The 114,799-nt window shown below is 69.6% G+C and carries 102 protein-coding genes and 3 pseudogenes (2 of these 105 only partly in view); 65 read left to right on the plus strand and 40 right to left on the minus strand.

Annotation, left to right across the window (positions count from 1 at the left end; all coding sequences use genetic code 11):
• Positions 1-227, plus strand: partial view of a 3' terminal RNA ribose 2'-O-methyltransferase Hen1 gene (locus BM287_RS02585; RefSeq protein WP_090035711.1) — the 3' portion only. The gene continues 1,189 nt to the left of window position 1, outside the view; the window shows 227 of its 1,416 coding nt (coding positions 1,190-1,416); its start codon lies beyond the left edge, outside the window; it ends in the stop codon at positions 225-227.
• The gene (locus tag BM287_RS02590) at positions 224-2,764 is read left to right on the plus strand and encodes a polynucleotide kinase-phosphatase (protein WP_090035713.1); all 2,541 of its coding nucleotides are present in this window, start codon (positions 224-226) and stop codon (positions 2,762-2,764) included. Before BM287_RS02585 ends, BM287_RS02590 begins: the two co-directional genes overlap by 4 nt.
• A 33-nt stretch (positions 2,765-2,797) precedes the next feature.
• Here BM287_RS02590 and BM287_RS02595 read toward each other — a convergent pair whose 3' ends face one another.
• From BM287_RS02595 to BM287_RS02610, 4 genes are all read right to left on the minus strand, one after another.
• Entirely contained in the window at positions 2,798-3,913 is a 1,116-nt protein-coding gene (locus BM287_RS02595) for a glycerate kinase (protein WP_090035715.1), read from the minus strand.
• 61 nt (positions 3,914-3,974) lie between these two features.
• Positions 3,975-5,255 (minus strand): MGH1-like glycoside hydrolase domain-containing protein, encoded by a 1,281-nt coding sequence (locus tag BM287_RS02600; protein WP_090035717.1) that lies wholly within the window; start codon positions 5,253-5,255, stop codon positions 3,975-3,977.
• Positions 5,252-6,049, minus strand: a complete 798-nt coding sequence (locus tag BM287_RS02605) for a sugar phosphate isomerase/epimerase family protein (protein ID WP_090035718.1) — start codon at positions 6,047-6,049, stop codon at positions 5,252-5,254. Before BM287_RS02605 ends, BM287_RS02600 begins: the two co-directional genes overlap by 4 nt.
• Complete coding sequence (locus BM287_RS02610) at positions 6,049-7,101, minus strand: zinc-dependent alcohol dehydrogenase (protein WP_090035720.1); 1,053 nt, start codon at positions 7,099-7,101, stop codon at positions 6,049-6,051. The genes BM287_RS02605 and BM287_RS02610 overlap by 1 nt, the downstream gene beginning before the upstream one ends.
• A 133-nt stretch (positions 7,102-7,234) precedes the next feature.
• On the opposite strand from BM287_RS02610, the gene BM287_RS02615 reads away from it, so the two are divergent.
• The 4 genes from BM287_RS02615 (at position 7,235) to BM287_RS02630 (ending at position 11,678) form a co-directional block, all read left to right on the plus strand.
• Positions 7,235-8,635: an ABC transporter substrate-binding protein gene (locus BM287_RS02615; protein WP_090035722.1), complete on the plus strand. Its 1,401-nt coding sequence runs from the start codon at positions 7,235-7,237 to the stop codon at positions 8,633-8,635.
• A 4-nt stretch (positions 8,636-8,639) separates the two neighbouring features.
• The gene (locus BM287_RS02620) at positions 8,640-9,599 is read left to right on the plus strand and encodes a carbohydrate ABC transporter permease (RefSeq protein ID WP_090035724.1); all 960 of its coding nucleotides are present in this window, start codon (positions 8,640-8,642) and stop codon (positions 9,597-9,599) included.
• Positions 9,596-10,462 (plus strand): carbohydrate ABC transporter permease, encoded by an 867-nt coding sequence (locus tag BM287_RS02625; protein WP_090035726.1) that lies wholly within the window; start codon positions 9,596-9,598, stop codon positions 10,460-10,462. Before BM287_RS02620 ends, BM287_RS02625 begins: the two co-directional genes overlap by 4 nt.
• A 67-nt stretch (positions 10,463-10,529) precedes the next feature.
• Entirely contained in the window at positions 10,530-11,678 is a 1,149-nt protein-coding gene (locus BM287_RS02630; protein ID WP_090035728.1) for an ROK family transcriptional regulator, read from the plus strand.
• 225 nt (positions 11,679-11,903) lie between these two features.
• On the opposite strand, the gene BM287_RS02635 is transcribed toward BM287_RS02630, so the two are convergent.
• Together BM287_RS02635 and BM287_RS02640 are read right to left on the minus strand one after the other, a co-directional pair.
• Positions 11,904-12,776, minus strand: a complete 873-nt coding sequence (locus tag BM287_RS02635; protein ID WP_170857403.1) for a formylglycine-generating enzyme family protein — start codon at positions 12,774-12,776, stop codon at positions 11,904-11,906.
• A gap of 1 nt (position 12,777) precedes the next feature.
• Positions 12,778-13,371, minus strand: a complete 594-nt coding sequence (locus BM287_RS02640; RefSeq protein WP_090035730.1) for a PadR family transcriptional regulator — start codon at positions 13,369-13,371, stop codon at positions 12,778-12,780.
• Between the two features lie 174 nt (positions 13,372-13,545).
• Here BM287_RS02640 and BM287_RS02645 point away from each other — a divergent pair, with 174 nt between their 5' ends.
• The 7 genes from BM287_RS02645 to BM287_RS02675 are packed head-to-tail and all read left to right on the plus strand — an operon-like array spanning position 13,546 to position 23,772.
• Entirely contained in the window at positions 13,546-15,096 is a 1,551-nt protein-coding gene (locus BM287_RS02645) for an ABC transporter substrate-binding protein (protein ID WP_244527838.1), read from the plus strand.
• A gap of 53 nt (positions 15,097-15,149) precedes the next feature.
• The gene (locus BM287_RS02650; RefSeq protein WP_090035734.1) at positions 15,150-16,091 is read left to right on the plus strand and encodes an ABC transporter permease; all 942 of its coding nucleotides are present in this window, start codon (positions 15,150-15,152) and stop codon (positions 16,089-16,091) included.
• Positions 16,088-17,917 (plus strand): dipeptide/oligopeptide/nickel ABC transporter permease/ATP-binding protein, encoded by a 1,830-nt coding sequence (locus BM287_RS02655; RefSeq protein ID WP_090035736.1) that lies wholly within the window; start codon positions 16,088-16,090, stop codon positions 17,915-17,917. Before BM287_RS02650 ends, BM287_RS02655 begins: the two co-directional genes overlap by 4 nt.
• Positions 17,914-18,783 (plus strand): ATP-binding cassette domain-containing protein, encoded by an 870-nt coding sequence (locus BM287_RS02660; protein ID WP_090035737.1) that lies wholly within the window; start codon positions 17,914-17,916, stop codon positions 18,781-18,783. The genes BM287_RS02655 and BM287_RS02660 overlap by 4 nt, the downstream gene beginning before the upstream one ends.
• A gap of 23 nt (positions 18,784-18,806) precedes the next feature.
• Positions 18,807-20,567: a sulfatase gene (locus BM287_RS02665; RefSeq protein ID WP_090035739.1), complete on the plus strand. Its 1,761-nt coding sequence runs from the start codon at positions 18,807-18,809 to the stop codon at positions 20,565-20,567.
• A complete protein-coding gene (locus BM287_RS02670) occupies positions 20,564-22,234 on the plus strand; it encodes a sulfatase family protein (RefSeq protein ID WP_090035740.1) in 1,671 nt (556 codons plus the stop codon). Before BM287_RS02665 ends, BM287_RS02670 begins: the two co-directional genes overlap by 4 nt.
• A 32-nt stretch (positions 22,235-22,266) precedes the next feature.
• On the plus strand, positions 22,267-23,772 hold the full coding sequence (locus BM287_RS02675) for a sulfatase family protein (RefSeq protein ID WP_090035741.1): 1,506 nt from the start codon (positions 22,267-22,269) through the stop codon (positions 23,770-23,772).
• A 6-nt stretch (positions 23,773-23,778) separates the two neighbouring features.
• On the opposite strand, the gene BM287_RS02680 is transcribed toward BM287_RS02675, so the two are convergent.
• The gene (locus BM287_RS02680; protein WP_090035744.1) at positions 23,779-24,366 is read right to left on the minus strand and encodes a P-loop nucleotide/nucleoside kinase family protein; all 588 of its coding nucleotides are present in this window, start codon (positions 24,364-24,366) and stop codon (positions 23,779-23,781) included.
• Positions 24,363-25,016 carry a bifunctional 4-hydroxy-2-oxoglutarate aldolase/2-dehydro-3-deoxy-phosphogluconate aldolase gene (eda, locus tag BM287_RS02685; protein ID WP_090035746.1) on the minus strand — a complete coding sequence of 218 codons (654 nt, stop codon included), beginning with the start codon at positions 25,014-25,016 and terminating at the stop codon, positions 24,363-24,365. The genes BM287_RS02680 and eda overlap by 4 nt, the downstream gene beginning before the upstream one ends.
• A gap of 251 nt (positions 25,017-25,267) precedes the next feature.
• On the opposite strand from eda, the gene BM287_RS02690 reads away from it, so the two are divergent.
• The 12 genes from BM287_RS02690 to BM287_RS02745 all read left to right on the plus strand — a co-directional run bounded on the left by BM287_RS02690 (position 25,268) and on the right by BM287_RS02745 (position 35,746).
• Positions 25,268-26,422, plus strand: a complete 1,155-nt coding sequence (locus tag BM287_RS02690) for an ABC transporter substrate-binding protein (protein ID WP_244527839.1) — start codon at positions 25,268-25,270, stop codon at positions 26,420-26,422.
• Positions 26,423-26,486: 64 nt separating this feature from the next.
• Entirely contained in the window at positions 26,487-27,419 is a 933-nt protein-coding gene (locus BM287_RS02695) for a carbohydrate ABC transporter permease (RefSeq protein ID WP_090035749.1), read from the plus strand.
• Complete coding sequence (locus BM287_RS02700; protein ID WP_090035750.1) at positions 27,416-28,279, plus strand: carbohydrate ABC transporter permease; 864 nt, start codon at positions 27,416-27,418, stop codon at positions 28,277-28,279. The genes BM287_RS02695 and BM287_RS02700 overlap by 4 nt, the downstream gene beginning before the upstream one ends.
• On the plus strand, positions 28,276-29,235 hold the full coding sequence (locus BM287_RS02705; protein WP_090035752.1) for a Gfo/Idh/MocA family protein: 960 nt from the start codon (positions 28,276-28,278) through the stop codon (positions 29,233-29,235). The genes BM287_RS02700 and BM287_RS02705 overlap by 4 nt, the downstream gene beginning before the upstream one ends.
• Positions 29,232-30,227, plus strand: coding sequence for a Gfo/Idh/MocA family protein (locus BM287_RS02710; RefSeq protein WP_090035753.1), 996 nt, complete (start codon positions 29,232-29,234; stop codon positions 30,225-30,227). The genes BM287_RS02705 and BM287_RS02710 overlap by 4 nt, the downstream gene beginning before the upstream one ends.
• The gene (locus BM287_RS02715) at positions 30,208-31,200 is read left to right on the plus strand and encodes a LacI family DNA-binding transcriptional regulator (protein ID WP_090035755.1); all 993 of its coding nucleotides are present in this window, start codon (positions 30,208-30,210) and stop codon (positions 31,198-31,200) included. The genes BM287_RS02710 and BM287_RS02715 overlap by 20 nt, the downstream gene beginning before the upstream one ends.
• A complete protein-coding gene (locus BM287_RS02720) occupies positions 31,197-31,748 on the plus strand; it encodes a VOC family protein (RefSeq protein WP_090035756.1) in 552 nt (183 codons plus the stop codon). Before BM287_RS02715 ends, BM287_RS02720 begins: the two co-directional genes overlap by 4 nt.
• 32 nt (positions 31,749-31,780) lie before the next feature.
• A complete protein-coding gene (locus tag BM287_RS02725) occupies positions 31,781-32,635 on the plus strand; it encodes a sugar phosphate isomerase/epimerase family protein (RefSeq protein WP_244527840.1) in 855 nt (284 codons plus the stop codon).
• On the plus strand, positions 32,632-33,618 hold the full coding sequence (locus BM287_RS02730; protein WP_090035760.1) for a Gfo/Idh/MocA family protein: 987 nt from the start codon (positions 32,632-32,634) through the stop codon (positions 33,616-33,618). The genes BM287_RS02725 and BM287_RS02730 overlap by 4 nt, the downstream gene beginning before the upstream one ends.
• 23 nt (positions 33,619-33,641) lie before the next feature.
• A complete protein-coding gene (locus tag BM287_RS02735; RefSeq protein ID WP_244527860.1) occupies positions 33,642-34,394 on the plus strand; it encodes an SDR family NAD(P)-dependent oxidoreductase in 753 nt (250 codons plus the stop codon).
• A 229-nt stretch (positions 34,395-34,623) separates the two neighbouring features.
• Positions 34,624-35,049 (plus strand): hypothetical protein, encoded by a 426-nt coding sequence (locus BM287_RS02740; RefSeq protein ID WP_090035763.1) that lies wholly within the window; start codon positions 34,624-34,626, stop codon positions 35,047-35,049.
• A 184-nt stretch (positions 35,050-35,233) separates the two neighbouring features.
• Entirely contained in the window at positions 35,234-35,746 is a 513-nt protein-coding gene (locus BM287_RS02745) for a hypothetical protein (RefSeq protein ID WP_090035766.1), read from the plus strand.
• Positions 35,747-35,867: 121 nt separating this feature from the next.
• Here the strand turns inward: BM287_RS02745 and BM287_RS02750 are convergent, their stop codons facing one another.
• The 5 genes from BM287_RS02750 to BM287_RS02770 are packed head-to-tail and all read right to left on the minus strand — an operon-like array spanning position 35,868 to position 41,176.
• Positions 35,868-36,527: a response regulator transcription factor gene (locus tag BM287_RS02750; protein WP_090035768.1), complete on the minus strand. Its 660-nt coding sequence runs from the start codon at positions 36,525-36,527 to the stop codon at positions 35,868-35,870.
• Entirely contained in the window at positions 36,524-38,056 is a 1,533-nt protein-coding gene (locus tag BM287_RS02755) for a sensor histidine kinase (protein ID WP_090035770.1), read from the minus strand. Before BM287_RS02755 ends, BM287_RS02750 begins: the two co-directional genes overlap by 4 nt.
• Before the next feature lie 48 nt (positions 38,057-38,104).
• A complete protein-coding gene (locus BM287_RS02760; protein WP_090035772.1) occupies positions 38,105-38,758 on the minus strand; it encodes a GntR family transcriptional regulator in 654 nt (217 codons plus the stop codon).
• A gap of 7 nt (positions 38,759-38,765) precedes the next feature.
• Positions 38,766-39,674 carry a methylisocitrate lyase gene (prpB, locus tag BM287_RS02765; RefSeq protein WP_090035774.1) on the minus strand — a complete coding sequence of 303 codons (909 nt, stop codon included), beginning with the start codon at positions 39,672-39,674 and terminating at the stop codon, positions 38,766-38,768.
• The gene (locus BM287_RS02770) at positions 39,674-41,176 is read right to left on the minus strand and encodes an MmgE/PrpD family protein (RefSeq protein ID WP_090035776.1); all 1,503 of its coding nucleotides are present in this window, start codon (positions 41,174-41,176) and stop codon (positions 39,674-39,676) included. The genes prpB and BM287_RS02770 overlap by 1 nt, the downstream gene beginning before the upstream one ends.
• A 126-nt stretch (positions 41,177-41,302) precedes the next feature.
• Here BM287_RS02770 and BM287_RS02775 point away from each other — a divergent pair, with 126 nt between their 5' ends.
• Complete coding sequence (locus tag BM287_RS02775; RefSeq protein ID WP_090035777.1) at positions 41,303-43,120, plus strand: DEAD/DEAH box helicase; 1,818 nt, start codon at positions 41,303-41,305, stop codon at positions 43,118-43,120.
• Between the two features lie 165 nt (positions 43,121-43,285).
• Here the strand turns inward: BM287_RS02775 and BM287_RS02780 are convergent, their stop codons facing one another.
• Complete coding sequence (locus BM287_RS02780) at positions 43,286-46,297, minus strand: FAD-binding and (Fe-S)-binding domain-containing protein (RefSeq protein WP_090035779.1); 3,012 nt, start codon at positions 46,295-46,297, stop codon at positions 43,286-43,288.
• Positions 46,298-46,824: 527 nt separating this feature from the next.
• On the opposite strand from BM287_RS02780, the gene BM287_RS02785 reads away from it, so the two are divergent.
• Genes BM287_RS02785 through BM287_RS02800 form a run of 4 tightly spaced genes read left to right on the plus strand, consistent with a single transcriptional unit; the run spans position 46,825 to position 49,028 of the window.
• A complete protein-coding gene (locus BM287_RS02785; protein ID WP_170857405.1) occupies positions 46,825-47,892 on the plus strand; it encodes an NAD(P)H-dependent flavin oxidoreductase in 1,068 nt (355 codons plus the stop codon).
• The gene (locus BM287_RS02790) at positions 47,879-48,133 is read left to right on the plus strand and encodes a hypothetical protein (RefSeq protein ID WP_090035781.1); all 255 of its coding nucleotides are present in this window, start codon (positions 47,879-47,881) and stop codon (positions 48,131-48,133) included. Before BM287_RS02785 ends, BM287_RS02790 begins: the two co-directional genes overlap by 14 nt.
• A gap of 50 nt (positions 48,134-48,183) precedes the next feature.
• The gene (locus tag BM287_RS02795) at positions 48,184-48,600 is read left to right on the plus strand and encodes a VOC family protein (protein ID WP_090035783.1); all 417 of its coding nucleotides are present in this window, start codon (positions 48,184-48,186) and stop codon (positions 48,598-48,600) included.
• On the plus strand, positions 48,597-49,028 hold the full coding sequence (locus tag BM287_RS02800) for a MarR family winged helix-turn-helix transcriptional regulator (RefSeq protein WP_170857406.1): 432 nt from the start codon (positions 48,597-48,599) through the stop codon (positions 49,026-49,028). The genes BM287_RS02795 and BM287_RS02800 overlap by 4 nt, the downstream gene beginning before the upstream one ends.
• A gap of 75 nt (positions 49,029-49,103) precedes the next feature.
• On the opposite strand, the gene BM287_RS02805 is transcribed toward BM287_RS02800, so the two are convergent.
• Both BM287_RS02805 and BM287_RS02810 read right to left on the minus strand, forming a co-directional pair.
• A complete protein-coding gene (locus BM287_RS02805) occupies positions 49,104-50,027 on the minus strand; it encodes a cytochrome c oxidase assembly protein (RefSeq protein WP_244527841.1) in 924 nt (307 codons plus the stop codon).
• Positions 50,028-50,064: 37 nt separating this feature from the next.
• Complete coding sequence (locus BM287_RS02810) at positions 50,065-51,363, minus strand: alpha/beta hydrolase (protein WP_090035787.1); 1,299 nt, start codon at positions 51,361-51,363, stop codon at positions 50,065-50,067.
• Between the two features lie 231 nt (positions 51,364-51,594).
• Between BM287_RS02810 and BM287_RS02815 the strand changes: the two genes are divergently transcribed.
• Positions 51,595-51,936: a ferritin family protein gene (locus tag BM287_RS02815; protein ID WP_090035789.1), complete on the plus strand. Its 342-nt coding sequence runs from the start codon at positions 51,595-51,597 to the stop codon at positions 51,934-51,936.
• Between the two features lie 195 nt (positions 51,937-52,131).
• On the opposite strand, the gene BM287_RS02820 is transcribed toward BM287_RS02815, so the two are convergent.
• The gene (locus BM287_RS02820; protein ID WP_090035791.1) at positions 52,132-53,007 is read right to left on the minus strand and encodes a LysR family transcriptional regulator; all 876 of its coding nucleotides are present in this window, start codon (positions 53,005-53,007) and stop codon (positions 52,132-52,134) included.
• Between the two features lie 163 nt (positions 53,008-53,170).
• Between BM287_RS02820 and BM287_RS02825 the strand changes: the two genes are divergently transcribed.
• Positions 53,171-58,003, plus strand: a complete 4,833-nt coding sequence (locus BM287_RS02825; protein ID WP_090035793.1) for an ExeM/NucH family extracellular endonuclease — start codon at positions 53,171-53,173, stop codon at positions 58,001-58,003.
• Positions 58,004-58,277: 274 nt separating this feature from the next.
• On the opposite strand, the gene BM287_RS02830 is transcribed toward BM287_RS02825, so the two are convergent.
• From BM287_RS02830 to BM287_RS02855, 6 genes are read right to left on the minus strand one after another with little or no spacing between them, the layout of a single operon-like run.
• Positions 58,278-58,601 (minus strand): CHY zinc finger protein, encoded by a 324-nt coding sequence (locus BM287_RS02830; protein ID WP_090035795.1) that lies wholly within the window; start codon positions 58,599-58,601, stop codon positions 58,278-58,280.
• Positions 58,598-59,206, minus strand: a complete 609-nt coding sequence (locus BM287_RS02835; RefSeq protein WP_090035797.1) for a CbiQ family ECF transporter T component — start codon at positions 59,204-59,206, stop codon at positions 58,598-58,600. The genes BM287_RS02830 and BM287_RS02835 overlap by 4 nt, the downstream gene beginning before the upstream one ends.
• Positions 59,200-59,895, minus strand: a complete 696-nt coding sequence (locus BM287_RS02840) for an energy-coupling factor ABC transporter ATP-binding protein (protein WP_170857407.1) — start codon at positions 59,893-59,895, stop codon at positions 59,200-59,202. Before BM287_RS02840 ends, BM287_RS02835 begins: the two co-directional genes overlap by 7 nt.
• Positions 59,892-61,031, minus strand: a complete 1,140-nt coding sequence (locus BM287_RS02845) for a thiolase family protein (RefSeq protein WP_244527842.1) — start codon at positions 61,029-61,031, stop codon at positions 59,892-59,894. Before BM287_RS02845 ends, BM287_RS02840 begins: the two co-directional genes overlap by 4 nt.
• The gene (locus BM287_RS02850; protein WP_090035799.1) at positions 61,021-62,166 is read right to left on the minus strand and encodes a class I adenylate-forming enzyme family protein; all 1,146 of its coding nucleotides are present in this window, start codon (positions 62,164-62,166) and stop codon (positions 61,021-61,023) included. Before BM287_RS02850 ends, BM287_RS02845 begins: the two co-directional genes overlap by 11 nt.
• Entirely contained in the window at positions 62,163-62,807 is a 645-nt protein-coding gene (locus BM287_RS02855; RefSeq protein ID WP_090035801.1) for a biotin transporter BioY, read from the minus strand. Before BM287_RS02855 ends, BM287_RS02850 begins: the two co-directional genes overlap by 4 nt.
• Before the next feature lie 57 nt (positions 62,808-62,864).
• Here BM287_RS02855 and BM287_RS02860 point away from each other — a divergent pair, with 57 nt between their 5' ends.
• Positions 62,865-63,518 (plus strand): TetR/AcrR family transcriptional regulator C-terminal domain-containing protein, encoded by a 654-nt coding sequence (locus BM287_RS02860; protein ID WP_170857408.1) that lies wholly within the window; start codon positions 62,865-62,867, stop codon positions 63,516-63,518.
• On the opposite strand, the gene BM287_RS02865 is transcribed toward BM287_RS02860, so the two are convergent.
• On the minus strand, positions 63,499-63,891 hold the full coding sequence (locus BM287_RS02865) for a DUF3566 domain-containing protein (protein WP_090035803.1): 393 nt from the start codon (positions 63,889-63,891) through the stop codon (positions 63,499-63,501). The genes BM287_RS02860 and BM287_RS02865 overlap by 20 nt on opposite strands.
• Positions 63,892-64,089: 198 nt before the next feature.
• Entirely contained in the window at positions 64,090-64,719 is a 630-nt protein-coding gene (locus BM287_RS02870; RefSeq protein ID WP_090035805.1) for a ScbR family autoregulator-binding transcription factor, read from the minus strand.
• A 97-nt stretch (positions 64,720-64,816) separates the two neighbouring features.
• Here BM287_RS02870 and BM287_RS02875 point away from each other — a divergent pair.
• Positions 64,817-65,131 (plus strand): annotated as a pseudogene (locus BM287_RS02875) (thiamine pyrophosphate-binding protein); the annotation flags it as partial.
• Positions 65,132-65,308: 177 nt separating this feature from the next.
• On the opposite strand, the gene BM287_RS02880 reads toward BM287_RS02875, so the two are convergent.
• A complete protein-coding gene (locus tag BM287_RS02880; protein ID WP_090035807.1) occupies positions 65,309-67,015 on the minus strand; it encodes an LCP family protein in 1,707 nt (568 codons plus the stop codon).
• 141 nt (positions 67,016-67,156) lie between these two features.
• Complete coding sequence (locus BM287_RS02885; RefSeq protein WP_090035810.1) at positions 67,157-67,711, minus strand: MarR family winged helix-turn-helix transcriptional regulator; 555 nt, start codon at positions 67,709-67,711, stop codon at positions 67,157-67,159.
• 164 nt (positions 67,712-67,875) lie between these two features.
• Here BM287_RS02885 and BM287_RS02890 point away from each other — a divergent pair, with 164 nt between their 5' ends.
• Complete coding sequence (locus BM287_RS02890) at positions 67,876-68,463, plus strand: NADPH-dependent FMN reductase (RefSeq protein WP_090035812.1); 588 nt, start codon at positions 67,876-67,878, stop codon at positions 68,461-68,463.
• Positions 68,464-68,517: 54 nt separating this feature from the next.
• Here the strand turns inward: BM287_RS02890 and BM287_RS02895 are convergent, their stop codons facing one another.
• Both BM287_RS02895 and BM287_RS02900 read right to left on the minus strand, forming a co-directional pair.
• Positions 68,518-69,294, minus strand: a complete 777-nt coding sequence (locus BM287_RS02895) for a DNA-formamidopyrimidine glycosylase family protein (protein ID WP_090035814.1) — start codon at positions 69,292-69,294, stop codon at positions 68,518-68,520.
• A 63-nt stretch (positions 69,295-69,357) separates the two neighbouring features.
• Positions 69,358-74,037, minus strand: coding sequence for an ATP-dependent helicase (locus tag BM287_RS02900; protein WP_090035816.1), 4,680 nt, complete (start codon positions 74,035-74,037; stop codon positions 69,358-69,360).
• A 229-nt stretch (positions 74,038-74,266) separates the two neighbouring features.
• On the opposite strand from BM287_RS02900, the gene BM287_RS17440 reads away from it, so the two are divergent.
• From BM287_RS17440 to BM287_RS02915, 4 genes are all read left to right on the plus strand, one after another.
• A complete protein-coding gene (locus tag BM287_RS17440; protein ID WP_139230604.1) occupies positions 74,267-74,554 on the plus strand; it encodes a hypothetical protein in 288 nt (95 codons plus the stop codon).
• Positions 74,555-74,624: 70 nt separating this feature from the next.
• On the plus strand, positions 74,625-76,553 hold the full coding sequence (locus BM287_RS02905) for an alpha/beta hydrolase (protein ID WP_139230605.1): 1,929 nt from the start codon (positions 74,625-74,627) through the stop codon (positions 76,551-76,553).
• Positions 76,554-76,618: 65 nt separating this feature from the next.
• Positions 76,619-77,173: a hypothetical protein gene (locus BM287_RS02910; RefSeq protein WP_090107269.1), complete on the plus strand. Its 555-nt coding sequence runs from the start codon at positions 76,619-76,621 to the stop codon at positions 77,171-77,173.
• A 59-nt stretch (positions 77,174-77,232) separates the two neighbouring features.
• A complete protein-coding gene (locus BM287_RS02915) occupies positions 77,233-77,799 on the plus strand; it encodes a hypothetical protein (protein ID WP_139230606.1) in 567 nt (188 codons plus the stop codon).
• A gap of 203 nt (positions 77,800-78,002) precedes the next feature.
• On the opposite strand, the gene BM287_RS02920 is transcribed toward BM287_RS02915, so the two are convergent.
• Positions 78,003-78,653 carry an alpha/beta hydrolase gene (locus BM287_RS02920; protein WP_090035825.1) on the minus strand — a complete coding sequence of 217 codons (651 nt, stop codon included), beginning with the start codon at positions 78,651-78,653 and terminating at the stop codon, positions 78,003-78,005.
• A 115-nt stretch (positions 78,654-78,768) separates the two neighbouring features.
• On the opposite strand from BM287_RS02920, the gene BM287_RS02925 reads away from it, so the two are divergent.
• The 3 genes from BM287_RS02925 (at position 78,769) to BM287_RS02935 (ending at position 80,916) form a co-directional block, all read left to right on the plus strand.
• Positions 78,769-79,350, plus strand: coding sequence for an NUDIX hydrolase family protein (locus BM287_RS02925; RefSeq protein WP_090035827.1), 582 nt, complete (start codon positions 78,769-78,771; stop codon positions 79,348-79,350).
• Between the two features lie 65 nt (positions 79,351-79,415).
• Entirely contained in the window at positions 79,416-80,279 is an 864-nt protein-coding gene (locus tag BM287_RS02930; protein WP_090035830.1) for an alpha/beta fold hydrolase, read from the plus strand.
• Positions 80,272-80,916, plus strand: a complete 645-nt coding sequence (locus BM287_RS02935; RefSeq protein WP_170857409.1) for a TetR/AcrR family transcriptional regulator — start codon at positions 80,272-80,274, stop codon at positions 80,914-80,916. The genes BM287_RS02930 and BM287_RS02935 overlap by 8 nt, the downstream gene beginning before the upstream one ends.
• Positions 80,917-80,995: 79 nt before the next feature.
• Here BM287_RS02935 and BM287_RS02940 read toward each other — a convergent pair whose 3' ends face one another.
• Entirely contained in the window at positions 80,996-82,591 is a 1,596-nt protein-coding gene (locus BM287_RS02940; protein WP_090035831.1) for a DEAD/DEAH box helicase, read from the minus strand.
• A 252-nt stretch (positions 82,592-82,843) separates the two neighbouring features.
• Here BM287_RS02940 and BM287_RS02945 point away from each other — a divergent pair, with 252 nt between their 5' ends.
• Positions 82,844-85,129 carry a HelD family protein gene (locus tag BM287_RS02945; RefSeq protein ID WP_090035834.1) on the plus strand — a complete coding sequence of 762 codons (2,286 nt, stop codon included), beginning with the start codon at positions 82,844-82,846 and terminating at the stop codon, positions 85,127-85,129.
• A gap of 618 nt (positions 85,130-85,747) precedes the next feature.
• Here BM287_RS02945 and BM287_RS17445 read toward each other — a convergent pair.
• Positions 85,748-85,999, minus strand: coding sequence for a GNAT family protein (locus tag BM287_RS17445; RefSeq protein WP_139230607.1), 252 nt, complete (start codon positions 85,997-85,999; stop codon positions 85,748-85,750).
• A gap of 227 nt (positions 86,000-86,226) precedes the next feature.
• Here BM287_RS17445 and BM287_RS02955 point away from each other — a divergent pair, with 227 nt between their 5' ends.
• Positions 86,227-86,616 carry an MmcQ/YjbR family DNA-binding protein gene (locus tag BM287_RS02955; RefSeq protein ID WP_090035840.1) on the plus strand — a complete coding sequence of 130 codons (390 nt, stop codon included), beginning with the start codon at positions 86,227-86,229 and terminating at the stop codon, positions 86,614-86,616.
• A 49-nt stretch (positions 86,617-86,665) separates the two neighbouring features.
• On the opposite strand, the gene BM287_RS02960 is transcribed toward BM287_RS02955, so the two are convergent.
• Positions 86,666-86,998: a hypothetical protein gene (locus BM287_RS02960; protein WP_090035842.1), complete on the minus strand. Its 333-nt coding sequence runs from the start codon at positions 86,996-86,998 to the stop codon at positions 86,666-86,668.
• A 166-nt stretch (positions 86,999-87,164) separates the two neighbouring features.
• Here BM287_RS02960 and BM287_RS18020 point away from each other — a divergent pair.
• Positions 87,165-87,248, plus strand: a pseudogene (locus tag BM287_RS18020) (DUF2510 domain-containing protein); the annotation flags it as partial.
• Between the two features lie 81 nt (positions 87,249-87,329).
• Positions 87,330-87,782, plus strand: a complete 453-nt coding sequence (locus BM287_RS02965; protein WP_244527864.1) for a hypothetical protein — start codon at positions 87,330-87,332, stop codon at positions 87,780-87,782.
• 20 nt (positions 87,783-87,802) lie between these two features.
• Here BM287_RS02965 and BM287_RS02970 read toward each other — a convergent pair.
• The 5 genes and pseudogenes from BM287_RS02970 to BM287_RS02990 form a co-directional block, all read right to left on the minus strand.
• Positions 87,803-88,600 (minus strand): annotated as a pseudogene (locus BM287_RS02970) (PhzF family phenazine biosynthesis isomerase); the annotation flags it as partial.
• 177 nt (positions 88,601-88,777) lie between these two features.
• The gene (locus tag BM287_RS02975; RefSeq protein ID WP_090035846.1) at positions 88,778-89,458 is read right to left on the minus strand and encodes a DUF1684 domain-containing protein; all 681 of its coding nucleotides are present in this window, start codon (positions 89,456-89,458) and stop codon (positions 88,778-88,780) included.
• Positions 89,455-90,033: a hypothetical protein gene (locus BM287_RS02980; protein WP_090035848.1), complete on the minus strand. Its 579-nt coding sequence runs from the start codon at positions 90,031-90,033 to the stop codon at positions 89,455-89,457. The genes BM287_RS02975 and BM287_RS02980 overlap by 4 nt, the downstream gene beginning before the upstream one ends.
• 49 nt (positions 90,034-90,082) lie before the next feature.
• On the minus strand, positions 90,083-91,372 hold the full coding sequence (locus BM287_RS02985) for an RNA polymerase sigma factor (protein WP_090035850.1): 1,290 nt from the start codon (positions 91,370-91,372) through the stop codon (positions 90,083-90,085).
• Positions 91,369-91,722: a YciI family protein gene (locus BM287_RS02990; RefSeq protein ID WP_090035852.1), complete on the minus strand. Its 354-nt coding sequence runs from the start codon at positions 91,720-91,722 to the stop codon at positions 91,369-91,371. The genes BM287_RS02985 and BM287_RS02990 overlap by 4 nt, the downstream gene beginning before the upstream one ends.
• A 100-nt stretch (positions 91,723-91,822) precedes the next feature.
• Here BM287_RS02990 and BM287_RS02995 point away from each other — a divergent pair, with 100 nt between their 5' ends.
• The 4 genes from BM287_RS02995 to BM287_RS03010 all read left to right on the plus strand — a co-directional run bounded on the left by BM287_RS02995 (position 91,823) and on the right by BM287_RS03010 (position 94,044).
• Positions 91,823-92,320, plus strand: coding sequence for an EVE domain-containing protein (locus tag BM287_RS02995; RefSeq protein WP_244527844.1), 498 nt, complete (start codon positions 91,823-91,825; stop codon positions 92,318-92,320).
• Between the two features lie 168 nt (positions 92,321-92,488).
• Positions 92,489-92,791 (plus strand): DUF427 domain-containing protein, encoded by a 303-nt coding sequence (locus BM287_RS03000; protein ID WP_090035854.1) that lies wholly within the window; start codon positions 92,489-92,491, stop codon positions 92,789-92,791.
• Positions 92,792-92,997: 206 nt separating this feature from the next.
• The gene (locus BM287_RS03005) at positions 92,998-93,498 is read left to right on the plus strand and encodes a tetratricopeptide repeat protein (RefSeq protein WP_280140921.1); all 501 of its coding nucleotides are present in this window, start codon (positions 92,998-93,000) and stop codon (positions 93,496-93,498) included.
• 48 nt (positions 93,499-93,546) lie between these two features.
• Entirely contained in the window at positions 93,547-94,044 is a 498-nt protein-coding gene (locus BM287_RS03010) for a SprT-like domain-containing protein (protein ID WP_090035856.1), read from the plus strand.
• A 13-nt stretch (positions 94,045-94,057) separates the two neighbouring features.
• Here BM287_RS03010 and BM287_RS03015 read toward each other — a convergent pair whose 3' ends face one another.
• Positions 94,058-94,666: a GNAT family N-acetyltransferase gene (locus tag BM287_RS03015; RefSeq protein ID WP_090035858.1), complete on the minus strand. Its 609-nt coding sequence runs from the start codon at positions 94,664-94,666 to the stop codon at positions 94,058-94,060.
• A 63-nt stretch (positions 94,667-94,729) separates the two neighbouring features.
• On the opposite strand from BM287_RS03015, the gene BM287_RS03020 reads away from it, so the two are divergent.
• From BM287_RS03020 to BM287_RS03045, 6 genes are all read left to right on the plus strand, one after another.
• Complete coding sequence (locus BM287_RS03020; RefSeq protein WP_244527846.1) at positions 94,730-95,344, plus strand: CGNR zinc finger domain-containing protein; 615 nt, start codon at positions 94,730-94,732, stop codon at positions 95,342-95,344.
• Between the two features lie 81 nt (positions 95,345-95,425).
• Positions 95,426-96,187, plus strand: coding sequence for a LamB/YcsF family protein (locus tag BM287_RS03025; protein WP_090035862.1), 762 nt, complete (start codon positions 95,426-95,428; stop codon positions 96,185-96,187).
• Positions 96,184-96,798, plus strand: coding sequence for a 5-oxoprolinase subunit B family protein (locus BM287_RS03030; RefSeq protein WP_090035865.1), 615 nt, complete (start codon positions 96,184-96,186; stop codon positions 96,796-96,798). Before BM287_RS03025 ends, BM287_RS03030 begins: the two co-directional genes overlap by 4 nt.
• Positions 96,795-97,709 carry a 5-oxoprolinase subunit C family protein gene (locus BM287_RS03035; protein ID WP_090035866.1) on the plus strand — a complete coding sequence of 305 codons (915 nt, stop codon included), beginning with the start codon at positions 96,795-96,797 and terminating at the stop codon, positions 97,707-97,709. Before BM287_RS03030 ends, BM287_RS03035 begins: the two co-directional genes overlap by 4 nt.
• A 71-nt stretch (positions 97,710-97,780) precedes the next feature.
• Positions 97,781-98,161, plus strand: coding sequence for a hypothetical protein (locus BM287_RS03040; RefSeq protein ID WP_090035868.1), 381 nt, complete (start codon positions 97,781-97,783; stop codon positions 98,159-98,161).
• Complete coding sequence (locus tag BM287_RS03045; RefSeq protein WP_090035869.1) at positions 98,158-98,931, plus strand: RES domain-containing protein; 774 nt, start codon at positions 98,158-98,160, stop codon at positions 98,929-98,931. Before BM287_RS03040 ends, BM287_RS03045 begins: the two co-directional genes overlap by 4 nt.
• Before the next feature lie 19 nt (positions 98,932-98,950).
• Here the strand turns inward: BM287_RS03045 and BM287_RS03050 are convergent, their stop codons facing one another.
• Positions 98,951-99,832 (minus strand): spermidine synthase, encoded by an 882-nt coding sequence (locus tag BM287_RS03050; protein WP_090035871.1) that lies wholly within the window; start codon positions 99,830-99,832, stop codon positions 98,951-98,953.
• Between the two features lie 130 nt (positions 99,833-99,962).
• On the opposite strand from BM287_RS03050, the gene BM287_RS03055 reads away from it, so the two are divergent.
• The 9 genes from BM287_RS03055 to BM287_RS03095 form a co-directional block, all read left to right on the plus strand.
• On the plus strand, positions 99,963-100,499 hold the full coding sequence (locus tag BM287_RS03055; RefSeq protein WP_090035873.1) for a hypothetical protein: 537 nt from the start codon (positions 99,963-99,965) through the stop codon (positions 100,497-100,499).
• Between the two features lie 7 nt (positions 100,500-100,506).
• Positions 100,507-101,682 (plus strand): sensor histidine kinase, encoded by a 1,176-nt coding sequence (locus BM287_RS03060; RefSeq protein ID WP_090035875.1) that lies wholly within the window; start codon positions 100,507-100,509, stop codon positions 101,680-101,682.
• The gene (locus tag BM287_RS03065) at positions 101,679-102,338 is read left to right on the plus strand and encodes a response regulator transcription factor (protein WP_090035876.1); all 660 of its coding nucleotides are present in this window, start codon (positions 101,679-101,681) and stop codon (positions 102,336-102,338) included. The genes BM287_RS03060 and BM287_RS03065 overlap by 4 nt, the downstream gene beginning before the upstream one ends.
• A 24-nt stretch (positions 102,339-102,362) precedes the next feature.
• On the plus strand, positions 102,363-103,451 hold the full coding sequence (locus tag BM287_RS03070; protein WP_244527847.1) for an SDR family oxidoreductase: 1,089 nt from the start codon (positions 102,363-102,365) through the stop codon (positions 103,449-103,451).
• 277 nt (positions 103,452-103,728) lie between these two features.
• Entirely contained in the window at positions 103,729-107,226 is a 3,498-nt protein-coding gene (gene rpoB / locus BM287_RS03075; RefSeq protein ID WP_090035878.1) for a DNA-directed RNA polymerase subunit beta, read from the plus strand.
• 49 nt (positions 107,227-107,275) lie between these two features.
• Positions 107,276-111,151 carry a DNA-directed RNA polymerase subunit beta' gene (gene rpoC / locus BM287_RS03080; protein WP_090036064.1) on the plus strand — a complete coding sequence of 1,292 codons (3,876 nt, stop codon included), beginning with the start codon at positions 107,276-107,278 and terminating at the stop codon, positions 111,149-111,151.
• 106 nt (positions 111,152-111,257) lie between these two features.
• The gene (locus BM287_RS03085) at positions 111,258-111,482 is read left to right on the plus strand and encodes a hypothetical protein (RefSeq protein WP_090035879.1); all 225 of its coding nucleotides are present in this window, start codon (positions 111,258-111,260) and stop codon (positions 111,480-111,482) included.
• Positions 111,483-111,667: 185 nt separating this feature from the next.
• A complete protein-coding gene (locus BM287_RS03090) occupies positions 111,668-113,329 on the plus strand; it encodes a GspE/PulE family protein (protein ID WP_090035880.1) in 1,662 nt (553 codons plus the stop codon).
• 338 nt (positions 113,330-113,667) lie between these two features.
• Positions 113,668-114,799, plus strand: partial view of a type IV pilus twitching motility protein PilT gene (locus BM287_RS03095; RefSeq protein ID WP_170857411.1) — the 5' portion only. Its footprint extends 74 nt past the window's final position; only the first 1,132 of its 1,206 coding nucleotides appear in the window; the start codon lies at positions 113,668-113,670; its stop codon lies off the right edge, out of view.

The raw sequence follows: 114,799 nt of genomic DNA on the forward strand, positions 1-114,799 counted from the left end.
CCACTCCGAATTCCGAGTACAACGCCCTGTACCCGACCCTCGCTGCCGGGAAGTTCCGGCATCCCGATCACCGCTTCGAGTGGAGCCGGGCCGAGCTGGCCGGGTGGGCCGGCGCGGTCGCTGATCGTTACGGCTACCGTGTCGAGTTCCGGCCGGTCGGAGCGCCGGATCCCGTCCTCGGACCGCCGACGCAACTCGCCCTGTTCCGGAAGGAGGCTGCCGCATGACCGAGCTGCGCATCCCCGCCACCTCCCTCGTCGTGCTCGTCGGGGTCAGCGGGTCGGGCAAGTCGACCTTCGCTCGCGAGAAGTTCGGCGCCTGGGAGACCCTGTCCAGCGATGCCTTCCGAGGGCTGGTCTCCAACGACGAGAACAGCCAGAGCGCGACAGGCGACGCCTTCGACGCGCTGCGGTTCGTGGCGGGTAAGAGGTTGCGCGCCGGCCTGCTCACCGTGATCGACGCGACGAACGTCCAGGCCACCGCGCGCAAAAGCATGGTCGCGCTAGCCAAGGATCACGACGTGCTGCCTGTCGCCATCGTGCTCGACGTTCCGGAGCGCGTCGCCGCCGAGCGGACAGAGGCTCGCGACGACCGCGGCTTCGGCGCTGAGGTCATCCGCCGCCAGTCGAAGCAACTGCGCAGCGGGCTGTCGAATCTGCGGCGCGAGGGGTTCCGGGCCGTTCATGTCCTCCGTGATCAGGCGGAGATCGACGCGGTGACGATCGTCCGTACCCGCCTGCTCAACGACCGTGCTGATGATCACGGGCCGTTCGATGTGATCGGTGACGTCCACGGCTGCCGCTCCGAGCTCGAGTCGCTGCTCGGCCGGCTCGGCTATGAACTCGCGCGCGACGACCAGGGCCGGCCGGTCGATGCCGTGCACCCGGAGGGCCGCCGCGCGCTTTTCCTGGGCGATCTGGTCGACCGCGGACCAGACACACCCGGCGTGCTCCGCCTGGCAATGGGGATGGTCGGAGCCGGACACGCGATCGCCGTCCCCGGCAACCACGAGGACAAGCTCGCGCGGGCGCTGCACGGCGACAAGGTGACCGTGGCGCACGGCCTGGAGACCTCACTCGCACAGCTGGCGGAAGAGCCGCCGGAGTTCCGCGATGAGGTGCAGGCGTTCTGCCGCGAGCTCGTCTCGCACCTGGTGCTCGACGACGGCCGGCTGGTCGTCGCGCACGCCGGCCTCACCGAGCAGTTCCACGGGAGGGCGTCGGGCCGCGTCCGGGCGTTCGCCCTCTACGGCGACGTCACGGGGGAGAAGGACGAGTACGGCCTCCCGGTACGGCTCGACTGGGCGCGTGACTACCGCGGGGCGGCCACCGTCCGCTACGGTCACACGCCGGTGCCGCGCGCTGAATGGGTCAACAATACGATGTGCCTCGACACCGGTTGCGTCTTCGGCGGTGCCCTGACCGCGCTGCGCTATCCGGAACGTGAGCTCGTGGCAGTGCCCGCTGAGCAGATCTGGAGCGAGCCCGCCCGGCCGTTCGTTCTCGCGGCCGGTACCTCCGCCGAGCGGGAGGACGATGTCCTTCGGATCGAGGACGTGCTGGAGACGCCGATCGTCGAGACGCGCACCTCCGGGAAGATTCGGCTGCGCCCGGAGTTCGCGCTCGGGGCACTCGAGACGATGAGCCGGTGGGCGGTGGACCCACGGTGGCTGCTGTACCTGCCGCCGACGATGTCGCCGCCGGGGCCGTCATCCCGCGACGGCATGCTGGAGCACCCCGACGAGGCCTTCGGAACGTATCGGAAGAGCGGTGTGACGCGCCTCATCGCTGAGGAGAAGCACATGGGTTCGCGTGCGGTCACGCTCGTGACGCGCGACGCGACCCGGTTCGGAGCGCCCGACGGGTGGCAGGGTATCGTTCACACTCGCACCGGGCGCCGGTTCTTCCCGTCGGCCGCCGACGAGCATGCGTTCTTGTCCCGCGTGCACGAAGCCGTCTCGCGGGCGGGACTCTGCGATGAGTTGGAGTCCGACTGGCTGCTGCTCGACGGGGAGATCCTGCCGTGGTCGCTGAAGGCCGGCGCGCTGATCCGCGAACAGTACGCAGCTGTCGGGGCGGCGGCAGGCTCCGCGCTGCCCGCTGCGGTGACGACGCTTGAACGCGCAGCGGATCGAGGACTCGACGTCGCGGCCATCCTGGACCGGACGCGCCGACGCGAGGGCGACGCGGCGCGCTACGTCGACGCCTACCGCCGCTATGTGCAGCGAACCGACGGTATCGACGGCGTCCAGCTGGCGCCTTTCCAAGTACTGGCTACCGAGAGCGGAGTCCACGCCGACCGGGCGCACGCCTGGCACCTCGCGCTGGCCGACCGTCTGGTGGCGGCCGACCCGCAGCTGTTCCGCGAGACCCGGCGACTCGAAGTCGACCTCGAAGACCCCCTGTCGGTGGAGCGCGCTGTCGACTGGTGGACCGAGCTCACGGGTGCCGGCGGCGAGGGGATGGTCGTGAAGCCCGCGGCCGGCCTCGTGCGGAACGAGCGAGGTCTGGCCCAGCCCGGCATCAAAGTTCGCGGTCGCGAATACCTCCGCATCATCTACGGACCGGACTACACCGAGCCATCGAGCCTGGACCGGCTGCGCGAACGCAACGTCGGCCATAAGCGCTCCATGGCCCTGCGCGAATATGCGCTTGGCCTCGAATCACTGCACCGGTTCGTGGAACGCGAGCCGCTGTGGCGGGTACATGAAGCAGTGTTCGCTGTCCTCGCTATGGAGTCGGAACCCGTCGACCCGCGGTTGTGAGTGGTGCGCTCCACATCGGCGAGGTTAGCGCTGTTAGACCGTCACTCGCGCTGCCAATAGCCCACCGGCCGTGCGTGCCCACTGGGGGGTCGCGGCGATGGACTCGGACGGCGAGCCGGCGAGCGTCGCCAGTTCGATCACGTCGACGAACCCTTCGGGGCGACCGTCGATCGAACCTGCGATGAGCGCGACGGCCGTCCCCGTCGATCGCGCTATCCGCGCAACCTCGGCGACGACCTTGCCTTCGGCGGTCTGGTCGTCGAATCGTCCTTCGCCCGTGATGACGAGGTCCGCGTGACGCACGTGATCCGCGAGTCCGATGGCCGCGGCGGTCATCGCGGCGCCGGAGGCGTATTCGGCTTCCCACAACATGAGGCCGAAGCCCGTGCCCCCGGCAGCTCCGGCTCCCTGCGCCAAGGCGAGTCGGATCGCGTCCGGGTTCCCCCGCGCCGCGACGTCGCGGAGATGGCTGAGATTGCCCTCCAGGACGGCGAGCTCGTCGGTGGTTGCCCCCTTCTGGGCACCGAACATGCGCGCGGCGCCCCGATCTCCGAGCAGCGGGCTGCGGACGTCGGCGAGGAGCACCACTCCTCCAGGAGGAGCGGCTCGGAGTGTCGACAGGTCGATGTCAGCGAGGTCGGCCAGCCCGCGATTTCCGTCGGCGATCGCGTTCCCACGGCTGTCGAGCAGCCGCGCACCCAATGCGGTGAGCGCGCCGGCCCCGCCGTCCGTGGATGCACTGCCGCCCAGCGCGATCAGCAGGCGTGATGCTCCTGCGTCGAGGGCCGCGACGATCAGCTCCCCGAGGCCGACGGTGTGGGCGTCGAACGGTCGCGGGGAGGTGAGAAGTCCCAGGCCGCTCGTCTCCGCGAGCTCGACCACCGCCGTCCCCTCCGGCACGACGATCCAGCGGGCGTCGACTTCGGCGCCGTCCGGCCCGCGGACGGTCGTCATGAACTGCTCGGCGCCCGGTGTTCTCGCGAAGGCGTCGATGGTGCCTTCTCCGCCGTCGGCCATGGGCGCGAGAACGACCTCGTCGCCCGGGCGCACCGAGAGCCAGCCCGCCGCGATCTCGCCGGCGACCGTGTCCGCCGTCGCTGCCCCTTTGAAGGAGTCGGGAGCGACGACCACCCGGAGCGCGTGCGCCATCAGCCCGGAGGCCGTTCCAGGAACGCGCCTCTTCGCGGGTGCGACACCGCCCGGATGGTGGTCATCGGTGCGTCTCCAGCTTGGCGGCGAGGTCGAGTGCCAGCGCGGCGGTCCAGCTGAACCGCGTGGTCCCGCGGGGCGAGCAGGTGTACAGGTCGAGGTACTCCGGGAAGTCGTTCTCGAGCGCACCCTTGTCCATCGAGCGGGAGAGCAGCTCGGCGTCCGCCGTGAACCCGCGTTCGAACAGCGCCTCGGCGATCAGCCACGCCGTGTTGAACCAGGACGGCCCTCGCCAGTACCGTCCCGGATCGAACGTCGGCGCGGTCAGATCGTGGCTGGGCACCATGGCGACGTCGCCCAGAGCGAAGTGCGGACCGCGGAGCAGGTCGAGGAGCTCCTGCGTGTGCGGCGAATCGGGGAGCAGCAGCGGCACCAGGCCGGAGACCGTCCGGTACTGCTGGAGTTCGCCGGTCAGCTCGTCGCGCGCGACGTAGCTGCCCATCTCCTCCGACCAGAGGGCTTCGAGCGCCTCCGTGATCCGTGCGGACTCCGCCCGATGTGGCGCCGGGTCGGCCCCGATCAGCTCCGCGATGGCGGAGAGCGCGAGTTCCGAGCGCGCCCAGAGGGCGTTGAACGCGGGGTCGACCACCTGGAAGGGGAAACCAGGGTCGGCGTCGTCGCACTCGTGGTCCCGATAGCGAGCGGCAAGGTACAGGTACTTGCCGTACTCGCCGTTCGACGGCCGGTGTGCTGCGTCCGCGTGCTTCAGGTCGGGACGGGGGATCTCGCCGGCGAAGGTCTGGGTCATTCGGCCGAGGGCCGCATCCCAGTACGGCGAATTGTCCATTCCGCTCTCCCAGGGGTGCACGATCCTGGCCAGCCCGGACGCGCCACCGCGCCGGTCGCGCAGGTACTCGTGCCAGCGCACCAGCCGGGGATAGGCGCGCTGCAGGAACCGGCGCCGATCCGACTCCGCAGGATCCGCCTGGTGGACCAGCAGCGCGGCGAGCGCGTGGTTCGGCGGCTGGATGAGTCCGGCGGTTCTCACCGGAGGTGTCCCGGGGATGTCCTCGCTGCGCCAGAACGTGGCGCCCGGCGAGTAGCCGTCATCCTTCCCGCTGTGGAACACGATCTGCGGGAGCCGCCCGTCGCTCCACTGGGTGCTCAGGATCGTGTCGAGCTCCTGCTGGGCTCGCCGTGGCGACAGATGCCGCAGCCCGATGGCGATGAACGCCGAGTCCCAGCTCCACTGGTGCGGATAGAGCCCGCCCGCCGGCACCGTGTAGCTGGTGCGCCAGTTGGAGAGGAGGACGCGCGCGGCCTCGGCTCGGAGGGTGCTCACAGGTACCGCCGGAGCATCGGCGCGACCAGGGGGAGCACGTCGGCGGCGTCCCCGGAGAGCCGGCTCTCGATGGCGATCGAGCGGTCGTAACCGATGGCGTTCACGGTGGCGCCGAACAGGGCCCAGTCGATGTGGCCCGCTCCCGGTTCGAGGCGGTTCGAGTCGCTCGCCTGGAGGTGACCGATGTACGGTGCGACCGCCAGCAGCGCGGCGGCCGGGTCGGCCTCCTCGATGTTCATATGGTAGGTGTCGGCCACGATGCGCACCGCGGGGGAGCCGACTTCCCGGATGAGGTCGGCGGCCTGGGCGAGCGTGTTCACGAGATAGTCCTCGTACCGGTTGAGCGGCTCCAGGAACAGCTCGACACCCTCCTTCTCGGCGTGCTCGCCCAGGCGTCCGAGGGCGTCCAGCAGGATGCTCCTGTCCTCCTCGGGCGATCGAGGCGGCTCGAAGGGGGGCAGCCGACGGGAGAACATGCCGTAGGAGCCGGGAGTCATGACGCCGACTCCGCCGATCTCGGCCATCACAGTCAGCTGCGAGCTGAGCTGGACGATCGCGTCCTCGCGCAGATCGGAGTCGAAGGCTCCGATAAAGTGCGACATCTCGACGCACGTCGTCGGCATGACGACCCCGGACGCCGCGGCCCGGCGAAGCTCGGGGAGGCGGGAAGCGAAGTGGAGGTCGCCTCGGCTGCGCAGTTCGATGCCGTCGAACCCCCAGGCCTGGGCGATCTCGAACTTCTGCTCGAGGCTATCTCCGGGAAGGTGCTGTTCCTGCACGGTGATCGCGTTCATCAGAACTCCAGCACCACCTGGAGGGTGGCCGACGGGTCGGTGTCGAGCAGCTGGTACGCGGCGGCCGCATCGTCGATGGCGAAGCGGTGGGTCACGAGCTCGGCGGCGTTCACGCGGCCGTCGGCGAGTGCATCGACGATGGTGCGCTGAAGCCGTGGAACATCCCAGCGCGCGCGGAGCCGGTTGGGCACCGACCCGATCTGCGACGCCAGCAATTGCACGCGGTTGTGGTGGAACTCCTCGCCGAGACGGAGCGCCGCGCCGTCGCCCTGGTAGAAGCCCGATGCGACGACGGTGCCGTCGGCGCCGACGGCCCGGATCGCGGACTGAAGCGCATGGTAGTTCCCGCTGAGCTCGATGGCTGCGTCGGCGCCGGCACCGTTCGTCAGCTCGCGGATCGCGAACGGGAGGTCCTCGTCGGGTGCGAGCGCGTGGGCGGCTCCCCATCGAGTCGCCGCCTCGCGCCGCGCCGGGATGCCGTCCACGGCGATCACCGTCGCTCCGTTCAGCGTGGCGAGCCGGGTTGCGAGCAGTCCGATCACGCCCTGCCCGAAGACGGCGACGGTCGACCCGACGCCGAGGTCGGCGGCGAGCACGCCGTTGAGTCCGATGGCTCCGACGCGCACGAATGCGGCGGCCAGCGGGTCGAGGTGCGCGGGGAGGACGTGACCACGCAGCGCTTCGAGGGCCAGGATCCCCTCGGCGCGGTGCCCCCAGATCCCCCAGACGCGGTCGCCGACGTGAGGGGCATCGTCGGGCAGGTCGCCTGCGGCCGGCGCGATCTCGACGACTTCGCCGACCTCCGAATAGCCCCAGCCGTCCAGGGGATAGGCGAGGCCGCGGTCGGCCGATGCGCCCCGGAAGAGTCGCAGCTCCGGGTCCCACTCGCTGGTGAGGTAGGGGTTCGTTCCGCGGTAGGCGGTCAACTCGGTCCCGGCCGAGATGCCGGAGTAGATCGTCCGGACGCGGGCCTGGCCCGGCTGGAGCTCGGGATGCGGAGCGTCCACGATCTCGACGGTCCGGGGCCCGGAGAAACGGAGAAGGCTGTTCATTCGTCGTCCTTGAGGATGCGGTTCGGTGGTGCTCGACACATTAGCACTATGACTGGGCGGAATGTGTATAGACATTGAGCATAAGTTGGGCTAATCTCGCAGACACCCCCCACCCCCGACGAAAGGAGTCGCGATGAAGACGTCGCGAATGAGGAAGATCGTTGCAGGAGCGACGTTGCTCGTCGCCGGCGCGACGATGCTGGCGGGCTGCTCGACGAGCGGCAGCACGAGTGACGCGGGCAAGACCATCACCGTGTGGTCGGAGGAGAACCAGCCCGACCGCGTGAACACCACCAAGAAGATCATCGAGGGCTTCACCCAGAAGACCGGAATCCAGGTCAAGCTCGTCCCGGTCGATGAGAACCAGGTTCCTCAGCTCGTCGCCTCCGCCGCCATCTCCGGCAAACTCCCCGACGTGATGGGCGCGATCCCGCTCTCGATCGTCCGTCAGCTCGACACGCAGAAGCTGCTCAATACGGCCTCGGCGGCGAACGTCGTCAAAGACCTCGGTACCGGCACTTTCGTCGGCTCCGGCCTGAAGCTCGACCAGGACCACGGGCGACAGCTCGCCGTGCCGGACTCGGCGTACGCGCAGATCCTCGTCTACCGCAAGGACCTCTTCGCGAAGGCCGGCCTGAAGCCGCCGACCACGTACGCCGACCTCGAGAAGGCGGCCAAGACCCTCACCTCCGGCAGCGATTACGGCATCACCCTGGCAACGGACCCGGCCGATGTCTTCACTTCACAGACTTTCGAGTCGCTCGCCCTCGGCAACGACTGCCAGTTGGCCGACTCGAACGGCAACATCACGCTCACGTCCTCCGCCTGCACGACGACCTGGGGCCTCTACGGCTCGCTCGCCCAGCACTACTCGCCGCAGGGGACGCAGACCGTCGACACGACCCGTGCGACCTACTTCGCGGGCCAGGCGGCCATGGTCGACTGGTCGACCTACATCCTCGACGAGCTGGGCGGACTCCGCAACGATGCCCTCCCGACCTGCCCGCAGTGCACGTCGGACCCCACGTGGCTGGCGAAGAACAGCGGTATCGTCACGGCGATCCAGGGTCCTGACGGCACGAAGGGCGCCACCTACGGTGAAGCGACCTCGTGGCTGGTGACCAAGAAGGCCAACGCGTCCGCGTCCGAGAAGTTCGTCGAGTACATGCTCTCCGACGGCTACCTCGACTGGCTCGGGATGGCGCCGGAAGGCAAGTTCCCGCTCCGGACCGGGACGTCCGCCAGCCCGAACGAGTTCAGCGACGGCTGGAAGAACCTCGAGGCCGGCGTCGACACGAAGAAGAAGCTCTCCGAGATCTATGACGCCGCCACGATCGCCGCGCTGCTGAAGGTGCCGTCGCAGATCGACCGCTGGGCCATCCCGCAGGGCCAGGGCGCACTGCTGGGGCCAGTGAACACGCAGCTGCCGATCTCCAAGGCCGTCGCAAGCATGGGATCGGGAGCCTCGGCCACCGACGCCGCCCGGTCTGCGCAGTCGGCCGTGGAGCAACTGCAGGCGAAGCTGAAGAAGTGACCCCATGACCCAGCTCGCATCACGTCCACCGTCGACGCAGGCGACCCCCACCGGGGGCCGCCTGCGGCGGCGGTCCCCGATCGCCGGACGAGACAACCGTGCCGGAATCGCGATGGTGCTCCCGACGACCATCATCATCATCGCGATCGTCATCATCCCGGTCATCTGGAACTTCGTGCTCGCGTTCCAGCAGACCGACTTCACCAGCATCGCCGAGAACGGGCTGGCGAACCCGTTCACGCTCGACAACTTCGTCGGCGTCCTCACGGACCCGGGCTTCTGGAGCTCGCTCTGGACGACGATCGTCTACTCCGTCTTCTCGACGGGGGGATCGATCGCGGTCGGCCTCGTCGCCGCACTCGCCTTCCGGCAGCCGTTCCGCGGCCGCGGGCTCGCGCGCTCACTGATGCTGCTGCCCTATGTCGCGCCGGTCGTCGCGGTCACGTTCGTGTGGCAGATCATGCTCAATGCGCAATTCGGCATCGTCAACACGCTGGGTGCAGCGTGGTTCGGGTGGGAGCACCCGATCGACTTCCTCGGCAAGGCTCCGTACGCGCTGATCACGGTCGTCGTCTTCGAGATCTGGCGGTATTTCCCGTTCGCCTTCCTCTTCATCACGGCGCGCCTGGTGGCGCTGCCGCGGGATGTCGAGGAGGCGGCACTGGTCGACGGCGTCACGCCCTGGCAGAACTTCCGGCAGATCGTGTTCCCGCAGGTGCTGCCGGTGATCTCCCTGCTCTCGGTGCTCCGGCTCATCATGACGTTCAACAAGTTCGACGACGTCTACCTGCTCACCGGTGGAGGCGCCGGAACAGAGGTCGCCGCCGTGCGCGTCTACGACACGTTGGTCGGCAGCTTCGACATCGGGGGCGCCGCCGCGAACGCGTTCGTGCTGTCCGCGATCCTGAGCGTCTTCCTCTTCGTCTACGTCAAATTCTTCGCGAACAAGGGAGACGACGAATGAGCCGCATCGTCGTGCAGAAGCGCACCTTCGGAGCGCTGCGGTGGATTCTGATCGCCGTGCTGGTGATCGCCACCGTCTTCCCGTTCTATTACATGGTCGAGCTGAGTCTGGTCCCGATCGAGCAGGTGCTGCTCCACCCGGAGCGGCTCTGGATCCCGCTACAGAACTTCACTCTGAAGACGTACGCCGAGGTGCTGAAGCCGCAGGAGGACGGCGGGCAGGGCTTCGCGGGGTTCATGCTGAACTCCGGGATCGTCGCCATCGCGACCGCAGCCATCACGCTGCTGATCGCCATCCCCGGCTCGTACGCCGTCTCACGCCTGAAGTTCTTCGGTCGCAGGCAGGTGAGCGCGCTCTTCCTCGCGGTCTACCTGTTCCCGGTCATCATCATCGCCATCCCGCTCTTCGTCGGGTTCTCGGCGCTCGGGATCAGGGAATCGCTCTTCGGCCTGACGATCGTCTACATCGCCCAGACCATCCCGGTGTCCATCCACATGCTGCGCTCCTACCTCACGTCGATCCCGGAGAGCGTCGAGGAGGCGACGATGGTCGACGGAGCAGGCCGTCTCCGCATCCTCTGGAAGATCACAGTGCCGCTCGCGATGCCCTCGATCATCTCGACGGGACTGTACGTCTTCATGATCGCGTGGAACGAGTTCCTGTTCGCGCTGCTCTTCCTCGCCGCCGACCGGAACCTGTGGACGGTGTCGCTCGGGCTCTCGCAACTCTCCAACGGGATCGAAGTCTCCAAGACGGTGCTGATGGCCGGCTCGGTTCTCCTCACCATCCCGATCATCGTGCTCTACGGCCTCACCGAGCGGTCCCTCACCGAAGGACTCACCAGCGGAGCAGAAAAGGGATGACCTCCGACGGGCCCGGGACTCATAACATGGAGCCACGACGCTGGGTGCCCCCGAGGAAAGGCGGCCGATGACTTCTGGTCCCGGAGATGTGCTCCAGCTCATCCGGCGCGCGGAAGCGAACACGCGCCGCGACATCCAGCAGCTCACCGGTCTGTCGCGCATGACAGTGGCCCAACGGGTGGACGCCCTGATGGACGCCGGCCTCGTGATCGAGGACGCCGGGGCGGGTGGCGCGACCGGCGGGAGGCGGCCGGACCGCCTCTCGTTCCATGTCGATCGGTCCGTGCTCGCCGTCGCGACGGTCGACACCGCGCATTCCCGCACGGCGCTGACCGACCTGAGCGGGCGGATCATCGCATCGGACGCTGTCGACGTCGCCATCAGCGAAGGCCCCGAGCGGGTGCTGGACGCGCTCGCGGCGTCGATGCGGCGCCTGGTCGACGAGGCTTCGAGCGGTCGCCCGTTGGTGGGCACGGGCATCTCGGTCCCCGGCCCGATCGATCCGAGCACCCGGCGACCCTCGCAGCCGCCGATCATGCCCGGCTGGGACGCCTATCCGATCGCTGAGCATCTCGCCGAGGTCATCCCGGTTCCGACGTTCGTCGAGAACGACGCCGATGCCATGGCGTTCGGCGAGCAGTCGACGCACTTCCCCGGCAGCAACGCGGTCTGCCTGATCAAGGTCTCGACGGGTATCGGCGCCGGTCTCGTGATCAACGGATCGGTCTACCACGGCATCGACGGTGGCGCCGGCGACATCGGCCACATCCGCCTCGCCGGCGAGACGGCGATCTGTCAGTGCGGATCGCGGGGATGCCTCGCCGCTGTCGCCAGCGGCCGTGCCGTCGCGGTGAAGCTCGACGAGCTCGGCATCCCCGCCGGTTCCGGCCGGGACGTGGGGCGGCTGCTGCAGGCGGGCAATGTGGATGCTCTGTCGCTCACTCACGAGGCGGGCCGCCGGATCGGCGAGGTGATGGCTACCGTCGTCTCGATGATCAACCCGGGTGTGCTGGTCGTGTCGGGCGATCTCGCCTCCAACGAACTGCTCGGCGGTCTCCGCGAGACCCTCTACCCGCGATCGCTCCCGCGTGCCACACGCAACCTGGACATTCGCCTCGGCGAACTGGGGGAGCAGGCCGGCCCGATCGGCATGGCCCGCATCGTCACCGACGCGCTGTACTCGGCGGACGCCATCAATCATCGCCTCGCGGCGTGAGGATCGACACGACCGATCGGTCTCGGCAGCCCTCCATCCGGCGTTGCCGCGTCACCCGTCCGCGGTGCGGTCGGGGGCGGGCTGGAGGAATGCGGCGCGGCCAGGAGCGCAGCAGTCGCGGGGCTCCTCGATGGCCGGTTCGTCGTCCGGTTCGTCGCGGGTGTCGGGCATGATCGATTTCCTTCCGGTGAGAGTGGAGGCGTTACGCGGGAAGCGGGGTGGCCCTCACGGTGCGATCGCCACCGTCCTGAACCCGGCGTTCGACATCGCGGAGTCGGGGGTGTTCTGCGATCGGGCGGAGTTGCGGTAGCGGTTGCAGTACGAGTCGTGGCAGAGGAAGGAGCCTCCGCGAAGCACGCGCTGCGTCCCCGTCGCCGGGCCGGCGGGCGACTCCTCGGGGGAGCGACTGTAGTAGGCCGCGTCGTACCAGTCCTGGCACCACTCCCAGACGTTTCCGACGGTCTGGTAGAGCCCGTAGCCATTCGGCTCGTAGTGCCGGGCAGGGGCAGTGGTGAGGAAGCCGTCCTCCAGCGTGTTGAGGGTGGGGAAGTCGCCCTGCCAGATGTTGCAGTTCCAGGCGCCGCCGACGAAGAGCTCATCGCCCCACGGGAATCGCGCGCCGTCCAGACCCCCGCGGGAGGCGCGCTCCCATTCGGCTTCGGTGGGCAGCCGGCGACCGGCCCAGGCGCAGTAGGCCTGCGCATCGTTCCAGCTGACCTGCACGACCGGATGATCCTGCAGATCGTCCAGTGATGACAGCCGTCCGTTCGGATGACGCCAATCCGCCCCTGCGACGCCCAGCCACCAGGGTGTCTGCGGCGGCCGGCCGAGGATCTCCGAGTCATCGCCGGCGAAGGCGAGCTGGAACACGGCCGAGTATCCGAAGACTTCGGACTCCGTGCGATATCCCGTAGCGTCCACGAACCGGGCGAAGTCGCTGTTCGTCACGGTGTGGACGTCGATCTCGAATGCCATCAGCCGCACCTCGTGCAGGGGCCGCTCGCCATCCGCGGCTCGTCCGTCTCCGGTCCGGTCGCCCATGACGAACGCGCCGCCGGGTATGCGGGCCTGGGGGATGCGGTGCGCGCCGGCGGCCATGTCAGCTGCCGACCGCGTGGCTGACGGGCTGGAGCTCGCGCTGCCGCTCGCGGATCATGTCGCGCATTTGCATGAGGCGGTCCACCATGGTGTCCATCGCGGCCGCCCCGGTCTCGTGCTCGAAGTCCTCGATCGTCGTCGCGAGGTCGACGTCGAAGCCCGAGTCGGGGGCCGCCTCGATCGTGCGGTCCCGGAAGCGGTACTTGGCGATCTGCCGCTTGCGGGAGTCGATCTCGATCGTCAGGAGCTCGATGACGGCCTCCTCGTCGAGGAACCCCGAGAAGAAGAGGCGTGCGCGGAACTCGTAGTTGACGGACTCCACGGTGGGCTCGAACGGCGTGGTCAGCCATTTCATGAACACCTCGCGCCCGAGTGGCGTCGTCTCGTAGATCTTCGCATCGTGCGCGCCGGGACGGGTGCTCACCGTGAACGTCACCCAGCCGCGCTCCGCCATCTGCGAAAGCGACCGGTAGACCTGGCTCATCTGCGTGCGGGGACGCATGAACACGCCCTCCATGTCCATGTAGCGGGCCAGCTCGTAACCGGTCCTCGGGCGCACCAAGAGGATGCCGAGGAGGAGATGTTCCAACTTCATCGTGGTTCCTTTGTGTCGTACAGGGCCGACGGCGTAAAGGTACACCTCGCCCCCTACCCAAGTATTCCACAAATTGACTTTTTCTACTCAACTTGTTGAATACTGATCCGAAAGCTGCTAGCTTCGCCGGAAGGTCGGTCCACGGAGGACCGCATGGCACCGGAAGAGACAAAGATGTTCAACTTCAGGAAGCGACTGATCGCAGCAGCAGCCGCGACCGCGGTCGCTGCGATCGCACTATCCGGCTGCACGCCCGCAGCCTCCCGCGCGGGCTCGCCGTCAGCGGCCGCCGACGGGACGCTCACGATCGGCACGATCGTGGCCTCCACGACCTTCGCCGTCGACAACTCGGCCTGGGCCAACGAGTCGCCCTACCTCCAGGCGGTTTACGACACCCTCCTCCACGCGGATCCCGACGGAACGGTGAAGCCGTGGCTGGCGACGAAATGGTCCTACAACGCCGACAACACGGTGCTCACCATGAAGCTCCGCAGCGACGTGACCTTCACAGACGGCACCAAGTTCGACGCTTCAGCAGCGGCGAAGAACCTCCTTCGGTTCCGGGACGGCACCTCGCCGCAGAAGGCGTACCTGGCGACGCTGGCGGATGCGACAGCGGTCGACCCGACCACGCTGCGGCTGACGCTCAGCGCCCCGAACCCGTCGCTGCTGTCGTTCCTCACCCAGAACCCGGGGCTGGAGGAGAGCCCGGCTGCGTTCGGCACTCCGGGCGAGAAGACGACACCCGTCGGATCGGGTCCGTACGTGCTCGACAAGAAGGCGACCGTCGTGGGATCGACCTACGTGTTCACGAAGAACCCGAAGTACTGGGCGCCTCAGCAGCAGCACTACGCGAAGCTCGTGATGAACGTGTACTCGACTCCCACAGCGATCCTGAACGCCATCAAGGGTCACCAGATCAATGGCGCCCCCCTCACCGACAACTCCACCATCCCGCAGATCAAGGGCGCCGGCTTCACCGCCAATGGCCAGCAGCTGAACTTCTTCGGGCTGCTGCTCTTCGACCGGAGCGGGGCGATCGCACCGGCGCTGGGGAACGTCAAGGTCCGGCAGGCCATCAACTACGCGTTCGACCGCAAAGCCATGCTGAAGGCGGTCGGGCAAGGGTACGGAGCGGTCACCTCGTCGATCTTCTCGCCCGACTCATCGGGTTACGACAAAGCGATGGACAGCTACTACCCGTACGACCCGAAGAAGGCCAAGGCGCTGCTGAAGGAGGCCGGCTACTCGGGCGGCCAGATCACCCTCACCATGCCCACGTCGTCCGGCTTCACGCCGGCGACCTACGCGCTCACGAAGCAGTACCTCGGTGATATCGGGATCCAGGTCAACGAGGTCAACGTGGCGCCCACCAGTTTCCTCGGCGACCTGCTCGCGGCGAAGTACGGAAGCACCGTGATGCAGCTGAAGGCGGCGCCGACGACCTGGGAGACCTTGACTCTGGACGTGCTTCCGACCGCCGGCTGGAACCCGTTCCACACGAAGGACGTCACGGTCGACGCGTTGGCCAAGACGATTCAGTCCGGCACGAAGGCCGAGGCGGCGGACGCATCCAAGAAGCTGAACGCGTACATCGTCCAGCAGGCCTGGTTCGCTCCCTGGTACCGGCCCCAGCAGACCTATGCGACGGACCCGACGACGTCCGTGCAGACGCAGACGGGTAACGCCTATCCCTACCTCTGGAACTTCGTTCCGAAGAAGTGACGGTCTCGGGGTGGGGGCGACTCCCCACCCCGATCGTTCGAAGGACTCCCACCATGCTCAGTTTCATCGCCCGGCGAATCGTCTCCGGCGTCATCCTCGTGGTCGCGATCTCGGTGATCGCCTTCCTCCTGCTCTACGCGGGCGGCGGGAACATCGCACGGCGGCTCCTCGGGGAGGACGCCTCGGCGCAGACCGTCGCCCAGAAGTCGCACGAACTCGGCCTCGACCAGCCTCTCCTCACCCAGTTCGGATCCTGGGTCTCCGGCGTCTTCCACGGCGACTTCGGCGCATCCTGGTTCACCAGTCAGCCGGTCGGCGACGCCATCGTGAGCCGGCTGGCCGTGACCCTGTCGCTGGTGCTCGGGGCGACCATCCTCATCGCGATCGTCTCGGTCGTTCTCGGAGTCCTCGCCGCAACACGAGGCGGCTGGGTCGACACCGTCGTCCAAGTGGTCTCCCTCGTGGGAACCGCTGTTCCCGGCTTCCTCATCGCCCTCGGTCTCGTGGTCGTGTTCGCCATCGACCTGGGCTGGGTCGCCCCGACCGGATACGTGCAGTTCACCACGTCGCCGCAGGGCTGGATCAGCTCGATCATCCTCCCGGTCATCGCCCTCTCGCTGGGGGGTATCGCGGGAGTGACGCAACAGATCCGCGGGTCCATGCTGGATTCGCTCCGTCAGGACTACGTGCGCACCTTGAAGAGCCGCGGACTGTCCAGCCGTTCGGTCGTGCTCAAGCACGTCCTCCGGAATGCCGCGGGCCCGGGTCTCGCGGTCCTCGGCGTCCACTTCGTCGGATTGCTCGGTGGAGTCGTCATCATCGAGCAGATCTTCGCCATTCCCGGTATCGGCCAGGTGGCGGTGACCGCGACATCCCAGGGAGACATTCCGCTGGTGATGGGCCTGGTGGTCGCGACGGCGATCCTGGTCGTCCTCCTCAATCTCGTCGTCGACCTCGCCCAAGGTTGGCTCAACCCGAAGGTGCGTCTCTCATGATCGACCCTCTAGCCGGCGATCTCACCGACGAGATCCAGGCCGCGGTGACTCGGTCGTCGCGATCGCTGCTCCGCCGCCTGCTGAAGAAGCCGATCGCCGTGGCGTCGTTGTCGTTCCTCCTCTTCATCGTGCTCATCGCCGTCTTCGGACCCTACCTCGCCCCGCACGACCCGAACACGGCCTCGGCGGCGGACGTGCTCGGGCCTCTCAGCGCCACCCATCCACTGGGCACCGACAGCGCCGGGCGGGACGTGCTCTCGCGGCTGCTGTTCGCGACGCGTTTCAGCATCGCAGGAGCGGCTCTGGCGCTGATCGTGGCTGCCCTCATCGGGGTCACCGGCGGCCTCATCGCCGGCTACTACGGCCGGTGGTTCGAGGGACTGTCCTCGTGGGTCGTCGGGATCCTGCAGGCGCTCCCCGGAATCGTCGTCCTCCTTGCAGCACGCGCCGTGCTCGGCCCGTCGCTGTGGACGTCCATGGCGATCTTCGGAGTGCTCCTGTCGCCCGCGTTCTACCGGCTCGTCTACTCGACCGTGACGGCGGTCAGAGACGAACTGTACGTGGATGCCGCACGCGTCTCCGGACTGACGGATGGCCGCATCATCTCCCGCCACATCCTGACGGTCGTCCGCGGGCCCGCGCTGGTGCAGGCATCCTTCGTCGCCGGCGTCGCCATCGCGATCCAGGCCGGACTCGACTTCCTCGGTCTCGGGGATCTGTCCATCCCGACGTGGGGGTCCATGCTCAACGAAGGCTTCTCGAACATCTACACGGATCCCGTGCTGATGCTCTGGCCGAGCCTCGCGATCGGTCTCACGTGCGTGTCCCTCGTCCTGCTCGCCAACGCGCTCCGCGACACCCTCGAACAGAGTGGGCGAAAGCGCCGTCGCACACGCCGGGACGAGCCGGCATCCATTCCAGCGATCGAACGCGAGCCCATCGTCTCCCACGCCGGCGACCACCGATTCGACGGCGCGGAGGTGCTTCTCGCGGTCGACCGGCTCGCCGTCGGATACGGACAAGACGACGGCTCGATCACGACCGTGGTCGAGGATGTCTCGCTGACCGTCCGCCGCGGCGAGGTGCACGGTCTGATCGGCGAATCCGGATCCGGCAAGACGCAGACCGCCTGGTCGGTGCTTCGGCTGCTCCCGGACGGCGGCCGCATCGTGGGTGGCTCGATCACCTTCGAGGGACAGGATCTCGCTGGGAAGACCGAAGCGCAGATGCGGGCCCTGCGCGGGCTCAAGATCGCGTATATCCCTCAGGAGCCGATGTCGAACCTCGACGCGTCCTTCACGGTGGGGAGCCAACTGGTCGAGCCGATGAGAGTGAAGCTCAAGCTCAGCAGGCCCGCCGCCAAGGCGCGTGCGCTCGAACTCCTCCGACGAGTCGGCATCCCCAACCCGGAGCGCACCTTCAACGCTTACCCGCATGAGATCTCCGGCGGTATGGCACAGCGCGTCCTGATCGCCGGTGCGGTCTCCTGCGACCCCGACCTGCTGATCGCGGACGAACCGACCACCGCGCTCGATGTGACGGTCCAAGCGGATGTGCTCGACCTTCTCCGCAGGCTGCAGAGCGAGCTGAACATGGGGATGATCCTCGTGACGCACAACTTCGGGGTCGTCGCCGACCTCTGCGACACCGTGTCCGTGATGCGATCGGGGCGGATCGTCGAGACCGGCCCGGTGCTCGAGCTCTTCGCACGCCCCCAGCACCCGTACACGCGGTCCTTGTTCGATGCGGTCCTCGACGAGAGCGAGGGAGCCGGTTCGGTTGCTGCCGACATCGAAACTGCTGACACGAATGGAGCGCTGCGATGAGCGAGACCCTTGTCGACATTCGGGATGTCGTCGTGGAGTACCCCGCGAAAGGCTTCGGGAAGAAGCCGTTCCGGGCCCTGAAGGGCGTATCCCTGGACATCGCGGCCGGCGAGACCGTCGGCCTCGTGGGCGAGTCGGGCTCCGGGAAGACGACGCTGGGCCGCGCCGTCCTCGGCCTGGCGCCGGTCACCGGGGGTTCCATCACCTACGGCGGCCGCGACCTGGCCACGCTGTCGAAGAAGGCCAGGCGGGGGCTGGCCCACGAGATCCAGGTCGTCTTCCAGGACCCGTACACGTCGCTCAACCCGTCCATGACCATCGAGCAGATCCTCATGGAGCCGCTGACCGTCAGAAACCTGTCCGTGAAAGACGCGCGTGCCCGGGTGCGCGGGCTCCTGGACGAGGTCAGGCTGCCGAGCAACGCCGGCGAACGGCTGCCGCGCGAGTTCAGCGGCGGCCAGCGGCAACGCGTCGCGATCGCACGGGCGCTGGCGCTCCAGCCGAAGCTGATCGTCTGCGATGAGCCCGTCTCCGCACTGGACCTCTCCACCCAGGCCCGAGTGCTGGAGCTGTTCAAGGAGATCCAGCAACGGACCGGTGTCGCGTACCTGTTCGTCTCGCACGACCTCGCCGTCGTCCGGCATCTCAGTCACCGCGTCGCGGTGATGTACCACGGCGAGATCGTCGAGTGGGGAGACGCCGAACAAGTGACGACGCGCCCCGAACACCCGTACACGCAGCGGCTCTTCCTCGCGGCGCCTGTTCCCGACCCCGTCCTCCAGGCGAAGCGGCGAACGGAACGCCACGAACTTCTCGCCGACCAGAACCGCGAATCGACCAGCACGGTCGCCGTCGCCGCCGTCTGACCTTTTCGACAAGGAACTCCATCATGCGCGCCATCATCCTGATGTTCGACAGCCTGAACCGGCACATGCTGCCGCCGTACGCCGACACCTTCGTCGACGCGCCGAACTTCGCGCGACTGGCGCGCAAGGCGACCACGTTCGACAACTTCTATGCGGGTTCGATGCCCTGCATGCCCGCCCGCCGCGAACTGCACACCGGCCGGCACAACTTCCTGCACCGCAGCTGGGGCCCGCTCGAGCCCTTCGACGACTCGATGCCCGAGATGCTGAAGAACGCGGGCGTTCATACCCACCTGGTCTCCGATCACCAGCACTACTGGGAGGACGGCGGCGGCACCTACCACACCCGCTACAACACGTGGGAGTTCTTCCGCGGCCAGGAGGGCGACAACTGGAAGGGCGATGCGGACGCCCTCCGCGGGGTGCGATTCCCGGCCACGCTGAAGACGCAGGACGCCGTGAACCGCCGCTACATGACGACGGAGGCCGAGCACACCCAGACCCGCACCGTGGACGCCGGAATCGAGTTCCTGGAGACCAACGTCGGAGCAGATCGCTGGCTGCTGCAGATCGAGCTCTTCGACCCGCACGAGCCGTTCTTCGTCCACCAGAAGTATCGCGAGCTGTACCCCGACGCGTACGAGGGCCCGGAGTTCGACTGGCCCGACTACGCGAAGGTCGTCGAACCCGAGGACCAGGTCGAGCACGCACGCACGCAATACGCGGCGCTGGTCTCGATGTGCGACTTCTCGCTCGGCCGCGTGCTCGACTACATGGACGAACACGACATGTGGTCGGACACGATGCTCATCGTCAACACGGACCACGGCTTCCTGCTGGGGGAGCACGGGTGGTGGGCCAAGTCGATCCAGCCCTGGTTCAACGAGCTCGTGCATCTGCCGATGTTCCTGTGGGACCCCCGGTTCCAGGACGCGGACACGCGACGCGGCGAACTGGCCCAGACCATCGACATCCCGCCGACCGTCCTGAAATTCTTCGGGCTCGACCCGGCGCCCGACATGCTGGGGCAGGATCTCGCGCTGGCCGAGGGGAAGAGCGGTGCGCTCTTCGGCATCCACGGCGGTCATGTGAACGTCACCGACGGCCGTTACGTCTATATGCGCGCGAGCGCGGATGCCGCGAACGGCCCGATCGAGGACTACACCCTCATGCCCACGCACATGCGCAGCAGGTTCGGCGTCGATGAACTGCTCGACTGGGAGCCGGCGGAGCCGTTCGATTTCACCAAGGGCCTGCGGACGATGCGGATCGACGCCGTGGGGACGTTCCGCATCAACTCCTGGCAGCACGGCACACTGCTCTGGGATCTGGAGACCGACCCCGGTCAGACGACGCCCATCGTCGACGACGCCGTCGAACTGCGGATGATCGCCCTGTTGCTCGAGCTCCTCCGGAAGAACGACGCCCCGGCGAGCGTGTTCGAGCGCCTCGGCCTGCCCGTCGAGGGCCCGGCCGACGCTCGCCACCTGTCGGCACGACGCGATGCCGACCGGGCCAGGGCTGTCGCGGCCCCGCTCCCGGAAATGGCTTCGCTTCCTGCTCTTCCGCTGCTCCAGACACCCGTCCACTCCCTCCTCGCCGACGACGCGACCCGGTCGGTGCTGGACCGCCACCTCCCGTGGCTGGGAACGACCGAGCTCGTCGCCTCCACGCCGTGGGCCACCGTCCTGGGCATGGCGAAAGCCGGCACCGTCGATGCGGCCAGTCTGGTCGCCATCGCGGAGGAGCTGGCGCAGGCCACCGCCGCGAGCGCCGTCTCGTGACCGGGGACCACGTCGGCCGGCCGAACATCGTCTGGATCAGCACCCACGACATCAACCCGGACCTGGGCTGCTACGCAGGCGTGTGGCCGGGGGCGGAGTACGCCGTGACGCCGAATCTGGATGCACTGGCGGCACGGGGCGTCCGGTTCGACAACGCCTTCGCCGCGGCGCCGATCTGCGCTCCGTCGCGTTCGGCGATCATCACCGGCTGCTATCCCACCGCGATCGGCACGATGCACATGCGATCACAAGCCGTGCCCCCGGAGACCGTGAGACTTCTGCCGGAGGTGTTACGGCAGGCGGGCTACTACTGCACGAACAACTGGTTCACCGATTTCCAGCTGGAGCTGCCCGACATCGCGTTCGATGAGTGCAGCCCGACCGCCCACTGGAGGAACAGACCGGACGAGTCGGCACCGTTCTTCGCCGCGTTCCACGGGATGGCCACGCACGAGTCGCAGCTCTACCTGGACGACGAGGCCTTCGCAGCGGCGACCCGTCGTGTTCCGGAGAGCGCACGCCATGATCCGGCAGCGGCGCCGCTCCCGCCCTACTACCCGGACGAACAGGTCTTCCGCACGGCATGGGCGCGGTACTCGGATCTGATCACCGCGATGGATCTGTGGGTCGGGGACATCCTCGCCGAGCTCGAGGAGGACGGTCTGCTGGAGGACACGATCGTCGTCTTCTGGAGCGACCACGGCAAAGGCATGCCCCGGGCCAAACGCTGGCCGAACGAGTCGGGACTGCGTGAGCCCCTGATCGTCAGCTGGCCCGGACGCGTTCCCGCGGGCGCTGCCGCAACCGGTCTCGTCCACACGATGGACCTCGCGCCCACGATGCTGCGCCTGGCCGGCATCGAGATCCCCGGAGGGATGCACGGCGTACCGCTGCTCACCCCGGACGGCGCAGTCGTCGCGGAGCCGAACGCGTACACCTACGGAGGCCGCGATCGACAGGGTGAAGCGGAGGACCGTTCGCGCACGGTCCGGGATGCCCGATTCCGGTACATCCGCAACGACTTCCCCGACAAGCCCGCCATGATCCACACGGACTACCCGGACCGGTTCCCGACCTGGGAGGCGTACCGTCTCCTCGCTGCGGCGGAAGCACAGCAGCGTGCACGCGGCGAGCGCCCGTCTGCGCTGGATCGGCTCCAACGCTCGGTCGTCGCGCAGTCGAAGCCTGCTGAGGAGCTCTACGACATCCTCGCCGACCCCCATGAGACCGCGAATCTCGCGACCGACCCGGCCTACGCGGACGATCTCGCCCGGCTGCGCGCGGCGCTCGCCGGCTGGATCGACCGGTTCGGCGACCTCGGACAGATGCCGGAGGAGCAGCTCGAGGAGCAGTGGCGCCCGGACGGCCGCCGCCGACGCACGCCAGAACCGGCCACCGCCATCGAGAACGGCCTCCTGACGATCCGATCGAGTACACCGGGAGTCATCCTCGGCTGGACGACGGAGGCTCCCACCGAGCAGCGATCGCTGGAGGGGACCCCGGGCGGCGCCCTCGGATCCTCGTCGTCCGACGCGCGCCGGTGGCGCCCGTACTCCGGACCGGTACCCGTCGATGCGGCGGTCCGCGTCAAGGCGTGGCGGCTCGGATACGAGCCGAGCACGGAACTCCTGGTCGAGGCCGCCTCGGCCCGCCCTGTCGCCCTGTGACATCCCATCCCACGAACCCAAGAGGAATCTCGATGACTCGACCCAACATCATCTTCATCATGTCCGACGACCATGCGGCGCACGCCATCTCGGCGTACGGCAGCAGGGTCAACCGAACGCCGAACCTGGACCGGATCGCCGACGAGGGGATGCGGATGGACGCGGTGTACTGCACCAACTCGATCTGCAGCCCGTCTCGGGCGACGATCCTCACCGGAACGTACAGCCACATCAACGGTGTCTCGTCGATCTGGACCGAGCTCGACTATCGCGTCCCCACGTTCATCGACGTCCTGCACCGCAACGGCTACAAGACGGCGATGTTCGGCAAGTGGCACCTCGGCGAGCACGGCGACTCCGTGCCGCGGAGCTTCGACGCCTGGAAGATCTTCCCCGGCCAGGGCGACTACGTCGACCCCGAGATGATCGACCGGGAGGGCGCGCACACGGTGCCGGGATACGCGACGGACATCGTCACCGATCTGTCGATCGACTGGATCGACAGCCTCGAGCGGGACGAGCCGTTCTGCATGATGGTGCACCACAAGGCCCCGCATCGCCCGTGGATCCCCGACGAGAAGCACAAGCACCTCTACGCCGACGGGAGCATCCCCGAGCCGGCGACGTTCTTCGACGACTACGCGACGCGAAGCAAGGCGGTCCGCGGCGTCCGGATGACGATCGCGGACGACATGGGCGCCGACGACCTGAAGATGGAGGTCCCTGAGCACCTCCGCGGACCCGAGAACCGCGCTGCCCGGATGAGCTGGAAGTACCAGCTCTACATGCGCGACTACCTCCAGTGCATCCAGTCCATCGACGACAACGTCGGCCGGCTGCTGGATCACCTCGAAGAGACTGGGCAGGCGGAGAACACGCTCATCGTCTACACCTCCGACCAGGGGTTCTTCCTGGGCGATCACGGCTGGTTCGACAAGCGGCTCATGTTCGACCAGTCGCTGCAGATGCCCATGCTCGTGCGCTGGCCCCAGAGGATCGAACCGGGAAGCCGGTGCGAGGCCATCATCACCAACGTGGACTTCGCCGCCACGTTCCTGGACGCCTGCGGCATCGACCCGTCGGAGCTCTCCACCTCTCAGGGACGCAGCTTCCTCCCCCTCCTCCGGGGCGAGCAGCTTGCGGACTGGCCGGACGCCATGTACTACCGCTACTGGGAGCACGACGACCCGATCCACGCCGCTCCGGCGCACTACGGCATCCGCACCGACCGGTTCAAACTCATCTACTACTACGGCGCGGGCATGGGGGTTCCTGGCGCATCCGATCGCATCATGCAGCCGGAATGGGAGCTGTACGACCTCGAAAGCGACCCGACGGAGGTCCGCAACGTCGCCGACGACCCCGGCTACGCTGACGTCCGCCGGCAGCTCGAAGCGAAGATGGCCGAGTACCAGCGGCACTACGACGATGAGCCTTACGTCGGCCCGGACACCCCGCAACCCGTCTGGGGACCGTACGACGAAGCCCTCTTCGAGCGCGTGCAGCAGTACGTAGAGCTCGTGAGGTCGTCCAGCTGAGCCGGGTCAGGCCTGAAGGGACTCGAGAAGGGCGTCGACCTCCGAGAAGTCGTCGTCCTCGTCGTTGGCGACCTGAAAGCGCTCGACGCCTTCCCACGAGCATTTCAACGATCCGAACGCTTGCCAATAGGCGTCCCAGTCGTCGAGCTTGATGCGATCGCGAGCGTTGGCCCGCTCGATGAGACGTCGTTTGACGGTCGCCGGCGAGGCGACGACCTGGATGACACGGACGGCCACCTCCGGCCAGCGAGCCCCCGCCATGGCGGTGCGGAGGTAGCCGGGGTCCGAGAGGTAGGCGACGAACGGGGCATCCAGGACCACCGGGTGGCCGAGGCTCAGATTCTGGCCGGCGACCGCGAACAGCGCCTCGTATTCGAGCGGCATGACCCGGCGGAGGTAGACGTCGTTCGATTCCCGGTCGGAGGCGTTCTCGCCCAGCGCCTCGAGGGCGACCCCGACCAGCGGGCCGGCCAGGACATCCTTGTCCAGGTAGAGAGCGCCCGTGTGCTCGCTGATATGGCGGGACACCGTCGATTTGCCGGACCCGGCCCCTCCGAGAGTGATGTATGCGGCGGGCCGCGCAACGGGGCTCATCGTGGACGGCGGGCCCGCTCGATCGCGGCGACGAAGTCCTCTGCGGCCTTCGTGACGCGCTTCACGTCACCGTCGGTCCGAGCGGCCTTCGTGATCGCGCTGCCGACGCCGACAGCGACGACGCCGGCGTCGAACCATTCACCGACGTTCGCCGTGGTCACGCCCCCGGCCGGGACGAGCGGGATGTGAGCGAGCGGAGCGAGGACCGCCTTGGCGTAGGGGATTCCGCCCGCCTCGGTCGGGAAGAGCTTGACCAGATCCGCTCCGGCTTCGGCGGTGTTCAGGATCTCGGTCGGTGTGTACGCACCGCTGATCGTGGCCACCTGGTAGCGATTGGCGACGCGGATCATCTCGGGGTTCAGGTTGGGGCTCACGAGGAATTGCGCGCCGGACTGGATGCTCGACCACGCGGCGTAGCCGTCGAGGACCGTACCTGCGCCGATCGTGACGCCTCGGCCGGCGAAACGTTCGGTCAGCCGCTCGATCACCTGCAGCGCGCCCGGGATCGACAGTGTGATCTCCAGTGCGCGGATCCCGCCGTCGACGGCGGCCGAGGCCACGTCGAACGCTTCCTCCGCATCGTCCAGGCGGACGATGAGCACGGCGCCGGAATCGCGGATGGTCGTCAGGGTGTCGAGTTTGTGGAACACGCGACCAGTAAACACTCGTGGAAGGCAAAATGCAACCGATCTCAGCAACCGATCTCATTTTGCCATCCGCAGAGGGTTGACATTCGAACTTCATGACCCTAACGTGGCTGCAACCGATCTCAGCAACCGATCTCATTGGAGAGATTATGTATCGAAAGCGATGGGGCTTTGCCGTCGCGGCTGCCGCGACTGCAGCAATGGTGCTCGCTGGATGCTCCCCCACATCCTCGCCTGCCGAATCGAAAGGACCGGTGACGCTCTCGTACTGGGACTTCATCGATCCCACTCAGGACAACCCGCGCTCTGCCGCGTTGAAGGAGAACATCGCCGACTTCGAGAAGGCGAATCCCGACATCAAGATCAACCTGTCGGTGGTGTCGCTGGGTGACATGCTTTCTCGGCTGCCGCAGGCTGCGGCGGCGGGCACTGCGCCCGACGTTTTCAAGATGTTCTCGCCCGTGGTTCCTCAGATGGCCGCTGCGGGTGCGTACTCGCCACTGCCCGCCGACGCCTCGAAGATCACCGACTGGCTGCATCCCACCGGCAATCTGGCGGGGCCGGACGGGAAGCAGGTGGCGGAGCCGTATGAGTACCGCACCTGCACGCTGTACTACAACCAGAAGATCCTGAGTCAGATCGGGGCCACGGTTCCGACGACATACGACCAGGTCGTCGATGTCGCCAAGAAGGCCGCCGCCGCCGGGTTCACCGGGTTCGGAACCGGATTCTCCGACACCGACAACTCGGCCGTCATCGGCACCTTCTTCGATTGCTTCATGAACCAGATCGGTCAGCAGCTTCAAAAGGACGGGAAATACGACTTCGCCACGTCCAAGGGCGATGCGTTCGGCAATTTCCTCGCCGACCTCCGGGATGCGAAGGCTCTCGGTAAGAACGTCGTCTCCGACACGTACAGTTCGGTCGCCGATGGGCTCGCCAATGGGACCGTCGCGATGGCGGTGCTCGGTACGGAGCGGATCGTGACGTTCGGCAAGACCGCACCCGACGTGAAGTGGACCTCGCTTCCCACAGCCTCCAGCGGTGGCACGACGGGGACCACCTTCGGCTGGACCCTCGGCATCGGTGCCGGCAGCAAACATGCCGACGCCGCCTGGAAGTTCATCCAGTACATGACGGGCCCGAAGGCCGGCGCGGTCATGGCCACCGGCGGTGAAGTGCCTCCGCGTGCGTCGACCTACAAGCAGTCGTTCTTCTCCACCCCGGCGGCGAAGACCATCAACGACATCTCTGCGTACGTCAAGAGCAACAGCAAGCCGCGCAACTATCCCGATAACTGGAACACGTTGTCCACCGGTCTGGCCAATGCAGGGCAGGCTCTGATCCTGAAGGGCATGTCCGGCAGCCAGTTCATCACGTCCGCGCAAAACGCCGGAAACAGCAAGTAGCTCTTCCGGCCCGACCAACTCGGGGAGCCGGCGGCCGCCGGCTCCCCGAGGAAAGCAGGACACCATGTCAACGACGAGCCTCTCGTCGCGCAGCTCCGTTCAGCAGCCTCCCCGGCCACGAGAGCCGGCCGGCCGACGACGGAGGAGAGACCGCACGCTGTGGCTGTACGTCACTCCCGTTTGCGTCGTCTTCCTCTTCGTCTTCGTCGGGCCTCTCTTCTACACGGCGTGGACCGCCCTCCACGAGACGACCTATTACCAGATCGGAAAGTTCAGCGGGCTCGACTCCTTCGCCTCGCTCTTCTCCGACCCCAACCTGGCGAACAGCATCGGGATCACCGTCGTCTTCTCGCTCGGCGCGATCGTGATCGCGCTGCCCGCCGGGCTGTTGTCGGCGATCGTCCTGAACAATCTGCACCGGTTCAAGCGCACTGTCCGCAGCCTGTTCCTCCTGCCGTGGCTCTTGTCCCAGGCGACAGCCGGAACGATGTGGGTCTGGTTCCTCAACCCGAACTACGGACCGGGAAGCGCCATCACCGAAGCTCTCGGGTTCGGCCCGTCCGACGTCTTCTCGACGACGGGAGGCGCTCTGGTCGCCGTGACGCTGATCACGGCATGGTGGTCGTATCCGCAGGCCATGCTGCTCTTCCTCGGTGCCCTTCAAACCGTGCCCAAGGAGCTCTACGAGAGCCTCCGGGTCGACGGCGGCGGCATCTGGCGCAGCTTCCTCAACGTCACCCTGCCCTATCTGCGGAACACGATCGTCTCGGTGGTGGTCGTGCTCCTCATGCTCTACGTGCAGATGGTCACGATCATCCTCGTGACCACGCGCGGGGGCCCGCTCCGGGCCACCGAGACGCTCTCGATGCGCGTCTTCAACCAGGTCTTCCAGCAGTACAACCTGTCCGGCGCATCCGCGACAGCAATACTCCTCTTCGCCATCAACGTCGTCCTCACGCTGATCGCCTTGCGCTTCCGACGGAGGGAAAGCTTGTGACCACGTCAACCACCGCTCGCCGCGGCACCCGGTGGGGCGCCGTCCTCCGGGGCGTCCCGAGATGGCTCTTCATCGTCCTCTCGGCCCTCGTCGTGCTCCCGCCTGTGGCCTGGATCCTCTCGACTTCTCTGAAGCTTCCTGCCGACACCATCCAGTTCCCGCCGAAGTGGATCCCGGACCCGTTCTCTCTCGCGAACTACTCCGGCATCTTCACACCGACGAACATGCGGTTCTTCATCAATTCGCTGGTCTACTCCTGCGGTTCGATCATTCTCGCGCTCGCGATCTGCATCCCCGCGGCCTACGTCGCGACCCGGTACCGCAGTCGTCGCATGGAGACCGTGATGACCGGCATCCTCGTCCTCTCCATGGTCCCGGCGATCGTCGTCTTCATCGCCCTGTATTCCATGTTCGTGAAGACGGCGCTGATCAATACGTATCCGTTCCTCATCGTGGTGTACGCGGCGATCATCTGCGGGCAGACCATCCTCTTCATCCGCAACTTCATCGAGAACATTCCTCTGGAGATCGAAGAAGCCGCGGCCATCGACGGGTGCTCGCGGCCGCAGATCCTGTGGCGCATCGTCCTCCCCCTCATCCGCCCCGGCATCGCCGCCATCGCCATCTTCATCTTCGTGTTCGTCTGGAACGACTACCTCGTCGGAACCGTCCTCGCCACGACTCAAGACATGAAGACGGTCCAGAACGGCATCGTGCAATACCTGCAAACGGGATACGGCGCCTTCTGGGGCCTCTTCGCAGCCTTCGTCACGGTCGCCTTCATTCCCGTCCTCGCGCTGTTCTCGCTGTTCCAGCGCTGGTTCATCGCGGGGCTGACATCCGGTGGGGTGAAGGGATGACCGAGGCGGCACGGGTGGCCGTCATCGGGGCAGCAGGCTGGGCCGGGAGCCGTCATGCACACGCCTTCCACGACATCGGCGCCCGCGTGGTGGCGCTGGTGGACCCGAGCCCGCGCACGGCCGAGCTCGCACGTGAAGTCGGTGCCAGGGTGCTGGAATCCGCGGATCGGCTCGACCCGTCGGAGGTGGACCTCGTCGTGGTGTCCCTGCCGAGCAGTATGCAGCCGGCCGTGACGGCGGAGCTGTTGCGCCGAGGGCTGCGCGTCCTGGTCGAGAAGCCGGTCGGCTCCTCGCTCGCGAACGCCGAGCCGTTGTCCGGCGTGGAGGACGTCGACCAGAACCTCATGGTCGGGTACACGCTCCATCACCATCCCATCGCCCGGAGGCTGGCGGAATGGATCTCGTCCGTGGACGTGATCAGTGTCAGCGTTCGGTCGGCGGCTCGCAAGCTGACCGTCGACTCGTGGCGTGCCGCGCCCGACGAGGGCGGTGTCGCCGTCGTCAACGGCATCCACGCCATCGAGTATGCGGCGTCCCTCTTTCCCGGTGAGGCGACCGTGCGCTCCACCTACGTCAGCGAGGAGTTGCACCGCGCCGGCGTCGCCGACTACACCGCCACGACGCTCACCTTCGACGACGGCCCGCTCCTCAGGCTGGAGACGTACTGGAACCCGTGGGAGCACACGACCGGCCTCAATCGCAACGATTGGTCCCTCGAGATCGACGTCATCGCGCACGAGGGCCGGCGACTCTGGTCCAACTGGTCATACCACGAGTGGGATCGGCACGGGTCGGAGACGGTGCGGCACTTCCCCGAGATCGACCTCTTCCGCGCACAGGCGGAGGCGGCGCTCCTGTTCGCCGGAGGCGGGCCTCCGACGGTCGGGTACCGGCAAGCGCTGCGAGCGACGGAGATCGCGGACGCGATACTGACAGGGGTGCGAGAGCGGATATGAGCAGAGCAAGAACAGTGATCATCGGGGCCTCCCACTGGCACCTCCCGCTCTGCGCCCAGGCGATCGCGGATCGGCACCAGGTGCTCGGCGCCTCGGACCCTGATCCCTCCCGGGTCGACGGCCTGAGCCGGCTGTGGGGTGGCACGCTGCACTCCTCCTGGGAGGAGCTGCTCGCCGCCTACGACGACATCGAGCTGGCGTACGTCTTCGCACCCCACGACACGATGCGCTCGGTCTGCCTGGCACTGATCGAGCGCGGGATCCCCCTCGTCGTCGAGAAGCCCGCCGGCATCGCCCTCCGTCAGGTGGAGGAGATCCGGCAGGCCGCCGAAGCGGCCGGGGTGCCGATCGCCGTCCCTCTCGTGCAGCGCGGCGGCCCCGTGGAGCACTGGCTCGGCAAGGCGGGAAGCTCCGTCTACGAGAGCACTCAGTTCATCGCCGGACCCCCCGGCCGGTACCTGGTCAACGGCAATCCGTGGATGGTGGAGCTCGAGCGCGCCGGAGGCGGGTGCATGATCAATCTGGCGCCCCACTTCGTCGACCTGTTCCTGCAGTCCTCCGGAGCTCGAGAGGTCGCCGTGACGGCGGCGATCTCCGCCACGCTCCATGGCGGGGAGGTCGAAGACTACGCCTCGCTCACCCTCGCCACCCCCGACGGGCGAGTCGCGACCGTCCAGGTGGGTTACGCCTTCCCGGCCTCGCCGCTGAAACGCCACTGCGCGTATCTGCGGATCGGCGCCGAGGGAACGGCGACAATATGGTCGGATGGGCGCGCGTCGTTCACATCCACCGGCGGTGTCACCGAGACAGCGCAGTTCGACGTGGACAGCGACCCCCTGTACGAACGGTTCGTCGACAGGGTGGCGGACCAGCTGACCTTCGGGTTCGCGGGCCTGCCGGGGATTCGCGATCTGGAAGCGACCATGGCCATCATCTGGGATGCGTATTCGAAAGCGGGACGAGGGAGTATCGGTGTCCAATCACAGCATTGACGAAGTGGCGGCCGCGGCCGGCGTGCACCGTTCCACGGTCTCACGCGCGTTCTCGCGTCCCGAAGCTGTGAAGCAGGAGACCCGGGATCACATCCTCGAGGTCGCCGCATCGATGGGCTACACGATGAGCCCGCTCGCGCAGGCGCTCCGGACCAAGAGCAGCACCCTGGTGCCGCTGATCGTCCCGGACATCACCAACCCCTTCTTCGCAGAGCTCGCGAAGACGATGACCGCCGTCGCCCGGGAGCGCGGGTACCAGCTGGTGCTGTGCGTCACCGAGAACGATCCCGGGGCGACCGCCGGATACCTTCACGCGATGCAGTCGATGTACGCCCCGTTCGGGGTGATCGCACCCTCGACCCGGGTGGACCCCGCCGAATTCGAGCCGTTCGGCTTCGGTAACCGCCTGGTCGTCATCGACCGCATCGAGTCGGACGTCCAGGTGCCCACCGTGACCGTGGACAGCGCGAAGGGGATCGAGCTCGCGTTCGACCACCTGCTGGAGCTCGGCCACACCTCGATCGCCTACGTCTCGGGCATTCCCGGAACGCACACGGCCGCCGACCGGCGCGCCGCCTACCAGGACCTCACTGCGCGGCATGGGATGACCCCGATCGAGCTGGACAGCGATATCGGCGCCGAAGCCGGAGTGCGCGCCGCACAGGAGCTGGCGACGATGGACGACCGGCCCTCAGCGGTGATCGCGGCGAACGACATGGTCGCGTTCGGCGTCATCAGCGCACTCGGCGCCTACGGCCTCTCCGTGCCCGATGACGTCTCGGTCGTCGGCTACGACGGGCTTCCCCTCGGTGCGCACATCAACCCGCCGCTGACCTCCGTGCGACAGCCGATCGCCGAAATGGGCCGGATCGCCATCAGCCTGGCCGAGCGCGCCTCCCTGAACGGCGAGGTCGAGCACGTGATCCTGCAGCCGGAACTGCTCATCCGCTCCTCGACGAGGTCTGTGCGATGAGCTCGACACGGATGCCAGGACTCCAGTACGTGGACCATGCCGCCTACACGGTTCCGGATCTCGACGAGGCGGTGTCGTTCTTCGTCGACGTTCTCGGGGCGGAGGAGCTGTACCGCTCCACACGCGGCCCGGACGCGGCGTTCATACCGGCCAACTTCGACGTGCCCTCCGATGCCGCCCTCGAACTGTCGATGCTGAGGATGCCGCCCAATCTGAACGTCGAGCTGTTCCAGTGGCAGACCGCGGACCGGCGAACCGAGCATCCCCGGCACAGCGACCGTGGCGGCCATCACCTCTGCTTCGCCGTGGAGGATGTGGACCGGGCCGTCAGCCACCTGGAGCAGATCCCCGGCGTGCGCATCCTCGGCGAACGCAAAGAGGTCGGCGGGGACAGTCCCGCCGTCGCGGGCAACCGCTGGATCTACTTCCTCACCCCGTGGGGTCTCCTGATGGAGCTGGTCGACCGCTCCCGCGTGCAGAGCCCCCCGGACTTTGTCGGACCGGCGGACTGGAACCGCCCGATCGAAAGAAGAACCACCTCCTCATGATCATCGCCGGACACACGCTCGGAACGCCGGGCATGACACTCCAGGAAGCGATCCGCCTGTTCAAGACGGCAGGACTGGACGCGGCGGAAGTCATCTATCAAGACGGGTACCCCGCCGCGATCTCCCCCTCGGACACGAAGTCGGCGCAGCACGCAGCTGCTGTCGCCCGCGATGAAGGCCTCCCCATCGTCGCGCTGACCCCCTACACGACAAGCATCAACAGCCTCGACGCGAAGAGCCGGCAGGCCGGCATCGACGAGTTCCGGGGATGCATCGACGCGGCTCACGAAGTGGGCGCCACGCGCGTCCGGGTCTATGCCGGTGCCTGGCAGCCGGGTTCCCCCGAGTACAGCGCGCACTGGGAGCGGCTCAGCTCGGCGCTGAGCGTCCTGGCGGTCGACGCGCAGCAGGCCGGCGTGGTGCTGTGCGTCGAGAACCACTTCGGAACCATGACGCAGACCGCGTCGGACACCGCCCGCCTGGTTCGCGAAGTGGACTCACCGGCCGTGCGCGTGCTCTACGACCAGGCCAACCTGACGTTCACCCACGACGAGGACTGGACTCAGGCCTTCGCCGTTCAGGGCGACCTGATCGGCCACGTCCACGTGAAGGACCTCGTCTTCAAGGACCGCAACGCTCCGTTCCGGGCTTCGGACACCGCGCGGGTCAAGGCAGATGAACGCGCGATCCGCTCCCGTGTCGTCGGCACCGGCATCGTGCCCTGGGCGGACATCATCCACGAGCTCGCGCGCCGCGGATACGACGACGTGCTGACCCTCGAGTACGAATACCGCTGGCACCCGCAGGATCTCCCTGAACCCGCGACGGGATTCGCCGAATCCGCCCGGGCGGTGCGCGCGATCCTCTCCGCGGTGGTGTCCCCGTGACCGCTGCGCCGCTCCGTGTCGGTGTTGCCGGCGTCGGCAACATCGCGACCATCGCGCAGCTGCCGACCCTCGTGGCCCGCGACGATGTCGAGCTGACGGCCGTGGTCAGCCGCAAAGCGGACCCCCAGCCGCTGATGCGCCGGTGGGGCTTCGGGCGGGCCTATCCGACCGTCGACGCGATGCTGGAGGCGGAGACCCTCGATGCGGTGTTCATCCTGACGCCGCGTTCGGAGCATGTGGAGGCCGCACGTTCCGCCTTGGCGGCCGGAGTCGACGTCTTCTGCGAAAAGCCGCTGGCCACCCGTGCCGAAGACGCACTGTCCCTCGCGCAGCTGGCGGATGACGGCGGCCGCATCCTGATGGTGGGATTCAACAGGCGCTTCGCCCCCGTCTACGAGGCCGGCCGCGAAGCATTCGGCGCGCGCGGCGCATCCTTCTGCGTCGCGCAGAAGAACCGGGCGGGCTCCGAATACCGCGCGACGTTCGAGAACGCCATCCACATGGTCGACCTCCTGCGCTGGTACTGCGGAGGCGAACCGGTGGAGGTGGACGCCCACGCCGCCGGGGACGACCCGTGGCAGGAGGACGGAGTCAGTGCGCTCATCCGCTTCGACAGCGGCAACACCGGCGTGCTGATGGCCGCGCGGAACGCAGGCGCCTGGAGCGAGAAGCTCGATGCCTATGGCGACGGCGTGACGGCGACCATCTCAGCCCCCGACAGCGTCGCGATCACGCGCGACGGCCGGACGACCGTCCGGGAGATGTCAGCGGAGGCGTTCGGGTGGGCCACCGCGACGCAGACCTTCGGCTTCGCCGGAGCGGTGAACCATTTCCTGGATCGGGTGCGGGATCGGCAGCAGCCGCTCACCTCGGGTGCGGAGGCGGCCAAGACTCAACTGCTGCTGGATCGCATCCTGTCGGCCGCAGGGTTGCCGGTCGAAGAACAACCGGGACGTCTCTGGTCCAGTCACGCGAAGAAGTAGCAGGAGAGGAACCCACCGTGTCCATGCAGGACAACATCGTCGTCGTCACGGGTGCGAACGGCGGCATCGGCCGCTCGATGGTCTCGGCCTACGCGGAGAGCGGGGCGACCGTGATCGCTTCGGATCGCGGCGGAGAGAGACCAGAGGCCGCCGCCGCCTACTACGACCTCGACGTGACGGATGAGCAAGCGACGGCAGCCGCGATCGCCGACGTCATCGCCCGCTTCGGCCGGATCGACGCCCTGGTGCACGCCGCCGGAGTGCTGGGGGAGACCCCCGACCCTCTGAAGACCAGTACGGCGGAATTCGCACGGATCATGACGATCAACGCGACCGGCACCTTCACCGTCGTCCGGGAGACCGCGCAGGCGATGCTGGATCACGGGATCAAGGGGACCATTCTGCTCTTCTCGTCGGTCGCGGCGAAGGAGGCCCGGCGGACCTATCTGCCGTACAACGCGAGCAAGATCGCCGTCCTCCACATCATGTGGTCCATGGCGCAGATCCTGGGACCGTCCGGCATCTCGGTGAACGCGATCACCCCGGGTCCGGTCGAGACGAACATGTGGGCTCAGCTCGCCGAGGCATCCGGCGACGCACCCGACTCGGCCGCCCGCGCACGAGCAGAACGAGCCGCCCAGCTCCCGATGCAGCGATTCGCCCGGCCGGATGAGGTCGCGAGTGCTGCGCTGTTCCTCACGGATCCTCGGAATCGCTACATCACCGGCGTCAGCCTCGACGTCGCGGGCGGTGCCCACCTCGGCATGGGGACGTAACGCCGCCGGAGCGCCGGCGCTGTCTGCGGTGTCTCGGAACGTCTGCGGTGCGGCGCGCCACCGCAGACGTTCCACAACGCAGCACTCACGCCGCACCGGACGGATCGAGCGATCGGGCGTACTCCCGGGAGAGTACGGGCGGGTACTCTCCGCGCCGCATGACAGCGTCGCCGCAGGCGGACAGAATGGTGCGTGAACGGTGCGATCCGCCGAACGAAAGGGGACACCGATGTCCACACCTCTGAACGCATCCCCCGTCCTGGTGCGACGATCCCGAGAAGCGCTCAGCACGCTCGCAGTGCAGTTCCTGCTCGGGATGGGCGCGAACCTCATCGGCAGCCCGGAAGAGAACGCCGGCGGTGCCCGGGTCGTCGCGGGCATCATCCTCGGTCTCCACGCCCTCGTGGGCATCGGGGTCATCGTCGTGGCCGTGCGGGTCTGGCTGGCGGCCCGGCGCGAGGGCGTCGCGCAGACGGCCGCACTCTGGGCGTTCATCGTGATCATCCTCACGTTCCTCGTCGGGGTCGGCACGATGTTCACGGGCAGTGGATGGATGTCGTTCCTGATGGCGCTCGGGTTCGTCGTGGCCGCGGCGCTCTACGTCGTCATCGGCGCGGGTGCCCTCCGTCGGCAGCGTTCCTCCGTCGCGAGCTGACGGCGAGCCGACCGGCAGCCGACGATTGCGCAGGGAGGCCGGGAGGCCGGCAGGCCGGGATTGCCGTGAGGCCGGATGAGACGGTTCTCATCCCGGTCTCCTCCTCGTCTCATGGGTGGCCGACAGGCTCTTTCCACAGGCCGCAACTTGGCCGTACGTCAACGGAAAGGTAACCTCCCCCGAAATGAAGACGCTCACCAAGATCATCGTCGCCAGCACCGCAGGCATCCTCAGCGCGGGCCTCGCCACGGCCGGCGCCTTCGCCGCCACCGGGGCTTTCTCCGTTCAGGACCAGGCGGGCGCTGCGATCGCGGCCCACGGCGTGACCGGCGCGGCGAAGAGCGCTGCGCAGTCGGCGGCGGCCACGGCGGAGCAGAAGGCCGCCGCGCTCCGCGGCGAGGTTTCGAAGGTCGCCGGCCAGGCGCCGGCGGTTCCCGCGCTGCCCACGGCCATCCCGTCCGGCGTTCCGGCCGTTCCCGGTGTTCCGTCCGTCCCCGGCGTCACGACCGGCTCGGGCACCGTGAGCGGCTCGCTGTCCGGCACGGCCGGCTCCGTGACCGGCTCCGGTACCGCAGGCGCGACCGGCGCGGCGGGCACCTCTGGTGCGAGCGCGACGGGCGACGCCGCCGCGACCGTGGTCGCCCCTCCGGCGGCCGTCGACGTGCGCGGCAGCGGTTCGGCGACGCTCGGCCACTGAGCGGTTCCGCTGAGCGGTCCCACCGCGGTTCGGGGCGAGGAGGTTCGGGTTCCTCCTCGCCCCGTTTCTCTGTCTTCCCCCTCTCGTCTGGCTTCGCCCGCCTCGCCTGGCTTCGCCCGCCTCAGGCGATGAGGCGGTAGCCCATCCCGCGAACGGTCTCGATCCGTTCGGCGCCGATCTTGCCGCGCAGGTAGCGCACATACACGTCGACCACGTTCGATCCCGGGTCGAAGTCCAGCCCCCAGACCCGGCTGAGCAGCTGCTCGCGACTGAGCACCTGTCCGGCGTGGGTCAGCAGCTCCTCCGCGAGAGCGAACTCCCGCGCCGACAGATCCACCGCGGTCCCGGCGACGGTGATGCGGCGGGTGCGGACGTCCAGGACCAGATCCCCGGCGCGCAGCACATCGGCCGCCTCCGGTCGCGCCGCCTTCAGCCGCAGCCGGATCCGCGCGAGCAGCTCGTCGAACCGGAAGGGCTTGGCCAGGTAGTCGTCCGCGCCGCCCTCGAGGGAGCCGACGACATCGCGCCCGCCGGTTCGGGCGGTCAGGACGATGACGACGAGTGGATGCCCCTCGCCCCGGACCGCCTCGAGCACGCCGAAGCCGTCCAGCCCCGGGAGCCCGATGTCGAGGACCAGCAGGTCGTGCGCCCCGGTCCGCACTTCGTCCAGCGCCGCGAGCCCGTCGGTCACCGTGGTGACGGTGAAGCCGGCCGACCGCAGCCCCTTCTCCACGAAGGAGGCGATCCGGGGCTCGTCCTCGGCGATCAGGATGCGGCTCATGGCGTCTCCTCTGCGATGGATGGGGCCGGGCGGACGGCAGGCGCGGAATCGTCCACGGCGCCGGAGCCCGCGTCCCCGTCCCCGTCCCCGCACGGGATGCTGAGGGTGAACGTCGACCCGGCGGCCGAGCTCGTGACGTCCGCGGTGCCCCCGTGGGCGTGCGCGATCGCGGTGACGATGGCGAGCCCGAGCCCTGACCCCGAGGTCCCGCGGTTGCCGCCGCCACGCTGGAACCGCTCGAAGACTCTCGCCTGATCGGCCTCCGCGATGCCCGGTCCATCGTCGCGCACCCACGCCCGGAACAGCATCCCGGTCCGACCGTGGACGAGCTCGCTTCCCAGATGGATCGCTCCACCCGGCGTCGAGTACTTGGCCGCGTTCTCGGCGAGCTGGAGCCAGGCCTGGGTGATCCGGCGGGTATCGAGCGTCCCGTCGCCCTCTGCCGCCTGCTCGATCACCCACGGGCGGTCGGGTGCGAGGGCGGCGGCCTTGGCGGCGACCATCCTCGTCAGGTCGGCGAGGTCGGCCGGCGCCGTGTTCACGAAGCCCGGGCCGCGCGATTCGGCGAGCAGGGCGATGTCTCCGACGAGCTCGCTCATCCGGTCGAGCTCGTCGACGGCGAGCTCCCGCACGACCCGGACATCCTCGGGGTCGCTCGGATCGAGCAGCTCGAGGTGTCCGCGCACGATCGTGAGCGGGGTCTTCAGTTCGTGGCCGACGTCGTCCAGCAGCCGGCGCTGCGAGGTGAACGACTCCTCCAAGCGGTCCGTCATCCGGTTGAAGCCGGCGGCCAGGAGGGAGAGGTCGTCGCCGCCGCGGACGGGGATGCGCTGCCCGAGCTCCGTCGCCGAGAGGTGGTCCGCCGCCTCCCGGAGCTCCCGCACCGGGCGCAGCAGCCGCCCGGCGACGAACCAGGCGACGAGACCGATGAGGACGAGCGCGCCCGCGGCGAGGAACGCATAGGTCCGGAACGGGCTCGCGACCGCTGCGAGGACGCTGTCGAGGTCGTAAGCCGCGACGTAGAGGCCCTGCGCCGGTTCGCCCTTGACTGTCACCGGGATGATCGCGTAGCGCAGCGTGCCCTCGGCGGACTTCGCCGTGCCCATCACGACGTGGGTCGCATCCGCCTCGCGAGCGAACCGGGCGACGAGGCTCGTGTCCCGATCCATCCGGAACGGGAGGGTGCCGCCGGGGATGTACGCGGCCTGCCCGGCGACGATGCCGAGGGTGCTCTCGGAGGGGGCGGGCGCGGCCTGCTGGATGAGCGTGCGGAGCAGCGCATCCACTCCCTTCTCGTCTTCCGCCGGCGTCTGAGCCGCGACGGCCTTCACCTGGGACAGATTGCGGGACAGGTTCCCGTCCACCTCGGCCAGGGCCTGCTGGCGGAGCACGAAGAAGGTGGCTGCTCCCGCGGCGGCCAGCCCGATCCCCGCCGCGAGGACGATCGCCACGACGATCCGGGCCCTGACCGAGAACACGGCCCGCCGAGGGGGCTGCCCCATCGCGCGGCGCGGTCGGCGTGAGGGCATGACCTCATTATCCCGTGCCGGCCCGGACGACCCCGAGGCGTCGGCCGGCTACGGCACGTGCGCGAGCATGTTCTCGAGCGAATTGTGGAGGTGCACGGCCGTGGCCTGGCTGGCCAGCAGCTCGTCACCGGCGATGATCGCACCGACGATGACCAGGTGCTCCTGCGTGGCCTGATCGAGACGGCGCCGGTCCTGGCGCGAGATGCGGCGAGCCCGGGCCAGCTGCCCGCGCATGTCCCGGAGGCTCGCGGCCAGGTGCCGGCTGCCGGCGGCCTCCTCGAGAGCGCGGTCGAGGGCGTCGGCGAGCTCGTAGTACCGGCTGGTCCCGGCCTCGGAGTCGTGCGGAACGGCGCTCAGCAGTGCCGCGCGGAGCTCTTCGAAGCGTGCGGGGTCGCGCCGGCGGGCGGCGAGCCGGGCCGCCTGGGTCTCGAGAGCCTCCCGAAGCTCGAACAGCTCCACAATGTGATCGCGCGAGAGAGGTGCGACGGTGCTCGTGCGGCCCACGCTCGTGACGAGGCCTTCCGCAGTGAGGCGGGAGAGCGCCTCCCGCAGCGGGGTCCGTGAGACGCCGAGGCGGGCGGCGGTCTCCGTCTCGCTGATCCGCGTGCCCGGCTCCAGCGTCCATTCGATGATCTCGGCGCGAAGCCGCTTGTACGCCACGTCGCTCGCCCGGTCGCGTGCAGGCGGAGGGGAGACGGTCATCCTGGTGTCAGCTCCGGTTGCCGGCGAGCTCGAAGGTGTAGACGCGCTCGTCGAACGACGCGTAGCCCGCATAGTCCACGAGCTCGTAGAGGCGGGCGCGGGTCTGCATCTCCGGCACCCGGGAGGCCAGCGATCCCTCGGCGAGGATGGTGTCGAGGCCCCGCTCGGCGGCGCCCATCGCGAGGCGCAGCAGGGACACGGGGAAGATCACGAGGTCGACCCCGACGTCGGCGAGCTGCCGCGTCGTGAACAGGTCGCTCTTGCCGAACTCGGTCATGTTCGCCAGGATCGGCACGTCGACGGCGGCGCGCATCGCCGCGAACTCCTCGAGGCTCGCCATCGCCTCGGGAAAGATCGCGTCGGCTCCCGCATCCACAAGAGCCTTCGCCCGGTCGATGGCGGCCGCCATCCCGTCGACGCCGCGGATGTCGGTTCTGGCCATGATGAGGAAGTCCGGATCCCGTCGTCCGGCGACAGCCGCCGCGATCCGCTTCAGCGCCGTCGACTCGTCGACCACATCCTTGCCGTCGAGGTGCCCGCACCGCTTGGGGTTCACCTGGTCCTCGATGTGGATGCCCGCGACGCCCGCATCCTCCATCACCTGCACCGTGCGGGCGACGTTCATCGGCTCGCCGAATCCGGTGTCGGCGTCGACGAGCGTGGGCAGATCGGTCACACGGGCGATCTGACCGGCCCGCTGGGACACTTCGGTGAGGGTGGTCAGCCCGATGTCCGGGAGCGCGAGATCGGCCGACACCACGGCGCCGGACACGTAGACGCCTTCGAATCCCTTGTCCTGGATGAGCTTCGCGCTCAGCGGGTTGAACGCACCGGGCATCCGCAGCAGCTCTCCGGAGGCGAGCCCCTCACGGAACGCGCGCCGCTTCTCGCTGGCGGTGAGCTTCGAGTGCAGCATCAGAACAGTCCTTCCGGGGGAACGGGCAGGGAGCCTGGGGGCGCCACGACGTTCAGCAACCGCACTTCTCCGGCGGTGAGCTCGGGCAGTCGCTCGGCGAGATCGAGGAAGCGCTCGACCTCGGTGTAGCCGAGCACGCCGTCGGCGAGCGTGCGGAACTTGTGCACGTAGTCGGTGCGCGCGAACGGCTTCGCACCGAGGGGATGGGCGTCGGCGACGGCGATCTCCTCGACGATGCGGGTGCCGTCGGCCAGCGTCGCCTCCATCCGGCCGCCGAACGCCTGCTCCGCCGGGTCGGTGGAGTGGTAGCGGCGCGTCCACTCGGGGTCCTCCCGGGTGGTCACCTTCTGCCACAGGGCGACCGTGTCAGCGCGCCCGGCGCGCTCGGGAGCGTAGGCGCCGACGTGGTCCCAGGCGCCGTCCTGGAGCGCGACGGTGAAGATGTACGGGACCGAGTGGTCGAGCGTCTCCCGGCTGGCCGCCGGGTCGTACTTCTGCGGATCGTTCGAGCCCGAGCCGATCACGTGATGGGTGTGGTGGCTCGTCGCCAGCACGATCGACTCCACCTTCCCGGGGTCCCGCAGCTCGGGATGCTGGACGCCCAGCCTGCGCGCGAGGTCGATGAACGCCTGCGCCTGATACTCGGCCGAGTGCTGTTTGGTGAACGAGTCGAGGATGGCGCGCTTGGCCTCCCCGGGCTCGGGCAGGCTGACCGTGTAGCGCGCATCCGGGCCGTCGAGCAGCTGGGCGATGACCCCGTCCTCGCCCTCCCAGATGGGCGACGGCGACGTCTGGCCGCGGATCGCCCGGTCCACCGCCTCCACCGCCATCTTCCCGGCGAATGCCGGCGCGTACGCCTTCCAGGTCGAGATCTCGCCCTTGCGCGACTGCCGCGTGGCGGTGGTCGTGTGCAGGGCCTGCCCGATCGCCTGGAAGATCACCGACGGATCGAGGCCGAGGAGCGTTCCGATGCCCGCGGCGGCGCTCGGCCCGAGGTGGGCGACGTGGTCGATCTTGTGCGCGTGGAGGCTGATCGCCTTCGCGAGGTCGATCTGGATCTCGTATCCCGTCGCGATCCCGCGGACGAGGTCCGCACCGGAACGGCCCGCATGCTGGGCGACGGCGAGGAGGGGCGGGATGTTGTCGCCGGGATGCGAATACTCCGCGGCGAGGAAGGTGTCGTGGTAGTCGAGCTCGCGCACGGCGACGCCGTTGGCCCAGGCGGCCCACTCCGGCGAGACCCGGTCGGTCACTCCGAAGACCGCGGCGCCGGGGGTGGAGGGATGCGCGACTGCCTGCCCGCGGGCCGCGGTCACGGGAGCGCGCCCCAGCGAGGCGACGGCGACGGCGGCGTTGTCGATCACGCGGTTCACGATCATCTCGGCGACATCGCTGCGGACCGCGACCGGATCGGCGGCGACCTGGGCGATCCTCCACGCCAGTTGCTCCTCCTGCGGGAGCTGCTCGGAGCTTGCGTGGGTTCGGACTTCATAGGCCTTCATGCGATCAGTGTATACACAATCACCGCGAGCGGGTGAGTCGTCGGGGAAGTTGGAGGATTCTGTATACACAAGCTGCTGCTCCCGGAACGCTCACCGCACGCGCCCTGCAGGGACTACCGTTGGATGATGACCCCGACCGATTCCCCGCCCAGCGAGGCAGACGCCGAGCCGACCCCGACGACCTTCTCCGATCTGGGGCTCGATCCTGCCGTCCTCAAGGCGTTGAAGGATGTCGGCTACGAGACGCCGTCCGCCATCCAGGCCGCGACCATCCCCTTGCTGCTGGACGGGAGGGACGTCGTCGGCCTCGCCCAGACCGGTACGGGCAAGACGGCCGCGTTCGCGCTCCCGATCCTGTCGCGGCTGGACCTGTCGCAGAAGAGCCCGCAGGCGCTCGTGCTCGCGCCGACCCGCGAGCTGGCCCTGCAGGTCGCGGAGGCGTTCGAGAGCTACGCCGCCCACCTGAAGGGCGTCCACCTGCTGCCCGTCTACGGCGGACAGGGATACGGCATCCAGTTGTCGGCGCTGCGCCGGGGCGTCCACATCGTCGTCGGTACGCCCGGCCGCATCATGGACCACCTCGAGAAGGGGACGCTCGACCTGTCCCAGCTCAAGTACCTCGTGCTCGACGAAGCGGACGAGATGCTCAAGATGGGCTTCGCCGAGGATGTCGAGACGATCCTCGCCGACACCCCGGACGACAAGCAGGTCGCCCTGTTCTCGGCGACCATGCCGGCGCAGATCCGCCGCATCTCGAAGAAGTACCTGCACGATCCCGAAGAGGTCACGGTCAAGACCAAGACCACCACCTCGGCCAACACCACGCAGCGCTACCTCGTGGTGTCGTATCCGCAGAAGGTGGATGCGCTCACGCGCATCCTCGAGGTCGAGAACTTCGAGGGCATGATCGTCTTCGTCCGCACCAAGAACGAGACCGAGACGCTGGCCGAGCGGCTGCGGGCCCGCGGTTACTCGGCAGCCGCGATCAACGGCGACATCGCGCAGGCCCAGCGGGAGCGCACGGTCGACCAGCTCAAGTCGGGAAAGCTCGACATCCTGGTGGCGACGGATGTGGCGGCGCGCGGCCTCGACGTGGAGCGGATCAGCCACGTGGTCAACTTCGACATCCCCGTCGACACCGAGTCGTACGTCCACCGGATCGGCCGCACGGGACGCGCGGGCCGCAGCGGCGCCGCGATCAGCTTCGTCACGCCGCGGGAACGCCGGCTGCTGTCCGCGATCGAGAAGGCCACCCGTCAGCCGCTCGCCCAGATGCAGCTCCCGAGCGTCGACGACATCAACACCACCCGGCTCGCCCGCTTCGACGACGCGATCACGGAGGCGCTCCAGCAGGAGGAGCGGGTCTCCCGGTTCCGCGAGATCATCGGGCACTACGTCGAGCATCACGACGTGCCCGAAGCGGACGTCGCGGCGGCGCTCGCCGTCGTCGCCCAGGGCGACGAGCCGCTCCTGCTCAGCGCGGACGATGCGCTCAGCCGGCGCGTGGAGCGCGACTCCCGTGCCGACGACCGCTCGGGACGAGGGGATCGCGGCGATCGCGGCGATCGTGCCGGTGGCGCCGGCGGCCGGGACGACCGCGGACCGCGGGGCGACCGCGCGCCGCGCCGCGAGCGGAGCGACAAGCCGATGGCGCCGTACCGCATCGAGGTGGGCAAGCGGCAGAAGGTGGAACCGCGTCAGATCGTCGGCGCCCTCGCGAACGAGGGCGGCCTCAGCCGCGACGACTTCGGGCACATCCGGATCATGCCCGACTTCTCCATCGTCGAGCTGCCCGCCGACCTCCCCGGCGACACCCTCTCCCGCCTCACTGGCACGCGGATCAGCGGCAAGCTCATCGAGCTGCGTCCTGATCGCCGGGCCGCCCCCCGCCGCGACTCTCCGCAGTACGACGCCCGCCCCCCGAGAAAACCCCGCCACTCCTAACGCCCCCCTCGCTCCTGCCCGCGCCAGCGCGCGCGCCCGCGCCTGCGCCAGCGCCCGCGCCCGCGGAGGAGATTCGAACAGATCCCGTTCGAATCTCCTCCGTTACTGCCGATCGAGGCAGATCCGGCACCCGATCTCCTCCGTCAGCGTCGGTGCGTCCACACCTCAGGAGCGCTGACGCACCCGCTCGGACGCGAGCGCACGCTCGACGGCGGCCGCCGGGATGCGCTCAGCCGTCCGGCCGGGCCGGTCCACCCCGCTCGGTCTCCCTCGTCGCGCCTGCAACCCGACGGCCAGCACCTCCGCCAGGTGCAGCGGACGCCCGGCGTCGGAGAGCTGCTCCACCTGGGTGCGGCAGCTGAACCCGTCCGCGATGACGCGGGCGCCGGGCCCGGCCTCCCGGATCGCGGGGAGGAGGTCGTGCTCCGCGGCCGCGATCGAGACGTCGAGGTGGCCGGCCTCGAAACCGAAGTTGCCGGCGAGCCCGCAGCATCCCTCCACGGTCGTGGTGTGGATGCCGGCGTCGTCCAGGATGCGCTGGTCGGCCGCGAAGCCGCCGATCGCGTGCTGGTGGCAGTGCGGCTGCACCACGGCGGAGCCGCCGATGTGCGGCGGCGACCAGTCCGGGGTGCGTTCGAGCAGCTCGGCGAAGGACGTCGCGCGCTCGGCGACGAGGGCGACGGCCGGGTCATCGGGGAGGAGCTCCGGAGCGTCCGAGCGGAACACGGCGAGGCAGCTCGGCTCCAGCCCGACGAGCGGCGTGTCGTCGCCCAGGGCGTCGGCCAGGATCGAGGAGGTGCGCCGGAGCATCCGCTCGGCGACCCCCAGCTGCCCGGTCGAGATCCACGTCAACCCGCAGCAGAGGTGTCCGGGCGGCAGCACGACGCGGTATCCGGCGTCCTCCAGCACGGCGACGGCGGCCCGGCCGATCGAGGGATGGAAGTTGTCGGTGAACGTGTCGGGCCAGATCATCACGTCTCCGAGCGGAGCCGAAGGCGCCGGCGGGCGCGCCGCGAACCAGTCGGTGAACCGCTCGGGCGCGAAGCGCGGAACGGGCCGGTCCGGTTCGATACCGCCGAGCCGCTTGCCCAGCCGGGAGAGGACGGGGAGGCGCGCCAGCCGGTTGACGAGGGACGGCGCAACGCGAGCCGCCCGGGCCAGAAGCGGGAGCCATCCCATCGTGTAGTGGGCGGCCGGCCGCAAGCGCCCTTCGTAGTGGTGCGAGAGGAACTCGGCCTTGTACGTGGCCATGTCGACGTCGACCGGGCAGTCGGAGCGGCATCCCTTGCACGCCAGGCACAGGTCGAGGGCGTCGAGGACCTCGGGCGAACGCCAGCCGTCCTCGATGGGCCCCGGACGGAACCGGCCGCTGAGCATCTCGAACAGCAGCCGCGAGCGTCCGCGCGTGGAGTGCTCCTCTTCGCCGGTGGCGCGGAACGACGGGCACATGACGTCCCCGGAGTGGCTGCGGCAATTGCCGACGCCGACGCAGCGGAGCACGGCTGTGTCGAACCGGCCGCCGTCGTCCGGGTACGAGAAGTGGAGGGACACATCCACCTTCGGCCGGTAGGTCGCGCCGAGGCGCAGGTTCTCGGTCGGCGGGAGGGGATGCACGACCTTGCCGGGATTGAGGCGGTTGCCGGGGTCGAACAGCGCCTTGGTCCGCTGGAACGCCTCCATCACCCGGTCGCCGAACATGATCGGCAGCAGGGCGCCGCGCGCCTGGCCGTCCCCGTGCTCTCCCGAGAGCGAACCGCCGTAGTCGGTTACGAGTTTCGCTGCCCGCTCGATGAAGGCGCGATACGTCGAGATGCCGTGCTCGGTGGTCAGCTCGAAGGGGATGCGGCAGTGCACGCAGCCGTGCCCGAAGTGCCCGTAGAGGGAGACGCGGTCGTAGCCGAACTCGCTCAGGAGGTCGCCGAAGTCGCGCAGATAGTCCCCGAGCCGATCCGGCGGAACGGCGGCGTCCTCCCATCCGGGCCAGTGATCCCGGCCGTCCGGAGCGCGGGCCGTCGCTCCGAGTCCGGCCTCGCGGATCTCGACGATCTTCTGCTGCAGCGCCGCGTCGTCGAACTGGGCGACCTGCGGCGCAGGGTCGAGGCCGGCGAGCGTGGCCCGCAGCCTCCGCGCCTTCTCCTCGACCTCGTCGGCGTCCGCGCCGGGAAGCTCAACGGTCAGCCACCCGCGACCCTCCGGGAGCAGCTTCAGCGCCTCGGGGTTCTTGCCCTTTCGCCTCTCGTTGCCGACCAGGAGGTCGTCCATCCCCTCGATCATCGTCGGGTCGAAGGGCGCGATGGCGGGGGCGGCGTCGGCGGCGTCCGTGATCGAGGGGAATCCGAGCACGAGCAGGGTCTTCGCCGCCGGCACCGGGACGAGGTCGATCTCGGCGTGCAGGACGGTCACGAGGGTCGACTCCGACCCGACGAGCGCCTTGGCGACATCGAACCCGTGCTCCGGTAGGAGGGAGTCCAGGCCGTACCCCGAGACGCGGCGCGGGATGTCGGGGAAGCGCGCCCGGATGTCGTCGCCGAATTCGTCGGCGATCGCACGCGAGCCCGCATAGAGCTCGGCGCGACGGCCGCCCTCGGCGGTCACGCGGGCGAACTCCTCGTCGCTCGTCGGCCCGACCCACAGGCGCTCGCCGTCGTAGGTGAGAACTTCGAGCCGGCGGACGCTGTCGGCCATCTTCCCGTACGCCTGGGCGGTGGATCCGCACGAGTTGTTGCCGATCATCCCGCCGATCGTGCAGTGCGAGTGGGTCGCGGGCTTGGGGCCGACCATGAGCCCGTGCGGGGCGAGCAGGGCGTTCAGGTCGTCGAGGACGATGCCGCACTCCACCACGGCCCGGCGGGCCTGCGGGTCGAGCGAGACCAGGTGGTCGCAGTACTTGCTCCAGTCGATGACGACGGCGTTGTTGGTGCACTCGCCGGCGAGGCTCGTCCCGCCGCCGCGGCTGAGCAGCGGCACCCCCAGGTCGTGGCAGATCGAGACGGTCTCGACTCCGGCGTCGATCGTGTGCGGCACGACCACGGCGATCGGCACCTGACGATAGTTGGAGGCGTCGGTCGAGTACGCGCCGAGCGTGCCGTTGTCGAAGCGCACCTCACCGTCGACGCGGGAGGTCAGGGCGCCGGCGAGGGCGTGAAGGTCGACGCCTCCCGACGTTATGGTGCTCACCGAGGCACCTCGGGGCTCCGTCGTCGACCCGCCATGCTGCGGAACGTACCCTGCCTGCTGTTGCCGTCAAGGTGCGGCGCGCCCCGGCCCGGCGACATTCGCACGAATGTCGCGTTGGCGCGGGGCGGAGTGCGCATTCGTGACGAATGTTGCGTTGGCCCGGGGCGGAGTGCACATTCGTGACGAATGTTGCGTTAGCCCGGGGCGGAGTGCACATTCGTGACGAATCTTGCGTTAGAGCGGGGCGGAGTGCACATTCGTGACGAATGTTGCGTTAGCCCGGGGCGGGGTGCACATTCGTGACGAATGTTGCGTTAGCCCGGGGCGGGGTGCACATTCGTGACGAATGTTGCGTTAGCCCGGGGCGGGGTGCACATTCGTGACGAATGTTGCGTTAGCCCGGGGCGGAGTGCACATTCGTGACGAATATTGCGTTAGAGCGGGCGGATCGGCGCACCAGGCCGCGGGTATGATCGACGCGCGGCCCGTGCCGGCAGGCCCGGAACCGCCGATCGAGGAGGTCCGGGATGGAGTTGAGCCGCCTGGTGGGGATCGAGACGCCCATCGTGCTCGGTCCCTTCGGAGGGATGTCGTCCGTTGCGCTGACGGCCGCCGTCAGCGAGGCGGGCGGGCTCGGCTCGTTCGGCCTCTACGGCCTGAGTCCCGAACGCATCGCCGCCGTGGGACAGGAACTGCGGGAGCAGACGTCCCGGCCGTTCGCGTTCAATCTCTGGCTGCCCTTCCAGGGTCCGGGGGAGCAGGCGCCGGGCGCGCCCTTCGACCGCGCCGAGTTCGAGGCTGCGGTGGCCGGTCTCGCGGACCTCTTCGAGGCGGCCGGGATCGAGCCCCCGGCGTGGCCGGTCGCGCCGCTGCCCGAATTCTCCGCCCAGCTCGAGGCGGCTCTCGACGCGCGGCCGGCGGTCCTGAGCTTCGTCTTCGGCGTGCCGTCGGCGGAGCTCATCGAGGAAGCGCACCGCCGCGGCATCCGCGTCTTCGGCGCGGCGACCACCGTCCCCGAGGCGCAGGCGCTCGACGCCGGCGGCGTGGATGCGATCGTCGCCTCCGGCCTCGAAGCGGCAGGGCACAGACCGTCGTTCCTGGATGCGCCTGAGGCGAGCCTCGTCGGTGGCCTGTCGCTCATCCCGCAGGTCGTGGATGCGGTCGGCGTGCCGGTGATCGCGGCCGGCGGGATCGCGGATCGCCGCGGAGTCGCAGCGGCCTTCGCGCTCGGTGCCGACGGTGTCCAGGTCGGGTCGGCGTTCCTCGCCACGCGGCAGTCCGCGGCCCGGGAGGCGCACCGCGAGCGCATCCGGACCGCTGCCGCCCACGACACCGTGCTCACCCGCGCCATGAGCGGGCGTCCCGCGCGCGGGCTCCCCAACCGCGCGGTTCGGACGATCGAGCAGAACGGCGCGATCGCCTCGTTCCCGCTGCAGAACATCCTCAGCGGGATCTTCCGCCGCCGCGCCGCAGAGAACGGCGACGCCGAACTGCTCTCCCTGTGGATGGGGCAGAGCGCCGGGCTGTCACGGTTCGAGGATGCGTCGGACGTCTTCGCCGAGCTCGCCGCCGGGGTTCCGGATGGCCGCGACTGACCCGGGGGCAGAGCCGCCGGCCGGCGCGCCGCGTCCGGGACCGAACGCGGATGCGCGCCTGCGGGAGCACCTGCAGGCCGAGCCGGAACGGGACGAGCGGGACGAGCGGGGCAAGCGGGAGTGGGACGAGGACGAGCTGCAGGAGGGCGGCGACGCCGCGTGCTGGCTCGCGCAGGTGTGTGTCGAGTGCGGAGCACTGCGCGAGGGTCCGGGCGTGTGCCGGCGGTGCGGTGCCAGCTGAGGACCTCTCCCGAATTTGACAGGCACCTGTCGAAACGGCAGAGTAGCGCCATGGCCACCGCATCCCTTCGCCGCATCGTCGTCTCCGTGTCCTCGCTTCCCTCCGCCCTCCGGCTCTACACAGACGTGCTCGGCCTGAGCACCGAGCGGATCGGCGACGGGTTCGCCTGGCTCCGCACGGCGGAGGGGCTGGAAGTGATGCTGCACGAGCGTCCGGCGGTCGCCTCGGACGCGGCGGTCGCCGCCGCCTTCGCCGTCCCCGCAGTGGATGCGATCACCGAGCGCTGGGTCGCGGCCGGCGGAACGGTCGTGGATGCGCCCGCCGATCAGCCCTGGGGCGAACGGATGGCCGTGGTGCGCGACCACGACGGCCACATCGTCTGCCTCGTCGAGGCTGCGGCGGAGCCGGAGCCGGCGGAGGCGGTCGAGGCTGCGGCGGGGCCGACGGCGGCGGTGCAGGCGCAGTGACCGACGCCGCCCGCCGGTTGACGGAGCTGGTCGACGAGGTCTTCCGTCTTGCCGACGCCCTCACGCGCGCGGGCGACGCCATCGTGGCCGGCGAGGGGCTCACCGCGGCCCGCTGGCTGACCCTCGGCGCGGTCGCTCACGGTCCGCTCAGCGTCGCGGGAATCGCGCGTCGAAGAGGAATGCGTCGCCAGTCCGCCGCCGAGAGCGTCACCGCCCTGGAGAAGGCGGGGCTCGTCGAGCGGGTGCCCGACCCCGACGATGCACGCGCACCCCTCGTGCGGCTGACCGAGGAGGGGCGGGCGACGTTGGAACGCATCCGCCCTCTCCGCGTCGAGTGGGCGGAGCGCACGGCTCGCGCTGCCGACCCCGCCGAGCTGACCGCAGCGACCGACCTCGCACGGAGGCTCCGAGAGACGCTCGAGCCCTGACCGTGCAGGGGCCCCGGCGCCGCGCACCGCTCAGCTGTCACCCGGGCAGCAGCGGTCGCCGCCCCGGCATCCCCGTCACGGCCGCTGCTGCAGGTGCTGCCGGGTCAGCTCCTCCATCTGCTCGTCGGTCAGGTCGTCCATCCGCTTGCCCTCGTGCCGGTCCAGCCGCATCCACCGGATGAACAGGATGACGAGGACGGGCACGTCCGCGACCTCCGCGATGAACCACAGGAAGTCGCCAGAGAGGTGCTGGTCGTGCAACGGGTTCGGGAACCAGGCCGGAAGCTGTCCGGAGATCGCGGGCGCGTGATCGAGGACCGTGTCGTTCAGGCGCAGCAGCAGGCCGGGGATCGCATCCAGGATGAGCGCGACGAAGGCCAGGAGGAATTCGACCGTCACGAAGAAGCTGGTCCGGAACACCGAGTGCGCCGCGATCGGGAGCACCAGGAGCAGGCCGCAGAGAGGGGTGAGGACGGAGATGCTCCACTGCGACCAGGTCGAGTCGCGGAGGATCGCGGCGACCGGCGTGAGGAACACGAGGAACACGACGCACGCGAAGACCGGCGCGAAGATCGCGTTGCCGAACAGTCGCACCGGCCAGGACCGCATGAACCGGTCGGTGCGCTGCCGCCCGTCTCCGCTCAGCGCGACGCGCGCCAGCGCGACCGGGCGGCCGATGCTGATCAGGCCGGGGACGACGAAGAGCAGGAGCGCGATCCGCGTGGTGAAGGCCCAGCGCAGATTCACGCTCTCCGCTCCGAGGAAGCCGAACGACACGACCGCGTAGGAGCCGAGCCCGAGCAGGAGGTACGCCGCCGTCAGTCGCGCCGGCCAGTGGTGGCCCCTCCGGCGGAGGCGGGCGATGCCACCCAGGTAGAGGCCGGCCGCCACCACGAGCACAACGGCGGCCGCCGGGTCGAACGACCAGGTCGTGAGGAAGACGATGAAGGGTGGCGTGATCGGCTCCGGGTGATCGGCTCCGGTGAGCGGGGGACGCATCCATTGTCATCCCCGGCACCGACACCGGCGCACAGGATCAGCCCGGTTGCTCGAGTCCGAGCAGTGGGTACAGCAGCTTGACGCCGCCGGTCAGACCGCCCATCAGGGCGCCCCGCCCATGGCCTCCGACGGCGACGTCGACGAAGGCGCTGTCGATTCCCGCGCCGCGCGACGCGGCCAGCGCCTGGATCGCGACGTGGTGGAACACCGGGTCGTCCCTGCACGCGGTGAAGATCGCGGACATTCCGGCGTGGGTGAAATGGCGGAGTTTGATGAAGGGTTTCGCAGCATCGTAGGCCTGCTGGTTCCCGCCGAACGCCTCCTTCAGCGTGCGGTCGGGATGTTCGGCGCCCGGGAACTCCTCGCCGGAGATGTCCAGGATGCTGTTGAACAATTCCGGGTGGTCGATGGCGAACGACAGCGCGCACAGCCCGCCGTTGGAGTAGCCGGCCGCCGTCCAGAACCGGTGGTCGCGGGTGACGGGCAGCGTCTTCTCCGCCCAGGCGGTGACGTCCTTCGTGATGTACGTCTCCGCGTTGCCGAAGCGCGCGGTGTCGAGGCAGAGCGTGTCGTCGTACGGGCTGCCGAGCTGGTCCGCGACGACCACCACGGGCGCGAGGCCGTGATGCGTCGCCGCGTACCCGTCGAGAACCTCGGCGATGGGTTCTGGATCCGGGTTCCCCGGCTGTCCCATCATCATCACGATCAGTGGCAGCGCGGGTGGATGCGCGACGAGCGCCGCCGGGGGAAGGTACAGGCCGGCGTCGCGGGCATGGAAGCCGCTGACGGTCCCCGGGATGGACGCGGTGCCGAGCGTGCCGTGCGCGGGCATGTCCGCCGGCGGCTTCCAGTGCTTCCAGAGCGTCGAGTCGTACTCGGCCGACGACGCGTTCGCGGGAGGGGCGAGCTTCAGCGGCCGGGGCACGGCGATGGCCAGGACGCTCGCGACCGTGCGGTCCAGGCCGTAGTTGGCGTTGATCCCGACAGCCGCCGCGAGGAGGAACACCGGGATGGCGCCGAGCGCGACCGGGATGCGCCAGCGCGGCCGCCGGCGGATGCTCGCCACCGCGATGGCCACCCCGACGAAGGCGGCGCCGAGCCAAGCGTAGTTGCCGTAGCCGAGGGACTCCCCGAACAGGTTGAGCCACCGGACGCAGACCAGCCAGGTGACGACCGCGGCGAGCAGCCCGGCCGGCACGGCGACCGCCAGCCGCAGCAGCCACGCGCGCGACGGCCGGCGCAGCAGCAGGGCGACCAAGAGCAGCGCGGCAGCGGCGAAGACCACGATGGGCGCTGGTCCGTCCACGACATCGATGCCGAGCAGGCCGTCGAACACCCCGTTCCCCCTTTTCCGCCGGGGAGGGACGTGTCGACCCCCGACCTGCGCGCACGACTCGACGTCCGGCAGACGATCCCCCCAGCACTACGACTATAGGAGCGCATCCATTCGGCACGGGCTGACACGCACAGGTCGGTCCTGTTTCCTGCGGTCCGCCGGTTGCTTAACGGGCCGGACGGTCTTTTGATGGGGCGGTGCCTCGGCGAATCGAGGACGGGAGGAGATCCGGTGTCCACGGACCAGTACCACGAGCCGCCGAGCGAGCTCAGCGAAGAGACCCGTACGTTCGCCCGGATGTGCGCCAGCCTGGCCGAGGAGGCGGAGGCGATCGGCTGGTACGAGCAGCGCATCGCGGTGGAGAAGGACGAGGTGGCGAAGGCCATCATGCGCGACTCGCTCGGAGAGGAGTACAAGCACTTCAGCATGGAGCTGGAGTTCCTCCTCCGCGCGAAGCCCCAGTGGCGGGAGACCGCGCAGGGGATCCTCTTCCAGAGCGGCGACATCGTCCAGCACGGCGAGCAGGCCGAGGAAGCGGCGGAGGACGCGGCCGAGGACGCGGCCGACTCCTGAGACATTCGTCACGAATGTCGCCCTACGCGCGCTGGGACTGCGCATTCGTGACGAATGTCGCCCTGCGCGCGCCGAGACTGCGCATTCGTGACGAATGTCGCCCTGCGCGCGCTGGGACTGCACATTCGTGACGAATGTCGCCCTACGCGCGCTGAGACTGCACATTCGTGACGAATGCCGCGAGGCGCGAAGCCCTCACTCGAGCGAGTCGAGCTCCTCGTGGACGAAGCGCGCGAACTGTTCCGCGGCCGCCGACTGCGAGCGGGAGCGATTGCGGGCCAGCCCGATGATGCGCGTCGCCTCGTCGCGCAGCGGGACCGCGACGATCCCGGGCTCCGCAGGCAGGTCCGGGATGAGCGCGACGCCGACCCCGTCGCGCACCAGCCCCCTCAGCGTCGACAGCTCGGTCACCTCGATCACTGGTTCCATCACCACGCCGTGGGCGGCGAAGTAGGCGTCCGCGATGTGACGCAGCCCCGAGCCGGTGCGCAACGACACGAGGTCGTACGGTTCGAGGTCGGCGACGCTCACCGCGTCCCGGCCGGCGAGTGGATGCCCGTCCGGCACCCCGAGCACGAGCTGCTCCGCGGTGAGCGGCTTCCACTCGATCTCCGGATCGCGGGGGTCGGGACTGAGGAAGGCGAGGTCCGCGGCGCCCTCGCGGAGCGCATCCAGCACGGTGTCCGCCGTCCCGCCGTGCAGCACGAAGCGGATGTCGGGGAACAGCGCCCGGTACTCGCTGATCACGCGCGGGATGAGCCAGCCGCCGAACGACGAGACGTAGGCGACCGACACCGTCCCTCCGGAGGGGTCGCGCAGCGCTTCGATCCGTGCGCGCGCGTTCTCGAGCTCAGACTCGGCCCGGGTGGCGTGGGCGAGCAGGATCTCGCCGTACTGGTTGAGCTCGAGGTGGCCGCGACGGCGGTCGAACAGCTCGACGCCCATCTCCTGCTCCAGGCGGGCGAGGGAGCGCGTGAGGGTCGATTGCGAGACCCCGAGGGTCTCGGCCGCGAGGGCGGGATGCCCCTCCGCGGCCAGGGCCCGGAAGTGGGCGATCTCGTCGATCCGCATGCCTCTCATCATGGCGTATCGGGGTCCGGCGCCGAGCGTTGCTCGAATGAGCGGTCTACCCGCGTACGAGTTTTCTGTACGTTCACTCAGGAGAAACAGTCCCGTTCGACCACGTCCCTACGTTGGGGCGCGGACTCATCCCCTCACCGACATCAGGAGAACAATGTCACGCAGATTCGGCAGGCTCGCCCGCGCAGCGGCGGCCACGATCGCGGGAGCCGGCCTCGCCGCCGGTGCGCTCGTCGCGACTCCCGCCTTCGCCGGCACCGACGGCAGCGGCGTCGTCATCAACGAGGCGTACCTCTCCGGCGGAAGCGCCGGCGCCGCCTTCGGCAACAAGTTCGTCGAGCTCTACAACCCGGGCGACAGCGCCGTCAGCCTGGCCGGGTGGAGCATCCAGTACCGTCCGGCCACCGGGACGAGCGCCTCCACAGGTCTCGTGCCCTTGACGGGCTCGATCGGCGCGAAGGGCTACTATCTCGTCGGCGGAGCGTCGAACGGCACGAGCGGTCAGGCGCTGCCGACTCCGGATGTTGCGAGCAACGCGCTCAACCCGAGCGGCGCGGCGGGGACGCTGATCCTCGCGAAGAGCGCGTCGGCGCTGACTCTGCCGACCGGCTCGGTCACCGGGAACGCGAGCGTCGCCGACCTCCTCGGCTACGGGACGTCGAACACCTTCGAGACGGCGAAGGCCCCGGCTCCGTCGGGCAACACCGACGTGAAGTCGTTGGTGAGGACGGACTTCGCGGACACCGACGACAACAGCGCCGACTTCGCGCTCAGCGCCTCCATCACTCCGCAGAACGCGGCCTCGGCGCCCGGCGACCCCGGGGCCGGTGACCCCGGAACCGGCGACCCCGGAACCGGCGACCCCGGCACCGGCGACCCCGGGGCCGGCGACCCCGGAACCGGCGACCCCGGGACGCCGGCCGACGGCATCACGCCGATCGCCGACATCCAGGGCACCGGCGACGTGAGCCCGAAAGCGGGCACCACGGTCACCACGACCGGAGTCGTCACCGCGCAGTACGCGACGGGCGGCTTCAACGGCTTCTACCTCCAGACGCCCGGGACCGGCGGATCCCTCGACCTCGCCACCCACACCGCCTCGGATGCCGTCTTCGTCTTCGGCTCGTCCTTCGCCGGTACGGTCGCCACCGGCGACTACGTGAAGGTCACCGGCGCCGTGAGCGAGTTCAACGGTCTCACCGAGATCACCGCGACGGGAGTCTCCCGGCTGGATGCGTCCACCGTCAGCGCGCCCGTCCCCGCGACGATCGGGCTGCCGGGCACGGCCGCTCAGCGCGAGAGCCTCGAGGGGATGCTGCTGGCACCGCAGGGTGCGTTCACCGTCACCGACGTCTACGCCGCCAACCAGTACGGCGAGATCGGCCTCGCAGCCGGCGACAAGCCGCTGGTGCAGCCGACCGAGGCCGCGCGTCCTGGTACCCCCGAGTACGGCGCGGTCGTCGCGGACAACGCCGCGCGTGCTGTCACGCTCGACGACGGTGCCTCGACCAACTTCCTGAGCTCGGCGAATAAATCGAAGCCGCTGCCCTACCTGTCGTCGACGGCACCGGTCCGGGTCGGCGCGCCGGTCGCGTTCACCAGGCCGGTCGTCCTCGACTACCGCAACAACACGTGGAAGTTCCAGCCCACCGGCGAACTGACGCCGGCGAACGCCGCGTCGGTGCAGCCGGTCGCGTTCACGAACACGCGGACGGCGGCGCCCGGGAACGTCGGCGGCGATCTGCGCCTCGCGACCTTCAACGTGCTGAACTACTTCACGACGACCGGCGACCAGCTCACCGGCTGCACTTTCTACACCGACCGCGACGGGCACCCGGTCACCGTGAACAGTGGATGCGATGCTCGCGGCGCTGCCGACGCCACGAACCTGAAACGGCAGCAGGACAAGATCGTCGCGGCGATCGACGGCCTCACCGCCGACGTCGTCTCTCTCGAGGAGATCGAGAACTCCGCCCGGTTCGGCGAGGACCGCGACTCGGCCCTCTCCACCCTCGTCGGCGCGCTCAACGCGGCGGCCGGCTCTGAGGTGTGGGCGTACGTGCCGTCGCCGTCCGCCGTCCCGGCCACGGAGGACGTCATCCGCACGGCGTTTATCTACAAGAAGGCGAACGCGGTCCCGGTCGGCGAGTCGAAGATCCTCGACGACCCGGCGTTCGCGAACGCCCGTCAGCCGCTCGCGCAGGCCTTCAAGAAAGCCGGGGCGAAGGACGCATCGGCGTTCGTCGCGATCGTCAACCACTTCAAGTCGAAGGGCTCCGGCTCGGGCGCGGATGCCGACCAGGGCGACGGGCAGGGCGCGTCCAACGCCTCCCGGGTGAAGCAGGCGACCGCCCTCGTGGCGTTCGCGGACGAGCGCAAGACGGCGCTGAAGACCGACAAGGTCCTGCTGATCGGCGACTTCAACGCCTACCTGAGGGAGGACCCGATCACGATCCTCACCGACGCCGGTTACGTCGACCAGGTGAGCACGCGCACCTCCAAGGCGACGTACTCCTTCGGGGGCACCGTCGGCTCGCTCGACCACGTGCTCGCCTCGCCCGCGCTCGACGGTGCGATCACCGGCGCCGACGTCTGGAACATCAACTCCGGAGAATCGGTGGCGCTGGAGTACAGCCGGTACAACTACAACGTCACGAACTTCTATGCGCCCGACCCGTACCGGTCGAGCGACCACGACCCGATCGTCATCGGATTGGGACTCGCGGCGAAGCCCGTCACGCTCAACCTGCTGAACATCAACGACTTCCACGGCAGGATCGACGCCAACACGGTGAAGTTCGCCGGCACGATCGAGAAGCTGCGTGCGGAGGGCGGAGAGGCGAACTCGCTGTTCCTCTCCGGCGGCGACAACATCGGCGCCTCCCTGTTCGCTTCGGCCTCGGCCGGCGATATCCCGACGATCGACACACTGAACGCGCTCGACCTTACGGCGAGCGCGGTCGGCAACCACGAGTTCGACACGGGCTACGCCGACCTCACCGGACGGGTGAAGGATGCGGCCGGCTTCTCCTACCTGGGCGCCAACGTCTACGAGAAGGGCACGAAGACCCCGGCGCTGCCGGAGTACGCGGTGTTCGACGCCGGCGGCCTGAAGGTCGGCGTCATCGGCGCCGTCACGCAGGAGACCCCGACGCTGGTCTCGCCGGGAGGCATCTCGGCCCTCGACTTCGGCGACCCCGTGGAGGCGGTCAACCGCGTCGCAGCTGAGCTCACCGACGGCGACCCCGCCAACGGCGAGGCCGATGTGCTGGTCGCCGAATACCACGAGGGCGCCGGCTTCGGGACGCCGGAGGGGGCGACGCTCGAGCAGGAGGTCGCAGCAGGCGGTGCGTTCGCCGACATCGTCACGAAGACGAGCGCCAAGGTCGCGGCCATCTTCACCGGCCACACGCACAAGCTCTACGCGTGGGACGGCCCGGTTCCGGGCCTCGCAGGCGTGACGCGCCCGATCGTCCAGACCGGCAGCTACGGCGAGAACATCGGCCAGGTGAAGCTGACGGTGGACCCGGAGACCGATACGGTCACGGCATACACCGCGCGCAACGTCGCCCGGACGACCGACGCGGACAGCACCCTCGTGGCCGCCTATCCCCGGGTCGCGGCCGTCAAGACGATCGTCGACAAGGCGCTCGCCGATGCGGCTGTCATCGGCGACCGGAAGGTCGGCTCGGTGACGAAGGACATCACCACGGCCTACCTGAACGGTGCCCGCGACGACCGCATGAGCGAGTCCACTCTCGGCAACCTGGTCGCCGACTCGCTGGTGTCCACGCTGTCTCTCCCGGAGCTGGGCGGCGCCGAGATCGGCGTGCTCAATCCGGGAGGTCTTCGCGCAGATCTGCTCTACGGGACGGACGGAACGGTCACCTACGCCCAGGCCAACGCGGTCCTGCCCTTCGTGAACAACCTGTGGACCACCTCCCTCACCGGCGCGCAGTTCAAACAGGCACTCGAACAGCAGTGGCAGCGGAATGCGGACGGCACCGTGCCGAGCCGGCCGTTCCTCAACCTCGGACTGTCGAAGAACGTCAGCTACACCTACGACGTCGCGCGGCCCGAGGGCGATCGCATCACGAGCATCCACGTGAACGGGAAGCCGATCGACCCGGCGAAGTCGTACCGCATCGGCTCGTTCTCGTTCCTGCTGCAGGGCGGCGACAACTTCCGGGCCTTCGCCGCCGGCACCGGCACCACGGATTCGGGGCTCATCGACCGGGATGCCTGGATCGGCTACCTCCAGAAGAACAGCCCGGTCTCGCCGAGCTTCGAGAAGCGCGGCGTCGGTGTCAGCGGTGTGCCCTCGGGCGTTCTGCAGCGCGGACAGGAGGTCACCCTCCAGATGTCCAAGCTGAATCTCACCTCGCTCGGCAGCCCGGCCAACACGACGCTGGACCTGTCCTGGAACGGCTGGGCGCCGCTCGGCTCGGTGCCGGTGGATGCCGCGGGCAGTGCGAGCGTCGCCGTCACCGTCCCCGCGAACGCGGCCGGCGCGAGCACGCTGGTGCTGACCGCTCCGGACTCCGGCACGACGGTGCGCGTCCCCCTCACTGTGGCCGACGCCCCGTCGAACCCGAAGCCGGGAACAGACCCGAAGGCCGCGAAAGAGTCGGCGCTCACCAAGGCGCTCGAGGACGGGGTCTCCGTCGACACGGACACGTACCGCCCCGGCGACGCGATCCGGGTGACGGTCGGCGCGGAGCACGCCGGCGAGTGGGTGTCGGTCTGGCTGCACTCCAAGCCGCAGAGCCTCAGCGTCGGCTGGGTCCAGGTGCCCGCGGACGGAGTCCTGGAGCTGACCGTTCCGAGCGACACGCGCAACGGCCGGCACACGCTGTCGGTGCAGGACGCCGCTGACCGCGTCATCGGATGGACGACCCTCATGGTCAAGGCCGGCAAGCCGCACCACGGCATCCCGGGCCTCGACGGTCTGTCCGGGCTGCTGGACCGCCTCTTCGGCTGGTTCTAGCGCCTGCCGCCCCCGCCGGGCACGCACCACGCGTGCCCGGCGGCGCTGCGCCCGCCGCGCCCCATTCGTGACGAATGTCGCGTTGGGCCGCGTCGGAGTGCGCATTCGTGACGAATGTTGCGTTGGCCCGCGTCGGAGTGCACATTCGTGACGAATGTCGCGTTGGGCCGCGTCGGAGTGCACATTCGTGACGAATGTTGCGCTACACCGCGCCGGAGTGCACATTCGTGACGAATGTCGAGCGGGCGCGCGGGCGGCCGATGGCCGCGAAGCGTCAGACCTCGAAGTACAGGTGGGTGTGCAGCCGGCATCCCGGGTTGAACGCGGCCCCGCAGCGCGGGCAGGCGTCGGCCACGAGGTATTCCGCGATCGTCAGCTCGTGGTCGCAGACTCCGCACAGCAGGGCCCGCTCGCCGCGACTCTCCAGCGGCCACTGCTGCGCCGCGTGGTCGGCCGTCTCGGCGTGGCACAGATGACACGGGTAGTACGCGTCGCAGCAGGCGAAGCGGATCGCCACCACATCCAGTGGCGTCCCGTAGTGGATGCAGCGGGTCTCGTCGTCCACGACCGGCCCGAGCACCGCTGGCCGCGCGGTCATCGGACACCCCGCGCCGAGAGGGCCTCGCCCAGCTGGTCGGCGTGCTTCAGCGACAGGATGAGGAAGGGGACGGCGAACAGCCTCAGTCCCGGCCGTGCGCCGCGTGCGCGTTGCGCGTCCCGCACCTCCTGGGCCAGGCGGGCGAGCACCGGCACCGTGGTGAGCGTGACGGTCAGCAGCACCGCCGCGCGCTCCGAGTCGAAGCGGAACCGCCTCAGCGGACGGAGGCCCCGCTCCACCGCGTCCAGAAGGTCCGTCACCCGCGTGGTGAGAACGAGCAGGCCGGCGAGCAGTACGGCTGCCGTCACCCGGGCGGTGTTGGCGACCGCCGCCTCCGGCCCGAGGAAGATCAGCTGCGGCACGAAGGTCACGAGAAGCAGCCAGCGCAGCATCAGGGTCTGCTGTGCGAGGACCCGCATCCCGAGCATGCCGTCGCCGAAGCCGGCGACCGCGTAGCCGACGGCGACCACTCCGGCCGCGACCGCCGCCCACCAGTGCGAGGGCAGCACCGACACCGCGAGCACCGCCCCGAGGAGGAGGAGCAGTTTCGGTCCGGCGGGCATGCGGTGCAGGATGCCGTGGCCGGGGCGGTACAGGCTCAGCATGCGAGCGCCGCCTGGTATTCGGCGATGACATCGGTCGGATGCCCGACCGCCTCCACCCGGCCCCCGGCGAACAGCACCGCCGTCTCGCACCGCTCCGCGAGCGCGAGGTCGTGGGTGACGACGACGAGGCGGTGGCCGGTGTCGGCCAGCAGGTGTTCCGAGACCCGGCGTGCGTTGCGCGCGTCGAGGTAGGTGGTCGGCTCGTCGGCGACCACGAGCTCCGGCCGGCGGACGAAGGCGCCGGCGAGGGCCAGCAGCTGCTTCTGCCCGCCGGAGAGGTCGTGCGACGGACGGTCGCGCAGTGCGCTCAGCCCGAAGCGGTCGAGCGCCTCGTCCGCACGGCGGCGGCTCTCGTCGCGGGAGAGCCGGTCGGGACGCAGGGAGAACGCGACGTCCTCTCCGACGGTCGGCATGACGATCTGCGCATCGGGGTTGCTGAAGACCACGGCGACGCGGCGGCGCAGTTCGCCCGCCTGGCTCGCCGGATCGAGCCCGATGACCTGCGTCGTGCCCGCGGTCGGCTGCACCAGCCCGGCGAGCAGGCGCGCGAACGTGGACTTCCCCGATCCGTTCTCGCCGATGACCGCCACGGTCCGGGCGTCGAGGGCCAGGTCGACGCCGCGTAGCGCGTCCACGTCCCCGAGCCGGACGCCGACCCCCTCCAGCCGGATCGCGTGTGCGGCGTTCACCGGACCACCTCGAAGACCGCGGCGACGCCCATCCCGCCGCCGATGGATGCTGCAGCCACTCCGAGCGTCCCGGCCGGAGCGCCTGCACGCACCAGGCGGCTGAACAGCCGGACGACCGCAACGGCTCCGCTCGCTCCCCACGGATGCCCGAGCGCCAGCGCGCCGCCGTCGGCACAGACCCGGGGGTCATCGTCGGCGATCCCGAGCCGGTCGAGCACGGCGAGGCTCTGGGAGGCGAACGCCTCGACGATCTCGAACGCGGAGACGGCCGAGACGGTCGCGTCCGCATCCTCGAGTGCCGTACGCACCGCGGGGGCGGCGCCCAGTCCCGGGAGCGCGGGGTCGCATCCGGCCACGGCCCAGGAGCGGACGGCGAGGCCGGGGATGCCCGGGATGCCGCGAGCCGGCATCACGACGACCGCGGCCGCGCCGTCCCCGATCCGTGTCGAGGTCCCGGCGGTCAGGGTGCCGCCCGGGAACAGGGCCGGGAGGCGGTGGAGCACGCCCGCCGCCCCTCCGATCGCGTCGTCCGCAGCCGCGTCGCCGATATGTACGAGCTCGTCCTCGAACCGTCCGTCGGCCAGAGCGGCGGCAGCGCGCGCATGGCTGCGCGCGGCGTGCGCGTCCTGGCGGGCGCGGAGGATGCCGTCCGCCGACGCGAGATCCTCGGCGGCCCGCGTCATCCCCGGGTCCGGGAACCCGGCGGGGGCGAAGGGCGCACGCTCGTAGGCCACGCCGTGGTCGGTCCGGACGGGAGCCGTCGACGGGCTCTCGACTCCACCCGCCACCCGCGGGCGCTCGTCTCCGGCGCGGATCGCGGCCGCCGCATCCATCACCGCGGCAAGTCCGCTGCCGCACTGCCGGTCGACCGTGCCGCCTGGCGTCGCGACGCCGAGCCCGGCCGCCAGGGCCGCGATCCGTCCCGGGTTGCCGCCGGGACCCATGCAGTTGCCGAGCAGGACGTCGGCGATCGTCACCGGCGCGCCGGTGACCTCCTCGGCGTCGGAGACGGCGGCGCGGATGGCATGCGCCGCGAGCTCCCCGACCGGGATGTGCGCGAGGGCGCGACCGCGCGTGCCGATCGGCGTGCGGCGGGCGGCCACGATCACGGGGGAGAGGCGAGGGTCAGTGGACAAGGCGCTCCAACTCTCCGGCCTCGGCCCGTCGGGCGATCTCGGCGCGCGCGGGCTTGCCCGAGGCGGTCCGCGGAACCTCGCCCGTGAACCACAGGCGCGGCCGGTGTGCCGGGGCCAGCTCCCGGGATGCGGCGCGACGGAGGTCGCTCAGCGGCGGCGCCGGCGGGTTCCGTTCGATGAGCGCCGCCACGAGCGCACCCACCCGTGCCTGCGGCATCCCGAACACGACGGCGTCGCGCACTCCCGGGACCGAGCGCAGCACCGCCTCCACCTCCTCGGGCACGATCGTCGCGGACGCGCTGAGGACGGCGTCGTCCGCGCGGCCCAGCAGCCGCAGCCGGCCCTGGACCAGCTCGGCCCGGTCGCCCACCGTGGCCCAGTCGCCGTCGAACCGCAGCGGGCCGGCGGACGGCCCGGCGGAACCGTCGTATCCCGCGGACGCGGCGTGCCCGGCGGACGGCCTCGCGTATCCGAGCGCGGTGAACGGGGACCGCACCCAGAGCACACCGTCGCGGATGCTGAGTTCCACGCCCGGGAAGGCGCCCATCCCGGACCCGTCGTCGAGCGCCACGAACGACAGCTCGGCCGCTCCGTAGTACGCATGCACCCGGATGCCGCGCTCCTCCGCCCGCGCCCGGAGCGCCGGATCGAGGTGCGAACCGCCGACCAGCGCGACGCGAAGACGAGAGGCGGGGTGCGCCTCCAGAGCTGCGCGGAGCGCCTCCGGGGTGCCGTGGAGGTGTGTGGCGTCCGGGCTGACCGGGCCGACGGCGACCCGCGGCCCACCGGCCAGCACCTGAGCGAGCGAGTACAGCGTGAGGGAGGAGGATGCCGGTCCGGGAAGCGCGACCACATCCTCCGGCCCCGCGTCCAGCAGCGACGCGACCGCAGCATACGACCGGGCCCACGACGCATCGCTGCGGAGCACCACCCGCGGCGCGCCGCTGCTCCCGGACGTGAGAGTGGCCCAGGCCGTCCCCTCCGGCACCTCGGCCGTTGCGGCCAGCGCGCGGACCGCCGCCCACTGCGCTGCCGGCCACCTCGGGTCGCCCACCAGGGGCACGTCGCCGTCGGCGCGCACCCGGCGGAGGTCGTCGAGGAGCCCGGGCCGGCCCGCGTCCAGGACGACGATCACGCGACCGGGGCGACGTCGCGTTCGGGACTCGGAGACGGCTGCAGCGCCCAGCTGCGCCGGAAGGCGCGCGGGTACGCCCGCACCAGCGTCATGACGATGGCCGTGGCGATGACCGCCTTCACCACGTCTCCCGGCACGAAGACCAGGCTCAGGGCGGCGGTCGTGTCCAGCGGCAGGCGGGTGACGAGACTCTGGACCGGGACGCCGAAAGCGTAGACGACGAGGATGCCGCCGACCAGCATCCCGAGCACCGTCCGCCACCACACCGGCTTGCGCCGGCCGGCGTGGACGATGAGGCCGATCACGATCGCTCCGGCGATCCAGCCGATCAGGTAGCCGGCCGACGGGCCGACGAACGCGCCGATGCCGCCGCGACCCCCGGACAGGAGCGGGAGCCCGAGGGCGACGAGGGCGAGCAGAGTCGCCATCGAGAGCGCACCGAGCCAGGGGCCGAGGATGGCGCCGGCCAGCATCACGCCGAGGGTCTGCGCGGTGATCGGGACGGAGCCGAAGGCGCTGATCCCGCCGGGCAGCCCGAGCACGGCGACGATGGCCGCGAAGACGGCCACGCGGGCGAGGTCGGTCGCGTCGAAGCGTCGGCGCGTCGGTCGAGCGGAAGGCGGGGGAGTCGTGGAGGTCATTGCGGATATCCTTACCTGAACACTGTTCACCTGAACGGTGTTCACTATAGTGAGGATATGGCAGGGAACGAAACCGCACGGCGGCACTCGCGCGACGATGTCGTGGAGGCGGCGCTCCGCATCCTCGACGATCTCGGCCTGCCCGACCTCACCATGCGCCGGCTGGCCGCTGCGCTCGACGTGCAGCCGAGCGCGCTGTACTGGCACTTCCCGAACAAGCAGACCCTGCTCGCAGAGTTGGCCGACCGCATCGTCGCGGCCCGCCGGGTGCCGGTCGCCGTCGATTCGAGAGGCGCCGATCCGAGAGCCGGCGATCCGGCAACCGTCGATCCGGCGGCCGACTGGCGGGATGCGGTGCGCAGCGAGGCGGCCGCTCTCCGGGATGCGCTGCTCGCCTACCGCGACGGCGCCGAGGTGGTGTCGAGCACGCTCGCGCTCGGCCTCGGCTCGCCGGAGACCGTCGACCGGCTGGCCCGGGCGGTCGCCCGCGGCGGCTTCGACCCGGAGACCTCGCGACGCGCGGCGACGGCCCTCCTGCATTTCGTGCTCGGTCACGTCTCGCACGAGCAGCAGCGCCTCCAGTACGACTCGCTCGGCGTGCTCGCCGACGGCGACCGCTCGCCGTTCGACGAGGACGATCCGGCCGCAGCCTTCGCCTTCGGCGTCGACCTGCTGGTCGGCGGACTGGAGCTCAGTCGCTCCCGAACGTGACCTTCCACCCGCCCACGACGTGGACGGCGAGGTTGAACAGCGCCGCGGAGATCGCGCCGAGGGCGGACACCACGATGATCTCGAGCACCGCCACCACGACCGTGAAGGTCATGACGTTCGGGAAGGTGATTCCGGCCACGAGCGCGGCGCCCTGGGAACCGGCGATGTCCTCCAGGAAGCTGGTCACGGCGCCCACCACACCGAACCGGTCGAGCGCCGCCCAGAGGAGCAGGCCGAGCAGCACGGTGATGCCGCCCACGATAATGCTCACCAGGAACGACATCTTCAGCGCCGACCAGAAGTCGACGTAGACCAGCCGCATCGTGGCGCGCTTCTTCTGTTTCGTGCCCCGCGGCAGACGACCCGACGGCATTGCACCCTCCCCAGATTGCTGACGCCGTCTCCGGCATCCCCCGTCCGGCAAGTCTACGGGACGACCTTCCGCGAGCCGGGACGAGACGTTCGCAGAGTCCATACCGAGCGTCCGGTTCTGCGGTAGATTGTCTGCATACCCGGGCACGGCCGTAGCGGATTGGGGGCGCTGCGGCCGGGCCGGTCGGGCGGGTGGCGCCTACCGGATGAGCTCCGGCAGCGACCGCAGCCGCTCCCACTCGGAGTCCGGCACGATTCCCGGCAGCAGCACGACCCACAGATCGCGGACGCGCTCCATCAGGTCCGTCCGGTGGCTGACCAGCTCCGAGACGAGTTGCACACCCGTGTAGGCCGGAACGACGACGCGGGCCAGCATCCCGGGGTCGAGCTCCGGGCGGAGATCGCCCTCCTCGATCGCGCGGCGGAAGAGGTCCTCGGCGGCCCGCAACCAGTCCTGATAAGGCTCGACGACCGGCGGGTCGAACAGCGAGACATCCGTGCTCAGCCGGATTCCGGCCTGCACTACCGGGTCGGCGAACAGCTGCCTCGCGAGCATGACACTCAGCACCACCATGGTCTCCAGACCCGGGCGGCCCTCCTCGATCACCTGGGCGGCGGCCTCCATCGTCCGCCGGTGCTGCTCGTCGATGACGGCACGCGCCAGCTCGTCCTTCGAGGCGAAGTGGAAGTAGAGCGCACCCTTGGTCACGCCCGCCTCCGCGGCGATGTCCGCGATCGACGCGAGGCCGTATCCACGACGCCCGAAGACCGCGGCGGCTCCGGCGACGATCGCCTCGCGCGTCACCTGCGCTCGTTCCTGCTTCACCATGATGCGCTCACGTTAACGCACCAATCCTCTGCGAACGATGAGGAACGTGCCGTGCCGGGCGTAGCGTTGCTCGCACCACCACCGAAGAGCCTGCGGGATGGGCGTCACCCGCGTCGCCGACACCACCGTCGAGATCCTGCGGGATGCGGGCGTCACCCGCGTCTACGGCATACCCGGCGACTCGCTCAACGGCTTCACCGACGCCATCCGCCGCAGCGACGGGGTGAGCTGGGAGCACGTGCGGCACGAGGAGGCGGCGGCGTTCGCCGCGTCTGCGGATGTCGCGTCTGCAGACGCCGCGCTGACCGGCCAGCTCGCGGTGTGCGCCGGCAGCTGGGGCCCCGGCAACACGCACCTCATCAACGGCCTGTACGACGCCAACCGCAGCCGGGTGCCCGTGCCCGCGCAGGCGCGCTGCGCGCTGGCGCGCTGCCCGACATTCGTGACGAATGTCGCCCTGACGCGTCTCTAAATGCACATTCGTGACGAATATTGCGTTGGGCGGTGCGGGAGTGCACATTCGTGACGAATGTTGCCCTGACGCGTCTCTAAGTGCACAGTCGTGACGAATCGGGGGAGGGATGCGGGGCTAGTTGATGCAGACCTTGTCGCTGTAGTTCGTCGCGGGGCCCGTGGGGGTTGCGGGCGGGGCGGGAGCCGGCGCGCTTCCGGTCGCGGGCTTGCCCGAGCCGGCGGCCGCAGGCGCCGTCGGCATGATGCCGTCCTCGCCGAGGATCACCGTGACCGTGCTCACGGCATCCGTCTGCTGCACGGCCGCGCCGGGCAGGTACGCGGCGACGGCCTTCGCCTGCGCTTCCTGGCCCGCCTTGTACTGGATCACGGTCGTCGAGCGCGTGTCCGAATCCCCGGGGGTCCCGGTCTTGAAGCCGGCGGCGGCGAGCGTCTGCGTCCCGGTCGTGGCGGCGCCGTTCGCGCTGCCGCCGTTCAGAACGGTGACCGTCGTGTCGGCCGGCTTCGCGGCGGTGGCGTTGTCGTACGCGGTCGGGGTGCCGATCAGGCTCTGGATGAACGCTGGCATGGCGTCGGTGTCGACCTGCACGATCGAGACGTCCGAACCGTCGACCGTGATGGTCGGCGTGCCGGAGATCGGGATGGTCGCCGACTGCACCTTCCCACCGGTCAGTCCCTGCAACTGGGCCGCCAGCTGGAGGAAGTTCAGCCCGGGATCGGTCTCCAGGGAGCCGCTCACCGCATCCAGGACGCTCGTCAGCTTCCCCGGGTTCAGCAGGGTTCCGGCGGACAGGAACTTGTGCGCCTCCACCGAGAGGAAGTACTGCTGCCGCACCACCCGATCCAGGTCCCCGCGCGGCAGGCCATGGCGCTGGCGCACGAAGGACAGCGCCTGCTGAGCGTCCAGCGTCGACACGCCCGCCGGGAAGTTCGCCCCCGAGTACGGGTCGTCCACCGCATTGTTGAGGCACACCTGGATGGGCCCGAGCGCCTTGGCGATCGTGTAGAACCCGAGCAGGGACACCCGCACGTAGTGGTCGATGCTCAGCCCGGTGAGGTTCTGCACGGTCTGGATGAGCAGCTTGGCACCGCTCGCGGGGTCCGTCCCGCCGTTGCCCAGCGAGAACGCCGCATTCAGCTTGTTCATGCCGTGGCCGGGCACATCCACCCAGGAGTCGCGGGGGAGCGAGACGAGCGTCGCCGACTTCCCGTTGGCCGGGATGTGCAGGATCATCATCGTGTCGGTGTTCGTGCCGCCGCCGTCCGCCGTGGTGCTCAGCTGGTCGAGCTCGGCCTGCGTGGCGCCGTCGGGGCGGTGGTCGTCGCCGACCAGAAGGATGTTCTGGTCCTGACCGTCCACGTCCTTCCCGGTCTTCGAGATCACGTCGACGTGCTTCACGCCGCCGACGAAACGGAAGTAGCTGTAGGCCGCATAACCGCCGACGACCACGAGGAGGATGGCGAGGGCCGCGGCGGTCCAGCCGACGATGCGCTTCGCGCGGCGATGTTTGCGGGGAGGATCGTCCGGGCCGTTCGAGCCGCCGTCTCCTGGGCCGTCGCCGTTGCCGCCTCGCCCGCCGGACCCGGAACCGCCGGACCGTACAGCGCTGCCGCCTCCCCGGCCGGACGCGTCGCCACCGAGTCCGAACGGGTCGAGCGGAGCACCGCCGCCGGCCCCTGTGGGGACTCCGGATGCCGGACGCGTCGCGCGGACGGGGCGGCGAGGGTCGACAGGCGGTACGCGTCCGAAAACCTCGGTCGGGGGCAGCTGCTCATCGCCGCCGCCCGAGCCGGGCTCTGGGGAGGGAAAGTTCGGGCGTCGCACAGGGAAACGTTAGAGGGCGCGACCTTGGAACCCGCTGCTTCGGGAGGTGTTTCCCGAGGAATCGCCAGCTTTTCCGCGTCGACCTCCCAGGGGCGCGGGGAGGCGGTGTTCACCGGCCTGCGAGATCGCTCAGTCGTGCGCCTAGATGCGGACGTCGCCGCTGCTGGGGCCGTGGCCGCCCTTGTCGTCGCCCTCCCCATCCGAACACGGTGTCGCGCACTCCTCGTCGGCGATCGCCGAGTTCATCGTGCGGGCGATCTCCAGCAACTCCTCCTGCTGTTCCGGGGTCAGGGCGTCGAACAGGATGCGGCGGATCGTGGCGGTGTGGCGCGGCAGCGCCCGCACCACTGCCCGGCGCCCGTGGCCGGTGAGGTGGATCCACATCGCACGCCGGTCTTCCGCGCACTCTTGCCGTTCGACGAGGCCGCGTGCGACCATCCGGGTGACCTGGTGCGAGACGCGACTCTTCTCCCAGCCGGTACGGTCCACCAGGTCGCGCACGCGCATCCGCCGGCCGGGTGAGCGGACGAGCGCCATCAACACCTCCAGCTCGGAGATGGAGATGCCGTCGTCCCGCTGCAGCTGAAGATCGAGCGTGCGGTCGAAGCCGCGGCGCATGAGGTGGAAGGCGCTGAACAGTTCCAGCTCGTCGTCCGTCAGCTTCCGCGGGTCGGGTCTGGTGCGCGCGGTGGCCATACGCCATCCTGACACGTGCCCGGGTGCCGCACGAGGATGCCCGACCGAGTGGATGCGGCCTGCCGCGTGCCGCCGCGTGCCCGGGAATGATCGGTCCGGTGACCTCGTTGCGGAAGGGTGACACGTCATCAAATTGGACGCGTCGTCTAACGAGGAAGGCTGATATGAGCAAGATAGCGATCATCATCGGAAGCACGCGCCCGGGCCGGAACGGCGAAGCCGTGGCCCGCTGGGTCCACGAGAATGCGTCCCAGCGTTCGGACGTCGAGTACGAGCTCGTCGACCTGAAGGATTGGGATCTCCCGCACCTCGACGAGGCCCTGCCCGCCGCCGCCGGCCAGTATGCGGGCGAGCACACCAAGGCGTGGGCGGCGAAGATCGCCGAGTTCGACGGCTTCATCTTCGTCACCCCGGAGTACAACCACGGCACGTCGGGTGCCCTCAAGAACGCGATCGATTACGTCGGCGCCGAGTGGTACAACAAGGCAGCCGGTTTCGTGAGCTATGGCGTCTTCGGGGGCGCTCGCGCGGTCGAGCACCTGCGCCTGGTGCTGTCGCAACTGCAGGTCGCCACGGTGAGCGCCCACGTGGGCCTGAGCCTCGCCCATGACTTCGAGAACTGGCAGCTGAAGCCCACCGAGCAGCAGACCGCCGCGCTCACGCCGCTGTTCGATCAGGTGGAGTCATGGTCCGCCGCCCTGAAGACCGTGCGCGAGGCCGCGGCCGAGGAGGACGAGGACGAGGCCGCCTGACCAGGCCGCCGCCTGACTTGCCGCCGCCTGACCTGCCGCCGCCTGACCTGCCGCTCACGTCTGGCAGACCGGACAGAAGTAGGTGACCCGTTCTTCCGACTCCGTCCGGCCGAGGCTCGCGGATCGGATGAGCGTCCCGCAGCGCCGGCACGGCTGGCCGCCGCGGCCGTACACCCAGGTGTTGCGGCCGCGGCGGGTGTCGCCGGTCGTGACGCGGAGCCCGCGGTCGCGGTTCGCCACGATGAGACGGTGGCCGAGGTCGGCGGCCGCAGCGAGGTCCGTGTCGTGCACGGGACGCGTCGGCAGCATGCCGCGCAGGAAGCACAGCTCGTTCACGTAGACGTTCCCGAGACCGGCCAGGTTGCGCTGGTCGAGCAGGGCGACCGCGATCGGCGCATCCGGGTGCTCGGCGAGCCGCCGCACGGCCTCCGCGGCATCCCAGTCCCGGCCGAGGACGTCGGGACCGAGGTGGCCGACAGCGTCCGCCTCCCGATCCCGCTGAAGGACCTCGAGCACCCCCAACTGGAATCCGACCGCCTGCACGTAGTCCGTCCTCAGCACCGCACGGGCCTGGTACGCGGGATGTCGCCAGCGGCCGTCGGGCGGGTACACCTCCCACGAGCCCTCCATCTTGAGGTGACTGTGGATGGTGTGCTCGCCGACGTGCATCAGGAGGTGCTTGCCGCGGCTCACCACCTCCTCCATCCGTTGACCGGACAGGTCGACGGTCGCGAACGCGGGCACCCGGAAGTCGGTCTGGGTGAGGACCCGGCCGCCGAGGGCGCGATCGAGACGGCGGGCTGTCTGATAGACGGTGTCTCCTTCAGGCATGGCGACCTCCGGCCGGGAGGCTGCTCGCCGGCCCACTCGCCAGTCTCCGGGCCCACGCCCCCTTCATCCGCGCAGGCGCAATCCGCGAGGGGTGGCGAGGAAGCCGGCTTCGGAGAGCGCCTCACCCAGGGCTGACCCGAGCACGAACCCGCCGTTCACCGTCTCCACGGCGAGCTTGTCGACGCGCCGCGAGGTGACCAGCCCTGCGAGCGCACGAGCCGCCGCCGCAAGCGCCCGCGTCGCATCCTCCGTCGGTCCGGGAGGCTCGGCCGCATCCACGAAGCAGAGGAGGCTCTTTCCGCCGCGCTCGACATAGAGGGTGAGCTCGCCATCCACGAGCACCACCAGCGCGCCCGCCTTGCGGCCCGGCCGGTGACCCGTTCCGCTTTCGGCGGGAACCGTCGGCCAGGGGAGGGCGGCACCGTAGGGATTCGCCGGGTCCGTCGCCGCGAGGGCGATCGCCTCGTAGGGTCGCTGCTGGGTGTGGTCGCGCGAGTACGAGCGCAGACGGTCGACGGTCGCCCCGCTGGCGAACTGGGCCCCGCCGAGCGTCTCGACGAAGTACCCGCGGCGTGCCCGCCCGGTCTCCTCGAAACCGCTGAGCACCTTGTAGGCCAGTGCGAAGCCGCCCGGCGTTCCCTCGTTCATGACGGATCCCCGGGTGACGACGCCGTACCGGTCGAGCAGCGTCTCGGCCTGACCGTGCGCCCGGACCGTCGAGTCCAGGTCGCGCTCCGGAAGCAGCGACCAGCGTCCGGCGGCCGTCGGTGGTCCCATCCGTGTGACCATGGCCGACCGGGTCGGGACGCGGCCCCGGTACATCCGCGCGCGCGTCGGCTGGCGCGGACGCTTGTGCGCGCCCGAACCGCCTCCCGTGAGGGTGCGAAGCGGTGCAAGGGTGTCGTTCGTGATGCGCCCGGCCCACACCAGATCCCAGAGGGCCGTCACGACTTCCGAATCCTCGATCGCCGCGCCGCGCTCGGTGCCGAGGGCGTCCGACAGCTGGCGGAAGAAATAGCCTCCGCCGCGTCCCAGCGCTTCCAGGATGCCCCGCTGGAGCTCGTCCGGCTCGTGGTCCGACGGCGGCGCGAGGGTGAGCGGCGCGGAGTCCGCCAGATGCAGGCTGATCCAGCCGTCATCGCCGGGGAGGCTGCCGTCCCCGGACCAGATCACCTCACCGGTCGCGGTCAGCTCGTCGAGCATGGCCGGACTGTAGTCGGCGACCCGGCTCGGGAGGACGAGCGACTCCCACGCCGACGCCGGGATGCGCGCGCCGGCCAGCTGCTCGACGACGGACGCCACCGCATCCACTCCGCGCAGCGTCGAGCCGATGTGCTGCCACTCCGGGAGGAACCGGCCGAACGTGGCGGTATCGACGGGCTCCACCTCGTGGCGCAGCGCGGCGAGCGACATGCGGCGGAGCCGGCGCAGCACCTCCGCGTCGCTCCACTCGCTGCCGTGCGCGTGCGGGCGGAACTCGCCCTCGACCACCCGCCCGTCGCGCGCCAGCCGACGGAGGGCATCGTGGACGATCGCCGGTCCGAGGGCGAGGCGAGCAGCGAGTTCGGCGGTCTCGAACGGGCCGTGCGTTCGCGCGTACCGGCTGACCAGGTCGCCGAGCGGGTCCTCGACGGGTTCGATGAACGCCGTCGGAACGCCGATGGGGAGCGGGACCCCGAGCGCATCCCGGAGCCGGCTGGCGTCCTCGATCGCCGCGAACCGCTCGGCGCCGCCGATCGTCACGGACAGGGCGCGGTGCGTGTCGACGAGGGTGGCGAGGTGCGCGGCCGCGGTCGCGGGGTCTGCATGCGGCGGAGCGGCTTCCTCGGCTTCCGGATCCGCCGCACCGCCCTCGACAGGCGGCGCGACGCCCTCCAGTCGCTCCGCGACCTCATCCACCGACAGCGGGCCGACCAGGCGGAGCAGATCCGCCACGCCCTCCACGCCCCGCACGCGCCGCTCGGGCGCGAGCCGCTGCAGCTGCAGCTCGACCCGCTCGATGACCGACGGATCGAGCAGCTCTCTGAGCTCCGCGCGCCCGAGCAGCTCGGCGAGCAGACCGGTATCGAGCGAGAGGGCTGCCGCGCGTCGCTCGGCCAGCGGGCTGTCGCCCTCGTACATGAACGCAGCGACATATCCGAAGAGCAGTGACCTCGCGAACGGGGATGCGGTCTCCGTCACCGCCTCCACCAGACGGATGGTGCGCTGCTCGATCTGCGTGGCGATGTCCGTCAACGCGGTGAGGTCGTAGACGTCCTGAAGCACCTCGCGGATGGTCTCGAGGATGATCGGGAAGCTCGGATACTTGCGTGCGACATCCAGAAGCTGCGCCGCCTTCTGACGCTGCTGCCAGAGCGGCGACCGTTTGCCCGGGTTGTACTTCGGAAGCAGCAGCGCACGAGCCGCGGACTCGCGGAAGCGCGAGGCGAACAAGGCCGAGCCGCCGACCTCTGCCGTCACCAGCTCGTCGAGCTCCTGCGGCTCGAAGACGAACAGCTCACCGCCGGGTGGCTGCGCCTCCGTGTCGGGGATGCGCACCACGATCCCGTCGTCGGCCGCCATGGCGCCCGCGTCGATCCCGTACCGCTCCCGCACGCGAGCCTGAACGGCGAGCGCCCAGGGCGAGTGGACTTGCATGCCGAACGGGGAATGAAGCACGACGCGCCAGTCTCCGAGCTCGTCCCGGAACCGCTCCACGACGAGAGTGCGATCGGTCGGGATGTGGCCGGTCGCCTCCTTCTGCTCGCGGAGGAACGCGAGGAGGTTGGCCGTCGCCCACGCGTCGAGGCCGGCCTCGACGCAGCGCAGTTCGGCATCCCCCGGGGAGGCGCTGCTGAGTTCGCGCACGAATGCGCCCACTGCTCGTCCCAGCTCCGCAGGCCGGCCGATGCCGTCCCCCTTCCAGAACGGCAGTCGCCCGGGTTCCCCGAAAGCCGGGGTCACGAGGACCCGGTCATGCGTGATCTCCTGGATGCGCCAGCTGGTGGAGCCGAGCGCGAAGACGTCGCCGACGCGCGACTCGTAGACCATCTCCTCGTCGAGCTCGCCCACCCGGCTCGCCTTCTCGCCGACCATGTAGACGCCGAACAGTCCGCGGTCCGGGATGGTGCCACCGCTCGTCACGGCCAGGCGCTGTGCTCCCGGGCGGCCGGTGATCACGCCGGTGTCGCGGTCCCAGACGATGCGCGGCCGCAGCTCGGCGAACTCATCCGAGGGGTATCTCCCGGCGAGGAGGTCGAGGGTCGCGTCGTAGGCGCTCCGCGGCAGCGTCGAGAAGGGTGCGCTCCGGCGGACCGTGTCGAACCAGTGGTCGGCATCGATCGGCTCGAGTGCGGCCGCGGCGACGGTCTGCTGCGCGAGGATGTCGAGCGGGTTCGCGGGCACCTTCAGCGACTCGATCAGTCCGGATGTCATTCGCTCGGTGGCCACGGCCGAGTGGATGAGATCGGCCCGGTGCTTGGGGAAGACCACTCCCCGGGAGATCTCTCCCACCTGGTGTCCCGCGCGGCCCACGCGCTGCAACCCGCTGGCCACTGAGGGCGGCGCCTCCACCTGGATCACGAGATCGACCGCACCCATGTCGATGCCGAGTTCCAGGCTGGAGGTCGCGACCACGCAGCGCAGTCTCCCGGACTTGAGGTCGTCCTCGATGAGGGCCCGTTGCTCCTTGCTCACCGAGCCGTGATGCGCTCGGGCGAGCACCAGTGTCTCCGCATCCGCGACCGCCTGCGATCCGCGGGTCTGGCCCGACCCTCCCATCAGTTCTGCGGGGGCGCGCGTCGGAGAGGCAGGATCGACCGTGCCGCCCAGCACGCGCTCCTCGTAGATCTCGTTGAGCCGTGCCGTCAGCCGCTCCGCCAGCCGTCGCGAGTTCGCGAACACGATGGTCGAGCGGTTCTCGAGCACCCGCTCGACGATCGCCTCCTCGACGTGCGGCCAGATCGATCCCGCCTGGGGCGGTGAACCGTCGCCGGGGTTCTCGCTCGCGAACGTCGAGGTGCCGAGCTCGCTCATGTCCTCGACGGGCACCACGACACGCAGATCGAAGCGCTTGCCGGCCGGCGGTGCGACCACCTCCACCGTCGCCTGGCCGGCCAGGAACCGGGCCACCTCTTCTGGCGGGCGGACGGTTGCCGACAGACCGATCCGTTGCGCAGGACGTTCGAGCAGCTCGTCGAGGCGCTCGAGGGAGAGCGCGAGGTGGGCACCCCGCTTGGTGGAGGCGACGGCGTGCACTTCATCCACGATGACCGTCTCGACCGAGGTCAACGTCTCGCGCGCCTGCGAGGTTAGCATCAGGAACAAGGACTCGGGCGTGGTGATGAGGATGTCCGGCGGTGACGTCAGTAAGGCCCGGCGATCGGATGCGGGGGTGTCGCCCGAGCGGACGCCGACGCTCACCTGGGGCGGCTCGGCTCCCAGTCGCTTCGCCGTCTGGGTGACGCCGACCAGAGGAGCCCGCAGGTTGCGCTCGACGTCGACCCCGAGCGCCTTGAGCGGGGAGATGTAGAGGACGCGCGTACCCCGCTTGGCATCGGCCGGCCGCGGCTCACTGGCCAGCCGGTCGATCGCCCACAGGAAGGACGCGAGGGTCTTGCCCGAGCCCGTCGGCGCGATGACCAGCGCGTGCTTTCCGTGCGAGATCGCCTCCCAGGCGCCCACCTGCGCGGCCGTCGGCGCCGCGAAGGCCCCGCGGAACCACTCCCGGGTCGCGGGGGAGAAACGATCGAGAACGTCTGCCATGCCCCCATCCTGCACCCGGCCACCGACAGGAGGATTGTCGTGCTTCTTTCGAGTCCGAGTCAGCGACTGACTGGCTTCGTGCTCGGTGGAAGCGGTTGCCGAGTGCAATCCGGGCGGACTCCATGGCATGGGGACGAGTTGGATATGGCCGTGAATGCATTGTTGAGCATGTAGTGTCTGCCGTCTGTGTGATGATATGTCTACGTGCAGATGCAAGACGGAGGATGGTATGGCGAGGTCGGTCGAGGTCGATGTGGAGCGGTTGCGGACCGCTGCGGCGTCGTTGTCGAAGAGTGGTGGGGCTCCTGGGCTGGAGGTGATCCAGGTCGGTGATCTCGGCTCGCCGCGGTCGGATGCGATGTATGAGCGTTTCCGCGACTACTGGTCCCCGGGCTGGCGGGCGTTCGCGGACAGCACCGAGGCGTTGGGCACGGTGCTCACGGCGGCGGCCGACGCATACACCCGACGTGACGTTGAGGACGCGAAAGGCTTCTCGGGGGTTCCTCGTGCGTTCTAGTCGGGACTGGTCGCCGGTGGAGATGCATGCAGACCCGACGCCCGGCACTGTGGAGATCGCGCATGCGTGGATGGGCAATCTCCAGGCGCACGGGGCTTGGCTGCAACAGCTGGCGGGGGTGATGGACGGGGTGCTGAACCTCGTGCAGCCTCCCGCATGGACCGGGCTGGCGGCGGATGCCTTCTGCGCGCGGCTCCGGGGTGTCCGGGATGCCGCGAACACGTCCTCGGCCCGGAACGCTGAGGCCGCGGAGGCGTGCAACACCTGGGTCAACGCGATGTGGTCCATCCAGTTCACGGCGGACAATGCGCTCGAGGCGGCGGAAGAGGCCCTCGCGGACATTGCGACCCAGGAGGCGGCGGCGATGACCCTGGGCAGCAAGCACGCCGCGTTGCTTCTCGCGCAGACAACGTTGGAGAAGACGTACTCCCGCTACGCGGACAACCCGCCACCGCCGGGAACGCACATTCCGACTGGGCTGGAACTGCAGGCCGCACGCCGGAAGGCCGAAACGGTCGAAGACGAACTCCGCCAGGCCCAGCGACTGCTCGAGGACGCGCAGCAGCGCCTGGACCAGGCCCGTCGAGACGCCCAGACCGCGAAGGACGAGTACGAGCACGCGGAGAGCACGTTCGTCACCCGGATGGACGCCACCTTGAACGGCGCACCCGCCCATGCCACCACGCCCGAGCTGCACGACTTCACCTCCGGGTTCGGCAAACTCACCACCGTCGACAAGACCGGGGTGATCAGCACGCCCGTGGACGCGATGCTCCTGCTGGAACGGCTCCTCCCGGCCGAGATGAACCTTCTGCTCGCCGGCGACTCCGCCACCGAGCAGTTCTGGGACCACCCGCCGGCTCCGGACGTGGTCGCCGGCTGGTGGAACAGCTTGGAACCCGCGATCCGCGACGCGTTCATCACCGACGCACCCGGCATCATCGGCAACCTGCCCGGCATCCCCTACTCGGATCGGAACCGGGCGAATCTCATTACCCTGCACGACGCCATGAAGAACCCGAACCTCACACCGGAGCAGAAGGCCGTGCTCAAGAAGATGGAGCTGGCGCTCAATCCTCCTGTCAGAGGTGTTCCCGTGCAGGTGGTGGCGTTCAATCTGTATGCTCATCCGCCGATGGTCGCGGTCGGATACGGCGACCTCGACACCTGCAGCGACACCACCTGGTGCGCCTCCGGAATGGGCTTCGGCGCGAAAGACGCCCTCGACTCCTGGAGCGACGCCGCGAAGAACCTCTGGAACGCACAAAAGAAACTGGGCGAGCCGCATCCGGGCGTAGTGGCCTGTCTGGAATACGACAACCCCGACCTGGCCGGGGTGAACGTCAGCGACGCGGCCAAGGACGGGGCGCGCCGGTTCGCGGCCGAGCTCGACGGTGACGCCGCCGTGCGGGACGTGTTCGGCCCAGGTCCCGCACCGATCAACGTGGTCGCACACTCCTACGGCACCACGATGGCCGCGATCGCGCTCACCCTCACCCACATCCGAGTCGACGCGTTCGTCATGGTCGGCTCCGCCGGAATCGACACCGGCCTCGTCCCGTCCCTCTCGAAACTCCACGCCGATCACGTCTACACCACCGCTGCCAGCGAGGACCTCCTGGCACCCTTCGGGGCAGCGTTGTCGGGACGCGCTGAACCCAATCCAGGTGTTGCGAGACCGCTCGACCCGTCGATCGGCGGAGCGACCTCGTTCTCCTCCGACGGCGACGGCGACCTTCTCCGGGTGGATGGCCACAACCCCCTCGGCGAGAAGGGCCATACCACCCACAGCGGATTCCAGAACGCGGCCCCGTCCGAAGACCACGGCTACTTCGACCCGCGAACCCAGTCGCTCAAAAACATCGCCGCCACCACAACAGGTCGACTGGACCAACTCAGCGGGACGTTGACCGACACCGCGAAGGCTGCAGCCGAGCACAACAAGGACATCACCGAGGCCCAGCAACGGTTGAACCAGTCGCTGGTGGAGGGCCGATGACCCCACGCACTCGCACCGCTATCCAGCTCGCCGCGATTCTCACGCTCATCCTTGGAGGCTGCACCATGACCCCGACCGAACCCCAGAAGACCGGGCAACAACTCCGCACCGAAACCATCGCCGCCATGAACGCCGCCATCACCGCCTCGGGCCTCCCCGACGGATGGTCCACCGATTGGCTACCCGGAGGCTACCCGTGGGACCCGGACACCGAAGAGTTCCTCGGCGCCGGCTGCAGCACCGAGAACGGCTCCCGCCGCCAGCGCTTCGACGCCGAGCTATACCACACGCCCGTCGGCGACCCGATCGAGTTCGCCCACCGGGTCGCCGATTACTGGGCACACCAGGGCTACCGAACAAGCACCGTTGGTGACATCGGCGGCGGGCACAGCATCGAACTCCGGGCGGACCGCGCCGACGGAAGCCTCTACGCCGGCGTCGTCGGCAGCGACACACTCTTCAACCTCGGCATCTACTCCGAATGCTCCACCGACCCCACCCTCGACAAGTTCGCCGGCCCCACCGGCTACCGCGAGTTCGACTTCTTCGAACCGGACCCCTATAGCCCCACCAACCACCCCACCATCACCCCATACCCCACCCCTGAACCCGCCGGATGACCCGAATCGCCGCAGCCACACTCGCCCTGATCCTCACGTTCACCCTTGGAGGCTGCACCATGACCCCGACCGAACCCCAAAAGACCGGACAAGAACTCCGCGCCGAGACCATCACCGCGATGAATGCCGCCATCACCGCCTCCGGCCTCCCCGACGGATGGACCACTCTTCCCAGAGATGAGGGCTTTCCGTGGGACCCGGACACCGAAGAGTTCCTCGGCGCCGACTGCAGCACCGAGAACGGTTCCAGCCGCCAGCGCTTTGTGGCGGACTTGTACCACACGCCCGTAGGGGACCCGGTCGAATTCGCACACAAGATGGCCCAGTACTGGGCCGATCAGGGCTACACCGTCAGTGCCGTCGGCGACACCGCTAACGGCCTCGGACATCAGCACTACACCGACTACCGAGCCGACCGCGCCGACGGCACCCTCTACGCCGGCGTCGTCGGCAGCGACGCACTCTTCAACCTCGAGATCTTCTCCGAATGCTCCACCGACCCCACCCTGGACAAATTCGCCGGCCCCACCGGCTACCGCGACTTCGACTACCACGACCCGGACCCCTACCACCCCACCAACCACCCCACCATCACCCCCTACCCCACCCCTGAACCCACCGGATGACCCGGACCGCCGCAGCACTCTTCGCATTCACCTTTGGAGGCTGCACCATGACCTCACCCGACCGAATCCCAAAAGACCCGACAACAACTCCGCTGGCGAATCCATCACCGTCTCCGGGCTCCCCGACTGATGGACACCAACGCCGGTGAACTACCAAGAGGAGTTCAACGTAGAGCGGCTTCAGACGGACCTGTGGATAAGCTTCAGCGGCGCAGATTTCCGCGGATGAATGTGGAGATGTCCCCGAGCTCCAGCGACGAGATGGCGTGTCCCATCCCCTCATAGATGCGCGCGTCGAGCGAGGAGTGTTCCGGCAGCCACTGGGTGGTCCGGTCGAGCGACGCGACCGGGATGGCATCGTCGAGCGTGCCCCGCCCCCAGAACACCGGGACGCGCGCCTTCGCGAGTTCGGCATCCCGCGGCTGAGCACCCTTCACCACGAACCCCGACAGCTGCACCGCATAGTCGAAGCGCTCGGGCGCCAGGCGCAGGAGCTGGAGTGTCAGTGCGCCCCCTTGCGAGAAGCCGAGCAGCCCGGTCGGCGTCCGGGGCTGCTCGTCCAGCCACTCCAGGACGGCACGGGCGGCGGCGTCCGCGTTTCCGGCGAGCGGATCGCCGGGAACGTTGGTGAAGCGCGAGAACCACGCGAAGCCCGGACCTTCGGGGATGGGCGCGCGCAACGAGGCGATCACCGGCTCCAACGGCAGATACGCAGCGATCCCGAACAGGTCGGCTTCGTCGGACGCGTAGCCGTGGAGCAGGACCAGCAGCGGCCGGCCCGCTCGGTCTTGCTCGGAGGCGGACCAGAGCACGGCGTCGCGGTCGATGCGCAGGTCGGGAGCGGGGAAGGGCATCCTCCATTGTGTCCTGGCGCCATGATCCGTCCACAGCCCCCGTCGGAGTGCCGCCCATCCACAGATCCGCCTGGCCCTCGTCCGCCGCGACCGCGGGCGTCCGTAGGATTCATGCATGAGCGTACGCACCCCGGACCCGGACCCCACGCCCGACCCGCTGCCCGGCGACGGCCCGCAGGCAGGACCGGCCTGGCTGTCCGACATCGAATTGGAGCAGATCCGCCGTCGGCTTCCTCTGCTGTACGTCGAGGCGGTCCCCGTCCGAGTGGATGGGCTGGGCCAGGTGACCGAGGTGGGCATCCTCCTGCGCGCGAACGCCGTCGGGCAGATGACGCGGACACTCGTCTCGGGTCGGGTGATGTACGGCGAGACCCTCCGCGAGGCGCTCTTCCGTCATCTCGAGAAGGATCTGGGGCCGATGGCCTTCCCGCAGCTGCCGGCGAGCCCGATCCCGTTCCAGGTGGCCGAGTACTTCCCGATGCCCGGCGTCACGCCCTACACCGATGAGCGCCAGCACGCCGTGTCGCTCGCCTACGTGGTTCCCGTGACCGGAACATGCGAGCCGCGACAGGATGCGCTGGAGCTGACCTGGATGACGCCGGACGAGGCCACCTCCGCCGCCGTGGGTGAGGAGATGGAGGGCGGCCGCGGTGCGCTCGTCAAGGCCGCCATGGCGTCCCTCGGGCGCATGAGCTGAGCACCGCAACGGCCGCCGAAAAGTCGGTCTTGCACTATTCGGCTAATGGTATTAGCTTTACGGCTATGACCGCTTCCGTCGAATCCAACGTCTCGTATCTCCAGCGTCCCGAGGGCCGTGTGAGCTACACCGTCGAGGGCGAAGGCCCTCTCGTCGTCGCCGTGCCCGGCATGGGTGACCTCCGCTCCACCTTCCGGGAGCTCGTCCGGCCGCTGGTCGAGGCGGGCTACCGGGTCGCCGTCACCGACCTCCGTGCGCAAGGCGACTCGGACACGACGTTCCGGGAGTTCGGCGACGTCCCGACCGCGCGCGACCTGATCGCTCTGATCGAGGAGCTCGGCGGCCCAGCCGTCGTGCTCGGCAACTCGATGGGCGCCGCCGCGGCCGCCTGGGTGGCCGCGGAACGTCCGGACCTCGTCAGCGGCCTGGTCTTCTACGGCCCGCTGCTGCGGGAGCCGGCGGCGAGCCGCGCCGCCACCTTCTTCCAGCACCTGCTCTACCGCGTCCTCTTCGTCACGCCGTGGGGCGCCGGCGTCTGGGCCGGCTACTACCGGAAGAACCTCAACCCCGGCCGGCAGGCGCCGTGGCTCGGGGAGCAGGTCGCGGCCATCCGCACGTCCCTCTCCGAGCCGGGCCGCCTGAGCAGCTTCCGCCGGCTGACCCTGCAGCTGAACCATTCGGTCGTCGAGCCGCGGCTCCCCGAGGTGCATGCTCCGATGCTGGCCTACGTCGGCGACCTGGACCCGGACTACCGCGACCCGGCGGCCGAGGGGGCGTGGATGGAGTCGATCGGTGCGCAGGTCGTGCGGGTGCCCGAGGCCGGGCACTTCCCGCAGTCGCAGCGGCCGGACATCACCGTGCCGGGAACTCTCGCGTTCCTCGCGGAGCGGCGGACGACGGACGGCTCGGCCTGGGCTGCGCGTGCCTAGGGCCGGCCTCACCCGGGCAGCGGTGACCGCGGTCGCGCTCGACGTCGTCGACGAGGGTGGGCCGGCGGGATTCGACCGGCTGACCCTCGCGGCCGTCGCGGGCCGCGCCGGCGTGGCGGTCCCCAGCCTGTACAAGCACGTGGCGTCGCTCGACGACCTGCGGCGGCTCGTGGCGACGCAGTCCCTCATCGACCTGACCGCCGTGCTGAGCCGGGCGACAGTCGGTCGCGCCGGCCCGGACGCCGTCCGCGCGGCCGCAGCGGCACTCCGCGACTTCGGCCGGCAGCATCCCGGACGGTATGCGTCCGCGCAGGTCGCGGCGGACCCGTCCGACCCCGCCAACGCCGAGCTCGTGGCCCGGGCGGAGGAGACGGTCGCGGTGCTCGCGGGCGTCCTGCGCGGCTTCGGACTCCCCGACGACGCCCTCATCGACGCGATCAGGATGCTGCGCAGCGCCATCCACGGCTTCGTCACCCTGGAGCTCGGCGGCGGCTTCGGCCTCCCGTACGACCTCGATCGCAGCTACGACGTCCTGGTCGAGGGAACCATCGCCGCCCTCGCCCGCCTCACCCGCCTCGCCCCGCCCCTCCCGCTCCCCCGCGCCGCACCCCCCACCATCGAGTCCACACAGACTTGACGGCGAGAGCGCTCCCACTGTGCAATCTCTGCGGACTCGATGGCGGGGGAGGCGCCGGCGGGAACGTGAGGGTGTGAGGTCAGCCCTGCGCGCGGCGTGAGCCCTGGCCGCGGCGCACGGAGGCGTCGGACCGCGACGCGGCCGGGCGGGAGCCGCCGTGGTCGCGCTGGGCGGCACCGGCGCGCGAGGGCGCTGCCTGCTGGGCGACGGCGGCACGCTGGCCTCCGCGACGGCGCGAGCCGCCGCCTGCACCGGCGGTCTCGGAGACGCCGGCACCGCGGCCGGAGCCGCCGCCGTCGCGCCCGCCGACGCGGCCGGAGCCGCCGCCGACGCGGCCGGAGCCGCCGCCGACGCGGCCGGAGCCGCCGCCGTCACGCGCACCGGCACCCTGGCCGCCACCGGCGCCACCGCCGCGACGCGCACGCTTCCGCTGCGCGTTCGCGCCCTGCGACGTACCGCCGCCGCCCGCGGGCCGCTGCTCCTGCAGCGACGGCGCGACGTGGGCCGCCACCTCACCGACGAGCGAGACGACCGCCGGGGATGTCGCGGTGACCCGCTGCGGCGTCGCCGCGATCGCGGCCTTGCGCAGCAGGGTCCGCACGTCCTCGGCCTGCGAGGACAGCATGACGGTGACGACGTCACCGGCGCTGCCGGCACGCGCGGTGCGCCCGGAGCGGTGCAGGTACGCCTTGTGCTCGGCCGGCGGGTCCACGTGCACGACGAGCTCGACGTTGTCCACGTGGACGCCGCGAGCGGCGACGTCCGTCGCGACGAGCACCTTCACGCTGCCCTCGCCGAAGGCGGCGAGGTTGCGGTCGCGGGCGCCCTGCGCGAGGTTGCCGTGCAGGTCGACCGACGGGATGCCGGAGGCCGTGAGCTGCTTGGCGAGCTTCTTCGCCTGGTGCTTGGTGCGGGTGAACAGGATGCGGCGGCCCGTGCCGGAGGCGAGCGCCTCCACGAGGGCCTTCTTCTCATCCGGCCCGTCCACCTGGAGCACGTGGTGAGTCATCGCCTCGACCGGGCTGTTCTCGTCGTCGACGGAGTGCAGCACGGGGGAGTGCAGGAAGCGCTTCACCAGCTTGTCCACGCCGTTGTCGAGCGTTGCGGAGAACAGTAGGCGCTGGCCGTCGGCCGGCGTGGCCGCCAGCAGGCGGGTGACGACGGGGAGGAAGCCGAGGTCGGCCATGTGGTCGGCCTCGTCCAGCACGGTGATCTCGATCGCGTCGAGCGAGACGAAGCGCTGCTTCATCAGGTCTTCGAGGCGGCCGGGGCAGGCGACGAGGATGTCGACACCGGCCTTGAGCTCGGCCACCTGCTTGTTCTGCGAGACCCCGCCGAAGACGGTGGACACGCGCAGGTCGTAGCGGTCGGCGAGCGGCCGGATGGCCGTCGCGATCTGGGTGGCCAGCTCACGGGTCGGCGCGAGCACGAGGGCCAGCGGCCGTCCCGCGCGGCGGGGACCGCCGGCGAGCACGGTGCCGAGGCGGGCGACGAGCGGCAGGCCGAAGGCGATGGTCTTGCCCGAGCCGGTCTTGCCGCGGCCCAGCACGTCCTTGCCCGCGAGGGCGTCAGGGAGCGTGTCGGCCTGGATGGGGAACGGGGTTGTCTTGCCGTCGGCCGCGAGGGCGGCGACGAGCGGAGCGGGAACGCCGAGTTCGGCGAAGGAGAGAGTCACAGAGGTGCCTTTCAGGCATGAGACCCGGTCGGCAGGGCGGACCGGGGTGGGTGGCGAGCGCACCGAGCGGAGCGATCGTTCGCCGTATGAAGAGAAGCGTGCGGGGCATGGCCCGGCGCAACGCGAAGCGTTCTACGACGCCGCGGGCAGAGTTGCCCGCGCGTCCACTCTAGGGCATAACGCCGCACGAGTGCTGAGAGCGCAGGCACAACCGGAGGTCGTAGACTGTCGGCCCGGAAACGAGAGGTGGCCATGGGCGTGCTGGAATCGGAGCTCGAACGTGAACGCGCAGTGGTCGCAGAGCTGTATCAGCGGCTCGATCAGCTGCGTGCGGAGACGGAGGAACGTCTCGCCCAGGTGCGCCGCGACAGTGTCGGCAGCAACCATCAGGCGCGCAGCGAGCGGGATGCGTTCGCCCGCCTCTACGAGGACCAGTTGACGCAGCTGCGGGACGTCGACGCCCGCCTCGTGTTCGGCCGGCTGCTGCTCGACCAGCCCGTCGACGGCACCGACCACCGGTACATCGGCCGGGTGGGCCTGCGCGACGACGACCAGCGCTCCCTGCTGGTCGACTGGCGCGCGCAGCAGGCCGGCGCCTTCTATCAGGCGACGGCCAGCGAGCGGATGGGCGTGCGCGCCCGTCGTCACCTGACCATGACGGGCCGGCAGGTGACCCGGATCGACGACGAGGTCTTCGACGAGTCCCTGCTGGACGGCGCGCGGACGGGCGAGCAAGTTCAGGGGGAGGGTGCCCTCCTCGCCGCTCTGACCGCGCAGCGCACCGGCCGGATGCACGACATCGTCGCGACCATCCAGGCGGAGCAGGACCGCATCATCCGCTCGGACCTGCGCGGCGCGCTCGTCGTGCAGGGGGGACCGGGCACCGGCAAGACCGCCGTGGCACTGCACCGCGCCGCCTACCTGCTGTACGCGAACCGGCAGCGGCTGAGCGCATCCGGTGTGCTCGTGGTCGGCCCCTCCGCCGCCTTCCTGCGGTACATCGAGGCCGTGCTCCCCTCCCTCGGCGAGACGGGAGTGGTCATGTCCACCCTGGGCGAGCTGTTCCCGGGCGTGGAGGCGACGGCCGACGATGCACCGGAGGCCGCCCTCCTGAAGGGCTCGCTGCAGATGGCCCGGCTGCTCTCACGGGCCGTGAAGTCCCGGCAGAAGGCGCCCGCCGAGGCGCAGACGATCGTGGTCGACAACGAGCGGCTCGTCGTGGCGCCCGAGCTCATCCATCGCGCCATCGCGAAGGCCCAGCGCACCGGGAAGCCGCACAACGTCGCCCGCGTGACGTTCGTGAAGAGCGCGCTCGCCGAGCTGACCGAGCAACTGGCGGCGCAGTTGCGGGCGTCGGGATCCACGATCGACGACGCGGACCTGAAGGTTCTCCGCGAGGACCTCCGCACCTCCTACGACGTCCGCGTCCTGCTCAACACCGCCTGGCTCCCGCTCACTCCCCAGAAGCTGCTCCAGGACCTCTACGCCCGGCCGGCGTGGCTGGCGGAGCTGGCCCCGCGCTGGTCGCAGCACGAGCGGGATGCGCTCCGCCGGGAGCGCACCGAGCCGTTCACCGTGTCGGATGCGGCCCTGCTGGATGAGGCGGCCGAGCTCCTCGGCGACTTCCCTGGCCGGCCAGATCCCGCGGACCGCGAGCGCGACCGCCAGCGCCAGCGCGACCTCGAGAACGCGCGCGCCGCCATCCGCAACATGGGCGTGCAGGGCCTGGTGAGCGCCGAACAGCTCGCCGACGGGTTCGCCGAGCAGGAGGACCGCGGAACCACGGCCGAGCGGGCCGCCGCCGACCGCAGCTGGACCTACGGCCACGTCGTCGTGGACGAGGCGCAGGAGCTCTCACCCATGCAGTGGAGGGTGCTGGTGCGCCGCTGCCCGATGAAGTCGTTCACGATCGTCGGCGACATCGCCCAGGTCGCCTCCGCTGCCGGGGCGACGAGCTGGGCGGATGCGCTGAATCCGGTGTTCAAGGATGCGTGGCGCCTGGAGGAGCTCACGGTCAACTACCGCACTCCCGCGCAGATCACGCGCGAGGCGGAGCGGCTCGCGACGGCCGCCGGCCTGCCGATCACGCCGACGCGAGCCGTGCGCGAGGGCGAGTGGCCCATCCGCCGGGTCCGGGCCGCGGACGGGTCCGCGCATGGGTCCGGGCACGGGTCCGCGCGCGAGACCGCGGACCCGACCGCGGACACGGGCGCGCTCGCCGCAGCGGTCGCGGACGCCGTCGCGCACGACCGCAGCATCGATGCGGGCGGCACCCTCGCCGTCATCGCTGCCGGAGCCGAGCTCCCGGCGGTCGCCGCCGCGGTGCTCGGACGCTTCGGGGACGCCGCCGGCCGCGGCGCCGCCGGCCTCTCCCGTCCGATCGCCGTGCTCACCGGATACGAGGCCAAGGGCCTGGAGTTCGACGCCGTCGTCCTCGCCGACCCGGATGCGCTCGCCGCCGAGTCGCCGCGCGGGGCCGCATCCCTCTACGTCGCGATGACGCGCCCCACCCAGCGGCTCACTCTGGTCACCCGCTGAGCGCGCGACAACGCGACGACCCGGCGAAACCCGGGGCGGCCTCAACCGGTGAAGGCACCATAACCGCTTTGGCCATAACGAGGAGCGGGTCAGCTTGTTCGTTCGTTGAGACGCGCGCATAGCCGACCTTCAGGTGCTCAGTGTTGCAGTTGTCCTCCCGTCGCCGTGCATTTCATCGGGCGGGTCTTGCGCGCATGCGGCGCGCGAGGCGCGGCGTGGCGTGCTGCAGCAGTCGGGGTAATGCACGGTGAGGGACCGGCTATCGGGCACCCGCGCCGCGCAGCATCTCCGCACTTAGGAGACCGTTGTCGCCTTCATGGACCGTTACCCGTCGCGCGTGGGAACGTTGTCGTCGTGCCGCGCGAGCATGTGATCGGCCTCGACCAGGTCGATAGAACCAGTAGCGCTCGCGTCTGGGCTGTCGGCCAGGACATCGCGCAGGCTATGCGCCGCTCGTCACTCAAATGAAGGTATCAACCTGCTGGTGTGCGTCGGCGCAGCTGCGTTCCAGACAGTGTTCCACCTTCACCTTCACGTCATCCCTCGATATTCAGGTGGCGGCTTCTGTGACCTCGGCGCCGAGCCGGAAGAGCGCGACATCCGTATATGGACGCTTCACTACGGCGCGCCGCGCAGATCGACATCGCCGGTGGGCCAATCTTCGATGGGTCTTCCGGCTGGACAGATGAGGAGTGGCGCGTTTTCGGCGACGACGGTGGATGTTTGATCAAGGCGCGAGATGGAGCGTTCGATTGCTTTGATGCGGTGCCAGCCGACGATCTCGTAGAAGGGCACGATTTCTTCACGGCAGCCGAGGTATCCGAAGTGGATGTCGCAGTGCGATCGCATCGCGAGCTGAGCTGCCTCCATCGCTGCGCGACCGTAGCCTGAGCCGCTAGCGCTCTCGTCAGTTATTCGGCATCGAAGAGCTTTCCAAGCTGAGCAAGCTCGGCCGCCTGGAGTTTCCGATGCGGGACTGTGCGGACGCTGATGCTCACCCTGTCAGCTTAGGAGCGCTCACGTCGTGACTCGCGTGCTAAGGGATCGTCAACTGATGCCTTGTGCTTCGTGTCGGTGGTGCGAATTACGGTCAAGCCGTGGCAACTCTCAATGACCTGCGCCGGACCGACGCTGTGTTGCCCGGTAGCGAGGAGCGAGCGACGACGGGCGGTGCTGCGTGGTTCGTTCGCGGCAAGCTGTATGCGTGGGAGTGTCATCCCTGGCCGAGCATCCCCGCTGACATGCGGGAGATAGTCGCGGCCGAGCTCGTCGTCGGGGTGAAAATCGCCGACCGAATGGACGCGCTGGCTCTTATCGAAATGGCGCCCGACGTGTTCCTGCGCACCACAACCCCCTGGGGTCAGCCGAAGGTCGCCTTCCGAATGGCCGGGATCGAGGAAGACCATCTTGCGGAACTCGTGACGGAGGCGTGGCGTGTACAGGCTCCGAAGTATCTGCGGCGAGAGTTCGACAATCTCGGCCGTTAGACGATCGGTCAGACAAGGATCGTCTTACCGGACGGCCCGAGCGAAAGGTTCAGCCGCGTTCGCGCCCTGGCAGAGGTGCGCCGGCGAGGAAGCCTTCGTACGCGGCGCGCGCGTCGTCTTCAACGACCGGCATCTGGTGACTGTAGCGGGAGTCCGTTCTGTCCCTTTTCGGTCCGGAGAGCCAGTAGCTTTCTTTGGTTTCCACGTCGTAGAAGTTGGCATCGTAGTTGGCGTAGGCGGTTCCCGTTACGCGTCGCAGAGTGCGTCCGTGAAAGTGCGCGGTGCGCCATGTCATGGTGAAGGTCACTCTGCTGATCCAACACGGTCCGGCATCGGTGTCGTATCCGGTCTTCAGCTGGACGAACATGATGCGTTCAGGCATGCGTGGATTGTAGGGCAACCGATACCTCGGCTGTCGGCCGCCCGGTAGCGGATCGGTCTGCGTGCCTCGTTAGCGCACGGAGTCCGCTAATCGTGCATTGCGGTCAGTTCATGGCTACGCTGCTTGACCGCGCTGGACGGGCGGCCCTCTACTACGCGGGTGAGGCGTGACTGCCCCCGCCGGCTGGTATCCCGATGCTCGGGGTGTTCAGCGTTGGTGGGACGGATCCGGGTGGACCGATGCCGTGCAGCCGCCGACGCCATACCTGCGCACTGCGCCGGCGCGTGTGGCGCCTGGTACCCCTGCGAACACTGTCTGGATCTGGCTTGTCGTGCTGGCGCAGGCCGCGATCTTCGCATTCGCGACCGTCGCGTTGACCCAGGTGCAATCACAGATGCTCGACTACCTCGCCGCATTCAAATCAGGGTCTGGGGCGCTCGCGCAACAACGCGAGGCGGCGCTTTTCGGCAACCTCTGGTACCTGGGCAATCTCATCTTCCCGTTCGTGGCCTGCGGCTTCTCGGTCTTGCTCGCCTACCTGGACCGCAAGGCACTTCAGCGACGAGGTTATGACCGTCCCTTCCAGTGGGTGTGGGCGTTCCTTGGACTGCTGATGTATGCATGCTCGCTGGTGTATGTGATCGGGCGAACCATCGTCATCCGTCGGCGCGGAGGCCGCGGAGCGGCCCCGCTGGTCGCATCGATCATGGTGGAGGCCGCCGGCATGATCGCCGTGATTACCTACACCTCCTTCTGGGTGACGCAGATCCTGACCACCAGCTAGCGACGCTGCAGCCAATATGCTCATAGCTCCCCGCTGGCCTCATCCTGCGGTTCATACCGTTCGACAGTACCCGTGACTCTGATCCGACCGGCCGCTGGGATCGTGACCGTGATCTGAGAGGGCCGCCCCATCTGACCACCCTGGAGGAGGGTCACTTCTCCGGGACACTCAATCTGACCGTGGTGGCGGAGGTAGGCGCCGAGCCCGGCAGCGGCGGACCCGGTTGCGGGATCCTCACGGATCCCGCCACGCGGAAACGGGTTCCTGCTGGCAAAAACTGAGGGCGAGATTCGGTGGACGACAGGGACCGTGCCGTCCCAACCCTGCGCGACTTGAACGCGCAGAAGCGCGTCCGCATCGTGGTCGAGACGATCCAGAACCCCAGCAACCACCGGCACGATCGGATGCGGATTGCCGCCGCGGATGAACGCGGGCGGCAATTCCGCATCCAGATCTGCCTGTGTGAGCGCGAGCGCATCGAGCAGCTCTTCAAGCACCGCCCCCTCCAGAAGTTGCACCTCGGTATCCACCGCAGTCAGGGTTGCCGCCTTCGCCGTGATTTGGACAGGCACCTCACCCGCGTTCGTTTGGAACCGCACCATCGGGCCGACACCGTTACGAGCGAGCGCGACACCGGAAGCGATCGTCGCGTGACCACAGAAGGCGATCTCTGCTCTCGGGGTGAAGTAGCGGATCCGGGCAGAGTCGGAGGTCAGAGAGCTGACGAACGCCGTCTCACTGAATCCGAGATCAGCGGCAATACCAAGCATCGCCGAATCGGATAGTGCGTCAGCACCAAGGACGACTCCCGCCGGGTTCCCGGAAGACGCATCCCCCCCTCATCGTGAACGCGCGGAGGAGCAGGATCGTGGGCTCGGAAGTGCTATGCATTCCGCCGTTCTAGCCGAGACCGACGAAATCGCGACAGAGCCAACCCAAGCCAAGTGGACCTGTAGCGATCAGGCGACCCGACGGAAAAAGGAGCAGAGCGCGGCTCACGCGCCGGGGTAGCGCTCGCCCACGGGGATCTCGACAGGCAGGGTGTTCCCGGCCTGCGCGAGCGGGCACGCCCACGCCGGGTCGTACGCGCACGACGGGTTGTACGCGAAGTTGAAGTCGAGCACCAGCGAGGCCTCCTCGCCGTCCGCATCCAGTCCGAGGTCGGCGCCCTTGATCGTGTCGAGCAGGTAGCGTCCGCCGCCGTACGTCCCGCCCGCCCGCCCGGCGAGCGCATCCTTCACGGGCACGAACAGCCCGCCGCCATAGGAGGCGAGCCGCCACACGTCCAGCGTGCCGGCGAACGGGATGCGCACGGTCCCGAGCAGTTCGAACGGCACGACGCCGTCGGTGCCGGTGTCCACATCCATCCGCGCAGCCTCGGTGGCCGGCCGGACGGGCAGCTCGAACCGCCACTCGGGATCGTACGGAGTGACCGGCAGCCCGGTGAAGCGTGCGCGGTCCGCGTCGAGCAGAGGGGATGCGGGGTGCGACGAGAAGAGGTCGTTGCGGCCCGAGACCCAGTACGCGTGCGCCTCCGCCGGGTCGTGGGCGGCGATGCGCCGCACGGAGGCGTACAGCGCGAAGACCCGCCGCCGCCAGTCCGCCGTCTGGACGGCAGTCACGGGGCGCCCGGCAAGCCCGCCCGTCTCGGTGGTCGCCTGTTCCGCGTCCGTCATGTCTCCTCCGCCTTCGTCGTCGCCGCGCGTCCGGCGCGCTCTGCCGCATCCACTCGTTCCGGATCTGTCTCCGGATCGTAGGCCCAGGTGGGCGCCAGCCGGCGCAGGCGCACCCCGCGCCACTGCCAGAACGCCCACAGCGCGGACCAGGCGACCGGCGTCAGCACGCCGGCGCGCACGATCAGCTGGTCCCGGTACAGCGTCCGCACCTGCCCGTTCTCGTCCGGTCCGGCGGGGTCCGGCGCGACCGCCATCCGGTGGTCCAGCCGGGGGATCGCCGACAGCATCCCTCCGGTCCCGCCGCCGCTGTCCCGCAGGATGCGCGTCGCGCGCTCGCGCGGATCGGTCGACCGCAGCATGTCGAGGCGGACCGCCTGGGTCCCGACGGTGAACGCGCCGAGCGCCTTCACCCGCACCCGGTGCTCCGCGCCCCAGCGCGTCGGGAAGCCGGCCGGCTCGTCCGAGCGGAAGTCCACCCACGGCATCGCCACCTCGCGGAACGCCGTCGGGCTCTGCAGCGCGCGCCAGGCCGCATCCGGGTCGCAGTCGAGCGTCAGCTTGAGGAGCACGCGCATGCTCCCAGTCTCGCCCCTCCAGGCCGTCGCGCGCCTCGGGATGCTCGACTCAGAGACATTCCTCGGCTCGCGCCAGCAGCAACTCGCGTTCCCGCGCGTTGCCGGTCATCGCCGCAGCGCGCTGGAACTCCTGGCGCGCCTCCTCCCGCCGTCCCAGCCGGAGGAGCAGGTCGGCGCGGACCGACGGGAGCAGGTGGTACGACGCCAGCGCCCCGTCGATCGCGAGCCGGTCGACGACCTCGAGGCCGGCCGAGGGGCCGTAGGCCATCGACAGCGCGACCGCGCGGTTCAGCTCCACCACCGCCGAGGGGCGCAGCTCGGCGAGGGCGCCGTACAGCGCGACGATCTCCTCCCAATCCGTCGCCTCGGCGGTGGGCGCGGTCGCGTGACAGGCCGCGATCGCCGCCTGCAGCGCGTACGGACCGCGGCTCACCGGCGGCCGTCGGCTCAGCCGGAGCGCGTCGGAACGCTCCAGCGCCGCGACGCCCCGGCCGATCAGGAGGCGGTCCCAGCGCGCCCGGTCCTGGTCCTGCAGCAGGATGGGCGATCCGTCCGCCGCCGTCCGTGCGGTGAGCCGCGACGCCTGGAACTCCATCAGCGCGACCAGGCCGTGCACCTCCGGCTCGCGCGGAGTGAGCTCGGCGAGTACGCGGCCGAGCCGCAGCGCCTCGCGGCACAGGTCGGGCCGCATCCAGTCGTCGCCCGCCGTCGCCGAGTAGCCCTCGTTGAAGATCAGATAGACGACCTCGAGCACCGAGGCGAGACGCTCCGGGAACTCGGCCCGCTCCGGGACTTCGAACGGCACGCCGGCCGCGGTCAGCGTCCGCTTGGCACGCACGATGCGCTGCGCGATCGTGGCGGGCGGCACGAGGAACGCCCGCGCGATCTCGTCGGTGGTGAGGCCGCCGAGCAGCTTGAGGGTCAGGGCGACCCGCGATGCCTGCGGGAGCACGGGGTGGCATGCGACGAACACCAGCCGCAGCAGGTCGTCGCCGATCGGCTCCTGCGCGACACGCGCCGGATCGTCGTCGCCGAGCTCCTGCTCCAGGTCGTGGGCGATCGCGGCGTAGCGGTCGTCGAGTCGTTCGCGCCGCCTCCAGCCGTCGACGGCTCGGCGCTTGGCGACGGTGGTCAGCCAGGCTCCGGGATTGCGCGGGATGCCGGCGGCCGGCCACTGCTCGAGCGCGGCGACCAGCGCATCCTGGGCCAGCTCTTCGGCGAGGCCGACGTCGCCGGTCGTGCGGGCGAGCCCGGCGATCAGCCGCCCCGACTCGATCCGCCACACCGAGTCGATCGCGCGGCGGATCTCGTCCAGCGGGGTGCGCTCGCCGTCCGTCATCGGCGCCCGCCGCCGGCGACTCTGCGCACGTCGACCGTTCCCCGCGTCAGCGGCAGGCGGCGCGCCCACTCCAGCGCCTCGTCCTCGCCGGCCGTCTGCAGCATCCAGAGACCCTCGACCCGGCCGGCCATCGAACCGGTGCCGGACGGGGCCGGTGGGATGCGGCTCAGGATGCGCTCCTCACCGTCGAAGCGGATGCGCGTGCCGGTATCCGCGGGCTCCAGCGCCTCCGCGGCGAGCAGCACCCCGGCGCGCACGAGTTCCTGCTCGAAGCGGTCGAGCGCCGCCGGATCGTCGCACAGCGGCGCAGTGTCCCCGCCCTCGGCGAGTGCCATCAGCACGTAACGCATGGTCCCATCCTCTCCTCGAAACGGATCCCCGTCACCGACACGTCGATCAGGAGGATGCCGTTTCGACGTGGATGTCGGTGGCGTGCGCTACAACGGAAGCATGGCGATCCGCTATTGGATGGGCGTGGTGCAGCGCGACCACGTGCTGCGCGGCGTCGCCGGCGGCTTCGCCCAGGTCAACCACGGCGCGCGCGGTCCGCTGGAGTGGATGGGCGCAGCCGACGGTTTCGTGTACTACTCGCCGCGGGCCTCGTTCCCGGATGGCGAGCCGCTGAAGCAGTTCACCGCCGTCGGACGCGTGGCGGACGCCGAGGCGTTCCCGGTGACGCAGGGTCCGTCGATGAGCGGTCCGGCGTCCGACTTCAGGCCCTGGCGGCGCCGGATCGAGTGGGACCATGACGCGGTGGCCATCCCGATCCGTCCGCTGCTGGGCTCGCTCGACTTCACCCGTGACCGGCCCGATTGGGGCTATCAGCTGCGCCGCGGGGTCATCGAGCTGTCGCGCCACGACTTCGAGCTGATCCGCCGGCAGATGCGGCCGTCACCCGGCGAAACCCGGCAGGGCCGCCCCGAGGCCCGCGTGACGATGGCCCGGTGACTCAGCCGACCGGTGCCGTTCCTTCCGCTCCGGCCGGCATCGCCGCTGCAGGACGACTCGGCGCGCCCGACGCTGTGACCGTCCTCCGAGCTCCCCGTCAGAACGGCCCGGCCGCACCGGAATGATCGGGCGCTCACGTAGGTTCGACTGAACAGGAGGTTTTATTCGATGAAAGCCGTGCTGAACGACACCGTGATCGCCGAGGCCCCGCAGGAGGACCTCATCCATATCGAGGGCAACTGGTATTTTCCGCCGGCGAGCGTGAAGTCCGAGTACCTCGTCGAGAGCGACACGCCGTACACCTGTCCGTGGAAGGGCGAATGCCAATATTTCTCGGTGAAGTCCGGCGACGGCCTGCTGCAGGACCGCGCGTGGAGCTACCCGACCCCGTACCCGAGCTCGTTCGACCGGGTCGGCAAGGACTACAGCAACTACGTCGCGTTCTGGAAGGACGTCCGCGTCGTCGACTGACGACCTGATCGCCCTGCTCGCGCCACGAAAACGTGCGGCGTGAGCCACCGGGATCGGCGCGCCGCTACGGGTAGTCTGTTCGGGAACCACCGATCGGGAGCAGAACCCTGAGCATCATCCTCGGATACGATCCGACCACCCTGCGCGAGCGCGTCGATCTGCGCGCTGCCGGCGAGCGTCTGGAGGAGCTGGGCAGTCTGCGCAGCCTGAGCGCCCTCAACGAGAAGGCCGTGCTGCTGCGGCTGCTGGGCCGGCTGGACGAGGCGTACGAGGTCGCGAACGAGGCCGTCCGGCAGGCACGCTTCACGGGCGACCGGGAGCAGCTGCTCGGTGCGCGCATCCGCCGGGCGCAGGTGCTGCAGTACCAGGGCAAGACCGATGAGGCCGTGGTGGAGCTGACGGGCTGCGTGGATGAGGCCCGCGGTCGCGAGTGGACCGGGCTGGAGGCGTTCGCCGTGCAGAGCCGCGGCAAGGTGCACTTCGACGCCGGCGATTACGAGAATGCGCTCGCGGACATGACGGCGGCCGTGTTCCTGCGGGAGAAGCTGGGCGCGTCGCCCGCAGAGATCCAGGCGGCCCTCACGGCCGTCGCGGTGGTGCAGTCGGCGCTGGAGGCGCAGCGCGCCTCGGCCTGGGCCCCGGGCTCCGGCTCCGGCTCGGAATCCCGCTCCGAGCCGAACGATGAGGGCGGCGGCGATCACGCGTAGGATGCACGGCATGGAGGATCGGAGCACCCCGGAAGGGATCCGCCGCTGATGGCAGAGTTGGACCGCGTGCGCCGATGGGCGGAGGCTCTCATCGCCCTCCATCTGGATCCGGCCGTGTGGACCTTCGGCTTCGACAACGCCAAGACGCGTGCCGGCCTGTGCAACTACACCTCGAAGCGGATCACGGTCTCGCGCTACCTGGCCGGTCGCTACGAGGACGACGAGATCCACCAGATCCTGCTGCACGAGGTCGCTCACGCGCTCGCCGGGTCCCGTGCCGGGCACGGGCCGCGCTGGCGGGCGATCGCCCTCGACCTCGGTTACGAGGGCACGCGGCTGCACGGCGGCGCGATCGCCGACGACCTGGCGCCCTGGGTGGGCACCTGTCCGAACGGCCACACGCACTACCGCTATCGCAAGCCCGCCCGTGCGCTGGCATGCGGCGCGTGCAGCCGGCGGTTCGATGCGGCGAACCTGATCTCGTGGCAGCACCGCGAGGTCTCGCCGGCGCAGCGCCGGGTCGCCGCCGCGGCCGCGAACGAGTAGCCGGGGCAGGACCTCAGGCGTGCTCGACGCTCAGCCGGGCATCGAGCGCATCCCGCGCCGCCGGCCACTCCTCCCGGAGGATCGAGTACACGGCGGTGTCGCGCCAGCTGCCGTCCGCGCGGCGCTGGGTGTGCCGCAGGATGCCTTCGAAGCTCGCGCCGATCCGGAGGATCGCGGCCCGGGACCGGTCGTTCACCACATCGGCCTGGAGCTTGACCCGCTCGAACCCGTGGTCGAACGCCGTGCCCAGCAGCAGGCGCTTGGTCTCGGCATTCACCCGGGTGCCCCACACCTCGGGGGCGTAGGCCGTCCACCCGATGTGGGCCGACTCGTTCACCAGGTCGAAGTCGCCGAGCGTGGTGGTGCCGACCAGGCGGTCCCCATCGCGGAGGACGACCGCGGTCACATTGCTCCGCTCCCAGTCGAGGTACCCGATGACGAACGTGCGCCACTCCTCGTACGTGTCGCGGAACCCGGCCGGCCCCCCGCCCCAGCCGCCGGCGAACACTTCGGGGCGTCCGATGGCGTCGAAGAGGTCGGGAAGGTCGTCGAGGGTCAGCGCCCGCAGGCGCACCGTGGCGCCCTCCAGCTGGGCGTGCGGATCGGGCCGGTACGCAGTCATCCGCTCAGTATGCCAGGGCCACCCCGTCCATCCCCCTCCGATGCAACTGCCACTATGGGTTACATGGCGACTTCAGCGATCCTCACCCGAGGCACCGGCCAATGGATGGAGCCCCACGACGGACAGCGCTGGTGGTTCGACTCGGGCTCACTCGCCCTCGACTTCGCCTACACCGGCGGGCTGGACGACGAGTTCGGCGAGTGGCGGACCGTCCGCGACGCGTCCGGTCTCAACGACTGGCTGGCCGAGCGCTTCCCCGAGGTCGCGCCGACCGCCGGCGAGCGCGAGTTCCGCGACGCCCGCGCCCTTCGGTCGGCGCTCGGCCGGCTGGCGCGTCAGGCGAGCCAGGGCGAGCTCCTGTCGCCCGACGACGTGGATGTGGTGAACCTGTTCGCGGCGACGCCCGACATCCCTCCGGTCCTCGCCGGCGGCGGCCGCCAGGCCGGACGCACGAAGGCGCGTCCGCACCAGGCGCTCGGCTCCATCGCCCGCGACGCCGTCCACGTCTTCGGCCCCGACGTCGACGGCCGCATCCGGGAGTGCTCCGCCGACGACTGCCGCCTGGTGTACCTGGACACCTCGCGCGGCGGCACCCGGCGCTGGTGCTCGATGCAGCGCTGCGGCAACCGCGCCAAGGTGCGAGCCCACCGGGCTCGCACGGCCCGAGCCGCACACTGACGCCCCCACGGCACGCACCCTCAAACACCGCGCCGCGCCACGGCACGCCCGCAGCCCGCCGCAGCGCGCCACAATAGAGGGATGCCGCGTTCCGTCGACCTCAACAGCGACCTGGGCGAGTCCTTCGGCGCCTGGACGATGGGCGACGACGCCGCCCTGCTGCGGATCGTCTCCAGCGCCAACGTGGCGTGCGGCTTCCACGCGGGGGACCCCTCCACGATGCTCGCGACCTGCCGGGAGGCCGCGGCGAACGGCGTCACCGTCGGCGCCCACGTCTCGTACCGCGACCTGCCGGGTTTCGGCCGCCGCAGCATGGACGTGCCGGCCGGAGAGCTGCGGGACGAGGTCCTCTACCAGCTCGCCGCGCTGGCCGGCCTCGCCCGCGTCGCCGGAACGGCCGTCCGCTACGTCAAGCCGCACGGCGCCCTGTACAACCGCATCGTGCGGGACGCGGCCCAGGCGCGAGCGGTGGTGGACGCGGTGGTCGCGTTCGACCCGTCGCTCCCGCTGCTCGGGCTGGCCGGGTCGGAGGTGGAACGCGCCGCCGCGGATGCCGGGCTGCGCTTCGTGCGTGAAGCGTTCGTCGACCGCGGCTACCGGGCCGACGGGACGCTCGTCCCGCGCACCGATCCCGGCGCCCTGCTCGCGGACGCGTCCGAGATCGCCGGGCGTGCCGTCCGCATGGTGACCGAAGGGACCGTCGACGCCGTCGACGGCACGGCCGTCCGCCTCGAGGTCGACTCGCTGTGCGTCCACGGCGACACTCCGGGAGCGGTGGCGATGGCGCGCGCGGTTCGCAGCGCGCTGGCCGCAGCGGCCATCCAGGTGGAGCCGTTCGTATGACGCGCCGGATCCTGCCGCTCGGCGACCACGCGCTGCTCGTGGAGCTGGACGACCTGGATGCCGTGCTCGGCCTGTTCCGCGGCCTCGACGCCACGCGGCCGGAGGGAGTGGTGGACCTGGTGCCCGCCGCCCGGACGATCGCGGTCCTCGTGGAGCCGCGCATCCTCCCGCTCAGCTCGGCCCGCTCCTGGGTCGAGCGCGCCGCTCCGCTCGACGTGGATGCGACGCACGACCGCCTGGTCGAGCTCGAGGTCGCGTACGACGGCGAGGACCTGGCCGAGGCCGCGCGGCTCACCGGTCGCACCCCGGCCGAGCTGGTCGCCTTCCACACCGGTTCGACCTGGCGCGTCGCCTTCGGCGGCTTCGCGCCCGGATTCGCCTACCTGGCGACCGACCGGCCCCTCGACGTGCCCCGCCGGGACACTCCGCGGACCGCCGTGCCTCCCGGTTCGGTCGGGCTGGCCGGCGCTTTCAGCGGTGTGTATCCGCGCTCGAGCCCGGGCGGCTGGCAGCTGATCGGGCGGACGGATGCGGTGCTCTGGGACGAGACGGCGGATCCACCCGCTCTGTTGCGGCCGGGAACCGTCGTCCGCTTCCGGGAGGCGCCGTGAGCGGCCTCCGCGTGCTCCGTCCCGGCCCCCTGGCGCTGGTGCAGGACCTGGGCCGGCCGGGCTTCGCCGCCGTGGGTGTCGGACGCTCGGGCGCCCTCGACCGCGGCGCTCTCCGGCTGGGCAACCGCCTCCTCGGCAACCCCGAGAGCGATGCCGGCATCGAGGTGCTGCTGGGCGGCTTCGAGGCGCGCTTCGAACAGGACACCTGGTTCGCCGTCACGGGAGCGACCGGCCGGCTGCTGCTCGACGGCCGATCCATGGATGCGCACACCGCCGTCCATGCCGGCGCCGGTCAGGTTCTCCGCATCGGGACGGCCACCTCCGGAGTGCGCTGGTACCTGACCGTTCGCGGAGGCGTCGCCGTCGTGCCGGTGCTCGGCTCCCGCTCGCGCGACACCCTCGCGGGCCTCGGCCCCGCACCGCTGCGAGCGGGCGACCTGATCCCGCTCGGCGCGCATCCGGGAACCGATCTGCCGCTGCTCGACTTCGTTCCGGTGGCCGAGCCGGCGATGGATGCGGTGGAAGTCCGCGCGCACCGCGGCCCGCGCGCCGACTGGTTCACCGAGGCGGCGCTGGAGGCGTTCTTCACCGACGAGTGGCGCGCCGGCGCGGAGAGCGACCGCATCGGCGTCCGGCTGGACCCCCCGCAGTCTCCCTCGCATGCCGCCCATGCCACGCGTTCGCCCGCGGTCGCGTCAGCGTTGATCGAGCGCGCCGTGAACCGGGAGCTGCCGAGCGAGCCCATGGTGGCGGGCGCCGTGCAGGTCTCGCCGGACGGCCGGCCCACGGTGCTGCTGGCCGACCATCCCGTCACCGGCGGCTACCCGGTGATCGCCGTCGTCTCCGACGCCACACTCGACCTCTTCGCGCAGCTCCGTCCCGGCCAGCCGGTGACGTTCCGCCACGCCTGAGGGCCCGAGAAGGGTAATTCGAGGGGAATTTGTGGTTCCTGCCTGGGGTAACTGCGCGGTACCATTGCTTCATGGCCAGCATTACGACAACGTCCCAGCACGCCTCTACGGCGCGGATGGACTCGCACGACATCGCGCGGGTCCTCGTCGCCGGACTCGGCCCGACGCTGGTCGCTGCGATGACCGGGTCCAAGGACCGGAAGCTGCCAGCGAAGTGGGCGAAGCCGGATGGTCCCACTCCGCGGAATGAGTTCCTGAACCGACTTCAGCTCGGACACCGAGCGTGGGCCAGCCTGGTGCTGGCGGAGAATGCGCACGTGGCCCGGTCCTGGTTCATCGGGGGCAACCCGCTCCTTCAGGAAGCCACCCCGATCACCGCGATCCGCGAGGGGCGGGGCGCCGAGGTGATGGCTGCGGTCGAGGCGTTTCTCGCCGGCTCCCAGGACGCGTGATCCTCGACGCGGGCGCTCGCACCTGCGCGGAGACCGGACTGCGCCTCCTCCCCGTGGAAGGTGACCGGATGTTCCGCGTCGCGCCCACTCGCTACAACGCAATCTCTGCTCCCGCACGCACGGGCACAGAGCCCCGCCATCAGTGGGGCCGCTTCGACTCCCCGGGCCTCACCCTCTACGCGGCCCAGACGCCGGAGACCGCGTACGCCGAGGTTCTGTCCCCGTTCAAGCGCCCGCTCGGCGCCGACGACCCTTTGGCAGCGGACGCTAGAGCCATCGGGATGTCGCGCGACGACTTCCTCGAGGTGATCGCAGACGAATGGGCGGCGAGTTCTTTCATGGGTGTTGGGGCAGTGCCCGCTTCATGGCGACACGATCGAGGGATGTGCGTGATCCACGCCGAGCCTGGAGGCTGGTGGATCGACGTCGACCACCCCGACACGATCTCCAGCCTGGAGGTGGCGATGGAGGCACTCCTGGTGGAGGAGGGTGTCACCACCCTCACAACGGCGGTCCTCGAAGGCGAGAACCGACGGATAACGACCACCGTCGGGGAGCTGCTTCGCCGCGTCGAACTCGACGACGGGACCCGGGCCCGCGGGCTGCAGTTCCACAGCAAGCACGGCGGGGCGTGGTGTCGCGCAGTCTGGCTTCCCGGGCCGGGCGACGGCTGGAGCGCTGACCTCACGGCTCTCTCACCCGATCGGATTCTCGTCTCGGACGAGGCCTTGGCCCGCGCGTGCGAGCGGTTCCGTATCCGGGCGTTCTAGTCCTAGCCAGAGCGACCCCTCACTCGCGCCGCGTGCCCGTCTGGAAGATGCTGCGCGCGGGCGCCGGCGACGGCACGCTGGTCGCGTCGGTCACGATCGGCGCGCCGGCGGCGAAGGTCCGCAACTCCTCGCCCGCCACGGCCTTCGCGGGATGCGGACCGCTCGCCAGCAGCCGCGGCAGCCACTCCAGCGGCAGCGGCGCGTCCGAGCCGACCAGCACGACGTTCCCGAACCGGCGGCCCTTCAGCACCTGCGTCTCGGCGAGCGCGGCGACATGCCCGACGACCGCGCCGAGCGTCGAGACCTGGCTGCGCGCGAAGCTGAGCGGCGGTCCGTCCGCGACGTTGACCAGGACGATCCCGTCCGGCTTCAGCAGCGACACGGCCGACCGGTAGAACTCCATGCTCGTCACGTGCGCCGGCGTACGCGACCCGCTGAAGATGTCCACCACGAGCAGGTCGACCGACCCCCGCAGCCCCGCGGGCAGCTTGCCGACCACCTCGCGGGCGTCACCGTGGCGGATGCGGATCTGCGCGTAGCGGGGGAGCGGCAGCTGCTCGCGCACCAGGTCCACCAGCCGGCTCTCCAGCTCCACGACCTGCTGCCGCGAGCCCGGCCGGGTGTACGCGATGTAGCGGGGGAGGGTCAGCGCGCCGGCGCCGAGATGCACGGCGGTGATCGGCTGGCCCGGTTCGCCGATGAGGTCGATCACGTTGCCCATGCGCTGGACGTACTCGAAGAACAGCTGCGACGGGTCGTCCAGGTTCACGTGGGACTGCGGCGTTCCATCCACCACCAGCTGATAGGCGCCGGGAACGAAGCGGTCCGGCTCCACCGTCGCCAGATAGCCGCTCTCGGCGAGGGTGACCGACGGGTTCTGCCGGGCCGGATTCTGGGGCACATCGGCAGCCTAGCCGCGCGCGCTCCACCCGATCTCCACCCGGCCTCCACCTGTGGATGGTGCCCTCGCCGCCGCACACCCGCGACGCTGGATGTCGTGGCCGGGAACCCGGCCGGAAAGGTTGAGAGCGATGAGCATCCAGACGATCGCCAACGTGGTCCTGATCATCCTGCTGATCGGGTGGGTCGGTTACCGGCAGCTGACCTGGCGGCCGGTCGTCGTGTCGGCGATGTGGCGCCTCCCCATCATCCTGGCGATCGCCGGTGTCGCGATCCTGGCCCAGCAGGCGAAGCCGGCGGCGGTCACCCCGCTCGACCTGGCTGTCGTGGCCGGCGAGATCGCGCTGTCGCTGGCCCTGGGAGGGTGGATGGGCGCGATCGCGCATTTCCGCCGCCTCCCCGAGCCGATCGCGGCCGGCCGGAGGCCCGGCGAGTTCGCGACCTACGAGTCGCAGACCGGCGTCTGGGGACTGATGCTCTGGGTGGTCATCATCGCCGTGCGGATCGGAGTGGATGTGGTGGCCACCCAGGCCGGCGCCCACCTGGTCACCTCGACCGGGGTCATCCTGCTCGTCTTCGCCGCCAACCGCGCCGCGCGCACCGCGGTGTTCGCCGCTCGGCTCGACCGGCACGCCGCCGCCACCACGACTACGCCGACCGGCGCATGATGGTCCCGTGAACTTCTCCCGTACGCCGAGCCCGCTCGCCGTCGCTCTGAACCTGATCGGCGCGGTCGTCGTCGCATGGTCGCTCGCGGTCACCCACTCCGGGCAGCGCCCGGTGTGGGTGACCGCCGTCGGCGTCGTGGCGGTCGGAGCGTGGGCGGGCCGGGCCGCGTTCGCGGCGATCCGCCTGCAGCGACTCGCCCTGGCGCTGGCCGTCCTCGCCGCGCTGGCCGGCGCGGTGACGGCGGCTCCGACGGACAGCCTGATGATCGTCCCGGCCGCCGCCGGCATCATGTCGCTCGTCAGCGACGAGCTCCGCCCGCTCTGGCAGGGACTCGCGCTCGCCGCGGCCGTGCTGGTCATCATCCCGCTCGGCGCCCTGCCGTTCGGAACCGGCGTCATCCCCGTGCTCGCCATGATGGGCGGCATCCTCCTGGCCGTGTTCGCGGGCCTCAGCCGCCGCCAGTTCCGGCTGTCCGAGGCGCAGGCCGCCGAGCTGCGCGAGCGCGACCTGACCATGCGCGAGGAGGCCTCGCGCATCGCCATCGCCCGCGACCTGCACGACGTGCTCGCCCACAGCCTCGGCGGCCTCGTCATCCAGCTGGATGCGGTGGATGCGCTCCTCGAGGCCGGCGACGCGTCCGCCGCCCGGGCACGGGTGGTGGATGCGCGCGACCTCGCCGCCGAGGGGCTCTCGGAGGCGCGGCGTGCCGTCGCCGCACTCCGCGACCCGGCCTCCCGCGAGCAGGGAGCGCGGAGCGCTTCCGACCTCGAGGCGTCTCTCCGCGATCTCGTGGCGGCGCACCGCTCCCTCGGCGGCGACGCGGAGCTCGCCGTGTCCGGCGAGGGCCGCGAGCTCGCCGCGGACCAGGCCGCCGCCGTGCAGCGTGCCCTGCAGGAGGCGCTGAGCAACGCCCGCAAGCATGCGCCGGGCGCGCCCGTGGCGGCACGGCTCGACTGGCAGACTGACCGGGTGCGCCTCACCGTCTCCAACCCGCTCGTCGTTCCCGGCCCGCGGAGCGCCTCCGACCGGCGCAGCGCGCATCCCGTCCTCGCCCGCTCCGGCGGCGGCCACGGGCTCGAGGGGATGCGCGAGCGCTTCGCCGCCCTCCCGCTCGGCGGCACCGCCACCGCCGAGAACGACGAAGGCCGCTTCACCGTGACCGCCGAGACGATGCTCCCGTGACCGCCGAGCACCGTATCCGCGTCGCCGTGGCGGACGACCAGGCGATCATCCGCGACGGCCTCGTCACCGTGCTCGGCCTGCTGCCGGACATGGAGGTCGTCGGCGAGGCGGCGGACGGCGAACAGGCGGTCGCGCTCGCCGTGACCGAGCATCCAGACGTGCTCCTGATGGACCTGCGGATGCCGGTCCTCGACGGCGCCGCCGCGACCGCGCGGGTCGCGGCCGAGGCTCCCGCCACCGCCGTCCTCGTGCTCACGACCTACGCCGACGACGAGTCGATCCTCGGCGCGCTGCGCGCGGGCGCCCGCGGCTATCTGACGAAGGACGCGGGCCGCGCCGAGCTCGCCGCCGCCGTCCGCGCGGTCGCGAGCGGCCAGTCCACGTTCGCCCCTGAGGTCGGCGCGCGCATCGTCAGCTCCCTCAGCGCCGCCGCTCCTGCGCCGGCCGATGCCGCCGGCGCGCTGACGGCCCGCTTCCCGGCCCTGACCCGCCGTGAGGCCGAGGTGCTCGCCCTCGTCGGCGACGGCCTCAGCAACGGCGAGATCGCCCGCACCCTCTTCGTCAGCGTCGCGACCGTCAAGACGCACATCAACGCCATCTTCGCCAAGCTCGCCGTCCGCGACCGCGCGCAGGCGATCGCCCTCGTCCGCCGCTAGCGCACGCGGCGCTCCGGGGGAAGGATGGATGCTGTGAGCGACCCGAGCAACCCGAGCGACCCGGCCCCGCCCTCCGCCGACCGCGTCCTCGTCACCGGCGGCTCGGGTTTCCTCGGCGCGCACTGCGTGCTCGCGCTGCTCGACGCCGGCTACCGCGTCCGGACCACCGTCCGCTCGCCCGCGCGGTCGGCCGATGTCCGGTCCCAGCTCGCGGCGGGAGGCGTCGACGACCCGGGCGACCGGCTGGAGTTTGCCATCGCCGACCTCACCTCGGACGACGGCTGGGCCGACGCCGTCGCCGGATGCCGCTACGTCCTGCACGTCGCGTCGCCGTTCCCCTCCGCTCAGCCCAAGAATCCGGACGACCTGATCGTGCCCGCCCGCGACGGAGCCCTCCGCGTGTTGCGGGCCGCACGTGCCGCCGGTGTCGAGCGCGTGGTGCTCACCTCCTCGTTCGCCGCCATCGGCTACGGCCACGCTCCGACCGACCGCGCCTTCACCGAAGAGGACTGGACGGAGCTCGACAGCGGACGCCCGCTCAGCGCGTACGTGCGGTCGAAGACCATCGCCGAACGCTCCGCCTGGGCCTTCGTCGACACCGAGCCGGGAGCTCTCCAGCTCGCGACGGTGAATCCGGTCGGCATCCTCGGGCCCGTGCTCGGCCCCGACATCTCGACCTCCGTGGAGCTCATCCGCCTGGTGAAGGAAGGACGCCTCCCGCGCCTCCCGGACGTCCACTTCGGCGTCGTGGACGTGCGCGACGTCGCCGCCCTCCACCTGCTGGCGATGACCCGTCCGGAGGCGGCCGGGCAGCGGTTCCTCGCCATCGCGGGCGAGGTGATGAGCGCGCAGGAGATCGCCTTGCTCATCCGCGGCCACCTGGGGGAGCGCGCCGGCCGGCGGGTCAGCACGAAGCTCATGCCCGAATGGATGCTGAAGGCCGCAGCGCCGTTCAGCCGCCGCGTCCGCGACGCGCTTCCCGACATCGGGACCGTCCGCCGAGCCTCGGGCGAGAAGGCCAGGACGGTGCTCGGCTGGGCTCCGCGCTCGCGTGACGAGGCCGTCCTCGCCACCGTGGACACGCTCCCGACGTACCATCCGCGCCGCCGCTGACCGGAAGGAATATCGGGAACGACGGGGCGTTATACCCCAGTACGCCGCTCCGGTCAAGAAAGGACTGGACATGGCGCGTCTATTTGACATATAGTGGTTCTTTGCGCTCCCAGTCAAGCTTCTGCCTTCATATTGCGGTCGGCTCTGACGTCATCGCGCGCGCCTGGGCCCGTCCTTTCGGGTCAGATACGGCAGCGCGCCCCGGCTGGGAGTTCTCGTCCAGACAATTACACGACCGTCAGTAACTCGGCCTACGGGGCCCACGGAGGTTATTTCCTTGGCTGCTGCGCGCAACGCAACCAACACCGACAAGACACCCAAGAACGGACGAGCCGCATCACGACTCTCCTTCGCCAAGATCACGGACACCCTCACTGTTCCCGATCTGCTCGCACTGCAGACGGAGAGCTTCGACTGGCTGGTCGGAAACGACGCGTGGAAGGCGCGCGTCGTCGAGGCCGAAGCCCAGGGTCGCCAGGATCTGCCCGCCAACACGGGCCTCGAGGAGATCTTCGAGGAGATCTCTCCCATCGAGGACCTCGGCGAGACCATGCAGCTCTCGTTCACGAACCCGTTCCTCGAGGAGAAGAAGTACTCGATCGACGAGTGCAAGGAGAAGGGCAAGACCTACTCCGCCCCGCTCTACGTCGAGGCCGAGTTCATGAATCACCTCACCGGTGAGATCAAGACCCAGACGGTCTTCATGGGCGACTTCCCGCTCATGACCGAGAAGGGCACCTTCATCATCAACGGCACCGAGCGTGTCGTCGTGTCGCAGCTCGTCCGCTCGCCGGGCGTCTACTTCGAGGCCACCGCCGACAAGACCTCCGACAAGGACATCTACTCGGCCCGTGTCATCCCGAGCCGTGGTGCCTGGCTGGAGTTCGAGATCGACAAGCGCGACCAGGTCGGTGTCCGCATCGACCGCAAGCGCAAGCAGTCGGTCACCGTGTTCCTCAAGGCGCTCGGGCTCACGAGCGAGGAGATCCTCTCCGAGTTCGCCGGCTACCAGTCGATCGAGCTGACCCTCGAGAAGGATGCCATCCTCACCAAGGAGGAGGCGCTCAAGGACATCTACCGCAAGCTCCGTCCGGGCGAGCAGGTCGCCGCCGAGGCCGCGCGTGCGCTGCTCGACAACTTCTACTTCAACTCCAAGCGCTACGACCTCGCGAAGGTCGGGCGCTACAAGATCAACCGGAAGCTCGGCCTCGACGCCCCGCTGTCCGAGTCGGTGCTGACCGTCCAGGACATCATCGCCACGATCAAGTACCTGGTCGCCCTGCACGACGGCCAGACCACGATCAAGGGGATCCGGAACGGCCAGCAGACGGACATCCGTCTCGATGTGGACGACATCGACCACTTCGGCAACCGTCGCATCCGCGCGGTCGGCGAGCTCATCCAGAACCAGGTCCGCACGGGTCTGTCCCGGATGGAGCGCGTGGTCCGCGAGCGCATGACCACGCAGGACATCGAGGCGATCACCCCGCAGACCCTGATCAACGTGCGACCGGTCGTCGCCGCGATCAAGGAGTTCTTCGGAACGTCGCAGCTGTCGCAGTTCATGGACCAGAACAACCCGCTCGCGGGTCTGACCCACAAGCGCCGCCTCTCCGCGCTCGGCCCCGGTGGTCTGAGCCGTGAGCGCGCCGGCGTCGAGGTCCGTGACGTCCACCCGTCGCACTACGGCCGCATGTGCCCGATCGAGACGCCGGAAGGCCCGAACATCGGTCTGATCGGCTCGCTCGCGTCGTTCGCGCGGATCAACTCGTTCGGCTTCATCGAGACGCCGTACCGCAAGGTCGTCGAGGGCCGGGTCACCGACCAGATCGACTACCTCACGGCCTCCGAGGAGGACGACTTCGTCATCGCGCAGGCGAACGCACCGCTGAACACCAGCGGTCACTTCGTCGAGGAGCGCGTGCTCGCCCGTCAGAAGGGCGGCGAGGTCGACCTGATCCCCGCCGACGAGATCGGCTACATGGACGTCTCCCCGCGCCAGATGGTGTCGGTCGGTACGTCGCTGATCCCCTTCCTCGAGCACGACGACGCCAACCGAGCCCTCATGGGTGCGAACATGCAGCGCCAGGCGGTGCCGCTGCTCCGGTCGGAGAGCCCGGTCGTCGGAACGGGTATGGAGGGCTACGCGGCCATCGACGCCGGTGACGTGATCACCGCGGACAAGTCCGGTGTGGTCACCGAGGTCTCGGCCGACGCCGTCACCGTCCAGGCGGACGACGGCACGTACCAGACCTACTACCTGCGCAAGTTCGACCGCTCCAACCAGGGCACCTCGTACAACCACCGCGTGATCGTGGACGAGGGCGACCGGATCGAGCAGGGCGAGGTCGTCGCCGACGGTCCCGCGACCGAGAACGGCGAGCTCGCGCTCGGCAAGAACCTGCTCGTCGCGTTCATGCCGTGGGAGGGTCACAACTTCGAGGACGCGATCATCCTCAGCCAGAACCTGGTGAAGGACGACACCCTCTCCTCGATCCACATCGAGGAGTACGAGGTCGACGCCCGCGACACCAAGCTCGGCAAGGAGGAGATCACCCGCGACCTCCCGAACGTCAGCCCGGACCTCCTGGCCGACCTCGACGAGCGCGGCATCATCCGCATCGGCGCCGAGGTTCGCCCCGGCGACATCCTCGTCGGCAAGGTCACGCCGAAGGGCGAGACCGAGCTGTCGGCCGAGGAGCGCCTGCTCCGCGCGATCTTCAACGAGAAGAGCCGCGAGGTGCGCGACACCTCCCTCAAGGTCCCGCACGGCGAGGAGGGCACCGTCATCGGTGTCAAGGTCTTCGACTCGCAGGACGGCGACGACGAGCTGGGCTCCGGCGTGAACCAGCGCGTGGTGGTCTACATCGCCCAGAAGCGCAAGATCACCGCGGGCGACAAGCTCGCCGGCCGTCACGGCAACAAGGGCGTCATCTCCAAGATCCTGCCGGTCGAGGACATGCCGTTCCTCGCCGACGGGACCCCGGTCGACGTCATCCTGAACCCGCTCGGTGTCCCCGGACGCATGAACTTCGGTCAGGTCCTGGAGATCCACCTCGGCTGGATCGCCAAGAACGGCTGGGAGATCAAGGGCAAGCCGAAGTGGGCCGCAGAGCTCCCCGAGGCCGCCTTCAGCGTCGCCCCGAACACCAAGGTCGCGACCCCGGTGTTCGACGGTGCGAAGGAGGAGGAGATCGCAGGTCTGCTCGACTCGACCCTCCCGACGCGCGACGGCGAGCGCCTGATCGGCGGCTCCGGCAAGACGCAGCTGTTCGACGGCCGCTCCGGCGAGCCGTACCCGGACCCTGTGTCGGTCGGCTACATGTACATCCTGAAGCTGCACCACCTGGTCGACGACAAGATCCACGCCCGTTCGACCGGTCCGTACTCGATGATCACCCAGCAGCCGCTCGGTGGTAAGGCGCAGTTCGGTGGTCAGCGGTTCGGTGAGATGGAGGTGTGGGCCCTCGAGGCCTACGGCGCCGCGTACGCGCTGCAGGAGCTCCTGACCATCAAGTCGGATGACATCCTCGGCCGCGTCAAGGTCTACGAGGCCATCGTCAAGGGTGAGAACATCCAGGAGCCGGGCATCCCGGAGTCCTTCAAGGTCCTCATCAAGGAGATGCAGTCCCTCTGCCTGAACGTGGAGGTCCTCTCGGCCGACGGCCAGGCGGTCAGCCTGCGCGACTCGGACGACGAGGCCTTCCGTGCCGCGGAAGAGCTCGGCATCAACATCTCCTCCCGCTTCGAGTCGTCGTCGATCGACGAGATCTAAGCGGCAGCCAGACCAACTGACGAATCTTCAATAGGAGAGAGTGAACACATTGCTCGACGCAACAACTTTTGACGAGCTGCGTATCGGCCTGGCCACCGCTGACGACATCCGTCGGTGGAGCTACGGCGAGGTCAAGAAGCCGGAGACCATCAACTACCGGACCCTGAAGCCCGAGAAGGACGGCCTCTTCGGAGAGCAGATCTTCGGGCCGTCCCGCGACTGGGAGTGCTCGTGCGGCAAGTACAAGCGCGTCCGGTTCAAGGGCATCGTCTGCGAGCGCTGCGGCGTGGAGGTCACCAAGTCCTCCGTCCGTCGTGAGCGCATGGGCCACATCGAGCTCGCCGCCCCGGTCACGCACATCTGGTACTTCAAGGGTGTGCCCAGCCGCCTCGGCTACCTGCTCGACATGGCGCCGAAGGACCTCGAGAAGGTCATCTACTTCGCCGCGTACATGGTGATCGAGGTGGATGAGGACGGCCGTCACGCCGACCTCCCCGGCCTCGAGAACGAGCTGCGCCTCGAGATCAAGACGCTGTCCGACCAGCGCGACGCCCGCGTCGCCGAGCGTCTGCAGCGCCTCGAGACCGACCTCGCCGCACTGGAGGAGGAGGGCGCGAAGGCCGACCAGAAGCGCCGTGTCAAGGACACGGCGGAGAAGGAGATGGGCCAGGTCCGCAAGTCCTTCGACGAGGACATCGCCCGCCTGGAGCGCGTGTGGGAGTCGTTCCGCACCCTCAAGGTCGGCGACCTCAAGCCCGAGGACGCGGACTTCAACGAGCTCGTCGACCGCTACGGCATCTACTTCGAGGCGTACATGGGCGCCGAGGCGATCAAGCGTCGCCTGCTGGCGTTCGACCTGGCCGCTGAGGCCGAGCTGCTCCGCGAGCAGATCGCCAACGGCAAGGGCCAGAAGAAGATCCGCGCGATCAAGCGACTGCGCGTCGTCTCGTCGTTCCTGGCGACCGGCAACTCGCCGGCCGCGATGGTCCTCGACGTCGTCCCGGTGATCCCGCCGGAGCTGCGCCCGATGGTCCAGCTCGACGGTGGCCGTTTCGCCACCAGCGACCTGAACGACCTGTACCGCCGCGTGATCAACCGCAACAACCGCCTGCGTCGCCTGCTCGACCTCGGTGCTCCCGAGATCATCGTGAACAACGAGAAGCGGATGCTGCAGGAGGCCGTCGACGCGCTGTTCGACAACGGCCGCCGCGGTCGTCCCGTCACGGGCACCGGCAACCGGGCGCTCAAGTCCCTCAGCGACATGCTGAAGGGCAAGCAGGGCCGGTTCCGCCAGAACCTGCTCGGCAAGCGCGTGGACTACTCGGGCCGTTCGGTCATCATCGTGGGTCCGCAGCTCAAGCTGCACCAGTGCGGTCTGCCCAAGCAGATGGCGCTGGAGCTGTTCAAGCCGTTCGTCATCAAGCGCCTGATCGACCTGAGCCACGCCCAGAACATCAAGGCCGCGAAGCGGATGGTGGAGCGTTCGCGCCCGCAGGTGTGGGACGTGCTCGAGGAGATCATCCGCGAGCGCCCCGTGCTGCTGAACCGTGCGCCCACCCTGCACCGTCTGGGCATCCAGGCGTTCGAGCCGCAGCTCGTCGAGGGCAAGGCCATCCAGCTCCACCCGCTGGTCTGCGCCGCGTTCAACGCGGACTTCGACGGCGACCAGATGGCGGTGCACCTGCCGCTGTCGGTCGAGGCCCAGGCCGAGGCCCGCATCCTGATGCTCGCCTCGAACAACATCCTGAAGCCCTCGGACGGCCGCCCGGTCACCCTGCCCTCGCAGGACATGATCATCGGTCTGCACCACCTCACCACCGTCCGCGAGGGCGCCGTGGGCGAGGGTCGCGCGTTCTCCTCGGTCTCCGAGGCGATCCTCGCGAAGGACCAGGGTTCGCTGCACCTCAACGCCAAGGTCAAGATCCGTCTCGACAACTACGTGCCGTCGGACGCCGCCGACACGGGTGCCACCCCGATCACCGCGATCGTGGAGACCACCCTCGGCCGCGCGCTCTTCAACGAGACGCTGCCGGCGGACTACCCCTACGTGGAGGAGGTCGCCGACAAGGGCACGATCTCGCTGATCGTCAACGCCCTCGCCGAGCGGTACCCGAAGGTGGAGGTCGCCGCGGCGCTGGACCGGATCAAGGACGCCGGCTTCTACTGGGGCACCCGCTCGGGCGTCACGGTGTCGCTGAGCGACATCCTGACCCCGCCGAACAAGGCGCAGATCGTGGCCGGCTACGAGAAGAAGGCCGCCAAGATCACCTCGGAGTTCGAGAAGGGTCTCACGACCGACCTCGAGCGTCGCCAGGAGCTGGTGAAGATCTGGACCGAGGCCACCAACGAGGTCGCCGAGGCCATGCGCGCCAACTTCCCGGCGGACAACACCATCAACCGCATGGTGACCTCCGGTGCCCGTGGTAACTGGCTGCAGGTCCGCAACATCGCCGGTATGCGCGGTCTGGTGAACAACCCGAAGGGTGAGATCATCCCTCGCCCGATCATCTCCTCGTACCGCGAGGGGCTGTCGGTCGCGGAGTACTTCATCGCGACGCACGGTGCCCGCAAGGGTCTGGCCGACACGGCCCTCCGTACGGCGGACTCGGGCTACCTGACCCGTCGTCTGGTGGACGTCTCGCAGGATGTCATCATCCGCGAGGACGACTGCGGCACGACCAAGGGCCTCGACCTCCCGATCGCCACGGTCGGTGCGGACGGTACCCTCACCCGCGACCCGAACGTCGAGAACTCGGTGTTCGCCCGGACCCTGGCCGCTGACGCGGTCGCGGCCGACGGCACCGTGGTCGCCGCGGCGCGCGAGGACGTGGGCGACGTGCTCATCGACAAGCTGGTCGCGGCCGGCGTCACCGACATCAAGGTCCGCTCCGTGCTGACCTGCGAGTCGGCGGTCGGCGTCTGCGCCGCCTGCTACGGCCGTTCGCTCGCGACCGGCAAGCTGGTGGACATCGGCGAGGCGGTCGGCATCATCGCCGCCCAGTCGATCGGCGAGCCCGGAACGCAGCTCACCATGCGTACGTTCCACACGGGTGGTTCGGCCTCCGCGGACGACATCACCCAGGGTCTGCCGCGCGTCCAGGAGCTGTTCGAGGCGCGTACCCCGAAGGGTGCGTCCCCGATCGCCGAGGCCGCCGGCCGCATCACCATCGAGGAGACGGACAAGTCCCGCAAGGTCATCCTGACCCCGGACAACGGCGACGAGCCGCACGTCTACCCGGTGCTGAGGCGTTCGACCCTCCTGGTGGAGGACGGACAGCGCGTCGAACTCGGACACCAGCTGATCGTCGGAACCGTCGACCCGAAGGAAGTCCTCCGGGTGAAGGGCGTCCGCGAGGTGCAGAAGCACCTGGTGGGCGGCGTCCAGGGCGTCTACCGCTCGCAGGGCGTGCCGATCCACGACAAGCACATCGAGGTCATCGTCCGTCAGATGCTCCGCAAGGTCACCGTCGTCGACCACGGCGACACCGACCTGCTGCCGGGCGAGCTGGTCGACCGGTCGAAGTACAACGAGATCAACCGCGCCACGCTGCAGGAGGGCAAGAAGACCGCCTCCGCCCGTCAGGAGGTCATGGGTATCACCAAAGCCTCGCTGGCGACCGAGTCGTGGCTGTCGGCCGCATCCTTCCAGGAGACCACCCGCGTCCTGACGCAGGCGGCCATGGAGGGCAAGTCCGACCCGCTGATCGGTCTCAAGGAGAACGTCATCATCGGTAAGCTCATCCCGGCCGGCACCGGCCTGCAGCGCTACCGGAACGTCACCGTCGAGGCGACGGAGGAGGCCAAGGCGGAGCGGTACCCCAACCGCATCTTCGCCGACGACTCCTCGTTCAACGAGAGCGACCTGAGCTTCGTCGACTTCGACAGCTTCAGCTCGGACGACTACACCCCGGGCACCTACAACTAAGGTTCCCCGTCACGAAGACCCCCGGCATCCGCCGGGGGTCTTCGTCGTTCCCGGGGTACGTCGTCGCTGGGTCTTCATCGTGCCCGGGGTCTGGGAGGATGGACGCATGTGGCGCCAGCTCCTCCAGTACACCGACACCGCGGGACGCGCGATGCTGGGAGTTGCGGCCGCGCTTCTGGCCGCCGCCGTCGCCAGCTTCCTCATCGGCATCGCCCGGGCGTTCACCGGCGATGCGGCAACCACCCTCCCGTTCTGGATGACGACCATGGGATGCGCCGTCGTCGCCGGCGTGCTCGTGTACCTGGCGAGCCGTCGCGGCAAGCTGCGCTGACGGAGGTCGGACACCCCGCACACGGGTGCCACCCACCAGCGTGGCACCCTCACGCGGGGCTGTTGCCCTGACCCGCCCACTGATTAGGTGGACTACGCCCATCCGCCCCGGGAGTTCTCGCCCCTGACGGACGGGTCTGCCGTTCACCCGAACCGTCGGCAGCCGCGATCCAGAGGGGGTCCCCCGTGGCGTCCATGACCGAAATCCTCATCCTCCACGGCCATCTGCCCATCGAATATCTCGACTCCGGCGGGAACGATGAGAGCATCGCGCAGGACCTCATCGCACGCGGCGCCATCACCCCCGCGCAACTGGCGCGCGCACGTGCCGCGCAGGTCGGTGCTCCGTTCCTCGAGCTCGTCGACCACCCGGTGGACCGCACCGCCGTCGCCCTCGTGAGCGGTGCGATCTGCAAACGTCACGGCGTCCTCCCCATCGGCTTCGCCGGCGACAGCCTGATCCTCGCGATGTCCGATCCCGGGGATGTGTTCGCCATCGACGACGTGCGTGCAGCCGCGCATATGCCGGTGGTGCCCGCCGTGGCGGAGCCGGACGACCTCGCCGCCGCCATCGACCGCTACATCCGTGCGGACGAAGAGCTCAACGACCTGTCCAGCACCCTCGAGGATGAGACGGCCGGGGACGACGGCTCGCAGGCAGGGCTGAACGATGAGACGACCGAGGACGAAGCGCCGATCGTCCGGTTCGTGAATCTCATCGTGAGCCAGGCGATCCAGGATCGGGCATCCGACATCCACCTCGAGCCGGGGGAGCACAGCCTGCGGGTCCGCTACCGGATCGACGGCGTGCTCCACGAGATGCAGAACGCGCCACGCTCTGTCCAGAACGGCGTGATCTCGCGTCTCAAGATCATGAGCGACATCGACATCGCCGAACGCCGGAAGCCCCAGGACGGCCGGATGTCGATCGTCCATGGCGGACGACAGGTCGACCTGCGCGTTGCGACCCTCCCCACGGTGTGGGGCGAGAAGGTCGTCATGCGGATCCTGGACAACACGAACACGAGCATGACGCTGCGCGATCTCAACCTGCTCGAGCGCAACTTCCAGACCTTCCAGAACGCGTACTCGAAGCCGTACGGGATGATCCTCGTCACGGGTCCCACGGGATCCGGGAAGTCGACGACGCTCTACACCACGCTCAACGCGGTGTCCCGCCCGGAGATCAATGTGATCACCGTCGAGGATCCGGTCGAGTACCGCATGGCAGGTGTCAACCAGGTGCAGGTGAACCCGAAAGCCGGGCTCACGTTCGCAAGCGCGCTCCGCAGCATCCTGCGCAGTGACCCGGATGTGGTCCTGCTGGGGGAGATCCGCGACCACGAGACGGCTCAGATCGCGATCGAGGCGTCCCTGACGGGCCACCTCGTCCTCTCCACGCTGCACACGAACGACGCACCCAGCGCCGTCACCCGGCTGACCGAGATGAACATCGAGCCGTTCCTGGTCGGTTCGGCCCTGGACTGTGTCGTCGCCCAGCGGCTGGCCCGCCGGCTGTGCGAGCGGTGCAAGGCGCCGATCACCTACGAACGGGACGCGCTTCAGGCCATGCGGATCCCTCTCGACCTCGACAGTGAGCTTCCTCAGCTGTTCGGGCCGACGGGGTGCACCGCCTGCTCGAACACCGGATACCGGGGTCGGCTCGCGCTCCACGAGGTCATGGCCGTCACGGAGGAGATCGAGCGGCTCACCGTCGCTCGCGCCTCCAGTGCCGACATTGCGCGAGTGGCCCGTGAGCAGGGCATGTTGACCCTGCGTGAGGACGGCTGGCAGAAAGCCGCCCTCGGCATCACATCGGTCGACGAGATTCTACGAGTGGTTGCCTAGGAGGGCCCATGACAACGGACGGTACGAATGACGACTGGCGTCTCCCCGAGGGGCGGCCGATCTATGAGATCCCGGTGACCCGTCCGGATGCGGGCCACCTCTGGCCTGTCGATCTCCCATCGGATGAAGGGGATGCCCTCAGGCAACAACCGATTCCGGTCGGACCGCCTGTGGTCCCAATCGCGCAGCCCGTTTCCGCGCCGATGCAACCGGCTTACGTGCCCGCGGAGCCTGCACTGGTGCCGGCGGAGCCTGCTCGCACATTCCCGCCCCCGACCGAGGCGGTGCTCGGCGTGGCTCCCACGGGGCCAGCGCTGGCACCCCCGGCTTCTTCGCCGATGTCCGAGTACGACACCTCCACGCTCACCGAGGAGGAGCGGGAAACGCTTGCCCGAGCAGACGCCGAATTGGTGGCATCGCTACGCTCCGTGGTGGCAGCCCGAGCCTCCGACCTGCACATCACTGTCGGTGCTGCCCCGATGATCCGTGTCGATGGAGCGCTCACGCCGGCCGGATCCACCCAGCCCTGGTCGAGCGAGCGGACGCGCCAGGCCCTCTACAGCCTTCTCGACGATCGGCAGAAGCAGCAGTTCGAGCGAGAACTGGAGCTCGACTTCGCCTTCACCGTGTCGGCCAATTCCCGCTTCCGCGTCAACATCTACCAACAGCGCGGCTCGGTGGGAGCTGCGTTCCGACTCATCCCGACGGAGATCAAGAATCTCCGCGATCTCGGCGTCCCCGAGAGCGTGGCGCATCTCTCGCAGCTGCCCAGAGGCCTCGTCCTTGTCACCGGACCGACCGGGTCGGGCAAGTCGACCACCCTCGCTGCTCTGATCGACCTGGTGAACTCCACGCGCGCGGACCACATCGTGACGGTCGAGGACCCGATCGAGTTCATGCACGTCCACAAGCGGTCGATCGTCAACCAGCGCGAGGTCGGACACGACACCCACAGCTTCAACAATGCGCTCAAACACGTGCTGCGCCAGGACCCTGACGTCATCCTGATCGGCGAGCTCCGCGACCTGGAGACCATCTCTGTGGCCCTGACCGCGGCCGAGACCGGCCACCTCGTCTTCGCGACCCTGCACACCCAGGATGCCCCGCAGACGATCGATCGCGTGATCGACGTGTTCCCCCCTCACCAGCAGCAGCAGATCCGGGCACAGCTCGCTGCGACGCTTCAGGGGGTCATCTGTCAGACCCTCGTCAAACGGGCGAGCGGCACCGGGCGCGCGGTGGCCACGGAGGTGATGCTGACCACCCCGGCGATCGCGAACCTCATCCGCGAGGGCAAGACATACCAGATCGGGTCGATGATGCAGGCCGGCAAGGGCTCCGGGATGCACACGATGGATCAGCATCTCGCCGAGCTCGTGGACAGCGGCACGATCACCCGCACCGTCGCACTGGAGAAGGCCCACGACCCGGACGGCCTCACCCGGCTCATCCAGCGTGTCGAAACGCCCG

The sequence above is a fragment of the Leifsonia sp. CL147 genome (genome assembly GCF_900114565.1).
GTDB lineage: Bacteria > Actinomycetota > Actinomycetes > Actinomycetales > Microbacteriaceae > Leifsonia.

Bases quoted from the DNA above. Each gene is read 5' to 3' on its own strand.
- BM287_RS02590 (WP_090035713.1), top strand. From the start codon at position 224: ATGACCGAGCTGCGCATCCCCGCCACCTCCCTCGTCGTGCTCGTCGGG.
- BM287_RS02595 (WP_090035715.1), bottom strand. From the start codon at position 3,913: ATGGCGCACGCGCTCCGGGTGGTCGTCGCTCCCGACTCCTTCAAAGGG.
- BM287_RS02605 (WP_090035718.1), bottom strand. From the start codon at position 6,049: ATGAACGCGATCACCGTGCAGGAACAGCACCTTCCCGGAGATAGCCTC.
- BM287_RS02610 (WP_090035720.1), bottom strand. From the start codon at position 7,101: ATGAACAGCCTTCTCCGTTTCTCCGGGCCCCGGACCGTCGAGATCGTG.
- BM287_RS02615 (WP_090035722.1), top strand. From the start codon at position 7,235: ATGAAGACGTCGCGAATGAGGAAGATCGTTGCAGGAGCGACGTTGCTC.
- BM287_RS02620 (WP_090035724.1), top strand. From the start codon at position 8,640: ATGACCCAGCTCGCATCACGTCCACCGTCGACGCAGGCGACCCCCACC.
- BM287_RS02625 (WP_090035726.1), top strand. From the start codon at position 9,596: ATGAGCCGCATCGTCGTGCAGAAGCGCACCTTCGGAGCGCTGCGGTGG.
- BM287_RS02630 (WP_090035728.1), top strand. From the start codon at position 10,530: ATGACTTCTGGTCCCGGAGATGTGCTCCAGCTCATCCGGCGCGCGGAA.
- BM287_RS02635 (WP_170857403.1), bottom strand. From the start codon at position 12,776: ATGGCCGCCGGCGCGCACCGCATCCCCCAGGCCCGCATACCCGGCGGC.
- BM287_RS02640 (WP_090035730.1), bottom strand. From the start codon at position 13,371: ATGAAGTTGGAACATCTCCTCCTCGGCATCCTCTTGGTGCGCCCGAGG.
- BM287_RS02645 (WP_244527838.1), top strand. From the start codon at position 13,546: ATGTTCAACTTCAGGAAGCGACTGATCGCAGCAGCAGCCGCGACCGCG.
- BM287_RS02650 (WP_090035734.1), top strand. From the start codon at position 15,150: ATGCTCAGTTTCATCGCCCGGCGAATCGTCTCCGGCGTCATCCTCGTG.
- BM287_RS02655 (WP_090035736.1), top strand. From the start codon at position 16,088: ATGATCGACCCTCTAGCCGGCGATCTCACCGACGAGATCCAGGCCGCG.
- BM287_RS02660 (WP_090035737.1), top strand. From the start codon at position 17,914: ATGAGCGAGACCCTTGTCGACATTCGGGATGTCGTCGTGGAGTACCCC.
- BM287_RS02665 (WP_090035739.1), top strand. From the start codon at position 18,807: ATGCGCGCCATCATCCTGATGTTCGACAGCCTGAACCGGCACATGCTG.
- BM287_RS02675 (WP_090035741.1), top strand. From the start codon at position 22,267: ATGACTCGACCCAACATCATCTTCATCATGTCCGACGACCATGCGGCG.
- BM287_RS02680 (WP_090035744.1), bottom strand. From the start codon at position 24,366: ATGAGCCCCGTTGCGCGGCCCGCCGCATACATCACTCTCGGAGGGGCC.
- BM287_RS02695 (WP_090035749.1), top strand. From the start codon at position 26,487: ATGTCAACGACGAGCCTCTCGTCGCGCAGCTCCGTTCAGCAGCCTCCC.
- BM287_RS02705 (WP_090035752.1), top strand. From the start codon at position 28,276: ATGACCGAGGCGGCACGGGTGGCCGTCATCGGGGCAGCAGGCTGGGCC.
- BM287_RS02710 (WP_090035753.1), top strand. From the start codon at position 29,232: ATGAGCAGAGCAAGAACAGTGATCATCGGGGCCTCCCACTGGCACCTC.
- BM287_RS02720 (WP_090035756.1), top strand. From the start codon at position 31,197: ATGAGCTCGACACGGATGCCAGGACTCCAGTACGTGGACCATGCCGCC.
- BM287_RS02725 (WP_244527840.1), top strand. From the start codon at position 31,781: ATGACACTCCAGGAAGCGATCCGCCTGTTCAAGACGGCAGGACTGGAC.
- BM287_RS02735 (WP_244527860.1), top strand. From the start codon at position 33,642: ATGCAGGACAACATCGTCGTCGTCACGGGTGCGAACGGCGGCATCGGC.
- BM287_RS02740 (WP_090035763.1), top strand. From the start codon at position 34,624: ATGTCCACACCTCTGAACGCATCCCCCGTCCTGGTGCGACGATCCCGA.
- BM287_RS02745 (WP_090035766.1), top strand. From the start codon at position 35,234: ATGAAGACGCTCACCAAGATCATCGTCGCCAGCACCGCAGGCATCCTC.
- BM287_RS02750 (WP_090035768.1), bottom strand. From the start codon at position 36,527: ATGAGCCGCATCCTGATCGCCGAGGACGAGCCCCGGATCGCCTCCTTC.
- BM287_RS02755 (WP_090035770.1), bottom strand. From the start codon at position 38,056: ATGCCCTCACGCCGACCGCGCCGCGCGATGGGGCAGCCCCCTCGGCGG.
- BM287_RS02760 (WP_090035772.1), bottom strand. From the start codon at position 38,758: ATGACCGTCTCCCCTCCGCCTGCACGCGACCGGGCGAGCGACGTGGCG.
- prpB (WP_090035774.1), bottom strand. From the start codon at position 39,674: ATGCTGCACTCGAAGCTCACCGCCAGCGAGAAGCGGCGCGCGTTCCGT.
- BM287_RS02770 (WP_090035776.1), bottom strand. From the start codon at position 41,176: ATGAAGGCCTATGAAGTCCGAACCCACGCAAGCTCCGAGCAGCTCCCG.
- BM287_RS02775 (WP_090035777.1), top strand. From the start codon at position 41,303: ATGACCCCGACCGATTCCCCGCCCAGCGAGGCAGACGCCGAGCCGACC.
- BM287_RS02785 (WP_170857405.1), top strand. From the start codon at position 46,825: ATGGAGTTGAGCCGCCTGGTGGGGATCGAGACGCCCATCGTGCTCGGT.
- BM287_RS02790 (WP_090035781.1), top strand. From the start codon at position 47,879: ATGGCCGCGACTGACCCGGGGGCAGAGCCGCCGGCCGGCGCGCCGCGT.
- BM287_RS02795 (WP_090035783.1), top strand. From the start codon at position 48,184: ATGGCCACCGCATCCCTTCGCCGCATCGTCGTCTCCGTGTCCTCGCTT.
- BM287_RS02805 (WP_244527841.1), bottom strand. From the start codon at position 50,027: ATGCGTCCCCCGCTCACCGGAGCCGATCACCCGGAGCCGATCACGCCA.
- BM287_RS02820 (WP_090035791.1), bottom strand. From the start codon at position 53,007: ATGCGGATCGACGAGATCGCCCACTTCCGGGCCCTGGCCGCGGAGGGG.
- BM287_RS02825 (WP_090035793.1), top strand. From the start codon at position 53,171: ATGTCACGCAGATTCGGCAGGCTCGCCCGCGCAGCGGCGGCCACGATC.
- BM287_RS02830 (WP_090035795.1), bottom strand. From the start codon at position 58,601: ATGACCGCGCGGCCAGCGGTGCTCGGGCCGGTCGTGGACGACGAGACC.
- BM287_RS02835 (WP_090035797.1), bottom strand. From the start codon at position 59,206: ATGCTGAGCCTGTACCGCCCCGGCCACGGCATCCTGCACCGCATGCCC.
- BM287_RS02855 (WP_090035801.1), bottom strand. From the start codon at position 62,807: ATGACCTCCACGACTCCCCCGCCTTCCGCTCGACCGACGCGCCGACGC.
- BM287_RS02860 (WP_170857408.1), top strand. From the start codon at position 62,865: ATGGCAGGGAACGAAACCGCACGGCGGCACTCGCGCGACGATGTCGTG.
- BM287_RS02865 (WP_090035803.1), bottom strand. From the start codon at position 63,891: ATGCCGTCGGGTCGTCTGCCGCGGGGCACGAAACAGAAGAAGCGCGCC.
- BM287_RS02870 (WP_090035805.1), bottom strand. From the start codon at position 64,719: ATGGTGAAGCAGGAACGAGCGCAGGTGACGCGCGAGGCGATCGTCGCC.
- BM287_RS02885 (WP_090035810.1), bottom strand. From the start codon at position 67,711: ATGGCCACCGCGCGCACCAGACCCGACCCGCGGAAGCTGACGGACGAC.
- BM287_RS02890 (WP_090035812.1), top strand. From the start codon at position 67,876: ATGAGCAAGATAGCGATCATCATCGGAAGCACGCGCCCGGGCCGGAAC.
- BM287_RS02895 (WP_090035814.1), bottom strand. From the start codon at position 69,294: ATGCCTGAAGGAGACACCGTCTATCAGACAGCCCGCCGTCTCGATCGC.
- BM287_RS02900 (WP_090035816.1), bottom strand. From the start codon at position 74,037: ATGGCAGACGTTCTCGATCGTTTCTCCCCCGCGACCCGGGAGTGGTTC.
- BM287_RS17440 (WP_139230604.1), top strand. From the start codon at position 74,267: ATGGCGAGGTCGGTCGAGGTCGATGTGGAGCGGTTGCGGACCGCTGCG.
- BM287_RS02905 (WP_139230605.1), top strand. From the start codon at position 74,625: ATGGGCAATCTCCAGGCGCACGGGGCTTGGCTGCAACAGCTGGCGGGG.
- BM287_RS02910 (WP_090107269.1), top strand. From the start codon at position 76,619: ATGACCCCGACCGAACCCCAGAAGACCGGGCAACAACTCCGCACCGAA.
- BM287_RS02915 (WP_139230606.1), top strand. From the start codon at position 77,233: ATGACCCCGACCGAACCCCAAAAGACCGGACAAGAACTCCGCGCCGAG.
- BM287_RS02920 (WP_090035825.1), bottom strand. From the start codon at position 78,653: ATGCCCTTCCCCGCTCCCGACCTGCGCATCGACCGCGACGCCGTGCTC.
- BM287_RS02925 (WP_090035827.1), top strand. From the start codon at position 78,769: ATGAGCGTACGCACCCCGGACCCGGACCCCACGCCCGACCCGCTGCCC.
- BM287_RS02930 (WP_090035830.1), top strand. From the start codon at position 79,416: ATGACCGCTTCCGTCGAATCCAACGTCTCGTATCTCCAGCGTCCCGAG.
- BM287_RS02945 (WP_090035834.1), top strand. From the start codon at position 82,844: ATGGGCGTGCTGGAATCGGAGCTCGAACGTGAACGCGCAGTGGTCGCA.
- BM287_RS17445 (WP_139230607.1), bottom strand. From the start codon at position 85,999: ATGGAGGCAGCTCAGCTCGCGATGCGATCGCACTGCGACATCCACTTC.
- BM287_RS02960 (WP_090035842.1), bottom strand. From the start codon at position 86,998: ATGCCTGAACGCATCATGTTCGTCCAGCTGAAGACCGGATACGACACC.
- BM287_RS02975 (WP_090035846.1), bottom strand. From the start codon at position 89,458: ATGACGGACGCGGAACAGGCGACCACCGAGACGGGCGGGCTTGCCGGG.
- BM287_RS02980 (WP_090035848.1), bottom strand. From the start codon at position 90,033: ATGCGCGTGCTCCTCAAGCTGACGCTCGACTGCGACCCGGATGCGGCC.
- BM287_RS02985 (WP_090035850.1), bottom strand. From the start codon at position 91,372: ATGACGGACGGCGAGCGCACCCCGCTGGACGAGATCCGCCGCGCGATC.
- BM287_RS02990 (WP_090035852.1), bottom strand. From the start codon at position 91,722: ATGCGTTACGTGCTGATGGCACTCGCCGAGGGCGGGGACACTGCGCCG.
- BM287_RS02995 (WP_244527844.1), top strand. From the start codon at position 91,823: ATGGCGATCCGCTATTGGATGGGCGTGGTGCAGCGCGACCACGTGCTG.
- BM287_RS03000 (WP_090035854.1), top strand. From the start codon at position 92,489: ATGAAAGCCGTGCTGAACGACACCGTGATCGCCGAGGCCCCGCAGGAG.
- BM287_RS03010 (WP_090035856.1), top strand. From the start codon at position 93,547: ATGGCAGAGTTGGACCGCGTGCGCCGATGGGCGGAGGCTCTCATCGCC.
- BM287_RS03015 (WP_090035858.1), bottom strand. From the start codon at position 94,666: ATGACTGCGTACCGGCCCGATCCGCACGCCCAGCTGGAGGGCGCCACG.
- BM287_RS03020 (WP_244527846.1), top strand. From the start codon at position 94,730: ATGGCGACTTCAGCGATCCTCACCCGAGGCACCGGCCAATGGATGGAG.
- BM287_RS03025 (WP_090035862.1), top strand. From the start codon at position 95,426: ATGCCGCGTTCCGTCGACCTCAACAGCGACCTGGGCGAGTCCTTCGGC.
- BM287_RS03030 (WP_090035865.1), top strand. From the start codon at position 96,184: ATGACGCGCCGGATCCTGCCGCTCGGCGACCACGCGCTGCTCGTGGAG.
- BM287_RS03040 (WP_090035868.1), top strand. From the start codon at position 97,781: ATGGCCAGCATTACGACAACGTCCCAGCACGCCTCTACGGCGCGGATG.
- BM287_RS03055 (WP_090035873.1), top strand. From the start codon at position 99,963: ATGAGCATCCAGACGATCGCCAACGTGGTCCTGATCATCCTGCTGATC.
- BM287_RS03070 (WP_244527847.1), top strand. From the start codon at position 102,363: ATGGATGCTGTGAGCGACCCGAGCAACCCGAGCGACCCGGCCCCGCCC.
- BM287_RS03085 (WP_090035879.1), top strand. From the start codon at position 111,258: ATGTGGCGCCAGCTCCTCCAGTACACCGACACCGCGGGACGCGCGATG.